Origin of the sequence: Mycobacterium colombiense (assembly GCF_001672755.1) — a bacterium.
Lineage (GTDB): Bacteria > Actinomycetota > Actinomycetes > Mycobacteriales > Mycobacteriaceae > Mycobacterium > Mycobacterium colombiense_C.
This window is the reverse complement of record NZ_LZKI01000189.1, coordinates 1-113,083: the sequence shown is the minus strand read 5'-3', so window position 1 is coordinate 113,083 and position 113,083 is coordinate 1. Positions and strand designations below refer to the sequence as shown.

Here is a 113,083-nt window from a genome sequence, read left to right as displayed (position 1 = left end):
GGATCTGGGGAATATGCCCCGGATCGCGGTAGAACGCGGCCACCTGCTCCGCCGGCATGGTGGGTGACATCGGCGGGTTGAATCCGGGAAACAGGAAGAAGGCGGCGATCCACAGCATCAGCGCCGCCGGCAATGTCCAGAGCAGGATCAGCTCTCCATCGGTCCGCCGCGAGACGGTTCGCGCAGTTTGGCTACCGCCTGCATCGTTTCCGCCGCCGTCGGACATCGGTACTCCCTCCCGCGCGAAATGACCGCCGAAACTCGGCTAGAGAGCGAAGCTAGCCGATCGGCTAGCCACGGTCAATAGCGTCGTCTAGTCTCGGTGCGTGGGAACAGCACGCCAGCCGGTCACCGATGAGCAATTCTGGCTCATCGAGCACAGCCCGGCCCGGATGCGGGTGCTCGATGCCGCGCTGGATCTCATCGCCACACACGGTGTCAGCGGTACGTCGCTGCAGATGATCGCCGATGCCGTCGGGATCACGAAAGCCGCTGTCTATCACCAATTCCGGACCAAAGAGCAGATCGTCATCGCCGTAACCGAGCGCGAACTCGGCCGGCTCGAGCCGGCCCTCGAGGAGGCCGAAGCCTACGACGACGGTCCTGCGGCACGGGATGCGTTGCTGGTGCGTGTGGTTGAGATGGCCGTTCGCGATCGCCGGTTGGTGCGCACGCTGCAGTTCGACCCGGTCGTCGTCCGGTTGCTGGCCGAGCACAAGCCCTTTCAACTTTTCATGGACCGTCTATACCGGGTGTTGTTGAGCGATGCGGGCCTGGACGGGCGGATCGAGGCCGCCATGTTCTCCGGGGCGCTGAGCACCGCGGTCATGCATCCGCTGGTTGCCGACATCGACGACGACACACTGCTCGATCGGGTGACCGATTTGAGCCGGCGCCTGCTCGGTCTGCCTCGGGCAACCCCCGAGTGACTGCTACGTGTCGGCGCGGACCCAGCTCGAGATGCCGTCGTGGGCAATGCAGATCAGGAACAAGCCATCGGGCGCCTGCGCCACATAGTTCAAGTAGTTCTGGCAGTCGGCGTTTTCTTCCTTGACGCCCGCCATCGGCGGTGAGCGGAACCATCGCGGCTGGTATCGCCTCGGCGAGCCGCAGAACATCAGCCGTCCGGGCTCCGAGGCGAAGGAAACGTATCCGTCGGCTACACCGAAGGCGTAGTAGGTGGTGTTGTCACACGGCGCACCCAGAACCTGATGGGGCATGATCCCCGGGGTGCAGGCGGGGTAGTCGCAGACAGAAGGCCCAGCCGAGGCTGGCGGCGCCGCCACCACCCCGGCGCCGAGAAACGCGGCAACCAGAGCCACGATTGATCGCACCCGATTACTCTGCCACACCTGAAAAGAAAATTCTCCTGGTTGGAGAAGATCAGCCGGGCCGAACGGTGGTCGGCGGCCCGCCATTCCGAACGCCGCTTCGCCCCGTTCCCGGGGGGCGAGCATTTCCGCATGTGAGGGCCATGACGGCAGCCTTTCGACGCCGGCGTTGAGGCCAGGTCGGAGTGATAAGCTGCTTCTCCGTGCACGATCCGGAGGGGCCCGACGCCGACGATTGTGGTGACCCGAGGGATATGACCGATCCCGGCGAACCACAGTCAAGCGCAGGCGCCGACGGCGGCGACGTAGCGGCCGCGTCGGAAGCAGACCCAGAAGACGAAGTTGCCAAGGCCGAAGCGCGCGCCGCGGCGGCTCGGCAACGACTCTTGAAGCTGCGCGGGGCAGCCGAAACCGTGGGCGCGGACGACGACGCACAGGATGTCGAGCGGCCCCCCGCGAAGCCCACCCGGACGCGACTACGGCTCCGGCGTCCGGGACGGCCACGTTGGCTGCGGCGTCCGAAGCGGAGAACAGTAGCGGCCGGCGTCGGCATCGTGCTCTTCTCGGCCTCCCTTGCCGCGACCGGCTACATGCTGTGGCAGCACCACATCGCGGTGCACAATCGCCAACTCGCCGCGGAGTTCAGTGCAGCCGCCCGGCAAGGGATCACGGCTTTCATGTCAATTGACCCCGCTCATGCCAAGGAGGATGTCCAGCGCTCGATCGATGCCTCGACGGGCGACCAAAAGGACCAGCTATCCGTGCTGTCGCCCCTGATGGTCAGCAAGGCCGAGGAGACGAAGGTCGGCACCAAAGTCACCGTCGAAGCCGTCGCCGTCCAGTCGTTCAGCGACAACTCGGGAGTCGTGCTTGTGGCGGCGAAAACCGATCCCATCGGGCCGGATAACGCCAAACCGCCACCGGCCCTGTTTCGGCTCAGCGTCAATATGAACCGCGACGGTGGCCAGCTCAAGATGTCGAAGATTGATTTCCTGCCATGACTGTCGAACATGGCTCGCCGCCGGACGACACCGATAAGGCGATTGACGGCGCCCAGACTTCACCCGCCGACGAGGACGGACCGGCGCCCCCTGGCGAGGGACCTGCACGCGTGCGCAGGCTGGCGTCGATTGGGCGCCGGGCCCGCCGGTATTTGGCAAGGTGGCGTTCGATCGTCGCGACCACGTTGGTTATTGCCGCCGTCGGAGTCGCTGCGGGCGTGTACTTCATCCTGTACCGGCCGGATCAGCAGGTCGGCGACGCGGCGGCGCACCGGGCGACCCAGGCGGCATCAGATGGCGCCGTGGCGGTGTTGTCGTATTCCTACGACCATTTGAACCGCGATTTCAACAATGCGAAATCACATCTCACCGGCGACCTGCTGGCCTATTACAGCAAATTCAGCGACGATATCGTCGCGCCGACGGCGCAGAAGGGACAACTGACGGCGTCCGCCAAGGTGATTCGGGCCGCGGTCTCGGAATTGCATCCCGATTCGGCCGTCGTGCTGGTTTTCGTCGACCAGACCACGAAAAGCGTGCAGAAGAAGGATCCCGAGATCACCCGCAGCAGCGTCCTGGTCACGCTGGCAAAAGTCAACGGTTCCTGGCTGATCGCGAAATTCGACCCGTCCGGATGAGCGCGACAGATCTTGTCCTAACCGTTAACTGGCGGGCCGAAGCGGTGTAACGTCATCGCTCGAGAATGCCGCAACCGACGGCGAAAAGATGCCATAGGCACTCTCGGATTACGCGCTTCGAGGAGCACCTGATGCGTTCAGTCAAAACACTCACCACCGCAATGCTGGTGGCTGCCACCGCATTCGGCGGTTTGTGCACTGCATCGACAGCCCAGGCAATAACCAAAGAAGACGTGGCGCTCAACGGGACTTTCCGCGCCACATCCATCGGCGATTATGCCCAGAGAAATGATCAGTACTTCGGCGAACCGACGGTTTACCAAGTATGGACCATCAACTCGACGTGCGACACGACCCAGGAATGCCATGGCACGGTGACGAGCGACCAGGGATGGAGCGCACCCCTGTTCATGGAGGACGGGGAGATGTGGAAGGTGAGACGCGAAGTGCCGAACTGGGAGCGGTGCGAGGACGGTACCGCGTTCCCCGGGCAGCAGCAATTCTTTTTCTACCCGGTGAACGACAATGGTGGATACCAAGTCGGGTCGCGGGTCCTCTCGGGCAAGGACAAGACGGTCGGTCCAAGCGGCGCCTGCGGGCAAAACCAGTGGCTTGATATCGCGATGCCGTTGCGCCTGGACCAGCTCTCCTGACCGGGCGGTCGTAGCGTCATTGCCCCGCCCCGGGGCCGCTTGGTCTCAGGGCGAATTCAGGTGGGAAGCATGTCCTTCCATGTTTTGGGCGCTTTCGGAGCGACCAGATCCGACTGCTGATACAGCTTTCCGTCCGGACCGACGTAACGACCGGTGCGCGGATCGTACTTCGCCACCACGACCGAGGGCGCGGGCTTAGATGCGTTGGCTCCGAACGAGCTTGGCGCGGCCTGGGGGCCGCCGCCGGGCGGGTCGGCCGGTGCGGGGTCGGCCGGTGCGGGGTTGGGAGGAACGAGCTGGGCTAAAGGCAGTGCTGGCGGCGCGGCGGGCGGCGGGGGAAGTTCGCCCGCCGCAGGGACATCGAGTGGCGCGATGGGCGGAAGGTCAGCCGACATTCTCGACATCGGCGCCAGCGCTGGTCCCGACGACGGCACCGGCGGAACGGCGGCTCCCACCGTGCCCGGTGGCGGATTTTCTCCCCGCGGCCCCGCAGGGGCGCCGCGCGGCACCGCCCCGGGCGGCAGCGGCGTTCCCTCGACCGGGCCGAAGATCCTGTCATTCGTGGTGACCCGGTCATCGGGCGGGACACCCTGCGCTAGCAGATTCGGATCCAGCGGATAGGGACCGGTGGTGTGCTGGCGCATCGCCAGCGGCATGAACGGCTTGTCGCTGTTGCAGATTTCGACGGTCGGCGCGCGCTTACCCGGGTGACCCATGCAGGGGTAGTTGCGGGCACCGCGAACCGCGATCGGTGAATCCTGCGGGAGTTTGCAATACAACCCGTCCGGTGTGTCGATGTCGGTGAGGTCGTCCGGGGATCGCCAGGTGTTGGGTGGCATGAAGCCGACCGTGCAGATAGGCGGATCGTCGACCGTGGCTGCGAAGTCGCCGTAAGCCCTACCGTCGGGATGGTTTTCACCCTGAGCTGCCTGCTCGATAGCAACCCCCGACGGCAGCAACACCAGTAGCTGCTCGATCGAAGGGTGGTAGGTGACGCCGATCTGCCCGATGGTGGTCAGGTTGGCAAGCAGCACCGGCAGCGTCGGTTTGATTTGTTCGAGAAGCCGGGATGCTTCGTTCGCAGCGTCGGGACCCTTTTCCAGGATGGTGCGGAAGTGAGAATCGTTGTTCACCAACGTATCCGAGATGCCGGCGAAGCTGTGTGCCCATGTTCTGATCGAATCGGTGGTGCGTGCCTGGGTATCCAGCAGCGGCCCGGTGTCTTCGGTGAGGGCTCGGGTGCGATCGACGACACCGTTGGCGTCGCGGGACAGCGTCTTCGAGGAATCGATCAGTGACCCCAGGTCGTAACCGGTGCCGTTGAAGCCCTGGAAGGACTCGTCGAGCAATTGGCCGAGTTTGGTCTTCGGGATGCTTTGGACCAAGGCATTGACCTGCTCGAGCATTGGGCCAACCGGCTGCGGAATTGTGGTGTCGCGCACGGCGATAACCGAGCCGTCGTGCAGGTAGGGCGGCGAATTGGTTTTGGGCCGCAGGTCCACGTACTGTTCACCCACCGCGGAGACACTGAGCACCTCCGCTGTCAGGTCCGCGGGGACCTTGGGTGAAGTGCTAAGCGACAGCGTCGCTTTCGCGCCGGTCGGTGTCAACCCCACCGAGGTGACCTTGCCGAGCTGAACCCCACGGTAGGTCACGTTGGAAAACCGGTACAGGCCGCCGGTGGCCGGCAGCTCCAGCGTCACCGTCATCCGGCCGATGCCCAGCAGGGTCGGCGCTTGAATGTAGAAGAGGACCATCGCGATCACGCCGATGATGCCGGCGATCGCGAAGACCGCCAGCTGTATCCGAACGAAGCGCGTCAGCATCTATCCACCCGCTCCCGTTCCAGGCGCCTCTGCGGGCACCGGCGATTGACCAAGACCCGCGTCAGGCACCGGGGCCGCACCCGACGGAGGACCAGGCAGCGGGGCCGCGTTCGGCGGCGGACCCGGTAGCGGGCCGTAAGCCGACGAAGGTCCGGGCACCGCACCCGGCGGTGGTGGGGGCAGCGGCAACGCGTTGGGATCGACCCACGGTGGCCTCAGCGGGTTGTGCAGCGGATCGAGGGTGTAATTCAAGCGGTACGGGTCCCCGGGCACCGGTGGCACGGGCATATCCAGCTGCCCCCAGTGGGTTCCCAGCAGCAACCCCTTCTTGAGCCGTGGAATCGTCAGGTCGAAGTCGAAATGCAGGTTGAAGAAGTCGCCGCGGACCGCTCGGTCGACGAAGTTCTGGGTGAACGGGAACACGGTCGCAGACGCAAAGGCCGCGCCGAACTCCGGTCCGACGTCGGCGAGCGCCTTGATGGTCGGCTCCAGGTTTTTGAGGTTCGCGACCAGGTCGGCCTGGGAGTCGTTGACCAGCCGGGTGGCGGTGTTGCTGAACACGCGAAGATGGTCCAGGGCGGCCGTCAGACGCGGCCGCTCCTTCACCAACACCTCGAGCGCCGGCGGTATCTTGCGCAGTGCATCGGTGATGACGTCGCGTTGGTCGGCGAATGTGCCGGCAAGCCGGTTCAGCGCCTGGATCGAGGCGACGAGGTTATCCCGCTGGTCGTCCAGTGTCCCCACGAACGTGTCCAGGCGGGTGATCAGATCACGCACCGCACCCTCGCGGCCGGACAGGGCGGCCGAGAAATTGTGAATGACCTCCCCGATCTGTCCTAGTCCACCGCCGTTGACCACCGCGCCCAACGACGACAGCGTCTGCTCGGTCGACGGGTAGGCCGACGACCGGCTGAGCGGGATGGTGGCGCCCGGTTGCAGCCGTCCGCTTCCTTGCTGGCCCACCGGAGTATTGAGTTCCACGTGCATGGAGCCCAGCAGGCTGGTCTGACCGACGGTGGCTACCACGTTGGCCGGGACCACCACATCGCGCTTGACTGAGATCTCGACGTCGGCGTGCCAGCCTTGCACCCTCATCGCACCGACACTGCCGACGACGACGTCGTCGACCATTACCGGCGAATTCGACTCCATCGTACCGACATTCGGGAGTTCGACGTGGTAGATGTTGGCCCCCGGCCCACGTCCGACCGCACCGGGCAGCGGTAGCGAATTCAGGCCGTGGAATGCGCATCCCGTCGCCGTCACCATTACGCAACAGCCGGTGGCGAATACCCGCTTAGCCGCAACCCGCGCGCTCATTGTTGTGGCCCTTCGTCTGGCAGCAGCATGCCCGACACGGTGGGCGCCGGTGGTGGCGGCACCGGTGTCGACGGTGGCGGCGGCAGCGGCATCGCCGCGCCCGGTATCCGCTCCGGCGGCACCGCCCCCGGCGGCCCGACCGGATCCCCCGGCAGGCCGGTGTAGGCCGACACAGCGGGCGGGATCTCGGGTGCTGCGGGTTTCGGGCCCTCGCCGCCGGGCGCCAGGCGCGGTTCGGTGTAGAGAACCCTGCTCGGGTCAATCGACTTGGCGATGAACGGGTTGATGGGAATCGGCGAGTTGTTGTAGCTGGTCTGGCGCAATCCGGGTCCGAGGAACAGGGAGCACAGCTTGCCCGATTCGACCGCGGTGATGTTCTCGATGGCGCCGATTTGCGTGCAGCCTGGAGTGGACAGCAGAACCTGGCCGCCCCAGGTGGGATTCGCCATATTCATCAGCCCGAATCCGCCCACGATGGTTCCGGTGTCGGCGTTGTAGTCGTTGAAGAAGTTGCCGAACGCGTTCGGCGCGCCGTGCAGAATGTTTTCCAGGGCCATGTGGTGATCGACCAGGTTCTGCGTGACATCGGCCAGCCGGGCGATCTGCTCGCTGGTCTGGTTGCGAGTCTCGGCGATGAATCGCTGCACCTCGCCGACCGCCGTCGACAGATCGGTCAGTGCCGCGTCCAGATCGGATTTGCTGTCATTGACGACGCTGGTGAGCGTAGCCAGGCGACCGTTGAACTGCTCGATCTGCACGTTGCTATCGCGCAGGGCGCCGACGAAGGTCTGCAGGTTTTTGATGATGTCGACGATGTTGCCGCTGCCGTTGGCGAGGATCCGGCCCACGCCTGACAATTGACCGAGTGTTTGCCGCAGCTTGTCGCCGTTGCCGTCGAGCGCGTTGGCGGCGCTGTCGATGAACCGGCCCACCGACGTGCCCGATACCCCACTCTTGGGTCCCAAATCCGTTGCCAGCCGCATCAACTGAGTTTTGACCTCGTCCCACTCGACCGGCACCGCGGTGCGCTCAACCGGAATGACTGCCCCGTCGCGCATGACCGGCCCACTGTCGCGATAGGCCGGTGAGAGCTGGACGTAGCGGGCGGCCACCAGATTCGGGGCGACGATAACCGCCTTCGCGTCCGCCGGAATGGGCACGTCGCGGTCGACCTTGAAGACCATCTTGGCCTGTGTGCCCTGCGGTTGAATGGATTTGATGCTGCCGACTTTGACACCCGATACCCGCACCTCGTCATGGGGATAGATCGCGGTGGCGGTGGTGAAATAGGCGGTAATCGTCCGTGGCCCGAAGAACGTGTTACGGACGACCATGGCGGCGCCGGCAACGATCAGTCCGACCAGGACGACCGCCGTCAGGGCAGTCAGCCGCTTGCGCGGAATCCGGGAGGTCATTGCGATCCTCCGATCCGTCCGCCCAACGTGCAGCCGGGGCACTGGGGAATCAAGTTGTACGGCCAGGGGGTCAGCGCCCGAGGTACCGGCGACGGGAAGCCGGGGCCCTTAGACGTATCGAAGGTGCGGAATCCCCAGAGGTAGTCGACCAACTCCTGGAAGAGTTGCGGGACAAGGAAGTTCGGGGCGAACGCCTGGTAGGCGTACATGCCGGAGATGGCCTCACCGACCGTGATCTGGAATTTGGCGAGACCCGGCAGTGCTTTGCCGATGTTGTCGCGGTTCTTCTCCAGCACCCCAAGAACCCGATTCAGCCGCTCCAGCGTCGGCGCCAACGTGCTTTCGTTGTCGTGCACTAACGCCGTCAGCTGCTTGGCCACCACCGACGTGTTGGCCAGCAGGTCCACGACCTCTTGCCGGCGTTCGACCAGCACTTGCAGCAGAGAATCGGAGTTGAGGATGAGCTTGTTGACCTGCATGCTGCGTTCGGAAAGTATCCCGGTGACATCGCCGGCACTCTTGAACAACTCGCCCAGGTTCTTGTTGCGACTGTTGAGCGTTCGCGACAGCCGGGTGAGCGCGTCGAAGGCCGGCCCCATCTGTGGTGCGATCTGGTCGAGCGTCGCCGCCAGCGTGTCCAATGACTGATTCAGCGCCGTGGTGTTGGTGCCGGCGGTGTCCGACGTCAGGTCACTGACAGCTTCCGTCAGCGAGTAAGGCGAAGACGTGCGCGAGACGGGTATCAGGGCCATCGGATGCATCGTGCCGCTGCCGGCGGACTCCACCGTCAACATCCGCTCGCCCAGCAGCGTGCCGGTGCGGATGTGCGCGGAAGTCTCCGAGCCGAGCAGGATGTTGCCCTTCATCGCGAACGTCACCAGCGCATCGCCGTGGCTCAGCTTCACATCCGACACGGTGCCGACCTTCATCCCCGACACGACAACGGGGTTGCCCGTGGCAAGACCGCCGGCTTCGGTGAACACCGCCTGGTAGCGAACCATCGTCGCCCACGAGATGAATCGGTCGGGCGACAGGCCCACCAGGATGACCATCACCGCCAGGGCGACGCCGATGATCCCGGGCTTGACGAGCCCAGCTCCGCGATACTTGAGCATTAGGGTTCCGTGCACCTTCCTGCATCTGACCTGAAGATATTGGCGCGCACCGTCTTACCCGAGAGATCCGTGCCGCGGAGCCCGAACTGGCAGAGGTAGTAAGGGATGGTGGCGCCGTTCACGCCGAGTCGGACCAGCTTGCGGTAGTTTCTGGGCGCCTTCTGGAGTGCGGCGTCGAGGCGGTCCTTGTCGCCATCGAGTATCGGCGCCAGCCGATTCAGCTGAGCTATGGTGCCGGACAGCGGCGGGCGGGCCTGCGCCAGCAGATCCGCCAGCGAGGCGGTTCCCTTGTCCAGGGCGTCAATGGCGGATCCGATTGTGTCGCGGTCGCCCGACAGGCCACTGACGAGCTGCTCGAGGCGATCGATCGCGCCGGAGAACTGTTTGCCGTCCTTGGCAACCGTGCCGATCACGATGTTCAGGTTGTCGATCAGTTGCTGCACGGTCTGGTCATTGTCGGCCAAGGCATTTGAAAACGAGGTCGTCCTGGAGAACAGCGACTCGAGCGTCCCGCCCTGGCCCTGAAAGACCTGCAACAACCCAGAGGTCAGCTCGTTGACATCGCGCGCATTCAGCCCTTGGGTAACGGGTTTCAGCCCGCCGAGCAGCAGATCGAGGTCAAGCGCCGGCGCGGTGCGGCTGACCGGAATCTGACCGCCGGCCGGCAGCCGCTTGGGCGAGCCCGGACCGTCGACGAGTTCAAGGTAGCGATCGCCCACCAGGTTGAGGTAGCGGACCGCCGCCCTGCTGCCCTCGGTGAGGACGACGTTGCGGTCGGCGTCGAAGTTCACCACGACCTTCTTGTCCGGCTGCAGCGAAACACCATTGACCGTGCCCACCCGGATGCCGGCGACCCGCACCGACTGGCCTTTCTTGAGACGCGACACGTCGGTGAACACCGCCGAATACTTGGTCGTCGCACCCGTTCGGTACTGGCCGAAGATGAAGAACAGGAAGGCGGTCAGCATCGCCATCACGACCGCGAAGATGCCGAACTTGATCAGCGTGGCGCGCGTTCTCATCCGGGTTCTCCGATCTGAGCGGAGTTGCGTGGCGGCCCCGCAATCGGCCCGTACAACAGCTGTTTGAGGAGATCGGAGTTGATCAACAGCTGCGGGTTCCCGAAGTTCACGGGGTTCGCGCCGGTATCGGCAATCAACTGCGGTGGGCTCGTATTGAACGGCAGCTTCGGCAGACCCACGCACTGCGGGCCGCCCGTCGCCGCGACCTTCGGCAGGTTCGTCGGATACCGGTAGCGTTCGGCGCCCCACGTGAGGCTCGCCGAGATATTGATGCTCGGTTCCGACAACGGCGCACCGTGCGTTATCTGAATCAATCCGCCGAAAGCACAGGTGAGCGCCGGGCCGTACTCGTTGGTCAGATCGGTCGTCGGCACCAACAGATGCAACACGTTCGTCAGCGGTTGGCGATTCGTCGACAAGACCTCGTTGCCGATGTCGGCCAAGCCGATCGCGCTGATCAGCAACGCATCCAGGTTGTGCTGCTCATCGACAAGTGTCTTGCTGATCCGGGTCGCGTTGGCGGCGGTCTTCACCAGGTCGGGTGCCGCGTCGGCATAGGCGTTGGACACCGCCGGTAAAACCGCGAGGTCATGCTTGAATGCGGGGAGGCTCGGCTCCAGCCTGGCCAGGAACGAATCCAGGTCGCTCAGCGACTGGCCAAGCTGTGGGCCCCGCCCGCTGAACGCCTGTGCCAGCGCACCCAGCGACTCGTTGAGCTTGGGCGGGTCGATATGACTCAGAACCGACACCAATTGCTGGAATACCGTGTTGATTTCGACCATGACGTGCTGGCCCTGCAGCGTCTGGCCGCTGTGTAGCCGCTGGGCCGAGGGCTGGTCGGGTGGCACCAGCTCGACGGACTTCGCGCCGAAGACCGTCGACGACGCGATGTTGACGAGCACGTTGCCGGGGATGAAGTGCAACTGCGACGGATCCATCGCCAAATGAATGGCCGCTTGGCCGTTGGGCAGCGACTCGATCGAGGAGACCTTGCCCACCTGCACGCCGCGCAGCTTGACCTTGGCGTCCGGGTTCATGACCAGGCCGGCGCGCTGCGAAATCACCGTTACCGGAACGGTTTCGGTGAAGGAGCCCTGAAACAGACCCACCGCCACGGCGAAGATCAGACCAATGATGAGGACGGTGGCCAGTCCGAGCAAGGGCGGCAGGTAATTACGTCCGGCGGGCGGCCGCGCATGGCCGGTGCGCGCAGGACGGCCCGCGACCGCACCGCGACCCGCTGGAACATTCTGCGTCATTGCTGTTTCACCTCCTCTGCTAACCGGACAGGTTGAAGTTGCCGTTCGTACCGTAAATAGAAAGCGAGACCAACAGCGTCACGGACACCACGACGATGAGCGAGGTGCGCACCGCGTTGCCGGTCGCGTTGCCGACACCGGCCGGCCCACCCGAAGCGAAATAGCCGTAGTAGGTATGGATCAGCAGGATGGTAAGCGCCATCAGGATGGCCTGCAGGAACGACCACAACAAGTCGATCGGATTCAGGAACGTGTTGAAGTAGTGCTGGTACAAACCCTGCGACTGGCCGAGCAAGAACGTAGTGGTGAACTGACTGGCCACGAACGACAGGATGACGGCGATGGCGTACAACGGCGTGATAGCCATCATTCCGGCCAGAATCCTGGTGCTCACCAAGTAGGCAACCGGCCGAATGGCCATGCTCTCCAAGGCATCGACTTCTTCGTTGATCCGCATGGCACCCAGCTGAGCGGTCACGCCGGCGCCGAAAGTGGCCGCCAGACCGATCCCGGCGACCACCGGTGCCGCGATACGCACGTTGATGAACGCGGACAGAAAGCCCGTCAGCGCCTCGATGCCGATGTTGCCCAGCGAGGTGTAACCCTGAATGGCCAGCGTGCCGCCCGCCGCCAGCGTCAAAAAGCCGACGATCACCACGGTTCCGCCGATCATCGCCAAAGTGCCCGCGCCCATGCTGATCTCGGCGATCAGCCGAACGACTTCCCGCGTGTAGTGGGTGGCCGCGAAGGGCACCCCGGCGAGCGCCTTGCCGTAGAACATGGTGTGGTCGCCGATCCGCCCCATCAGGGCGACCGGCCTCTCGAGTTGGCGGGTTAATCGCGGATACGCGGCCCTCAGCGCCATAGCTGCCCTACTTCGCCGTCATCTTGATGCCGATCGCGGTGACCACCACGTTGACGACGAACAGGGACATGAAGGCGTAAACCACGGTTTCGTTCACCGCGTTGCCGACGGCCTTCGCGCCCCCGCCGGTGATCGACAGACCCCGATAACAGGCGACCAAGCCCGCGATGAGACCGAAGAGGGCCGCCTTGACGCAGGAAATGACCACCTCGGGCACGCCGGTGAGCAACGTGATGCCCGCGGCGAAGGCACCGGGATTGACGTCCTGCACAAACACCGAAAAGACGTAGCCGCCAAGGACGCCGATGATGACGACGAGGCTGTTGAGCAGAAAGGCGACCAACCCGGAAGCCAGCATGCGTGGTGTGACCAACCGCTGGATCGGGTTGATGCCCAGCACCTCCATCGCGTCGATCTCTTCGCGAATCGTTCGCGCCCCCAAGTCCGCACACATTGCGGTAGCACCGGCGCCCGCCACGATCAAAACCGTGACCAGCGGACCGAGCTGGGTGACCGCTCCGAACGCGGCACCCGCACCGGATAGATCCGCCGCACCCAGTTCGCGCAAAAGGATGTTGAGCGTGAAGCTGACCAGGACGGTAAACGGGATCGCCACCAACAAGGTAGGAGCCAGCGACACCCGCGCGACAAACCACGACTGCTCCAAGAACTCCCGCCACTGGAAAGGACGGCGGAACACGAACCTGACCGCGTCGGCCGACATGGCGAAAAGGGCGCCGACGGCATGCATCGGCCCCGTGAAGTCGAACTTGAGCTTGAGCGCGGGCAGTCCCGCCGACCAGTGGTCAGCTCCCTTGGTTGCCATCGGCGGCAGCCCCTTCCCAAGCTACGAGACCGACAGTCTTGTTGTGGCGCAACGAGTGCGGTACATTCGGCATAATTGACAGCCGCAAAGGCGCGCTGACGAGGGCGAAATGCTCAGCGGGCAGCCATGTTCGGGCGTCCGTCCGCGATGCGACAGCTGCGAGTCCGCTCACCACAGACCTCCGTTCCGTCGCGTGAAATGGCGCCGCAAAACGAGGGGCTCCACGTCTTGAAGCGTCCGGCGATTATGACTCATGCCGAGTCCAGGCGGAGCAAAAAATGCATAACCGTTATCGCGCATCTCGCGGCCGGTGCGAGGGCGCAAGGTAGCTGCGTCCCAACGGAAGCGGCGGTCGGCTCAAGCATGTCAGTGCTGCTCCAGTCCTAGGTGACGGCGCCGGCCGTCTTGAGTTCGATGATCCGGTCCCAATCGAGGCCGAGCTCCATCAAGATCTCATCGGTCTGCTCTGCGAATCCGGGGGCCGGCCCGGTCTGTGGCGCTGCGACGTCGAACTGTACCGGGTTGGCCACCAGCTCGAGTTCGCCCGCCTTGACCATGTACTCGTTCGAGCGGATCTGCGCGTCGTCGGCCGCCTGCAAGGTGTCCTGCACGGGAGCCCACGGGCCGGAGAGCGTGGCGAAGCGCTCGCTCCACTCGGTCAGGGTCCGGGTGGCGATGGCCTTGGTCAGCAACTCCACCGCATCGGCGGTGTTGGCGGCGATGTTCTCCACCGTGTCGAACCGCGGGTCATCGGCCAGCTCCGGCAGGTCGACGTGGCGGCACACGTCGGCCCAGAACTTGGTGGGCTGCATCATCACAAAGGAGATATAGCGGCCGTCGGACGTCGTGTACAGCCCCACCAGCGGATTGTTGGGGGCGCCGTGCACGCCCGGCGGCGGCGATTCCAGCCGCTGGTTCAGATGCCTTGTCAGTGCGACCGTGTGGCCCAGCGACCACAGGCCGCTGCCCAGCAGCGAGACGTCGACGACGGACGGTTCGCCGGTGCGCTCACGCTTGAGCAGCGCCGCCGCGATGCCACCGGCGAGGTTGGTACCCGAGATGGTGTCGCCGTACGCCGGTCCCGGCGGCGCGATCATGCCCGGCATGCCGGCGGGGGTAATGGTGGCGGCGGTTCCGGCCCGGCACCAGAAGGCGGTCATGTCGTAGCCGCCCTTGGTGGACTCTTCGCCGCGCGGGCCGAGCGCGCTCCCGCGCGCGTAGACGATCTTGGGATTGATCGCCCGGATGTCGTCGACGTCGATGCCGAACTTCCGCCGGTGGTCGGGCAGGAAGCTGGTAAGGAAGACATCGGCGCGACGGGCCAGCTCGTAGAGCACTTCCTTGCCCTCGGGCACCGACATGTCCAGCCCGATGCTGCGCTTGCCGCGGTTGGCGTGCTCGATGTTGGGGTTGGGATCGCCTTCAACGCGCAGCATCCCGGTCTGCCGCAGCCCGCGCTGGGGATCACCGGTCACCGCGTGCTCGACCTTGACCACGTCGGCGCCCCATTCGGCGAGCACGGCACCCGCCGACGGAACGAACCCGTACATGGCGACTTCAAGGACGCGGATGCCTTCGAGCGGCCTCATGCGCCGGCTCCTTTCACTGAGACGGCTAATGCGATGGTCACTGCTGTCCCAGTGGCGGGCTCTGCCGTGTCCTGGGCAGGCATTCCGTACCCCCTGATGTGGTGGCGATCACGATAATTTCATTCTCTTCCCCGGCGAATCTTACATTCGACTTTCGATAATTCAAGAAAGTCTCAGGAATAAGATCGACGTGCTGACCAGGGCTTCAACTGGCCGTACGCTGTCGGCCTGGGCCTCTCCGCGCAGGCCGGACGCGGTGTTGTGCGCATGTTGCACGGCGGTTCGCGCGGAGAGTAAGGTTCTCATAATTGTAAGGGAGATTCTTTGTGACTGAAATGGCCCCCTTCGGAGCAGAGGCCTCAACATGAAGACTGCGGTAGTCACCGGTGGCGGGTCCGGCATCGGTCTCGCCGTCGCGCAACGCCTGCGCGCCGACGGTTTGAACGTCGCCTCTATCGACCTGCGGCCTTCGGACGCCGACTTCGCTTTCACCGCCGACGTCACCGACCGGTCGCAAGTCGACGCCGCGCTGTCGGCCGTCCGCGCCCAACTCGGACCGGTGACCGTCCTGGTCAACGCCGCCGGGCTCGATGGGTTCAAAAAGTTCAACAACATCAGTTTTGAGGACTGGCACCGCGTAATCGACGTCAACCTCAACGGCGTCTTCCATACCGTCCAGGCGGTGCTGCCCGACATGGTCGAGGCTGGGTGGGGCCGCATCGTCAACATCTCGTCGTCGAGCACGCATTCGGGTGCTCCCTATATGAGTCACTACGTGGCGGCCAAGTCGGCGGTCAACGGCCTGACGAAGTCGCTCGCACTCGAGTACGGGCCCAAGGGCATCACGGTCAACGCGGTACCGCCGGGCTTCATCGACACCCCGATGCTGCGCGCGGCCGAGAAGAACGGATTCCTCGGCGACATCGACGAGACCATCGCGCGAACCCCGGTACGCCGGATGGGCACCCCCGAGGACATCGCGGCGGCGTGCGCGTTTCTGGTCTCCGAGGAAGCCGGCTACATCACCGGTCAGATCTTGGGCGTCAACGGCGGTCGAAACACCTGAGCGGTGGCGATTCGTCAACCCGGCAACCAGTGTGAGAGGAGAAAGCCCGTGAAGGTCTCGGTGGATTCAGAACGGTGCCAGGGCCACACCCTGTGCGCGATGATCGCCCCGGAATCGTTCCAGCTCAGCGACATTGACGGCAGTTCGTCGGCGATCGACGAGGTGGTGCCCGCCGATCGCGAGGACCAGGTGCGTGAAGCCGCGCAGTCCTGTCCGGAGCAGGCCATCATAATCACCGACGACGCCTGAGCCGGCACGGTCCTTAGCTATCGAAACACGTAGGGAGACTACAGCGTTGAGTGTCGACGACGTCGTCAATGACAGCGACCGCAAGAAGAATCGGTACCACTTCGACCGGCACTCCTCGGAATACCGGTCGAAGTTCAAGGCGATCACCGAGGAGATGCACGCCAAGTGCCCGATGGCGTGGACGGAAACCTACGGCGGGCATTGGGTTGCGGCCGGCAGCCACGAGGTCTTCGAGCTGGCCCGCTGCCCCGCAGTCTCCAACGATCACGACATTCACGGCGAACGCCGCGGCTACAAAGGCATCTCGATCCCCACGGCCAGCCGGGTCAGCGCGGTGCGCGGCGGGATCCTTGAGATGGACGACCCCGAGCACCGCACCTATCGAACGGTGCTCAACCCGTATCTGTCACCGGCGGCGATCAAGCGCTGGGAACCGTTCATCGACGACGTGACACGCGCCTGCCTCGACGAGAAGATCGAGAGTGGCCGCATCGACTTCGTCGACGACCTGGCCAACATCGTGCCCGCGGTCTTCACACTGGCGATGCTGGGCATCCCGCTGAAGAAGTGGAACATGTACAGCGAGCCGGTGCACGCCGCGGTGTACACGCCCGAGCACTCCCCCGACATCGAGCACGTCACCGCGATGCACCGCGAGATGGGGCTCGACATGGTCAACAACATGATCGAGATCCGCGCAAACCCGCGGCCGGGAATCGTGAACGGCCTACTCGAGATGCGCATCGACGGCGAGCCCGCCCCGGAACTGGAAATCCTCGGGAACCTGGGCCTGGTCATCGGTGGTGGCTTCGACACCACGACCGCCCTGACCGCCCATTCGCTGGAATGGCTTTCGGAACACCCGGAGCAACGACAGCTGCTCAGCAACGAGCGCAAGACCCTGCTCGACCCCGCGACCGAGGAGTTCCTGCGCTACTTCACCCCGGCGCCCGGCGACGGCCGGACCTTTGCCGACGACACCGAGCTCGACGGCACGCAGTTCAAAGAGGGTGAGCGACTCTGGATTTCGTGGGCGATGGCCAACCGCGACCCCTCGGTGTTCCACGACCCGGACCAGATCGTCCTCGACCGTAAGGGCAACCGGCACTTCAGCTTCGGGCTGGGTGTTCACCGCTGCATCGGCTCGAACGTGGCACGCACCGTGTTCAAATCGATGCTGACCGCGGTGCTCGACCGGATGCCCGACTATCAGTGCGATCCAGAGGGCACGGTCCACTATGAAACCATCGGTGTCATTCAGGGCATGCGTAAGCTGCCGGCCACCTTCACGCCCGGCCGCAAGGTCGGAGCGGGCCTGGACGAGACGCTGGAGAAGCTGCAACGCGTCTGCGACGAGCAAGAACTGGCCAGACCGATCACCGAACGCAAGGAAGCCGCCGTCATCGACTGAGCTGCTCAGAATTTCTACGAGTGGGCCTGTTCAGCGTGACCAGCCCCTATATTTGGGGCAATTGCGCGTGCAGAGATGGGAGACGCAACGGTGAAAACTTTCGCGGTGAGCCTTGCGCTTGCCATGGCCGCGCTGATTGTCACGCCGACCGCCCACGCGGACATGCTGTTTGCCAACTATCACGTGGACACGAACCGGGATCCCGGCCACTTCTGGGTTTGGTCGATCAACCCGTGCGTCCAGCCAACGCCGGGATGCTTGCAGGTGTACGCAACCCCGCAGCCCAACGGGCAAGCGGCGCCGTGGAGGGGAGAGGCCCACTTGGTCGACGGCCGCTACACCATGGCCGCTGACGACCCCTTCGGTGTTCGCTGCGTGGTCCAGTTCTTTCCCTCGCATGATGTCTACTCGTGGGATGCGGTGACGCTGGCGGGTCAGGTCGACTCGACGTTCGACACGGGCTGCGGTGGTGGACCCGGGGGCAGCAACAGTTACCCGTTCTCGCTCGTGCGATTCTAGCCGCGTGAGACGTACAGGAGTCAGTAAGCGCGATGGCTGAGGAGAAGGAACCGCAAGATTCGGTCACCTCGAAAGCCGACGTGATGGCGTTACTCGAGGAAGCCGAGGCGGAAGCCGCCGAAGCCGAAGCGCTGGCGGCCGCGGCGCGCGCCCGCGCCCGTGCCGCCCGGCTCCGGCGCGAAGCACTGGCCCAAGCAGAGGCCGAGGCCGAAGCTGAGGCAGAGACCGAGACCGAGACCGAGGCCGAGGCCGAGACAGAGACCGCCGCCGTAGCGCCGGACGCCGACGAGGACGCAACCGGCACCGCCGAGCCGGAGACCGACGAGGCGACCACCGCCGACGAAGTTGCCGATGCCGCCGAAGCGACGGACGCCGACGAGGCGGAGACCGAGGAAGAAGTCTCCGACGGAATCCCCGAAGACGCAGAATCGGGGTCCAAGCCGGCCCGCTCTCGGCGACGCCTGCGGCTGCCCTCGTGGTCCGTGGCATGGAAAGCGGCCGTCATCATCCTCATCTGCGCCTTCGTCGCGGCCAGCGGATACATGATGTGGCAGCGTCACGAAACCGACGAGCGCAACCAGCGCGCCGCCAACTTCATCGCGGGAGCCCGACAAGGCGTGGTCAACCTGACTTCCATGGACTTCAACAAGGCCAAGGAGGACGTCCAGCGGGTGATCGACAGCTCGACCGGCCCATTCCGGGACGACTTCCAGGCGCGCGCAAAGGATTTTACGTCCGTCGTCGAGCAGTCCAAGGTGGTCACCCAAGGAACCGTGAACGCGGCGGCCTTGCAAACCATAAACGGGGACTTCGCGCTGGTTCTCGTCGCGGCGACATCGCACGTCACCAACGCGGCCGGCGCCAAAGACGCACCACGCAATTGGCGGCTCAAGGTGACCGTCAAAAACGACGGCGGCCAATACAAGATGTCCAACGTGGAGTTCATTCCGTGAGCGAGGATAAGCCCAGCATCGACACCGCCGACGACTCTGCCGAAACAGCCGATGAAAGTGCTCCACGCGCGCGGCGCAAGGTGAAAGTCGTTCCCGTGCTTCTGATTGTGCTGCTGCTGCTTTCCGGCGGCTGGGCCGCTTGGCTGTACTTCAAGCAGTACCGGCCGGATAAGCAGACCGACGCCGGCGTCGCGAGCGCGGTCGCCAATGCGGCGTCCGACGGAACGGTCGCCTTGCTGTCGTACTCGCCCGACACACTCGACAAAGATTTCGCCGCCGCCAAGACTCACCTGTCCGGCGACTTCCTGTCGTACTACAACCAGTTCACCGAACAGATCGTGGCTCCGGCAGCCAAACAGAAGTCACTGAAAACCAACGCCCGGGTGCTGGGGGCCGCGGTACAGGAACTACATCCGAACTCGGCCGTGGTGCTGGTGCTGGTCGACCAGAGCACCACGAGCAAGGACAATCCCGACCCCGCGATGGCATCCAGCAGCGTGCTGGTGAGCTTGGCCCGGGTCAACGGCGCCTGGCTGATCACCAAGTTCGATCCGGTTTAGGCCGTTTCAGCTGTTCGACCGTCGGGTGTGAGCCCGCGGCTTTGACTGTGAGCTGAGGGCGACGACATGCCGACGGCAGCCGCCGTGGCTTCACACTCGACGCAGTCGCCCTCCGAGGCCCCGAAATCGCGCCCAAGAATCCACCAAGGATTCGCCGAGGTCGGCATTCGATCCTTTTCTCACGCAGCTGGATCGCTGGCAGCTGAGAGGAGGAATCGCCATGTCGCTTCTGGGCAACCACATATCTCTGATCCACGGTTGGGTGCCGATCACGGCCCAGATCGTCACGCCGATCACGCTGGGGCTCGCCGCCGGGTGGCGCTCGCGTCGTTGGCGTCTGCTGTGGCTGCCGGCCGCGGCCGTCGCCGGGGTCATGGCGGCCCTCGGGGCGCACGCGCTCATCGGCGACGGCGCCAGCAAGTCGGCACCGGACGCGCTGTATGTGTGGATCGCGCTGGTGGGCATGGCCATGGCTGTGCTGATCCTGGGCTGGCGCGGTGCGGGGTGGTGGCGGCGTGGGCTGTCGATCCTGGCGGTGCCGCTGTGCCTGCTCTGCTCGCTGCTCGTGCTCAACCAATGGGTCGGCTACTTCCAGACCGTGCAGAGCGCGTGGGAGCAGATCAGCTCCGCTCGGCTGCCCAACCAGACCGACAAGGCCGCCGTGATCGCCTTGGCGGCCAAGGGAGCCAAGCCGCCGCACGGCAGCCTGGTGTCGGTGCAGACTCCGGACGACGCGTCGCATTTCCAGCACCGCGAGGAACTCGTCTACCTGCCGCCGGCGTGGTTTGCGAGTTCCCCGCCGCCGCAGCTGCCGACGGTGATGATGATCGGCGGCATGGTCAACACGCCCGCCGACTGGGTGCGCGCCGGCAACGCCGTACAGACTGTCGACGCTTTTGCCGCCGCGCACGACGGCAATGCACCGGTGCTGGTGTTCGTGGACCCGAGCGGGGCGTTCGACAACGACACCGAAGGCGTCAACGGAACCCGCGGCAATGCCGCCGACCATCTGACCAAAGACGTTGTGCCCTATATGGTCTCGAACTTCGGGGTCAGCCCCGACCCGTCCCGGTGGGGCATCGTCGGCTGGTCAATGGGCGGGACCACCGCAGTGGACCTGACCGTCATGCACCCCAACATGTTCAGCTCGTTCGTCGACATCGAGGGCGACCTGACACCCAACACCGGAACCAAGGAACAAACCATCGCCAACCTTTTCGACGGCGACGCCGACGCGTGGGCGAAGTTCGACCCGACCACGGTGATCAACCGGCATGGCCGCTACACGGGAGTGTCCGGCTGGTTCGCCATCACCTCTGGTGGTTCGCCGACGCCGCATCGCAATATCACGATTGTCGACAACGCCGCGCTGTCTGTCGCAAGCCGAGGTGCGGCCTCCGACCCGGGCAACCAGGCCGCGGCCGCCGCTTCCCTGTGCCAGCTCGGCCGGGCGAACGGCATCGACTGCGCGGTGGTCGCCCAGCCCGGAAAGCACGACTGGCCGACCGCCGGCACGGTGTTCGCCACGGCATTGCCGTGGCTGGCAGGCCAGCTGGGCACTCCGGGCGTGGCCCGGATGCCGTTGGCCGGCAACGTCTCTCAGCAAGCCCTTTGACGACGCTAGGCGCGCGGCAGGCCGAGCACCCGCTGGGCGATGATGTTGCGCTGGATCTCGGAGGTACCGCCGGCGATGGTCCCCGAGAAGCTGCGGGCGTAGCGCTCGAACCAGCTGGCGAAGTAGTGGTCGAGGTTCATGTGCGCATACGGCCCCGTGAGCCCGGGGTGCACCAGCCCCTCGGATCCCGCGGACGTCAACGCCAGCTCCATGCCACGCAACTCCGCTTCGGAACCGAGCAATTTGAGCACCGAGATCGCGGCCACGTCGTCTTCGCCGCGCGCGGCGCGGGCCAGGGCCGCCGAACCCAGCAGGCGCAGCGCCTGTCTGTCCATGATCGTGCTGGCGTACTGGTCGCGCTCGACCTCGGTGCTGGGATGGAAGTCGTCGATCATGTTCTCCAGGCGATCGGCGAAACCCAGCCACATCATGGTGCGTTCGTGGCCCAGCGATCCGTTGGCCACCCGCCAGCCCTGGTCGAGCTCGCCGACCAGGTTCTCGGCCGGCACCCGCACGTCGGTGAAGAACACCTCGTTGAAATCCAGATCGTCGACACCGCAGATCGACGGGAACGGCCGACGCACCAGGCCCGGCGTGTCGGTGGGGATGACAAGCGCGCTGATTCCCTTGTGCTTCGGCGCATCTGGATTCGTTCGGACGAACGTCAACAAGACATCGGCGTCGTGGGCACCCGAGGTCCACACCTTCTGCCCGTTGACCACGAAGTGGTCGCCGTCGAGCACCGCGCGGGTCCGCAGCGACGCCAGGTCGGAGCCCGCGCTCGGTTCGCTCATCCCGAGCGACGCGGTGATCTCGGCCCGCAGGATCGGCACCGCCCAGCGCCGCTTCTGTTCGTCGCTGCCGAACGACAACAGTGACGCCCCAACGATATTCACGCCCTGCGGGTTGAAACTGTGGTAGATCCGGCGGCGGCTGAGTTCCTCAAGATAGACGAACTGCTGGATGACCGTCGCGTTGCGGCCACCGAATTCCGGTGGCTGGCTGGGCAGCAGCCAGCCGTTGTCGAACAAGAGCCGCTGCCAGTCGCGCGCCCACTGCGGCATGTGCGAGACCGACCGCGGCCGCTCGAGCGTTTCGCTTGCGGGGGGCAGGGTTTCGTCGAGGAACGCCGAGAACTCCGCCCGGAACTCCTCGACGTCGGAATCAAAAGTCAGCTGCACGGTATTCCTCCGCGATCCGCGCCCGGTGCTCCGCGGCGCCGCCGAGCATCAGCTCACCCGCTTTGGCCCGCTTGAGCGCGAACTGCAGGTCGTTCTCCCACGTGAATCCCATTGCGCCGTGCAGCTGTAGGCCGTGCCGGAACACCAGCGACTGGCACTCCCCCGCCGATGCCTTGGCCATCGCGGCGGCCAGCCGGCGGCGGGGATCGTCGGCGGCGATCGTCAGTGCGGCGAAGTATGCAAGGGCGCGGGCGCGTTCCACCGCGACGTGCATGTCGGCGGCCTTGTGCTGCACTGCCTGGAACGAGCCGATCGCCACGCCGAACTGCTGACGGCTTTTGACGTGCTCGAGCACCAGGTCGAGGATGCGCTGGCAGGCGCCGACCATCGTGATGGCCATACCGGTCAGCGCAAGGTGGTGCGCGCGCTCGGCGTTGACGGTCAGCCGTTCGCTGTCGGGCACCCGAACCTCCGCGAACGACAGGTCGGCGACGTGCAGCACCGGGTCGAACACCGCCGAGCGCCGGGCCGGCACCTGGCTGGACTCCACGAGGAACACCCCCGCGTCCGTCACCACGGCCAGCCGATCCGCGCGGTCACCGTCGAGCACATGGCGGGCCGTACCGTCGAGCACCCAGCCCTCGGCCTCGCGATGCGCCGCGACCCCGCCGTAGACCGCGGTACCCGACTGGTGCGGGTCGAATCGGTCCCCGGCGAGCGGCGCGAACTGGCTCATCGTCGCCAGGAACGGGGTGGGGTCGGTGGCGCGCCCGAGCTCCTCGAGCACGATGGCCAGCTCGACGGCACTGTCCGCATCGCTCAGCTCGGTCCAGCCCTGGTCCACATACGATTTCCACAGCGGGCTGGGGTCGACGCCCTCTTCGGCCACGCTGCGCACCAGCGACGGCGGGCACTGCTTCGCGACGGCGTCGCGCACGGTGTCCTGCCACAGTCGCTGATCAGCATCGAACTCCAACAGCATCCGCGCCGCCTCTCGTCGTGACTGTCAGGCGAGAATAACATTCTCGGTTGCGGAAGTAATAATCTCGCATTCCGGGCATGGGGTATCAAACGGCCACCCCGCCGAGCGCCCGACTCGCCGGGCCAAACGCTTCGAGCGCCCTGCTAGCCGGGGGCTCGAGCACCGTCGACCAGCGCGTCGGCGGCGTTGTCCCAGCGGTCGAGGTTCACGAACTCGGCAAGCGGGCGGCGGCGCAGCGGCCCGTGATTGCCCTTCGGCCACCCGACCACGATGTGGCCGGCGACCATCCAGCCCTCTGGTATGCCGACGGCTTCCCTCAGCAGCTGTTCACCGCCATACGAGGCCCAGCTGGTCAGGCAGGCGCCGAGGCCCTGGGCGCGCGCGGCCAGCAGAAAGTTCTGCATGGCGGGAAAGATCGAGCCGCCGAGCAGCAGTTCCGACGCGGTCGGGTAGTGCGCCTGGGCGAACAGCACCGAGGTGAATTCACCGGCGCGGTCGTGCAATTCGTACGTCGCACGGTAGGTGCGGGCGCGGCGGCTGTTGTCGTCGGCGGCGGGCCGGCTCATGCCGTAGACCGGCTCGATCACTTCCAGCGCGTGGGCCGCGGCCTTGGCCACCACGGCCCGCTGCTCGGGCGAGCGCAACACCACGAAACGCCAGCCCTGCGCGTTGGCGCCGGAGGGGGCCCACCTGGCCGCCTCGAGGCAGCGCGCCAGAGTCGCATCGTCCACCGGCTCGTCGGTGAAGCGCCGGATCGTTCGGGCCGTCGACATCACTTCCCAGATGTCCGCGCTTGCTCCGGTCATTGCCGCTCCTCTACTCCGGGTCGCCCATGACCTCCACCGCAAGTACCTGTATCACCGGCCGCTGCAAAGGAATTGGCCTGCAGCCATGTGCCGGCAGTCTCTCGACGGGAACGAGGACGCGAGCGGGCGGGTCCATTTGATTCTCGACTGTAGACCCCACAGAGCGGCTACGGTGCAAGACTGCGCTCAGGCAATCGACACTTCGGCGGTGGCAAACGACACCGACACGGGCGGCTGCCCTGACCCGAAGGAGGAAACATTGGATCGCGAAACCTACCGGCGGGGGCTCCACATCCGCTCCGAGGTGCTGGGCGAGGAGTACGTCAACCGCGCATTGGCCAACGCGGACGACTTCACCGGGCCGCTGCAAGACCTCGTCACCGAATATTGCTGGGGTGCCGTGTGGGGGCGCGAGGAGCTGCCGCGCAAGACCCGCAGCATGCTCAACTTGGCGATGATCTCGGCGCTCAACCGGCCCAACGAATTACGCACCCACGTCAAGGCGGCGCTGACCAACGGTGTCACCCGTGAGGAAATCCGCGAGGTCTTCCTGCAGGTGGCCATCTACGCCGGCGTGCCGGCCGCCGTCGACAGCTTTCGCATCGCGAACGAGGCGTTCGCCGAACTGGACCGGGACAGTGGCGATCGCTAGCGCGGCGGAGCCGGGCGCAGCGGGTCGCCACCATCGGGATAAGGGGCCCGACGTGGACGTCGGGTTCATCGGGCTGGGAAACATGGGCTTTCCCATGGCATGTCGCCTCATTGAAGAAAAACATGACGTCGTCGCCTTCGACACGCGCGGCGAGGCCCTCGAGCGCGTCGTCGCCCTGGGGGCGCGCCCGGCGTCGTCGCCCAAAGAGGTCGCCGATCACGCCGAAACGGTGCTGGCCAGCCTGCCCACACCGGGCGCGTCACTCGAGGTGGCCACCGGTCCGGCCGGAGTGATCGAAGGCGCGCGGGTGAAGCGCTACGTCGACTTGTCCACTGTCGGTAGCCAAATGGCGGTGCAGATCCACGGCCTGCTGGCCCAGCGCAACATCGTGGCGATGGACAGCCCGGTCAGCGGCGGCGTCGGCGGCGCCGAGAAGGGGACGCTGGCGCTGATGGTATCCGGCCCGCGCCGCGAATTCGACGCCGTGCGAACCGCGCTCGAAGCACTGGGCCGGCCGGTGTACGTCGGCGACAAGCCCGGCTCGGCGCAGACGATGAAGCTGGCGAACAACATTCTGGCGGCCAACGTCTTGACCGCCACCGCGGAAGTCGTCGTGATGGGCGTCAAAGCCGGCCTGGATCCCGGCGTGATGATCGAGGTGCTCAATGCGGGATCGGGTGCGACGAGCGCGAGCCGCGACAAGTTCCCCCGCTCGATCCTGCCGCGCACCTTCGACTACGGCTTTGCCACCGGACTGATGCTCAAGGATGTGCGCCTTTATCTCGACGAAGCCAGAGCCCTCGGCGTGCCCGCCGAGGTCGCCGAGACCATCGGCCGACTGTGGGAGGCGCTGGCCCGCGCCGAAGGTCCCGACTCCGACTTCACGACGGTGATCAAACCGTTCGAGCGAGCCGCCGGCGTCACAGTGGGTGGGTCTTCCGTCTAGCCCATCGGGGCCGAGCCTCGCGGTGGCGAACCGCTGGGATCGCATCCGCCCGCAACCCGGAGAATGGTATTATCCGGAATGAAGAACCCGACTTGCTGAACGGATCGTAAAACGCCCGCTACCAGGCATGATGATTAAACGAAATGCTTACCGGAAACCCATTGATGGACCGCTGAAGAAAATGTTAGATTGGCTATCATATGACCTCGCACGGCCGGCTTCGGCCGCCGGAGCCGAAGGGTGGCTCTCGTGATCAAACACGCTGACGGCACCAGCACACCGTTGATCGACGCGAGCGTGCACATCTTCTTCCCGTCCAACAAAGCGCTCCGGAAGACCCTGCGCGAGCCGTTCAAGAGCCGTGGCTTCCCCGACTACGAGATGGACTGGTACGGCGCCCCCGGTGGTGAGTATGCGCCCAACACCGAAGGCCCGGACCGCCAGTACCCCGGTTCGGACCCGGATTTTGTTGCCAATGAACTGTTTTCGAAGCGCGGCGTCGATGTTGCGGTCCTGCACCCGATGGCGCGCGGCATCATGCCGGACCGGCACCTGGGTAGCGCGCTGCACGCCGCGCACAACGAGATGATGGTGTCGAACTGGCTGGAGTCCAGCGAGTTCGGCGAGCGATTCCGCGGCACCATCCGGGTCAACCCCGACGACATCCCCGGCGCGCTGCGCGAGATCGACAAATGGCGGGCGCATCCGCGGGTGGTCCAGATCGGTGTCCCGCTGCAATCCCGCGAGCTCTACGGCAAACCGCAGTTCTGGCCGATCTGGGAGGCCGCCGTCGACGCCGGGCTGCCAGTCGCCGCGCACATCGAAGTCGGCTCGGGTATCGCGTTTCCGCCGACGCCGTCCGGGAACACCCGTACCTACGAGCAGTACGTCAGCTTCATGGCGCTGAACTACCTGTACCACCAGATGAACATGATCGCCGAGGGAGTTTTCGAGCGGTTCGACGGCCTCAAGTTCGTGTGGGGCGACGGCGCCGCCGATTTCATCACGCCGTTCATCTGGCGGATGGACACCTTCGGCAGGCCGCACCTCGAGCAGACACCGTGGGCCCCGCGGATTCCCAGCGACTACCTGCCCGGTCACGTGTATTTCGTCCAGGGCAGTCTCGACGGCCCCGGCGACGTCGAGTTCGCCGGCGAATGGTTCGGCTTCACCGGTAAAGACGACATGGTGATGTTCGGCTCGAGCTATCCACACTGGCAGTGCGGTGATGTCACGAAGCTGCCCAGCGCGTTGTCCGCCGAGCAGCGCGAGAAGCTGTGCTGGCGCAACGCGGCGCAGCTCTACGGCATAGACATTCCCGCCGGGGTGAGCGCAGAGTAGAAGTATCGCGAAAGACTGAGGAGAGCCAGATGACGTTGACCCATTCGCAGGAGCGGGTTCCCGCTACCGAGCGCATAGCCGTCCGCTGCGTCGACTCGGATGTCCACCCGGCACCCAAGCGCGGAGAGCTACTCCCGTACATCCCCGAGCCGTACCGCAGCAAGTACTTCCTCACTCGCTCCGTGGGTGAGCAGATCTACTACGACGCCCCGGACTACGCACACTCCTACGCGATGCGTGTGGACTCCTTCCCCCCCAACGGCGAATTCCCCTGCAGCGACCCAGATTTGGCGTTCCGTCAGCTCATCATGGAGGCCGGCTCCGACATCGCGATCCTGGAACCCGCGGCCTACCCGGCGCGTATTCCCGAAGCGCAGCATGCGATGTCGGCAGCGCTGAACGACTGGCAGGCCAACCACTGGCTGGACAGCCACAACAACTGGCACCAACGGTGGCGCGGGTCGATCTGCATCGCCATCGAGGAGCCGGAAGAGTCGGTCCGCGAGATCGAGCGCTGGGCCGGACACCCCTTCATGGCGCAGATTCTGATCAAGGCCGAGCCACGGCCGTCCTGGGGCCACCCGAAGTACGACCCGATCTGGGCGGCCGCCACCAAGCACGACATCACCGTGAGCTGCCACCTGTCACGCAGCCAGTTCGATGAGCTGCCGATCCCGCCGGTGGGGTTCCCCAGCTACAACCACGACTTCATGGTGACCTACTCGCTGCTGGCGGCCAATCAGGTGATGAGCCTGATCTTCGACGGCGTCTTCGACCGGTTCCCGACGCTGCGGATCGTCTTCGTCGAGCACGCATTCAGCTGGATCCTGCCGCTGATGTGGCGCATGGACGCGATCTACGACGCCCGCAAGTCGTGGCTCGACATCAAGCGCAAGCCGTCCGAGTACGTCAAGGACCACATCAAGTTCACCACCCAACCGCTGGACTACCCGGAAGACAAGACCGAACTGACCCGCGCGCTGGAATGGATGGAGTGTGAGAAGATCCTGCTCTTCTCCTCGGACTACCCACACTGGACGTTCGACGACCCGCGCTGGTTGGTCAAGCACCTGCCCAAGCACGCCCGCGACGCGGTCATGTACAAGAACGGCATCGCGACCTATCACCTGCCCGAGACCGTTCCGGTCCTCGAGGGTCAGACCCGGGTGCTCTGAGTTGACGGAGGAAACCAAGCGGCCCGAGCCACGTCTCGCCCAGGGCCGCGAGCATGTAGTCGCGACTGTAGACGAAATCCCGCCGGGCACACACAAACTGGTACCGATCGGACGGCACGGCGTCGGCGTCTACAACGTCAACGGCACCTTCTACGCCATCGCGAACTACTGCCCCCACCAAGGCGGACCGCTGTGTTCGGGACGGGCCCGGGGACGCACGATCGTCGACGAGACCGCGCCGGGTGACTCCGTCATGGTGCGCGACCTGGAATACATCTACTGCCCCTGGCACCAATGGGGTTTCGAGCTGGCGACGGGTACCACCGCGGTCAAGCCCGAATGGAGTATCCGTACCTATCCGGTGCGCGTCGTCGGCAACGACGTTTTGGTTCAGGCCTAACTACAGGAGAATCGGGTGCCTTCTATCGAGATCAACGGGGGAAACGTCGTCTACGAAATCCTCGGTGACTCTGGCGATCTCATTGCCCTGACGCCGGGCGGCCGGTTCAGCAAGGAGATCCCCGGCCTGCGTCCGCTGGCCGATGCCCTGGCCGCCGGCGGCTATCGGGTGCTGCTGTGGGACCGGCCCAACTGCGGCGCCTCCGACGTGCAGTTCTACGGGCAGAGCGAGTCGCACATGCGCGCCGAGACGCTGCATAAGCTGGTCACCGGCCTGGGCTTCGAGCGCTGCATCCTGGCCGGAGGTTCCGGCGGGGCAAGGGATTCCATGCTGACCACGATGCTCTACCCCGAGATGGTCACCAAGCTCGTAGTGTGGAACATCGTCGGTGGCACCTACGGCACCTTCGTGCTCGGCTCCTTCTACATCATTCCCAGCATCCTGGCGGTGCGCGGCACCGGCATGGACGGCGTGGCGAAGGTAGCCGAATGGCGTGAGCGCATCGAGGAGAACCCGAACAACAAACAGCGGATCCTCGACTTCGACAAGGACGAGTTCCTCAAGCTGATGCTGCGCTGGCTCAACGCCTTCGTCTCCAAGCCGGGGCAGACGATTCCGGGCGTCGAGGACGAGATGTTCGACCGGATCAAGGTCCCCACGTTGATCATTCGCGGCGGCGAGAACGACATGGACCACCCGAAGCGGACGTCGCTGGAAGTCAGCTGCCTGATCAAAGGATCAAAGCTCATCGATCCGCCGTGGCCGGAGGACGCCTGGGAGCGCGCGTCCGAAGACCGCGCCGCGGGCCGGGTTCAACACTTCAACATGTTCGACACCTGGGTGCAGGCGGCACCCGCGATCCTCGAATTCCTGGGCTCGTAATGACGCGAAACGGTGCATTACCGAGTGTGGATGTGGACCTCACAGTTGAGCGACGCCTCCAGCGCCGTGTGCACCCGGCTTTCCGGAATCCGCTCGAGGTCGGCCTCGCGCAGCGTCACATGGACGATGTCGAATCCGTCATCGCCGGGCGTGCGCTCGATGTCACCGGTCAACCCGAACGCGGACAGCACCCCGTGCGCGTCGTCATCGGTGCCCCGGCTGACGAACGTGATCACGCCCGGAACGGGAGCACCGCCGAACGCGCTGGCGCACAATCCGATCGCCGTGTCTCTGGCCGTGTCGCCATCGTCGGCCGCGATGAGCAGTTCGAGTTCGCGGCGGTGTGCGGGCAAGGACACGAGGTCGTTCTCGACCACGTCCACCCCGGCCGTGGCCACGAGTTCGAGGAGGGCCGCCATGCCGTCGCGTAGTTGCGCGGGCGTGAGCACGCTGTCCGGGTCGACGTTGACACGCACCACCGCAGTTCGCATGTGCGCAAGCCTAACTAAGACGATGGCAGGCCAGCTTTGAACACCACCGAGTCCACAACCATCACCACCGCGACCTTCCCCGGGTGCACGCCGCGGCTGCTGAGTGAGCACACCGGTGCGGCCCGCGAAGATCTGGCAACCTATCGCAGGCTCGGCGGCTACCGCCCGCTTGACGACCCCGACGCATTCCTGAGCGAAATCGATTCCAGCGGCCTTATCGGGCGCGGCGGCGCGGCGTTTCCCCTGGCGGTGAAGCTGCGGACGGTGCGCAACAACGGACGCTCGCTGGGTATTCCCGTCGTCGTCGCGAATGGCGAAGAGGGCGAACCGGCTTCGGTCAAGGACCGCTGGCTGCTGCGCAATCGACCCCACCTGGTTCTGGACGGGCTGCGGCTCGCCGCGACGATCGTCGCCGCCGACCGTGCCTACATCTACGTGTCCGACCCGGAGGCGGCGCACAGCGTCGAATCCGCGCTCGGCGAACTGGAATCCGGTGCGCTCGGCGTCGCGGTCGACATGCTCACCGTGCAACCGGGTTACGTCGCCGGCGAGGAGACCGCCGCCGTTCGGGCGATCAACGGCGGCCCGGCCAAGCCGACCGACAAACCGCCGCGCCCCTTCGAAGCGGGAGTCGGCGACCGGCCCACCTTGGTGAGCAACGTCGAGACCCTGGCGAACCTGCCTTACCTGCAGTGCCACGGCACGGCTGATTACCGGTCGCAAGGCACGACGTTGTCGCCCGGCACCTTCCTGGCCACCATCACCGGGGCCGGTAAGCCGCCGGTGCTCTACGAACTCCCTCACGGCTTGGGGTTCACCGAATTGCTTACCGTGCACGGTGTTTCAGCCGACCAGGTGCGGGGCGCGTTGATGGGCGGCTACTTCGCCGGTCTGCTCAACCGCTCCGTATTGGAGACAACCCTGGACCACGAGACGATGCGACGCGTCGGCAGCGGTTTGGGCTGCGGCGCGATCTCGGTCATCACCGACGACTGCCCCGTTGCGGTCGCGGCATCGGTGCTCGCTTATTTCGACCGCGAAAACGCCGGGCAATGCGGATCGTGCTTCAACGGAACGGCGGCGATGGCCGCGGCGGCCGGGGCGCTGCGCGACGGCGCCGCGACGACAGAAGATGTCGAACGGTTGCGCCGTTGGTCGGTACTGCTGCGCGGACGCGGCGCGTGCGCAACATTGGATGCCGCCACCAACATAGCCGCCAGCCTGCTCGATCAGTTCCCGGACGAAGTCACGGCGCATCTCGACGGCACGTGTCCGGACTGCACACCCGGCGCGTTCCGCGCGGACCGTCCCTACGAGGCGGAACCTGTGAGGCAAGCATGAAAATCCGTCTGGACCGCACCATTTGCGACGGCTTCGGCATCTGCGCCAAGCACGCCCCGGGATACTTCTCGCTGGACGACTGGGGATACGCATCCCTGATCGGGGACGGCACGGTGGCCGAGCCGGATCGCGACGCGGTCATGCGGGCGCTGCTCGACTGCCCCGTGCACGCCATCACCGAAATCGGTCAGCGCACCTCGCGCGCATCTGCGCCGCCACTCGCCGACACCGAGGATCCGGCCGAGCACCTCAAAACCGAAGAGAACGAGGCAGAGTGGGGATTCACGCGCTGAGCGGTCCCGGCCCGGAAAAGTAGTGCCGTGCAACTCACCTTTGACGCCGAAGTGGAGGTGTTCCGCGCGGAGTTCGTCGACTTCCTCACCGAACATCTGCCCACGCAGGCTCAAGCCGCGGAGCGGCCTTCGTCGACCTCGCACGTGCCCGAATGGTCGCGCCGCTGGCAGCGGCTCCAGTTCGACCACGGGTGGCTACTGCCGGGCAATCCACCGGAATTCGGCGGCCGCAACGCAAACATTTTGCAGCAGTTCGTGCATCGCGAGGAGCTGTCACGGCGCCGGATCTATCACTGCTTCAATCCTCAAGGCGTCGGCATCATCGCGGCATCGCTGTTGTCCTTCGGCACCGAAGAGCAGAAGCGGGGTTGGGCCATTCCGATCCTGCGAGCCGACAAGACGGCATCGCTGGGAATGAGCGAACCCGGAGCCGGCTCTGACCTCGCCGGGCTGCGCACCAAGGCGGAGTTGGCCGGCGACGAGTTCGTGGTCAACGGGCAGAAGGTATGGACGTCCGGCGCCCACGACGCCGACGTCATCCTGACCTTCGTGCGCACGGACCCGAACGCACACCGCCACAAGGGAATCAGCGCGCTCCTCATCCCGACCGATACTCCCGGGGTGGTCCGTCGCCCCTTCCCGTCGGTCTATGACTCAGACGAGCTGGATTTCAACGAGGTGTTCTTCAACGATGTCCGGGTGCCCGCGGACAACCTGGTCGGCCCGCTCAATGGCGGGTGGCAGGTCGCCAACGGCTCGCTCGGCCACGAGCGCACCCTGATGTGGATGGCCTTCGCGAACCGGCTCGAGCAACTGCTCGAGGACTACCGGCCGGCCGATGAGGTGAACGCGGACCACTACGGCACCATCGTGATGGACTACTACGCGTTGCGGCTGCTCGGATCGGCCGCGCTGGGCCGAGCGGCCCGCGGTGAAGTGGACGTGGCCGCGTTGTCCGTGTTGAAGGTGTTCGGTTCGGAGGCCGAGCAGAGCGCGCTGCGGCACGCACTGGACGCGGCCGGGGTCGACGGATTACCGGACAGAATGCTGACCGCCCCGTACAACCCTTACGCGCCCGACCTTTTCACCGCCAGCTGGTTCGCGCGTTACATCAGCAGCTACGCGGGCACCATCGCGGGCGGCACGTCGGAGATTCAGCGCAACATCATCGCCCAGCGTGTCCTCGGACTGCCGTCACGCTGATCACAGAGCCGGGCAGAGGGACGACAGGAACTCCTGGGTCCGGCGCCGCGATTCGGCCCGCTCGCTGATGTCCTTGCCCAGCGGCACGATTCGCACGGCCAGGTCGGTGACGCCCGCGTCCCGGTAGCGGCGCAGCCGAGCCAGGACGGCCGGCTCGTCGCCGGCCGCCATCGTGTCGCCGACGTCTTCGGCGTCACCGTGCTGCAGCAACCGCACATAGTTCGGCGAGAAGTCCGCGTGGCCGAGTACCTCGCTGGCATAGGCGCGAGCGTCGTCCGTGTCGCTGTCCGAGCAGAGCGCGACGGGAACACCGGCGACGATCCGCGGCGCGTCCCGCCCGGCCCGGTCGGCCGCCGCAGTGATGCGCGGAACGACGTGGTCTCCGATTGCTCGCTCGTCCGCCATCCAGAGGATGGTGCCCCCGGCCCGCTCACCGGCGATTCGCAGCATGGTGGGCCCGAGCGCCGATAACAGCACCGGCATCTCGAATGCGTCCGTGACGTCGACCGGCGAATGGAGGCAATAGCTTTCGTTGTCGACATCGACTGTCCCCGGCCCGGCGAAGGACGCGTCGAGCACGGCGAGGTAGTCCATCATGAGGTGCGCCGGGCGATCATAAGGCAAGCCCAGTTGCGAGTTGACGATCCAGTGATGCGAGGGCCCGATGCCGAGCGTGAACCGGCCGCCGCACGCCACCTGGGTGGTCAAGGCTTGTTGCGCCATGATCATCGGATGGCGAGTCTGAATCGGAACGACCGCCGTTCCGATCTCGATGCGACCGGTCGCCTGCCCGATCAGGGCCACCGCGGTCATGGCGTCGAGGTAGCCGGGGACCTGCGGCATCCAAAACGCGGTGAACCCGTCGATTTCGGCAGCGACACCGTCGTCGATCAGTCCGGTTAGCCGATCCGCGCGCGAGCGCTCCTTGTCAGAACCAACCATCAAGCCGATGCGCACGCGACCCCTCCCCTATGGCACATACCGATCCCACTCGTATGGAACGACAGCGAAAAACGGTGCGGCGAACAGGGGTTCGATGTCTGACTTGGCCCAGCGGTCCTTCAGCACCGGGCGCAGCCGTTCGGCGGTGGCGATGGGATCGTCGTCCAGGAAGCAGTAGGTGATCGTCTGGTTCTCTCCGGCACTGGCCAGGCTGGCGTCGACCCGGCGCGACAACGCGGACCAGGCACCGGCGACGCCGTCGACCTCCACCAACCGGTTCGGCGGTGCCGATCCCCGCTCGACCACCACGAACGCCCCCCGCACGGGCAGCCAGGGCAGGACGTCGGACCCGACCCTGGCGCGCGGCGCGGCCGCTTTGCGTTGCACCTCGTACACGCCGCGCTCCACCGGTGGCAACAGCGGAAGTTTGCGGCCGGCATTGCCCAATGCCGTTGACAGCTCATTGAAATCTTGCAGTCCGGCCGTGTCGGTGAAGAAGTACGTCATCACATGGTCGACCGCGTCCAAGGGCCCCTTGTCGAGCGCGCGTGCGGCACGGCAGGCCGGTGTGGACACCAGGCGCAACGAAGCGCGCACCGCGGCCAGGCGGTGTTGCTCGGGGCGGTGGTCCAGGCTGTGCCAGCGCAGGTACTCGGCGTCCTTTCCCTCGGGGTGGCGGATCGCCATCGAGACGAACAGGGTGGTGATATCGCCACCCCCGGTGGCGAGGATCTCGGAGACCTCATCCGATGGCGTACCGGGAAGATGCATGGCGTCAGTCCTCAGGGTCTCATCGAATCATGTTCTGGCACCGCGATTTCGGGATGGCGAGCCGCGACCATGCGCCGGAACCCGTCGCGCCAGGGCACCTTGGTGCGGCCGAGAACGTCGTGCATGTGGGTGACGTCCGGCCACAGCGGGGTGTGCGCCTCGGGCGTGTACTCGAAGATCGGTTCGACACCCACCAGCTCACCCATGAACGCGCAGTACTCCTCCACGCTGACGGTCTCGCTACCGGCCCAGTTCACCACGACGGGCGGCACCGCGGCGACTTCCAAAGCGCGGATACCCAGCTCCACGTAGTCGTCTTCGTAGATGGGGTTGTAGTTGTTCGGCTTGTCGGGATGCAGCCGAATGGGCTTGCCCGCCAACATCGCATCGAGACGATCGGCCGGCGCACCGCCCTGGGGTCCATACGTCGAGCAGATCCGGATGATGGTGAGCGGAACCTGATAGCGCTTGGCGATCCAGGTGCACACCGCTTCCGCGGCAACCTTGGAGAAGCTGTAGTTCGCCCGCAGCGGTGCCCCCGGCGGATCGGTCTCGGTCAGCGGTCGGCGGCCCTGATAGGCGTAGATCGAGCCGGTGGAGCAGAAGACGAAACCCTTTGCGGCGCGGCAGTGGTAGAGCAATTCGCCCGAGTTCTGTGCGTTCGTTTCAACGCAGCGGTTCCAGTCGTCGGTGCCCGGGTCCACGGCCGCATGAAAGACGTAGGTGAAATCGTTGGGAAGAGCTGAGAAGTCGCCTGCGCTGACATCCAGCGCCACGGGCTTGATCCCGGCGTCCACAAGTTTTTGACGGGCCGCGGGATCTTTCAGGCGCGCGGCGCCCCACACCTCGTTTCCTGCCGCCGCCAGGGCACGCGCGATCGGAAACGCGATCTTGCCGGTCGCCCCGGTGATCAGGACCTTCTCTGCGTCGAGCAACCAGCCCTCCGAATGTTAAGTACTTGATACCGCGCCCGCGAGCATAACGCGCGGCCGACCGGAAACACCACGACAACCCAGCTCGGTGTTGCGTCGCGCAGATGGATTTCTCTGGTCGCCGCGGTATCGACGGAATAAGCTGGCACCAGCCGGGGTCGGAATGGCCCCAAGGGGAGGCCCACCATGAGGTGGTTATTTGGTCGTCTGACCGCTGTCATTGCGGTCGCCTTCATGGCGATGACCGTCGCGGTGATTGCCACGCCGGCGATCAGCTCGGCGCAGTGCGATCCCAACATGTCGTGGAACGTGTCGACGTGGGAGTGCAAACCGCCACCGGCGATGCCGGACTGGTACACGGCTCCGCCGGTGTACGCCCCGCCATTTGCGGCGCAGGACGTGCCACCACCCCCTCCGCCGCGGCCATGGTGGTCACCGAACGAACCGATGTGGAATGCCGGCTTTCACCAATGGGGGACCTATTTCACCGGCACCTGGGTGCCGTACTGACGGCGTGCGCCCCAGTTGGCCTGACCTGCAGCAGGAGCACTGCCAATGTGTCTGGATCGCGCCTGCCTATGGTGATAACGTAATTCTCCAATTTGCATAATGGCCCTACCGGGCCGGCCGTGCGACTCCCGGAGGTGACGTGTCAGCAGTACCGGGCCGCCCATTGCCCCAGGTCACGCAGGAGAACGAATTCTTCTGGACCTCGGGCGCCGACGGAAAACTACGGCTCCAGGAATGCCAGAGCTGTGAATCGCTGATCCACCCGCCGGCGCCGGTGTGCCGGTACTGCCGCTCGCGCGATGTGGGCGTGCGGGAGGTCTCCGGCAGGGCGATGCTCGCCGGATTCACCATCAACGAGCGGTTCAGCCTGCCCGGGCTGGCGGCGCCCTACGTCATCGCGCAGGTGGCGATCGCCGAGGATCCCCGGGTTCGGTTGACTACCAACATCGTCGAGTGCGAACCCGATCAGCTCGAACTCGGTCAGCAGGTCGAGGTCGTCTTCGAGCAGGTCGAGGACGTGTGGTTTCCGCTGTTCAAGCCGAGCGCCGACGGGCGGTCCGCTCCCCTACCCGACGATGAGATCGCGCCGGAACGCTTTGGCGAATACATCCAACCCATGCTCACGCGGGAGAAGTTCGAGGACAAGGCCGCCCTGACGGGGATCGGTATGTCACAGGTCGGGCGGCGGTTGATGGTGCCGGCGCTGTCGCTCACCATCGACGCGTGCGAGGCGGCGATCGCCGACGCCGGGCTCACCCTCGCCGACATCGACGGCCTGTCGACCTACCCTGGCCCGATCAACGTCGCGGGCATGGGCGAAGGCGGGGTCACCGCGCTGGAGGCCGCGCTGGGGATCCGGCCGACGTGGCACAACGGCACCATGGAGACCTTCGGCCCCGGCGGTTCAGTGATCTCGGCGATGCTGGCGATCGCCTGCGGGCTGGCACGGCACGTGTTGTGCTTCCGCACGCTATGGGAAGCCACCCACGGTGAGCTGATGAAGCAGGGCAAGATCGTCCCGTCCATGGGCGGGATGTCGGGCTGGCAGATGCCCTTCGGCGCCACCTCTGCGGCGCACACCCTGGCGATGAACGCGCAGCGGCACTTCCACCGGTACGGCACCACCAGGGAAACCCTGGGCTGGATCGCGTTGAATCAACGGGCCAACGCCGAACTCAACCCGACCGCCATTTACCGGTCTCCGATGACGATGGACGACTACCTGAACGCGCGGCCCATCACCACGCCGTTCGGCCTGTACGACTGCGACGTGCCGTGCGACGGGGCGATCGCCGTCGTCGTTTCCGCCGTCGACGCCGCCCGCGATATGCCCAAGCCGCCCGTCTTCGTGGAGGCGGTGGGTACCCAGATCGTCGAGCGGATCGACTGGGACCAAAGCACTCTCACGCACGAGCCGCAGGTGCTCGGTCAGGCGGCGCACGTGTGGACCCGCACCTCGCTGCGCCCCGACGACGTCGACGTCGCCGAACTGTACGACGGCTTCACGTTCAACTGCCTGTCCTGGATCGAGGCGCTCGGCTTCTGCGGGATCGGGGAGGCCAAGGACTTCCTGGACGGCGGCAAGAACGTTGCGCGCGACGGCCTGTTGCCGCTGAACACCCATGGCGGCCAACTTTCGCACGGCCGGACGCACGGCATGGGACTGCTGCACGAGGCGATCACCCAGCTGCGCGGCGAGGCGGGTGATCGCCAGGTCGCAGGCGCCCGCGTCGGTGTGGTCAGCAGTGGCGGCCTCACTCCCAGCGGCGTGCTGTTGCTGCGGGCCGACGCGTGATGACCACTCCCCGTCCCCGGCTGGTGATCGTCGACGGGGTACCGATGTCGGCATTGGTCGCCGAAGCCGACGACCCCACGGCCGTCATCGTGGCGATTCACGGGGGCGGCACCACCGCAATGTATTTCGACTGCCCCGGTCATCCGTCGTACTCGCTGGCGCGGACGGGCGCGGCGGCCGGATTCACCGTGGTGGCACTGGATCGGCCCGGCTATGGGAGCTCGGCGCCCTATCCGGAGGCGATGGTCTCCGGCGAGCAGCGCGTCAAGCTCGCTTACGGCGCTGTCGATCGCATCCTCGGCGAACGACCACGTGGCGCGGGCGTATTCGTGTGGGGTCATTCGGGCGGTTGCGAGCTGACGATACGGTTGGCCGCCGACGCTCGGGGTGCCGACCTGCTCGGCATCGAGCTCGCGGGCACCGGCCGGCACTACCACCCCGCGGCGAAGGAAATACTGAAAACGGCTACCCGCGAACGCCGCCCGTCGGGCATGCGCGAATTGCTGTGGAGCCCAGAGGGGCTGTATCCGCCGGAGGTTCTCGGCGGCGCCACGGTTTCGCCGTCGGCTCCGTCTTACGAGGACCAGATGGTGTCGAACTGGGCACGACAGACTTTTCCGGAGCTCGCGCCCGCCGTGCGCGTCCCGGTGCACTTCAGCATCGCCGAGCACGAAAAGGTTTGGCAGACCGACGATGCGGCGGTGACCGAGGTCGGCGCGCTGTTCGCCGGGGCGCCGCGGTTCGTCGTGCATCGACAACCGGACGCCGGGCACAACATTAGCCTCAGCCATGCCGCCCCCGACTATCACTCGAAAGTCCTTGACTTCGTGCGGGAATGCGTGGCCGAGGCGGCCTCACGCCCAGACGGCCCCTCGAACGTGACGCCACAGTCATCTTCGAGCCCGAGCGTGGCTGCAGCGTCACGCTCGGCGGACGAGGAGGCAGGGTGATGCGCGTCGGATTCATCGGCTTGGGCAGCCAGGGCGGACCCATGGCGCGGCGGATCGCCGAGGGCGGATACCCCACCACGCTGTGGGCGCGCAGACCGGAGGCCCTCGAGGCGTTCGGCGACTCCCCGGCCAAGATCGCCGGGTCTCCGGCCGCACTCGCCGCGGCCAGTGATCTGGTGTGCCTCTGCGTGACCGGCGACGCCGACATCGACGAACTCGCCTGCGGCGAAAACGGATTATTGACGACGATGCAACCCGGCGGCGTCATCGCCGTACACAGCACGGTGCACCCAAACACCTGCCGTGAGCTCGCGAACAAGGCCGCCCCGCACGGTGTTTCCGTCATCGACGCGCCGGTGAGCGGAGGCGGAGGCGCGGCGGCCGGGGGCCGGCTACTGGTGATGGTCGGCGGTGACACCGACGTCGTCGAACGCTGTCGTCCGATCTTCGAAACCTATGCCGATCCGGTCGTCCACCTCGGCGAACTGGGTTCCGGACAAACCACGAAGCTGCTGAACAACCTGTTGTTCACCGCCAACCTGGCCACGGCGGCCACCGCCCTGTCCCTGGCCGAAGAGCTGGGCGTCGAGCCGGACCGTCTCACCGAGGTGGTCTCGCGCAGTAGCGGAAACAGCTTCGCGCTCAACGCTCTCGGCGGTATCGGCGGCCTGGACAGGCTGGCCGGTGTCGCAGGGGGGCTGCTCCAGAAGGACGTCCGGCTGGTGGTCGACCTCGCCGGCGGGGTCGGGGCGAGCGGCGGTGCCGTGCTCGATGCGGCCGACGCGGCGCTGGCCCTGATGGACCATCCCCGGTGAGGGTCGGATTCATCGGCGCGGGGCGGATGGGTCGCCCCATGATGGGCCGTCTGGTAGCGGCCGGTCACGAGGTTAACGCGCTGGGCCGGAGCGCCGAAAAGCGCAGCGAAGTCCAGCAACTGGGCGCGCGGGCGGTCAACGAGGCAGCCGAAGCCGGTGCGGACGCCGATGTGGTGGTGCTCTGCGTGTTCACCGACCAACAGGTGCGGGATGTCTGCCTGGACACCGCACTGCTGCCGAGCATGCCGCCCGGTTCGACGTTGGTGGTGCACACCACCGCGAACCCGAACACCATCGAGGCCGTCGCAGAGCGCGCCAACGGGATTGACGTCGTCGACGCCGCGGTCAGCGGGGGCCCGCACGACATCGAGGCCGGCCGGCTCACGCTGTTCGTGGGAGGCGCCGACCAAGCGGTTGACCGGGTGCGGCCACTGCTGGGTTGCTATGGAGATCCCGTCCTGCACGTCGGGCCGACGGGTGCCGGCCAGAAGGTGAAGCTGGTCAACAATGCACTGTTCGCGGCCCAGATCGGGCTGCTTGCCGAATCAATTCGACTGGGAGAACGGCTCGGCGTGCCGGAATCGACGTTGCTGACCGCCTTACAGCACGGCAGCGCGACCAGTCGCGTGCTGAACCTCGTCGCTGCAGGCGGTTGCGTCGCGTCATTCATCGAGGTCGCCGGCGACTTCGTCGGTAAAGACCTGGCCGTCGTCCGTGGTGTCGCCGAGGAGTTGGGCGACGGGCTGGGTGCGCTGGATGACGTCATCGAGAAGATCGACGTCGCGAAGAGGGTTTGAAATACCAGCGTTTTGGTCTTTCCGGTTCGTCACGAAGGTATTACCGTTAGCGTTACAGTCAGGGACTCCGCTGTAAAGGTTCAGCCCAACCTCGCCGCTGAGGAGGATTCAGTGACAAAACCGAAGGTTGTCTTCGACCCGTACGCCGAGGACTACTTCAACAATCCGTTCGACATCTATCGGCGGATGCGCGAGGAAGCGCCCCTGTATTACGACGAGAAAGAGGATTTTTACGCGCTGACCCGACACGAAGACGTCGCGGCCGCGTTCAAGGACTTCGAGACGTATTCGTCGGCGCGCGGCTGCGACCTGGCGATGGTGCGCCGGGGCATCGCCCCCGAGCAGAAGTCGATCATCTTCATGGACCCGCCGGAGCACCGCCACATGCGCAGCCTGCTCAACAAGGCCTTCACCCCGCGGGCCATTCAATCGCAGCGCGAGACGATCATCGAGGTCATCGACAAGTACCTCGGCGCTGTCGACTCGGACAATTTCGACGTCGTGCAGGACTTCTCCGGGCCGTTCCCGGTAGAGGTCATCACCCGGATGGCCGGCGTGCCGGAGGAATACCGCCAGCAGGTTCGCCACTGGATCGACACCAGCCTGCATCACGAGCCGGGGCAGATCGAGATCAGCGAGGCCGGCATGCAGGCCAACATCGATACGGCGATGTACTACTTCAGCCTGGTCCAGGAGCGGCGTCAGGAGCCGCAGGAAGACATGATCAGCCGGCTGATCGCGGCGGAGATCCCGGGCGAAGACGGCGAGCTCCGCAAGCTCGACGACATCGAGATCTGCGGATTCGCAACCCTTCTGGGCGGCGCGGGCGCCGAGACCGTCACCAAACTCATGGGCAACGCGGCGGTCATCTTCGCCAACCACCCAGACCAGTGGCAGAAGCTGCAGGAGGACCGCGACAAGATTCCCGGGGCCGTCGAAGAGCTACTGCGCTACGAGGGGCCGGTGCAGTACAACGTGCGCTACACCCTCAAAGAGGCCCACGTCAGCGGCGGCGTGATCCCCGCGGGCAAACCCGTATTCCTCTGCGGCGCCGCGGCGAACCGCGACCCGGAGGCGTTCACCGACGCCGACACATTCGATATCGAGCGTGACCAGACCGAGGCGCAGCACCTCGGACTCGGGTACGGGATCCACAGCTGCCTCGGCGCCGCGCTGGCCCGCCTGGAAAGTCGGATCGCTCTGGAGCGGCTGCTCGACTTCATGCCCCGCTACGAAGTGGACTGGGCGGGATGCAAACGGGTGAACATGCAGAACGTCGCGGGCTGGAAGAACGTGCCCGTCAAGGTGCTTCGGTAAGGGAGTCGCGGTGACGAAGAAGATCGAAGTCGATTGGGGACTCTGCGAGAGCAACGGCGTCTGCATGGGCATCAACCCCGAAATATTCGAGCTCGGTGACGACGACATGCTGACGGTTCACCAGGAAGAAGTGACCCCTGAGAACGAGGCCGACGTGCGCGAGGCCGTCCGTCAATGCCCTCGGCAGGCGATCTCCATCGTCGGAGAGTAGCGGTCAGAATCCGGAGAGGATGACCGCGTTGCAGTCGGCCGCCGCCTGCCGCAGTTTCGCTGCCTTTTGGTAGCCCTCGGACTCGTACCACGCCCGGGCGGCGTCCACCGACTCGAATTCCAGAACGACGGTCTGGTCGCCGTGCCAGTCGCCTTCGATGACTGTGGGTGAGGTGTCCACCGCGAGAATGGTGGCGCCACTCATCGCCGATCCGGCGGCTTGGGCGTATGCCTTCATGCCTTCCGGGTCTTTGATCGCCTCGGTGAGGATGACATAGCCCTTTGCCACTCGAATCTCCCTACTCGCCCGTGTATTCGACTACTTATCGCTGATCGCCTGCTCGGGACAACATTGGATTGCCTCCTGGGCCGCCGCCTCCAATTCCGTTGGAACGTCGGAATCTATGGCCTCGGCATAACCGTCGTCGGTCAGGCTGAACACCTCGGGACACAGCGTGAGACACATGCCGTGACCGCGACACTTCTGGTCGTCTACCCAAACTTTCATGCCAGCGTGAACTCCAGGTGCAGTTCGGTCAGGCCACGCAGGATGTACGTCGGAACATATTGGTAGCGGCGATCATTCGCCGGTCCATGCACCGTCTCGTCGATCCTGATGTCCGTCGTGCGGTCGAGCAACCGTTCGATCGCCACGCGTGTTTCGGCTCGTGCCAGCGGTGCGCCGGGGCAGCTGTGGATGCCGCGGCCAAACGAGATGTGTTGGCGGGCGTTCTTGCGGGCCGGATCGAACGTAGCGGGTTCCTCGAACCGGCGCGGATCACGGTTGGCTGCGGCTTGCACGATCATCACAGTAGTGCCGGCGGGCAGGTCGACACCACCGACGTTGACGGGCACCCGGTTCATCCGGAAGTCGCCCTTGACCGGGCTCTCGTGGCGCAGCGACTCTTCGATGAAGTTCGGGATCAGACTGCGATCCTTGCGCAACTGGGCCTGGATGTCCGGGCGCTCCCCCAGCGTCTGCAAAGACGCACCCAGCAGCCGCACGGTGGTCTCCTGGCCCGCCGAGAAGACGTTGGCGGCGACGCGCGCCACGTCTTCGACGTCGGGAACCGAGCCGTCGGGATACGTCGCTGTGGCCAGACCGGTCAGCACGTCGTCGCGGGGCTCGCGCCGGCGGTCGGTGACGTAGTCGGAGAACAGCCCGTAGAGGAATTCCAGCGGGCTGTGGGACAGGGATCCCTTGGTGCCGCCGATGCCGCCACCCGCGTGCTCAGCGATGCCCTTGACGAACTTGTCGCGGTCCTCCATCGGCACCCCGAGCAGGTCGGCGATGACCAGCAGCGTGAACGGTCCGGCGAAGCCCTTGATCCACTCGCCCCGCCCCGGCGCGAGAAATTCGTCGAGCGCCTGGTCGGCGAGCGCCCACATGGCGTCCTCGTTCTCCTTGAGGCGCTTGGGGGTGATCAGCCGCATCATGAGGGAACGGTGGTTGGTGTGGGTCGGCGGATCGAGCGTGGGCAGCTGATCGCTGAACGGCAGCTCGTCGCGATGTTGCTCGATCAGCTCGGTGATGTCGTCACCCTCGATCGGCACCGGAAATCCCGGAAACGGACCGGTGACCGAGATGCACGACGACCACGTCTCGGCGTCGTTGAGCACCGCGCATGCCTCTTCCCAACCGGTGATCATGGTGACGTCGTGATGGCTCTCCCGGGTGACGGGGCAGCGCTCGCGCAGCGCCTCGTAGTAGGGGTACGGGTTCTCGATGAGCTCGCTGCCGCGGAAGAAGTCCGGCTCGGAGAATTCGTTCGCCATCTCCTGCTCCTTGAATCTCGGCTAGTGAGAACGTGCCTCTCGCGGATGAGTATTACATTTTCACACGGGATGGTGGTCGTCAACGACGGGGCCCCTGCCCCGGCGCCAAAACGCGCGCAAATTGCCCGGTCTGGGTGGTGGCAGGTCCCCGGGCCGCACCGGCTAGCTGGCGGGGACCAGGTCGGCGGCGACCGATGGCCATGCCAGCAGCCCGCTGCGGAAGGTCTCCACCTGACCGATCGGGGCGTGCGGTGCCGCCGCGGCCGCCAACGCCTGGGCCTTGAACGTCTGCGCGGCCATGCTCAGCTGGTGTTGCACCAGGCCCACGCTCTCGTCGAGCTCGGACGGCCAGCTCTCCCCCCACAGCGTGACCTCGGTGACGCCGTGATCGAGGGCCTGCAGCACGCCCTGGCGCACCCGGGCGTCGCAGCCGAACAGGTCCGCCGCGGCGGCCAGGGCCTGCGGACGGGGCCGCGATTGCACCGACGCCAGCGCTTCTTCGAGGTCGAGCACCTGGGCGCCGATGATCTGCAGGGGCCGGTCGTCCGGGTGGTCGGCTACCAGCACGGTGACGTCCCAACCCGCCATCGAGCGGTCGAAGATCCAGCCGCCGGCGAATCCCACCACGTCCAGGACGGTGGCGGCGACGACGTCGAGCCGGTACCTCATGTCGTCTCGGACTTCTTCGGAGGCGCGAAATCCCGCGCCAGTGTCTCGGCGTACTGCTTGAACGCGTCGGCTAGCGGTATCGAAGGATCGAGTAACCATGTCGTTTCCATTCCGTGGACGAAGGCGAGGATTTCTACTGCCTTGACGGCGGGGTCTATGTCGTCGCGGTATCGGCCGTCGGCCTGACCGCGACGGATGAGATCGGCGACGATGTCGGTAGCAGCCCGGTACCTGGACAGCATGCGGTCGTGCAGCGGCGCCTCGGGAAGGATGTTCTCGACCAGCAGCACCGTGAACGTGCCCACCAGTTCGGGCGCCCGGTGGATACGGTCAGCGACCGCGGCGATCTGGTCGAACAGGTCGCCGGTCCGGTCGGCGTGGGTGTCGTCATCGAGGTCGCGGGCGTCGAGCACCGCGTGCAGCAGCTGCTCCTTCGATTCGAAGTGATGCAACAGCCCCGCCGGTGTGACCCCGGCTTCCCCGGCGATCTGGGCGAGCGTGGTGCTGCGCCAGCCGTTGCGGGTGAGCAGCCGCTGCGCGACGTCGAGAATCCGCTGTTTGCGGTCCTCGCCCTTGGCAAGGAGCGTGTCGTATCGCCGTGCGACGGGCACCAGAACCCTCTCAACCCATGTTGTAGCGAGGTCGGAAAACCAACCTAGTGAACACACAGTAGGTTAGTTTGGCCGCTGTGACAAGGGTCACGTGGTGCACGTTCTTTGCGCGCGTCAGGCCGCCGCCGTTAGCTCACCAGCTCCACCAGCGTGGCGTTGGCGGTCCCACCGCCCTCGCACATGGTCTGCAGGCCGTAACGAATCCCGTTGTCGCGCATGTGATGCGCCATGCGCGTCATCAGCACCGCGCCGGATGCACCCAGCGGGTGCCCCAGGGCGATGGCGCCGCCCAGCGGATTCATCCGGGCCGGGTCCGCCCCGGTCTCCGCCAGCCACGCCAGCGGCACCGGCGCGAAGGCCTCGTTGACCTCGAAGACGCCCACGTCGGACAAGGCGACACCGGCCTTGCTCAGCACCTTTTCGGTGGCCGGGATGGGGCCGGTGAGCATCAGCACCGGGTCCGCCCCGGTCACCGCACCCGCCAGGTACCGCACGATCGGGGTCAGGCCCAGTTCGACCGCCATCTCGGCGGTGGTCACCAGCAGTGCGGCGGCACCGTCGGAGATCTGTGAGGAGTTGCCTGCGTGGATCACGCCGTCTTCGGCGAAGGCCGGCTTGAGCGTGCCGAGCTTCTCGACGGTGCTACCGCGCCGCACGCCCTCGTCGGCGGTGAAGACGTTGTTGTCGGCCCCGTCGACGAAGACCGGCACGATCTGCTCGGTGAATGCGCCGCCGTCCAGCGCCGCGGCGGCCCGCTCGTGGGATTCGACGGAGAATTCGTCGAGGCGGGTGCGCGAGAATCCCCACTTCTTGGCGATCATCTCCGCCGACAGGCCCTGGTTGAAGGAGAAATCATCATACCGGGCAAGGACTTTCGGGCCATACGGCATACCGGTGGCCCGGGCCGAACCGAGCGGAACGCGGCTCATGACCTCGACCCCACCGGCCACGACGACGTCCTGCTGGCCGGACATCACCGCCTGCACGGCGAAGTCCAGCGCCTGCTGACTGGAACCGCAGGCACGGTTGACGGTGGTGCCGGGGATGGTCTCGGGCCAACCCGCGGCCAGGACCGCGTAACGGCCGATGTTGCTGGACTGGTCGCCCACCTGGGACACGCAGCCCCAGACCACGTCGTCGATGATGTCGGGACCGATGCCGGTGCGTTCGATGAGTTCGGTCAGGACGACCGCGGAGAGATCGGCGGCATGCATGTCGGACAGCGCGCCGTTGCGCTTCCCCACCGGTGTACGCACGGCCTCGACGATGACTGTTTCACGCATATCTCTACTCCGATTGCTTCTCGCCCGAATTCACATCAGATTTTGATAGGGCCCACCGACCAGTAAACGATGGCTCCCGCCGCTGCGCGAAAGCGGCATAGGCCGCGGCGGTGTCTGCCGTTGCGAAGTTGACTCCCTGCGCGCGGGCCTCGTTGGCCAGCGCGTCACGCAGGGTGCGGTCGGCGCCCTCGTTCAGCAAGGCCTTGGTGTGGGCCAGCGCGATCGGCGGACCCGCGGCCAACCGGTTGGCGAGATCCGCGACGAAGGCGTCGATTTCCGCCGTGGACACCACCCAGGTCACCAGGTTGAGGGCACACGCCTCCTCGGCATCTATGGTGTCCGCCAGCAACGCGAGTCGCTTGGCCTGTTGCAGGCCAACAATTTTGGGCAACAGCCAAGATCCGCCGAGGTCGATCGACAGGCCACGCTTCGAAAAGATCTGGCAGAACGTCGATTCCGGCGTGGCCACCACCAGGTCGCAGCCCAGCGCCAGGTTCCAGCCCGCGCCGACGGCCACCCCGGTCACCTTGGCGATCGTGGGAACGGACAGCTCGTGCAGGGCCAGCGCGACGTCGGTCAACCGCTGCAACTTGTACTTCGGGTGAATGTCCTCGGGAGCCGAGATGTCCGCGCCCGAGCAGAAACTGCCCCCGGAACCGGTGATCACCAGGGCGCGCACGCCCGGATCGTGGCCCGCGGCGTCGAGCGCGTCTCGCAGGGCGAGCCACAGTTCCGGATTGATCGCATTCTTGCGACGTGGCCGGTTGAGCGTGAGGGTGCGCACCCCGTCGCGGTCTTCGGAGAGCAGCACGGGGCCATCGGTTGTGGTCATCGGAGTCGAACGAGCGTCAGATCGTCATGCCGCCGTCCACCGGCAGTAGCCATCAGTAGCTTCTCGGCAACTTCAGGACGTTGGCCCCCAGGAAGTTCAAAATCATCTCCTGGCTGACCGGCGCGATCTTCATCAGCCGAGCCTCGCGGAAGTATCGGGTGATGTGGTACTCCTCGGCGTAACCCATGCCGCCGTGGGTTTGCAGGGCCCGGTCCGCGGCGGTGAAGCCGGCATCGGCGCAGAGATACTTCGCCGTATTGGCCTCGCGCCCACACGATTTGCCGTTGTCGTAGAGCCAGGTGGCCTTGCGCAACATCAGCTCGGCGGCATCGAGGCGGGCCAGTGAATCGGCGAGCGGGAACTGCAATCCCTGGTTCATGCCGATGGGCCGGCCGAAGACCTCGCGCTCGTTGCCGTACTTCACCGCCTTTTCCAGGGCCACCCGCCCGATGCCGAGGGCCTCGGCAGCGATCAGCATCCGCTCCGGGTTGAGACCGTCGAGGATGTACTGGAAGCCCTTGCCCTCATCGCCGATTCGGTCCTCGACCGGCACCTCGAGATTGTCGATGAACAATTCGTTGGAGCTGACGGCGTTGCGGCCCATCTTGCGGATCGGACGGATGTCGATGCGGCTCCGATCAAGATCGGTGAGGAACAGCGTCATCCCGTCGGTCTTCTTGGTGACCTCGTCGTAGCTCTGGGTCCGGGTGAGCAACAGGATCTTGTCGGACTCCATCGCCTTGGAGATCCAAACCTTGCGACCGTTGACGATGTAACGATCGCCGTCCCGTTTCGCGAACGTGGTGATACGCGAGGTGTCAAGCCCGGCACCGGGTTCGGTGACGCCGAAGCAGACGTGCACCTCACCGGTCGCGACGGCGGGCAACGTCCGGGCCTTGAGCTCATCGGAACCATGCACCACCACCGGCTGCATGCCGAAGATGGAGAGGTGAATCGAGCTGGCGGCGTTCATGGCGCCACCGGACTTGGCGACCTCCTCGAGCAGGATCGTCGCCTCGGTGATGCCCAGTCCGTGACCGCCGTATTCGGTGGGGATGGTCATGCCGAGCCAGCCGCCATCGGCGATGGCGCGGTAGAACTCGGTCGGGAATTCGTGCGCCTGGTCTTTTTCCATCCAGTACTGGTCGTCGAACTTGCGCGCCAGTTCAGCGACGGACCGACGGATCAATTCCTGGTCATCGGTCAGCTCAAAGTTCATTCCAGCGCCGGGCACTGCTCATTCTCCTTCGATCGAAATGCACCGGCGTTAAGTGTCGGCCCGCTGCGCCCGGCTGCGCCGCGCTTGCGACCGCCACGGGCGCACTTGCCCTCCGGCGACGTTGTCTAGTCCTTGTTGCCGGTAAGGGCTTTGGCGTTGGCCGCGAAATCCGCGAAGGACGAGCCGCCTCGGCTGTCCTTGTCGTGGCCCTTGGCCTTGATGGACACGTCGTGCCCCTCGGCGGATTTGCGCAGCGCACCGACGGTCGCCTGTTCGCGGGAAATGTGCGTGAACGGGTCGAACGAGTACCAGCGCATGGCGTTCTCGAAGGTCATCTTGTTGATTTCGTCGTCGGGAACGTTGTTGATGGACAAGACATCCCAGAGCTCTTCCGGCGCGCCCGGCCACATCGAGTCGCTGTGCGGGTAGTCGGCTTCCCAGCAGATGTTGTCGATGCCGATCTCGTTGCGCAGCGCCACGCCGACCTTGTCGCTGATGAAGCAGGTCAGGAAGTGGTCGCGGAAAACCTCGCTGGGCAGCTTGCCCTTGAAGTCCTGGTGCGTCCAGGCGGAGTGCATCTCGAAGGTACGGTCCGCACGCTCCAGGAAGTAGGGGATCCAGCCGGTTCCGCCCTCGGAGAGCGCGATCTTGAGGTCCGGGTATTCCTTGATCGGCTTGGACCACAACAGATCGGCGGCGGCCTGCACGATGTTCATCGGCTGCAACGTGATCATCACGTCCATCGGCGCATCCGGCGCGGTGATGGCCAGCCGCCCCGAGGAACCGATGTGCACGTTCATCACGGTGCCGGTGTCACACAACGCCTTCCACAGCGGGGCCCAATAGTCGTCGTGGAAACTGGGGTAGCCCATCGCAGCCGGGTTCTCGGTGAAGGTCAGGGCGTGCACACCCTTCTTGGCGACCCGTCGCACCTCGGCGGCGCACGCCTCGGCGTCCCAGATGACCGGTATCGCCATCGGGATGAACCGCGCCGGGTAGGCGCCGCACCATTCGTCGATGTGCCAGTCGTTGTAGGCCTGCACCAGTGCGATCGAGAAGTCGTGGTCATCGGTGGCGAACAGGCGGCCCGCGAAACCCGGGAAGGAGGGGAAGCAGATCGAGGCCAGGATCCCGCCGGCGTTCATGTCCTTGACGCGCTCGTCCACGTTGTAACAACCCGGCCGGATCTCGTCGAGCCCCGTCGGCTCGATGCCGTACTCCTCTTTGGGCCGTCCGGCCACCGCATTGAGCGCCACGTTGGGGATGACGGTGTCGCGGAACTTCCACATGTCCGAACCGTCGGCGTTGTGCACCAGCCGGGGTGCGTCGTCCTGATACTTCTTCGAGAGGTGGTTCTTGAACATGTCAGGCGGCTCGACGGTGTGGTCGTCGACGCTGATCAGGATCATGTCTTCTTTGTTCATGGCCGTCCCTTCCATCGGATCCACCGGATCGATTGCAGCCTCGGCGAATCACTCTCCCGTGCCAAGATCACTAAAATGAAAACTATCTTCTCGCCAGGCGAGAATCAACATCCATAAGTTGCTCAGCACGTCCGCACCCGCCTGACCAGCGGCCGAGCGAAGCGGCGAAATTCCCGGCGCCGAGCGGCAATGCGGTGAGGTAGGACCCGGCGTGACAGGTCGATGCGGGGTCTCGGCCGACTTTTGAGCCATCTCGCCGCCTGGGTGCACTTGGCGGCGGTTCGTACTCTTGCCGTCCGGCACGCCGGCATTGACCGGGCGCGCGTTTCGTGCCAGTCTGTTAGTTGCAAATGAGAATCTGATTCTCTTTCACCGAGAGGACACTGCTAATGCGCTTGCAGCCGCTGCCCGCTGACCAGTGGGACGAGGCGACCCGGCAGGCACTCTCGGCCATGCGTGGCGCGGACACCAACAACGCGCTCTCCACGCTGGCGCACCACCCGGCGCTGGCCAAGTCGTTTCTCCGATTCAACGTCCACCTGTTGATGACGTCCACGCTGCCGCCACACATCCGCGAGCTGGCCATCCTGCGGGTGGCCCATCGCCGGCAGTGCGCCTACGAGTGGTCACACCACGTGAGGATGGCCAAGGACGAAGGCGTTACCGACGACCAGATCGCGGCCCTGCAACGAGGTGAGGCCGCCGACACGTTCGACCAGGCCGTGATCGCCGGGGTCGACGAGCTCGACGAGAAATCGGAGCTGTCCGACCAGACCTGGGCGGCCCTCGGCGAGCGCCTCAACGACCAGCAACGCATGGATTTCGTCTTCACGGTCGGCTGCTACGCGCTGCTGGCCATGGCCTTCAACACTTTTGGCATTCAGCTCGAACACGCCGAACGACACTGACGAAAGAGGTAAGAACGTTGCCGCACTTCCCCAAGCCAGCCGCCGGCAGCTGGACAGAAAACTACCCCGACCTGGGGACCGAGCCGGTCGACTACACCGACTCCATCGATCCGGCATTCTTCGAAGCCGAGCGCGAAGCCGTCTTCAAGAAGACCTGGCTCAACGTCGGCCGGGTCGAGCGACTCCCCCGCACCGGCAGCTACTTCACCAGGGAACTGCCGTCTGCCGGCAAGGGCACGTCGGTGATCATCACCAAGACCAAGGACGGGACCGTCAAGGCGTACCACAACGTCTGCCGGCACCGCGGAAACAAGTTGGTGTGGAACGACTTTCCCAACGAGGAAACCTCCGGCACCTGCCGGCAGTTCACCTGCAAGTACCACGCCTGGCGCTACAGCCTCGACGGTGACCTGACCTTCGTCCAGCAGGAAGAAGAGTTCTTCAACGTCGACAAGAGCGACTACGGCCTGGCAGCCGTCCGCTGCGAAGTGTGGGAAGGCTTCATCTTCATCAACTTCGACGACAATGCGGCGCCGCTGATCGACTACCTTGGGCCGCTGGCCAAGAGCATCGAGGGCTACCCGTTCGGCGAGATGACGGAGACCTATTCCTACCGGGCCGAGGTCGGCAGCAACTGGAAGCTGTTCATCGACGCGTTCGTCGAGTTCTACCACGCGCCGATCCTGCACCAGGGGCAGTACACCAAGGAAGAAGCCGCCAAGATCCAGAAGTTCGGCTACGAGGCGCTGCACTACGAACTGGCCGGCCCGCACAACCTGCAATCGACCTGGGGTGGGCAGGCGCCGCCGGTGGACATGAGCATGGTGAAACCGATGGACCAGGTGCTTCGCAGCGGTCTGTTCGGTCCGTGGGACAAGCCGGAGATCATCGAGAACCTCGAGCTGCCACCGGGTGTCAACGTGAAGCGGGTGCCGCAGTGGGGCATCGACTCGTGGCTCTTCTACCCGAACTTCATGCTGCTGATCTGGGAGCCGGGCTGGTTCCTCACCTACCACTACTGGCCTACCGCGGTGGACAAGCACATCTTCGAGTCCACGCTGTACTTCGTACCGCCGCGCAATGCGCGGGAACGCCTGGCCCAGGAGCTGGCCGCCGTGACGTTCAAGGAGTACGCGCTGCAGGACGCCAACACCCTTGAAGCGACCCAGACCATGATCGGCACCCGGGCCGTCAAGGAATTCCTGCTGTGCGACCAGGAAGTGCTGATCCGCCACCTGCACAAGACGACCAGTAACTACGTGAAGGAGTACCAGCGCAATGGCGCTACCGTCTGAATTCGCCGCCCTAGAACCCTATTTGGATTGGGATCTGGCCACCGAGCCCGAGCGCTACGCCAAGCGGCTGGCCTCGACAATGGCCGAGATGCAGGCGTTCTACGATGTCGCGTTCCCGAAGCTGAACGACGTGATCGCATACGTCGATCAGTTCCCGCTGGACGACCTGCCGGACGACGCGAAGAGCCTGATGCACATGATGCAGTCGTTGGTCATGGTGTCGTTCCCGATCGAGGCGTGGAAACAACCGCGCGTCCCGGACAGCGGTGCGGCGTGGGTTGAAGTGATCCGGGAACCGGTGATCTGACACGTGCTGACGCTCAAGGCCGCAGGGCTGCTCGACGTTGATAGCGGCGAGATCGTCCGGCCCGGCATCCTGAAGGTCGAGGACGATCGGATCGTCGGCGTCGGGGGTGACCCCGAAGGCGAGATCATCGATCTTGGCGACCAGATTCTGCTGCCGGGCCTGATGGACATGGAGGTAAACCTCCTGATGGGCGGACGCGGCGAGACGCCCGGGCTGTCCCAGGTGCAGGACGACCCGCCGACCCGGGTACTGCGCGCAGTCGGCAACGCCCGACGCACGCTGCGCGCCGGTTTCACCACCGTGCGCAACCTGGGCTTGTTCGTCAAGACCGGCGGCTACCTGCTCGATGTGGCGCTGGGCAAGGCCATTGACGCGGGCTGGATCGACGGGCCGCGAATCGTCCCGGCCGGCCACGCGATCACGCCCACCGGCGGGCATCTGGATCCGACGATGTTCGCCGCGTTCATGCCGGGCGCGCTTGAGCTCACGATCGAAGAGGGCATCGCCAACGGCGTCGACGAGATCCGCAAGGCCGTGCGATATCAGATCAAGCACGGGGCCCAATTGATCAAGGTGTGCGTTTCCGGCGGCGTGATGTCGCTGACCGGTGAGGCTGGGGCACAACATTATTCGGACGAGGAACTGCGCGCGATCGTCGACGAGGCACACCGGCGCGGGCTGCGCGTCGCCGCGCACACCCACGGAGCGGAAGCGGTCAAGCACGCGGTCGCGTGCGGTATCGACTGCATCGAACACGGCTTCCTGATGGACGACGAGGCCATCCAGATGCTGGTCGACAACGACAGGTTCCTGGTGACCACCCGCAGGCTGGCCCAGGCAATGGACGTGTCTCGCGCCCCGAAAGCTCTGCAGGACAAGGCGGCCGAGATGTTCCCCAAGGCCGAAACCTCGATCAAGGCCGCCTACGAGGCCGGGGTGAAGATCGCGGTCGGCACCGATGCCCCGGCCATCCCGCACGGCAAAAACGCCGACGAGCTCGTCACGCTGGTGGAATGGGGCATGCCGCCGCTGGCGGTGCTGCGGGCCGCCACCACGACCGCAGCCGAGCTGATCAATGTCACCGACCGGGGGCGCCTCGCGACGGGCCAGCTCGCCGATATCATCGCGGTACCCGGAAACCCGTTGGACGACATCACCGTTACCCGGAACGTCAGCTTCGTGATGAAAGGCGGCAAGGTCTATGTCGACGCCCGATCAGCTTAAGAGCGGCCCAACCAGAACTGACGACCTGGTCGAGATCCAGCAGCTGCTCGGCCGCTACGCGGTCACCATCACCCAGGGGGACATCGAGGGCCTCGTCGCCGTGTTCACTCCCGACGGCACCTACAGCGCCTTCGGTGAAACCTACAGCCTGAGCCGATTCCCGGAATTGGTGGCCGCGGCGCCAAAGGGCTTGTTCCTCACCGGAACCGCGGTGGTCGACCTGGATGGCGACGCGGCCAGCGGCACCCAGCCACTGTGCTTCATCGATCACGCCACTCACGACATGCGGATCGGCTACTACCGCGATACCTATCTGCGGACCGCCGACGGGTGGCGATTGAAGACCCGCGCCATGACCTTCATCCGCCGCAGCGGCGTGCACGATTCCGGACGCCCGCACGCCATCGGGCGTCCCGCCGGTGACTCCGCGGCCCAGGCAACGACTTAAGGAGCCGACCAATCGAAGTGAATGTCGAGCAGTTCCGGGCCGACCTGCGCGCGTGGCTCGACGACAACGATCTGACCCCCGAGCCCGACCACTCGCTGCAGGGGCACATGCGGCAGTTCGCTCGGGTCAGCCGTGCGCTCTACGACGCCGATTGGATGCGGTTCGGCTGGCCGGTCGAGGTCGGTGGTTTGGGCGGTCCGGCGGTGCTGCGCGCGATCGTCGGCGAAGAGGTGGTAGGCCGTCGGCTGGCAGAACCCGGCCCCTACTCGATGCTCGAGGTGCTCGCGCCCACAATGATCGACTACGCGCCGGCGGAGCTGGCCAAGGAGATGGTGCCGCGCCTGCTCAGCGGTGAAGAGCAATGGTGCCAAGGCTTTTCCGAGCCGGGATCGGGCAGCGACCTGGCCTCGCTGACGACTCGCGCCGTCCAGGACGGCGACAACTGGATCGTCAACGGCCAAAAGGTCTGGACCAGCTTCGCGCAGTTCTCCACCCGGTGCGTGCTGCTCACCCGCACCGCGCCCGGGCACGACGGAATCACCGCATTCTTCGTCGACCTCGATACGCCGGGCATCACCGTCCGCCCGCTGCGGACGATGCACGGCGTCGACGAATTCTGCGAGGTGTACTACGACGACGTGGTGGTACCGGCCAGCCGGATGCTGGGCAATCCCGGCGATGGCTGGCGACTGGCCATGGACCTGCTGCCCTATGAGCGTTCCGCCTGTTTCTGGCAGCGAATCGCCTACCTCTATTCGCGTTTCGACGACCTGATCACCGCGGCATCCGAAACTCCCGAGTCCGACGAATCCGCGCTCGGCGGAGCCTATCTCGCGTTGCATACGTTGCGCTGCCGATCGCGTGCCACCCAGCATCGAATGCGCGACGGGGCCCGGCTGGGCCCCGACACCTCCATCGACAAGGTGCTGCTGGCCTCCGCCGAGCAGCGGCTCTACGACACCGTCCGCGACGTGTTGCCGGGGGCGCTCGAGCTCGAAGACACGCCGTGGCGTTCGGAATATCTCTACTCGCGCGCGGCAACGATCTACGGCGGCACTGCCGAGATCCAGCGCAATATCATCGCCCGTCGGCTGCTCGACCTCGGGAAGGAGTGAACCGTGACCCCTTCGGCAGACAACGAGTCAGATCCCGAATCGCTGCGCCTGCTGGCGGACTCGTTGCGCACGACGATGAGCGCCGCCTCGGGAGCCAAGCTTGACGCGGCGCTGACCGACCTCGGCTGGCGCGACATGCTCGACGAAATGCCGGACGTCGCAATCCCGCTGGTGTTCAAGCTGCTCGGTGAGACCGGCGCACACGCCCCCGTGCTCAACGATGTGGTGCTGTGCGCGACCGGCGACGCGCCGGGGGGCACGCTGCCGCTGCCGTTCGCCGGCGGCTCCTGGGTGCTGTGGGAGCGCCGCGACCACCCCGGCTCGGCGATCGACGAGCTGCTGCCGATACACCCCGTGCCGCAAGCAGATCCGTTGCCGTCGGCCGCACTACAAGCGGGTTGGCGAGCCCTGGGTTGGTGGCTGGTCGGCACCAGCCGCGCCATGCTGTCACTGGCGCGTCAGCACGCCGTGGACCGCGTTCAATTCGGCCGGCACATCAGTTCGTTTCAGGCGATCCGGCACCGGCTTGCCGAGACGCTCGTCGCGATCGAGGGTGCCGAGGCCACCCTGCAGGCCGCCACGGAGTGCGACGACCCGCAGGGACTGGCTTCCCTGCTGGCCAAGGCCGCGGCCGGCCAGGCCGCGCTGACCGCCGCACGGCACTGCCAGCAGGTGCTGGGCGGTATCGGCTTCACCGCCGAGCATCCGCTGCACCACCACATCAAGCGGTCGCTGATTCTCGACGGACTACTGGGCAGCTCTCGCGAGCTGACGCGTGCCGCCGGAAAAGCGGTGGTGGAGGCCGGATCTGCGCCACGGCTCGCGCAGCTGTAGCGGGACGCCCCCGGACTCCGCGCGTCGGCCATCGGGCCGCGGTGTGCCCCATTTCTTGTCCCGCGGGCGCAGCTCGGAGCAGACTGGGCGCGGCGGCCAATCGGCGCCGGCCGTCAGCCCGAGGAGGTTGGGACGTAATGAGCCACCCCGACGCACCACAAAACCAGTTCGGCGTCGCCTCGCTGCTGCTGGGCCTGGTCGGGCTCGTCACCTGCTGGTTGCTGCTCGGAGTGCCCTTCGGCATCGCGGCGGTGGTGACGGGTGACATCGCCCGCCGACGGGTTGCCCGCGGGGAGGCGAACAACCCGCGAACCGCCGTCGCCGGCATGGTGTTAGGGGCGATCGCGATAGTGGCGGGTCTGGTCGCCATCGGCTACTACGCGCAGCTGGACGCCCGGAACCACTGACGCACAGCTCAATTGCGCGGCAGCCCGAGTACGCGTTCGGCGATGATGTTGCGCTGGATTTCCGACGTGCCGCCGGCGATGGTCGCGGCGAAGGTGCGGGTGTACCGGTCGAACCAGCTGCCGTAGTGGCTGTCCAGGTTGAGCGGCGCGAACGGGGCGGTGACCGCACGCAGCGCCAGTCCGTCGCCGTCCTTGGCGGCCAGCGCGTCCTCACTGGCGCGTTGCATCGCCTCCGAGCCGAGCAGCTTGAGCACCGACTGGGCGGGCACGTCCTCCTCGCCGCGTGCGGCTTTGGCCAGCGTCGCCGAACCCAGCAGCCGCATCGCATAGAAATCCATCACCAGCGTCGCGTAGTGATCCCGCTGCACGGGACCCGCGGGCCCGGACTCGACGGTCAACGCGTGCAACATGTCTGCGTAATCCAGCCACAGCATCGCGCGTTCGTGTCCGAGCGAACCGGTCGCGACGCGCCAGCCTGCGTTGAGTTCGCCCACCAAATTCTCGGCCGGCACCCGCGCGTCGGTGAAGAAGACCTCGTTGAAGTCGACGTCTTCGATGTCGCCCACCGAGGCGAAGGGGCGACGGACCACGCCGGGGGTGTCTGTCGGAATCAGTAAAGCGCTGATGCCCTTGTGTTTTGGCGCGTCCGGGTCGGTCCGCACGAATGTCAGCAACACATCGGCGTGATGGGCGCCCGACGTCCACACCTTCTGGCCATTGACGACGAAGTAGTCACCTTCTGAGTCAGACGAGCGCACTGCGCGCGTCTTCAGCGACGCGAGATCCGAGCCCGCGCCGGGTTCGCTCATCCCCAGCGACGCGGTGATCTCCGCGCGCAGGATCGGCACCGCCCAACGCTGCTTCTGTTCGGGTGTGCCGAACGACAGCAATGAAGCCGCGATGATGCCCACGCCCTGCGGATTGAAACTCTGATAGATGCGCCGGCGGGACAGCTCTTCGGAGTACACGTATTGCTGCAACAGCGTGGCGTTGCGCCCGCCGAACTCCGGCGGGTTGCCGGGCTGTAGCCATCCGCTGTCGAACAGCAGGCGTTGCCAGCGCCGGGCCCACTCCGGGATGTCCGAACTGGACTGCGGCCGCACCAGCGCCTCGGCCTCGGAAGGCAGGTGCGCGTCGAGGAAGGCCACGAATTCGGCTCGGAACGCCTCCACGTCGGCGTCAAACGTCAGCTGCACAGCACTTCCCGAGATGGTTCTGAGCGCACCGCATCGTCGGTAGATTCGGGTTTCCGCCGACGACGGGGTTCACTCTTGCGATTACGCTTCCAAACACACGTCTAAGAGAATAGTATTCTCGTGGTAAGAAAGTTACAATCTCCGACACGTGATCCGTGAGGGGGTCGAGCGCAGCGATGTCACGGCGTTCTCCGGTAGAGTCCAACCATGTTCTCCCCTCGCGGCAATCACCTGAGCCGGCCGTGACCAACCCCAGCGAAGAGCCGGCCTGGAAGCAGCGTGCCGTCGAGCGGTCCATCAAGACTGCGAAACTGCGTGCGGCGCAACGTGTTCAGCGCTTCCTCGACGCGGCCCAGGCCATCATCATCGAAAAGGGCAGTACGGACTTTACCGTGCAGGAGGTCGTGGACCGCTCCCGCCAGTCGCTGCGCAGCTTCTACCTGCAATTCGACGGCAAGCACGAGTTGCTGCTGGCGCTCTTCGAGGACGCCCTGAGCCGGTCGGCCGACCAGATCCGCGCCGCCACCGAGAGCCAAGCCGATCCGCTGGAGCGGCTGCAGGTCGCGGTCGAGCTCCTCTACGAGGCGTCCCGTCCGGACCCCACTGCCAAGCGTCCGCTGTTCACTGACTTTGCTCCAAGGTTGCTGGTGACCCACCCCGCCGAGGTCAAAGTCGCTCATGCACCGCTGCTCGCATTGCTGACGGAGCTGATGGACGCGGCTCATGACGCCGGCAAGTTGCGCAACACCATCAATCCCAAGCGGGTGGCCGCCATGACCATGCAGACGGTCATGTTCATCGCGCAATCCAGCGGCGGGCCCGACGACGCGACGATGCACCCCATCACCGCCGAAGAGGTATGGGATTTCTGCTCACGCGGATTCGTCGCGTAGCACCACCTCGAGTACGCCGCACTCCCCCTCATCTCGCGATGGGCAAATAGCGCACGCCGTTTGCCCGTGAGAATGAGATTCTCTAATATCTAGAACCGGAGATAGCCGAAACGGATCCGTCATTGACACCCGTGACGGCCGAATGACAGAGTTCAAGGGCGGCAAGACCCGCGGTCCTGCGAACGCGTTTGTTCCCCGCCGAGGCGTGCCGATCGAAAGTCAGGAGTTGAGGTAGCCATGACCGGACGTGTTGAGGGCAAAGTCGCTTTCGTCACCGGAGCGGCACGCGGTCAGGGCCGCAGCCACGCGGTGCGGTTGGCCCAGGAGGGTGCCGACATCATCGCCGTCGACATCTGTAGGCCCATCCGCGAGGGCGTGGTGGACACCGCGATCCCGGCGTCGACGCCAGAAGACCTCGCCGAGACCGCCGACCTGGTCAAGGGGCACAACCGCAGGATCTTCACGGCCGAAGTCGATGTGCGCGATTTCGACGCACTCAAGGCGGCGGTGGACAACGGCGTCGAGCAGCTCGGCCGGCTCGACATCATCGTGGCCAACGCCGGAATCGGCAACGGCGGCGAGACTTTGGACAAGACCAGTGAAGAAGACTGGACCGAGATGATCGACATCAACCTGGCCGGTGTCTGGAAGACGGTGAAAGCCGGTGTACCGCACCTGATCGCTGGGGGCAACGGCGGTTCGATCATCCTGACCAGCTCGGTGGGCGGGCTCAAGGCCTACCCCCACACCGGCCACTACGTCGCGGCCAAGCACGGTGTCGTCGGGCTGATGCGCGCCTTCGGAGTTGAGCTGGGACAGCACATGATTCGTGTCAACTCCGTGCACCCGACCCACGTCAAGACACCCATGCTGCACAACGAGGGCACCTTCAAGATGTTCCGCCCCGACCTGGAAAACCCGGGCCCGGACGACATGGCACCGATCTGCCAGCTGTTCCACACGCTGCCGATCCCCTGGGTCGAGCCGATCGATATCAGCAACGCGGTCTTGTTCTTCGCCTCGGACGAAGCCCGGTACATCACCGGTGTGACGCTGCCCATCGACGCGGGTAGCTGCCTGAAGTAGCCGCTAGAAGGGGCTGCTGTTGGACTGCCATTCGCCCGATTCGGGTCGCGGGCCGTAGCGGGCGATGTAGTCCTCGTGCATCCGCGCCTGTTTCCGGCGGGCGATCACGTCGACCAGGTTCGGGTCCAGTCCATGGACCGCCAGCCGGTGCCGGCGCCAGACCTTGTTCAGGGCAAAAGTTATCAGCAGCGCCCAGATGTAGAGCGGCGCGGTCATCTCCGTGTGCACGTAGAGCGAGGCGGGCAGCAGCCAGAACGGAGCGAGGACCAGCAGGGGCGGGATGGCCCACCTGATCATGTGCCGGCGGACGGCTCCCTCCCCGGCCAGATCGCGGGCCACCCAGGTGCGCATCGAGTCGGGCAGTCGCCGGCCGTAGGAATAGCCGATCCGTTGCCACAGATTGGGTTTCGTGTCGGTCATGATGGCTCCTCGGGGTGTCAGGATTGCAATGCGCCGGCCGCCACGGCGGCGGCGTTGATACGGGTGAGGACCCGATGGAGGTTCTCGAGTTCGGCCAGCTCGACACCCAGACGCGCCACCACGGCGGGCGGAATCTCAAGTGCTCGCTCCCGCAGGGCGATTCCGCGCTGCGTCAGCATCACGTCGGTGGTTCGCTCGTCGGCCGCGTTCTTGGCGCGGGTGATCAGCCCCTGCGCCTCCAGGCGCTTGAGCATGGGCGACAGCGTGGCGGAATCCAGCTGCAACGCGGCGGCGATCTGCTTGACCGACAACGGAAACTGGTCTGCCGCGGGGGTCTTGCGGTGATCCCACAGCGCCAGCATCACCAGGTATTGCGGATGGGTCAGGCCGAGCGGCTCCAGCAGGGGCCGGTACACCGCCAGGACCGCCCGGTTGGTCGTCGCCAGCGCGAAGCACACCTGGTGTTCGAGCGCCAGCGGATCGATATCGCGCGCAGTCGGAGCGGCCATATTTATATGGTGCCCTAATAGTTAGGGTGCTATCTACATGATGTCTCTCACACCGATTCCTGGGCGAGTAATACGCTCGGAATCCATGGACGGTTTCGAGGGACGCGGGGCAGTCATCACCGGCGGTGCGAGTGGCATCGGTTTGGCCGCCGCCACCGAATTCGCCCGCCGCGGGGCCCGCGTGGTGCTGGCCGACGTCGATGAGTCCGCGCTGGAACGAGCCGTGGCGCACTTGACGGCCGAGGGGTTCGACGCGCACGGGGTGACGTGCGACGTGCGGCATCTCGATCAGATGGTTCACCTCGCGGATGAATCCTTCCGGCTGCTGGGCCAGGTCGATGTCGTGTTCAGCAACGCGGGCATCGTCGTCGCCGGTCCGCTCGCGGCGATGACCCACGAGGACTGGCGCTGGGTCATCGATATCGACTTGTGGGGTTCGATCCACGCCGTCGAGGCGTTCGTGCCGAAGTTGATCGGGCAGGACAGGGGCGGCCACATCGCTTTCACCGCTTCCTTTGCCGGGCTGGTGCCCAACGCCGGCCTCGGGGCATACGGCGTTGCCAAGTACGGCGTCGTCGGGCTGGCCGAGACGCTGGCCCGCGAGGTCAAGGACAACGGCATCGGCGTCTCGGTGCTCTGCCCGATGGTCATCGAGACGGGGTTGGTCGCGAACTCGGAACGAATCCGCGGCGCGGACGACGGGCTCGCGTCGGCGCCAGACCTGACGAGCGGCTTCGGACAGCTCCCGCCGACGCAGGATGACACGGTGTCGGTGGATGGCGTGGCCCGGCTGACGGCCGACGCGATTCTGGCCAACCGCTTGTACATCCTGCCGCACGAGGCGGCCCGGGCGTCGGTCAAGCGCAGGTTCGAGCGCATCGACCGCACCTTCGACGACCAGGCCGCCGAGGGCTGGACGCACTAGGTCGTCGGGCCCAACCGGTAGTCGCCGGTCCGCGGGTCGTGATACCAGCCGCTGGATGCCTGGGTGCCGCCGTCGACGTGGAGCGTCTGGCCTGTCAGATAGGCCGACATGTCGGAAGCCAGAAACACCGCGGCACCGGCGATTTCGTCGACATGGCCGGGGCGTCCCAGCGGCACGATGTTACCCATGGCGGCCGTCGCGGCCTCGCCGCCAAGGTTCGCCAGCCCTTCGGTGAGCGTGATATCCGGGGCTATCGCGTTGACCCGGATGCGGTGCGGCGCCAGTTCCAGCGCCGCGGTCTTGGTGTAGTTGATGACACCGGCCTTGGCGGCGGCGTATGCGGCGTAGCCCGGCGCAGCTCGTACGCCCTCGATCGAGGTGAGCGAGATGATGCTGCCGGGCAGGTTCGCCGACACCATCTGCCGGGCGATCCGCTGGCTGCACAGCAGCACGTGGCGCAGGTTGGCACGATACAAGGCGTCCCAGCCGTTTTCGCTGGTTTCCAGCAGCGGCGAGGAGAACACGCCGCCGGCGTTGTTGACCAGGATCGTGGGCGTGCCGAGTTCGGCACTGGTGCGCGCCAGTGCGGCGTCCACCTGCTCGCTGTCTCGGACATCGGTGACGATGCCCAGGGCGCCAATGGATTCGGCTGCCTGCGCACAGGTTTGCGGGTCGCGTTCCCAGATCGCCACCCGGGCACCGAATGCCACCATCCCGGCGGCGATGCCGCGCCCGATGCCGGCTCCCCCGCCGGTCACCACCGCCACTCGGCCGGTGAGCAGAATGTCCGAGGGATCGATCGCCATCGTCGATCAGCTCCGCGCGCGCATGGCGGGAGCGCTGCCGATGACGCCGTCGGTTTCCAGGGCGGCGATCTCCGAATCGGACAGGCCCAGGCCGGAAAGCAGTTCGTGGTTGTGCTGCCCCAGCAGCGGCGCAGGCTCGGTGTGGAACTTGTGGGGCCCGGCTGAAAACCTCATCGGCACGCTGCTGAGCCTAGCCGGGCCGTTGACCGGATGGTCGACCTCTTCGAAGAAGTCCCGGAACGCCAACTGTTCCAGCTCGGTTTGGCGGTGCGGTTGCATGACTTTGGCGACCGGCACACCGGCGTCCCACAAGGTTGCGACGATTTCGTCGCGGCTGCGGTGCTCGCACCAGGCCGCGAGTTGCTTGTCGATGGCATCGTGGTGTGTGCGCCGGCCGGATTCGGTGGAGAGCTTGGGATCGGTTGCCCAGGAGGGCGATCCGAGTGCCCGGCACAGGCCGTCCCACTGATCGTTGGTGGCCACCGCGATGGCAACCCAGCTGTCGAGTCTGCCGAATTCGTCAATGTCGGCGCTGAGGTAGAGGTTCTGCGGTGCCGCGGTCGGTCCCCTGTTACCGGCCCGCTGCAGCAGGGCTCCGTACGCGGCGTACTCGATGACCTGCTCGGCCGCGATGCTCAGGGCGGCATCGACCATCGCCGCCTCGACGAAAACGCCCTCGCCGGTGCGGCGCCGGTGCTCGAGCGCGAGCAGTATCGCGTTGAGCGCGTGCACACCCGCATTTGGGTCACCGACCGAATACGGGTCATATGGCGTTCGATCCGGATAGCCGGTAAGCCAACTCACGCCGGATGCGGATTCGATGACGTAGGCAAAAGCGGGGTTGTCCCGCCACGGGCCTTCGAGGCCGAACCCGGGCATCCGCACCAGCACGGTGTCCGACCGAATCGATTGCACCGCGGCAAAATCCAGCCCGATCTGGTCCAGCACCCGCGGGGTGAAATTCTCCACCACGACGTCGCACGTGGCGATGAGTTCACGCAGCAACTCCCGGCCCCGCGGACTCTGCAGGTCCAGGGTCAGGCCCTTCTTGTTGGTGTTGAGGGCCTCGAAGATCGGTGACTTCTCCCACCACTGGTCCTCGGTGATCGGTACGCCGGCGATCATCCGTGTGCCATCGGGACGGCGGGTCGACTCGACATGGATGACCTCGGCTCCGAGCAATGCCAGCGAATGGGTACAACACGGGCCCGCCCAGAACGTCGTCATGTCCAGCACCCGAATACCGCCGAGCGGCAGCGCTTTCGACGCTCCGGTCGATGCCGGCCGCGCCGGAAGAGGTGCGGCGCGGTAGCGCTCGGTGTGCTCGCCCAGCCGCGGCGCCGGCTGCGGGGCGCGCAATTGCGCGGGCTGCATACGATACGGGTGGCTCGGCTGCTGGAAACCACCGCGCGGATTGCGTGCGAATGACTCGCGCTCCACGAACTGATCGAAGGAAGTAACGTTGGCGCCGTTGGCCACCGGCGCGTTGGGAATGCGGAAAGCCGAGGCCAGTTCCCGGATTTCGTCAACCGGGGCTCCCGCCACCCAGGAGAAGATGTCCTCGGCGTGGATGTTGGCCTGCTCGGTGATCGACAGCGGCGATTCCTCATCGATCCACTCCGGGTGGCCTACCATCGCGCACAGGTCGAACCACTGCTGCGCGGTCCCGCAGCCGAGATCCACCAGCCCATCCTTGGCCTGGGCCACCCCCGGGATGGTCGGCCGTCGCATGTCTCGCCACGGCCGTCCGAGCACTTCGAAGTAGGACACCGGGTAGTAGGTGAGGCACAGAATCTGTGTCTCGAGCATCGACAAGTCCAGCACTTCGCCTGCCCCGCCGTCGATTCGGCGCCAGCGCGACGCCAGGGTAGCCGCGCTGGCGTAGACACCGGCCAGGTACTCACCGACCTGACCACCGACGAAGACGGGCGCACGCTCCTGCTCACCGCGGCCGAGCCCGACGATCCCTCCCGACCACGCCTGTAGGGTGAACTCGGTCGCGGCGCGGTCTCGCCAGGGGCCTTCCAGCCCGAACGGCGTGATCGAGGTGACGGTGAGCTGCGGGTGGCGGCGGTGGATGGCATTTGGCGTAAAGTCCGGGTGCTCAGCCACTTTCGAGCCGGCCGACCACACCACCGCGTCCGCGGACGCGAGCAGCCGGTTCACCAGCTCGGCATCGGCGTCGTCGGCGAGATCGGCGACGACACTGTGTTTCGCCCCGGCCAGGAAGCTGAACAGGGCGCCATCACCGCCGGCCGGGACGGTGGCGCCCGATGCCGACCACCGGCGCAGCGGATCACCCTCGGGCGACTCGACTTTCACGATGTCGGCACCGCCGTCGGCGAGCAGCTTGGTGCAGTATGCGCCGGCTATCCCGGTGGACAGGTCGATCACCGTATAGCCGGCCAGCGGCGGTTCGACGCGGTGTGGCGGCACTATTTCTTTCTCTTCGCTTTCGCGTCCTTATCGGCACGCGCGTTTTTGCGCGCCTTCTTGCTCAGCCGCCATTCGGCGGGGAACTTTTCGTCGTTGTCCTTGACCGCGCCGCCCAGGCCCCGCTTCATCGCGTCGTCGAGCATCAGCTCGTCGTCACCATCCGGGCGCACGCTGCCCCCCATCGACTCGAAGACGCCGCTGAGCATGCTGCCGAGGTATTCGCCCTGGAACTGCTTCATGATCTCAAAGAAGACCTTCTGCATGAACACCGTGTCGGCTGGGCGGTTGCTCGCGCAGGCCAGCGCATATCTTTCTACCTCGTCCTCGAGTTCGTCCCGCGGCACAACGCTGTTGAGGAAGTTGCAGTCATACATCTCGGCGGCGGTGAACGCCCTTCCGGTGAACACCATTTCCTGAAACTTGCGGATACCCATCGTTTGCGCCCACCACCACATCCGGGGACCCCAGCCGTAATACCGGAACGACGGATGCCCGAACAGCGCGTCGTCGCTGGAGATGACCAGATCGGCGTCGGCGGCCTGGTAGAAGTGCCAGCCGTAGCAGTAGCCCTTTGCCTCCAGGATCGAGATCTTCTTGAAGTCCTGCAGCCCGCGGATCCCCGAGTTCGGGTTGGCGTACCACTGGCCCAGGGTGGCGCCGTTGCGGAACGAACCCTGCGGCGGATACCGGACTTCGTCGGCGCCGATCCGGTATTCGGCAAGCCGCGTGCTCTGGTCCGCCGCGTCGCGCATCCGCATTACCTCGGTCAGGTCCGCGCCCGAACCAAGGTCATCACCCGCTCCGCGGACCACCAGAACCTTGACGTCGTCGTCAATGCCGGCCCGGTGCAACAGGTCCGCGTAGCGCAGACGTGCGGCGACCGTCGGTGCGTTGAGATAGTCCGGTCGGTCGAACGTGATCGTGGCGATCCGGGTCGCGGCGTCTTTGTGGTACCGGATGATCTCTTCGGCCGCCGGCTCCGAGGGCTCGGGCATGGCTAGGGCTGCCAGAACGGGCTCGTGGTGAGCACCTCGGGGCCGTCCGCGGTGATCAGGACCGCTTCCCGCCCGAATACCGCGCCGACTCCTTCTGCCCACACGTAGCCCGTCACGGCCAGCACCATCCCGGGCTCCAGACGTTCGCCGGCCGCGGTGGTAGGCAGATGCTTGGAAACGACGGGTGGATCGAACCCCATGCCCAAACCGCGGGCCACCGGCATCGGCGGCTCGGGCTCGTCCGCGGCCCGGTAGCCTTCGAGCAGTTCGCTCGCGCCCGCGCCGGGCCGGCAGGCGGCAATCAGCTTGTCCCACAGTCGTTCCCACCGCCCGTGCAGCGATGCGGCGCCGCCGGGGGCGTGTCGGTTGTCGGCGGGCCAGGTCCGGCCCACTTCGCCGATGTAGCCTCCCGCCAGCACTCCGGCGGAGAACGCCACCAGGTCGCCGTCCTGAATGCGGCCATCGCCGTGGGCGCGCCGCCAGGGGTGCGTGCGCGATGTCACCCATGCGACTTCTTGATTCGACGGTGTGCTCACACCGCCGGCGGCGGATGCCTCGAGCAAGACGCCGGCCAGCGCCTGTTCGGTTACGCCCGGCCGCAACTCGGAGACCGCGGCTGCAAGCGCAGACTCGGCCACCGCGACGGACTCTCGCAGCGCGGCGATCTCCTCGTCCGTCTTGATGCGGCGCGCGGCGCGCATGGCGAGCTCCCCGTCGACCAGCTGCGCGTTCGGAAACGCGGTCGGCAGGAGCTGCGCGAAAACCGGTGAGAGCGCGTCGGTTCCGACGCGCCGGGCGGTTGCTGCACCGTCGATGCGCTGCAGGGCGGACATCGTGTTCATCGGGTTCCACGAGATGCCGTAGAGGTTCTCGTGAGGGATGTCCTCGGGCACACCCTCATCCCAGGTGCTCAGGAGGTGCACGGCGCCGGTCTCCCGCACCAGTACGCACGTCGGGCCGAACGGCCGGGTGCCGGCGACCCACAGTTGTGGCGCCCCGGTGACATAACGGACGTTCGCCTGCCGGCCGAGGACCAGGACGTCGAGATCGTGTGCGGCCATCTGAGCCAGCGCCCGCTGGCGGCGCCCCGAGCGCAGCGTGCGCTCGTCGGGCAGGACTTCAGTTGCCATACGGGTCATAGGGGTAGTTGGTCAAACGGATCCAGCCTTCCTCGGTAATCACCAGAACCTCTTCGCTGCGGTAGCCGCCGGTGCCGTCTTCCCACACCACGGGTTCCAGCACCAGCACCATGCCGGCTTGCAAGACGAAGTTCTCGTCGAACTCCTGCCCGAGATCGGTTCCGATCATCGGCATTTCGGCGGCGTTGACCCCGATGCCGTGGCCCAGGTAGAAGTGCGGCAGCCACGGCTTGGTGCCGCCGTTCGCCTTGATGGCGGCCCGGCCCAGGTCCGCCGCGGTGGCGCCGGCCTTGGCGACGCCGAGGACCGCGCTCATGATCTCGAACCATCTGTCGAACTGCGCCCGCTGACGCGGCGACGGATCCCGCCCGACGATCCAGGTGCGCCCGAAGTCGGAGCAGTAACCCTGATAGGTGATGCTGACGTCGGTCCACAGCACGTCACCTTCGGCCAGCTCGCGTTCGGTGGTCAGTAGCGGCAGCGCCAGATCGCCGTGCGTGGTCCAGACGCCCTCGGCCTTACTCGGCGGCATCACCTGCCAGATCGGCTCGAGCATGCTGGCCGTGGCGCCCAGCTCGAAGGCTCGGCGCAAAAACCTTGCCGACAAATCGATCTGACGGATGCCGGAGGCCAGGCTCTTCTGGACCTCTACCATCGCCTCGTCGGTGATCCGGATCGCGGTGCGCATGCAGGACAATTCGTCCGGCGTCTTTACCGACTTGGCGGCGCTGACGATGGCCGCGGCGTCGACGGGCGCGCCGCCCGGGAACAGGAGCTTCACCGCGCGCGACATGGCGCCGGTGAGCTCGTCGACCGCGACCACCGCTTTGGCCGGAATGACGTCGGCCAGCTGGCGCGCGAAATGCTGTACGCCCTCGTCGAATTCGAGGTAAACGGGCCCGTGCAAGTGGTCGGCGGGCAAGTCAGACTCCTGCGAGGCCCCCTCGCGGAAGGGCAGGTACAGGTGCGGCCATTCGTCGTCGGCGAGCACCACGGCCACCGGCCGTTCGACGTAGGACAATCCGGCGTCGCCCAGTGGCCAGCTGGCACCGGTGGCGTAGACCACCGCGTTGTTGCCCAGCAGGATCATCGCGTCGACCCCGCGCTCGGCCATCGCCGAACGCAACCGGGCCCCGGTCTCGCGGCGCAGGCGAGCCAAGTCGGCTGTTTCCGGGATCACCAGTCCGTTGCCGGTGTTGGTGTCCAGTTGCGCGAACGTCGTCACTGCAGACCCAGGAACTTCGTGACGTTGACGCTGACGATCTTCACCGCGTTCTGCGGACCCACAGCGTCCACAACGGATTTCAGCGATTTCTCGGAATAGCCGTAGGTGCTCTCGTTGTGCGGGTAGTCGCTGGACCACATCACCTTGTCCACGCCGATCTGGTCGATCAGCTGCAGGCCCAGCGGGTCGACCATGAACGACGCGCTCATGTGGGTGTCCCAGTAGTAGCGCGGTTCGTGCTCGAGGGTTCGGTTGAACATGTGTTGGTAGGACCCCATCAGGTGGTCGGCGTCCTGCAACGCCCAGGGCACCCAGGCGATCCCACCTTCGAACCAGCCGATTCGCAGCCCGGGATGATCATCGAGAATTCCGGTGAAGAGGTACTTGGCGAACTGCTCGCGGAAGCCGTCGATGTTGATCATCATGCCGACCACCACGCTGTTGAACTGGCACGGGGTTTTCGGCGGCGTCTCCCCGATGTGGTGGGTCACCGGAAGACCGGCGGCCTCGATCTCGTCCCAGACCGGCTTCATCGCGGTGCTGCCGTAGTCGATGATGTTGCCGTCGTCATCCTTACCAGGGTTGAGCGGCAGCAGAAAGGTCTTGATTCCCAATGACTTCAGCTCGGCCAGCGTCTTTCGGGCACCCTGCGGATCCCACCAGTTGATCAGTCCGGCGCCGTAGAAGTGACCGTTCGAGCGCTCCTGCAGCTCGGCGATGTATTCGTTGTAGATACGGAAGGCGAGCTCGCGAAGCTGCTTGTCCGGGTAGTGAAACAGCGCCAGCACCGCGTTGGGGAACGCCAGTTCCTTCTCGACGCCGTCGTCGTGCAGCTCCTGGATGCGGGCCTCAATGTTGGTGCTCGCCGCCCCGGGCAGGTCGTCGTACTGCATCAGCACGGCGCTGAAGTCGCCCGGCAGGAACGACTGTCCCTTGCGGCCGACCTGGTAGGCGCCGTCCTCGTACCAGATTCGAGGAGCCTTGTCCTTCAGGTCGTCCGGAAAGCGTTGGTAGAAGATGTCATCCGCGAGCGAGATGTGGTTGTCGGCCGAGAAGACCACCGTCCCCTGCGGCAGACCGATGTCGCTGCCGACGGCGTGGCCACGCCGATCCTTCGGCGCGCCATAACCACCGGGCGGGTAGAGCGTGGTTGGTTGAGTCGTCATCATTGACCCTCCGTTCGGATCCGCAGTTTTGATAAGTAGCGAGCTGGGCTACCAGGTCACCGGCAGTTCGTAGACGCCGTAAGCGAGTCGGTCGTCCTTGAACGGAACCTCCTCGATCGGAATGGCAAGTTGCAGTGTGGGAATGCGCCGGGCCAGGGTGTGGAACACGATCTGCAGTTCGGCGCGGGCCAGCTGCTGTCCTACGCACTGGTGCCGGCCATAGCCGAAGGCGACGTTGCGGTCGGCGCCCGAGCGGTGCAGGTACAGGCGGTCCGGTTCGGCGAACGCGTCCGCATCCCAGTTCGCCGGGGCCAGATCGATGATGATGCCCTCGCCGGCACGGATCGTCTCGCCGGCGATGTGGATGTCTTCGAGCGCGACGCGGCGCTGACCGTTCTGAATGATGCTGAGGTAGCGCAGGAGTTCTTCCACCGCGCTGGCGATGACCTTCGGATCTTCGGCGTCGCGGATGACGCCGAACTGGTCGCGGTTTTCCAGCAGTGCGAGCACGCCGAGCCCGATCATGTTGGAGGTGGTCTCATGTCCGGCGATCAGCAGGCCGGTGCCCAGCTGCGCGGCCTCTTTCACGCTGAGCTCGCCGGCCTTCACCCGCTCGGCGAGATCGGACACCGCGTCCTCGGCCGGGTTCTCCATCTTGGCTTCGACCAGCTGGGCGAGGTATTTGTTCAGGCTCATCGCACCTTTGACGGTGTCCTCACCGGTGGCGTAACGCGCGAGTCCGACGTTGGCGTGGTGCTGGAACATGTCGGCGTCTTCGTAGGGAACGCCCAGCAGCTGGCTGATCACCAGCGACGGCACCGGCAGCGCCAGCGCGGTGACGATGTCGGCGGGCTGGGGCCCGGCGAGGATCGCGTCGATGTGGTCGTCGGTGATCCGCTGGATGGTCGGGCGCAGGTTCTCGACTCGCTTGAATGTGAAGGGTTTCGACAGCATCCGCCGGAATCGGGTGTGCTCCTCGCCGTCGGCGGTGAACACCGACCGTGGGCGCTTGTGCACCGTGGACAGCATGCCCTCGTTCCAGTGCGGAAATCCGGGCTGGCGGTCGTCAACACTGACCCGCGAGTCCGAAAACAGTTCGCGCACTTGCTCGTAGCCCGTGATGAGCCACGGCGTGCTGCCGTCCCAGATCCGCACCCGGGACAGCGGCCGGGCCTCGGCCAGCGCCATGACGTCCGGTGGCGGCGCAAACGGGCAGCGCGGCTCTCTGGCCATCGGGTAGTCCGGGATATCGGAGGTCTGCGCTGTCGCGGTGCTCGTCAACGTGTCTGACATGTCATTCCTCGATGTGGATCGCAAGCGCGGGGCAGGCCGCCGCGGCCCGCCGCGCCCCTTCGGCCTGTTCGGCTGTGGGATTGGGATTGAGCAGTTCGACGACACCGTCGTCATCGCGCTGGTCGAACACGTCGGGCGCATTCATCACGCAGTTGCCCGAAGAAGCGCAAATATTCTGGTCGACAGTCACTTTCATCTGCGAATCCTCACTCGTACGCCGTCACGGGCGCCAGCCACAGGCCCACGATCGCGTCGATGAGCCCGGACGCCGCGGCCCGCCAGGAACGATGAGACGTCACCGCCCCTGCGACAAGCGCGCGTTCACGGTCAGCGCAGGTGTGCATCAACAGGTTTCGGGCCATGATGTTGCGTTCGAAGTGCACTTCGGCCGGCAGTTCGGGCAGGCAGCGGTTGATGCCCTCGACGACCTGGACCAGCGACCGGGAGCTGAGCGCGCCCTTGACGATGATGTTGTAGTAGGCCGGGTCGGTCATCGCCTGCGCCGCGAACCGCGCGTACCAGGTCGGGTTTCCGAGCTCGTCCAGGTGATCGGTGAGTGGGCGCACCAAACAGGCCACCCAGTTGCGCATTTCGGTCGAACCGCCCGTGTCGAGCAGTTCGGTCACCATCTGTTCGCGTAGCTGCTCGACGGGCCCCCGGTGCTTCTGCTCAATCGCTCGCACCAGGTCGGCCTTGGTGCCGAAGTGGTAACCGACGGCCGCGTTGTTGCCCTGGCCCGCGGCCTCGCTGACCTGCCGATTGGACACCGCGAACATGCCGTGCTCGGCGTACAGGCGCTCGGCGGCCACCAGGATCGCCTCCTGGGTGGAACTGGCCCGCTCGGTGCGAACGGCGCGGCCGACGGTGGTCATTGGATCAGTCAACCTCGTAGTGGAGTTTAAGTCAAGCGATTGATTTAAATAGGGGCCGCTGTGGGCTGCGCGCCCGACTTGGACATCCCTGGCTGATCGACTGAGTGAACTCCGAGCGGACCTGTCATTGGCCGGCGTCAGTCGGTCGCATCAGCCGCGGCGACTGTCTCTTCAATCCGCCTGCAAGCCAAGTTATGCGGTAAGGAATGACTTCGGATCTACGCTGACCAGATCCGATGGTCGGTTGCTTAGTGCTGATCCTTTAGGGCAGTCGCCAGCAACTCCAGTGGCAATGTCGGGGCACTCCGCAGGATCGCAGTAAGTTGGCGGGAAGTCCCACCGACTCGGGCGGGTTCTTTGCCTCTCGTCTGACGAGACACAAACTTTCCATTTACGAAATCCAGCACTTTAATTCGTTGCTTTAAGCGTGCACCCGAGAATTGACTTAGATCGAGCATGAACGCTTCAGAGCGATGGCCAGCAGAATGTGCGTCGGAAACGCCCTCATCAATCAGATGAACTAGACGAACATCCATCAAGTCAGTGAGCATGCTGTACCAAAGCGCATTATCCTCCTTGTCCCGAAAGCTAACCAGAAAATACGTACAGGCTGAGGTTTCAAGGCAGAAATTCCGTACAACTTTCAAGCAATTTATTGTCTGTTCAGCGTTTCCCGGATTAGACGCCATGTCCTCTTCAAGCTCTTTTATTTTTGCGGCCGCGGCATCACCGGCCGCCTGATTGATCTCCTGGACCCCTGCTTGCCGGGCGCCGGAGCGCTGTTGTGCGCGAGTAATCGAGTTAGCGGCGAGAACAAGATAATCCCTAGGCACTGCGCCCGAAGCCAGAACGAGTCTGTCGAGTGCCGCTCGACTGAAGACATTGGACAATGACGAGACGCCTGCTGCATTTGCATAGCCCGCAAGCACGGTCTCCAAAAATTCTCTCGCCTTGCCTGGGTCTTGAAGGGTCACATCGAGGTCGATCACCTCAGCGTCCTGACCGGTTTGTAGGCCGGTAGGTGGAGAGCTTATCCACCACCGAGTAAGATGCTTTATCGAAGCAACTTTGAGCCAGACTTTGGTATCTCGAGTTATGCCGTGCAGCATGTCAAGGATATCGGGCTGTGAACTGCGTGAAACATAATAGAAGTCATCGAGAAACACAAATACGGATCTACCCGAAATCTCGATATAACGCTGCAACGCGCCCTGCACCTTCGGTATCAATTGATTCACTTCGCGCAAAGTATTGGCGTTCTGATCGAGAAGAGAAATTACCTGGTTATAAACACGAGAAACGCTCAACGATGCCGAACTAGTCTCAGATATCCCATCGCGCTGCGAGACGACACTGCCGAGTATCTTCTCCAAAATATAAAGGACTACACGTTGCGCCTCTTCACGCCGATAGGTCTGAATATTCACCCAAGCGCTAATCGCACCATTAGACTGCACGAGTCGGCGTGCTTCAACTAGCAGTGCCGTCTTCCCCGCTCCGCGGCGCCCAAAAATTAAGTGATGCCTAGCCGCAGTCACGGCCGATAAGCTCGCACGCACATTTGGCACGTATCCGAGGCTTGGCTCGGCCGCCGACACGCGCGACCGTGCGCTTATGAGACCAACCAATTGTGTTACACGATCGTCGAACACATTCTTGACACGAGATTTGGAGGTGATCTTGCGCGACAAGCTATCGGGCGCCGGTCGGATAATCACGAAGACCTGCAGATCTCCAGAAAATTCGTCTTCTACCGCCGCCGCATGATGGGCTGCAGCTTCTAAGTCGGCCTCGGCGACAAAGACAACAAAGTTTCTTTCCCCGGGGTAGTCACGCGTCTGAACGTCCAAGACCGCTATGTTCGCTCTGGCTTCGAGCATCGTTTTAACAGCATCGGCCGAGTATTCGTCGAATGGGAGGGTCATAGGTATGCAATCCCCTTGCCTGTGAGATACGCACGACATTCCGCAACAAAGTGATTCGCGGTCTTCGCTAGCCCAAGGGCTGTCGTACGGAACGCGGCCTCGTCTTCGGGGTACGGATCGTAGTCTGCCTCGTTGCGTCGCAGACGCGCATCCTTCAGCTCATTCGCACGTAACTCACGTTCCGGGAAATCGTCGGGCACGCAATTTGAAATCTTTGTGTGTTGCTCATTATCGTCACCGCCGAAAGAATAGAAGCATACCGCGCGCATACTGTGATACATACCGTAGTAATAGCGGCCAATTACCGAACGCCAATCTCTCGTCCTACATCGCTTCATCCTATTCGCAACAGCAAGGAAATGCTCTCCTAAGCGCAAGCGGTCAGCGGCGCTCCACTCTATGAGGTCGCTAATACTCACCCCGAAAGCGGCCTCAAGCGAGGCGCCCTCTACGTAGAGCTCGAGGCTCTTCTTGGGAGATTTACTGACGCGCAGCAGGCGACCTTCAAGCCCTGGAGTCGTAATCGGGGACCTCCCTCACCACTGCTGCGCCGGAGTAATACCCGCGAGTACTCCGAAAGTGCTTATCTATCTGTGTGTCTGACGAATACTACGATTACACGTAGTTTAGCTGTGGCAGGGCGGATGGCTCACACTTTCATTGTCGGTAAGTCGGCCGCGACCGCATCGTCACGCTGGAGGCCGAACGTGACCACATCGTCACGCCGGAGGCCTTTCGGCGATGTCAGCTCTGCTTCTTCGATCGGATCGGCTTGCCCGCCACGGTCCCACCGTCGACCGGAAGCACCGTCCCGGTGACATAGCGCGAGCGGTCGGTGGCGAAATACAGCGCCGCCTCGGCGACGTCATCGGGCGTGCCCTCGCGCTTCAGCGGCCGATCCTCGCGCATCGTCTCGCGGATCCGCGCCTCGAACTGCTTCAGCTGCTCGGGGTCCATGCCGGTCCCCGACTTCCCCAAGATCGGCGTCGGGATGTTGCCGGGTGCGATGGCGTTGACCCGAATCTCGTGGTATGCCAACTCAATTGCCGCGGCCTTGGTGAACTGAATGACGGCGGCTTTCGAGGCTCGATAGATCATCACGCCGCCGCCGGCCTGGATGCCGCCGATCGAGGTGATGTTGATGATCGACCCGCCGCCGTGTTCGGCCATGTACCGCGCGGCATCCCGGGTACCCGCCATCACGCCGAGGACGTTGACCCCCATCACGCGGTGGAAATCGGCGAGGTCGTCGTCGAGCAGCTTGCGCAGCGGGCTGGAAATCCCGGCGTTGTTCACCATGACGTGCAGGCCGCCGAACGTCTCGACGGCGCCGGACACCAGGGCTCCCACCTGTTCGGGGTCGGAGACGTCGGTCTGCCGGAAGACGGCGTTGGCACCGAGCGACTGCGCCAGCGCCTCGCCCCGGTCGGTTTCGACGTCGGCGATGACGACTCGTGCACCCTCGGCCACAAACCGCTCCGCGAGGCCGCGGCCGATGCCGGACGCCGCCCCGGTGACGACGGCGACCTTGCCGTCCAATTCGTTAACCACACGACGAGTTAATCGGCGCATGCCGCGTTAAGTCAAGCAACTGATTTAACGCGGCGGCAGACGGGTGCTCCGTGTGCGGCGTGACCGCGGGCCTCTCGGTGTTCCCGGCCGAGGGAGTCTGCGCCATGCTGAGAAGGCCACTTCGTTGGGAAACGGGAAAGGCGTGATCATGAAGGTGTTGGTAATAGGTGGCAGCGGGCTGATCGGGTCACACGTCGTCGCCAGGCTCACCGAGCTGGGACACGAGGCGGTCGCGGCGTCGCCGAGCACGGGCGTCAATGCCGTGACCGGTGAAGGCGTCGCCGACGCCGTCGCGGGAGTCCACACCGTGGTGGACGTGTCCAACTCACCGTCCTGGGCCGACGACGATGTCCTGAACTTCTTCACCACGTCTACCCGCAACCTGCTGGACGCGGAGCGGGCGGCGGGCGTGCAGCATCACGTCGCCCTGTCGATCGTAGGAGCCGACCGGGCGGCCGAGAGTGGCTACATGCGAGCCAAGGTTGCGCAGGAAAAAGTGATTGTCGAATCGGGACAGCCGTATTCGATCGTGCGCGCGACGCAGTTCTTCGAATTCGTTGACGGCATTGCTGATTCGTTGGCCGAGGGCGACACCGTCCGCGCCCCGCACGGGGCGTTTCAGCCAATTGCCGCCGCGGATGTGGCCCTGGCGGTCACCCGCGCGGCGACGGACGATCCGGTCAACGCCGTAATCAACATCGCCGGTCCCGAGAAGCATGGGATGGACGACTTCATCCGAACGCGGTTTGCGGCCACGGGTGATGCGCGCACGGTCGTGACGGATAACGATGCCCGCTATTACGGTGCGGTTCTGGACGACCGCAGCATCGTTCCCACCGACGACGAAGAAGTGGCCGTGTACCCGACCACCTTCGGCGACTGGATGGCTGCGCAGGCAGCGAGCGGTGCCCAGTAGGGACCGACGTGCGAGCAAGTGGCGACATCGAGTAGCGGTCGCGGTCCCCAGATGCGTTTACGCGGAATCACATTGAAGTGATTGCGTACTGTCGGCGCCCTCCGGGGTATGCCTTCGCGCGATCATTGCAGGGTCTAGCGCTCGCGGTTGCGCTCCGCCTAGCATCCAAGCACGAGAACGTTAGGGCGAGCCCAAGACGAGGAGCACCGATTGCCCGTGCAGCCCACAAGCGGTGTCCCTGTCGACAGAACTCGGCTCACCAGACGCGGTTTCATGGCCGCGGGCGTCGCCGGCGGATTGGCGCTTGCGGCGTGCGGCCAGTCGAAACCGGAGGCGGCGGGCAATGCGCGGTTGACCGCCGCCATCGCCGAAACCGAGGCCGGCCGGCCGCATAGCGGCCGCACCGTCACCGCCAAGCTCACAGCCCAGCAGGTCGAGGTCGACCTGGGTGGGCCGGTCGCGCGCACGCTGGCCTACGGCAACAGCATCCCCGGCCCGGTGATCCGGGCCCGCATCGGCGACGAGGTCGAGGTGACGGTGTCGAACCGGCTCGATCATCCGACGTCGGTGCATTGGCACGGCATCGCGCTGCGCAACGACATGGACGGTGCCGAGCCGGCCACACCCGACATCGCGGCCGGCCACGACTTCACCTACCGGTTCTCCGTGCCGAATTCGGGTACCTACTGGGCGCATCCGCACACCGGCCTGGACGAGGACACCGGTCTTTATCTGCCGGTCATCGTCGACGACCCGACCGAGGGCAACTATGACGCCGAATGGATCGTCGTCCTTGACGATTGGACCGAAGGAGTCGGGAAGAGCCCGCAGCAGCTCTACGGCGAACTGAGCAACCCGAACAAGCCTCCGCAGAGCACGCCCGGAACGACAACCGAGACGACGACTTCCGAGACGACCACCGAGACGACGACCGCCGAGACTTCGGCCACAACGACGACCGAGACGACGTCGACCAGCACCACGGCCTCGGCGAGCCCGTCACCTGCGGCCGCGGTGGGGCGCGTTGGCAGCAGTGACCTGCTCGGTGGCGACGCCGGAGACATCGCCTACCCGTACTATCTGATCAACGGGCGAATCCCCGCCTCCCCCATGACGTTTGATGCCAAGCCGGGCCAGCGCATCCGGATCCGCTTCATCAACTCCGCGTCCGACACCACCTTTCGGGTCGCACTGGCCGGCCATGCGATGACGGTGACTCACACCGACGGCTACCCCGTGGTCCCCGCTCAAGTCGACGCGCTGCTCATCGGGATGGCCGAACGCTACGACGTAGCCGTGACCGCCGCGGACGGCGTCTTCCCACTGGTCGCGGTCGCCGAAGGCAAGAACGGCGTGGCCCGCGCGTTGCTCTCCACGGCGTCGGGCAGCGCCCCCGACCCACAGTTCCAGCCGGGCGAACTCACCAAACGGGTGGGCACCGTCGAGATGTTCACGGCCACAACGCCGGTCAACCTAGGGCGTCCCGATCCCAACCTCGACCTCCCCGTGGTCCTGGGCGGCGACATGATGCAATACAACTGGACGATCAACGGGGAGCCCTACAGCAAGACGAATCCGCTGCACGTCCAGCAGGGCCAACGACCCACCATCACGTTCGACAACACCACGATGATGTATCACCCAATTCACCTGCACGGGCATACGTTCCAGGTGATCAGGGCCGACGGCAGCCCCGGCGCCCGCAAGGACACCGTCATGGTGCTGCCGAAGCAGAAGCTCGTCGCGGTGCTGGTGGCCGACAATCCCGGCACCTGGGTGATGCACTGCCACAACACCTATCACCAGGCGGCAGGCATGATGACCCGCCTGGATTACGTCTTCTGATGGCTAGAGCGCGCCCAGGAAATCCATCAGCAGCTCGTTGACCACCGAGGCCTGCTCGATCTGGGGGCAGTGTCCGGCCTCGTCGACCACAACCGAACGGGCCCCGTCGATCTGCTTGGCGATCTCGGCGGCCCAGCCCGCGGGAAGGAGCTTGTCCCCCGCCCCTTCGACGACAAGCGTTGGCACGCCGATGCGTTCGTAGGCCCGGGCGGTAGACGGGGTTGCGGACGGGGTGGCTCCGGGGCGGCGGAACCTGGCCGCGGCGATGGCTTCCCAGGCTCCCGGCGCGGTGCTCGCCTCGTAGCGGCGGCGCACGTACTCGACGTCGGCGGGATAGCCGGAATCGAAGAACAGCGCTTCGACGATGCGGCGCATCGCGGGCAACGTCGCATCGTAGTTTTGCAGCGCCTCAAAATACTCGTTCTGCTGGATCTCTCCACCGCCGCAGATGATCGCCAAGCTGCGCACCGGGAGTAGCGGCGCGTCCGACGTGGCGTCGGTGAGCAGGTTGATGGCGCCCATCGAATTGCCCACGAAGTGCGCCGAGTCGACGCCGAGCAGTTCGCAGAACCGCGCCACATGCCGGATCCGCATGCCGCGGCCGTCGACGAAGTCGATGACCTTGGCGGACTCCCCGAACCCCAGCTGGTCCGGCGCCAGGACCCGATACCGATTGGCGAGCGCGGCGATGTTGCGTTCCCAGCCGAGTTCGGCGCCGGCGCCGAACTCGCCCCCGTGCAGCAGTACCACCGGTTCGCCGTGGCCGGCTTCCAGATAGCTGGTGGCCAGGCCGTCAACCGACAGGGTCTTGCGCTGCATCATTTGATCGCGATCGGGTTCACCGGTGAGCCCACGGCCCCAACGAATCTCAGCGGTGGTGCGATCAGCTGAAACTCATACACGCCGTCGGCGGCGCAGTCGGCCGCCAGTGCGGTCAGGTCCCAGTACTCACCGAGCATGAGCCCCATGTCGCGTAGCGTCAGCAAATGGAAGGGTAGGAACACGCCGTCGACCCCGGACACCGGGTCTTCGACCTGGAGGTTATCGGACGCGACCGCCGCGATCTCGTGATCGTGCAGCCACTGGGCGCATCGCCAATCCAGGCCGGAATATCGTTCGGTCTTGTTCCCCGTCTGCAGATACCTTGTCCACCAACCGGTTTTGATGAGTAGGACGTCACCACGGCCGATCGTCACGCCCTGCGCGCGGACCACGTCGTCCAATTCCTCAGCTGTGATGGGGTTTCCGTGCTCCAGGAAGACCTCCGCGCCGCGATGACGCACCAGGTCCAGCAGCACACCGCGCGAGGTGATGCCCTTACCGTCCACCTTTTCGATGCCGAGCCGGCGGGCACCGAGGCTGGTCACCGAACCCGCGGGGATCCCGTTGTAGAGCTGGTCGTCGTAATAGACGTGCGACAGCGCATCCCACTGGGTGGCCGCCTGCAACGGCATGATGATCATGTCGTCGTTGAACCGGAACAGGTTGTCGACGAAGTACGGGCCCATCTGCGCCGCCGTCGGGTTCCGCTCCCAATCCGGCCCGTACTGGGCCAGTGTGCTGGCGTCACCGCCGTCCACCGTCATCACGTGGATCGGATTGTGCCGAAAACCGAAGGCGCCCTGCGGCCCCGACGAGCCGAAGTCCACGCCGAGTGGAAACACCTTGCCGTGCCGGACCAGACTTGCGGCCTGGGCGATCTTTTCCTCGGTGATGAAGTTCAGCGTGCCGAGTTCGTCGTCATCGCCCCAACGGCCCCAGTTGCTGACATCGCGAGCGGTCCGGCGAAAGTCGGTCACACTGGCCACGGGGCACGCCCTTCCTCGAGTTCACGCGCGATTGCGGCGCCCACGTTCCCGCCGTCGACCCACAACACCTGGCCCGAAATATAGCTGGCGGCATCGCTATTCAGGAAGATCAGCACCGAGGCCTGCTCGGCGGGGCCGGAGACGCGGCCCAGTGGCTTGGGAATGTCGTCGAGGAAGCCTTGTCCGTACGCCGTGCGCAGCTGGTCCAGGATCGGTGTCTCGGTGACCCCGGGACCGGTGCAGTTGATGCGGATTCCCCGCGCGCCCAGCGGCGTCGCACTGCGCATGGTGTACAGGATGATCGCTTCCTTGGACAACTGATAGCCGGTGCCCAGCTCGGCGGGATGCCCGGCGCACCAGTCGATACCCTCCTGCATCGTCGCGGTGGAAAGTAGCGGCGCCACCTCCCTCAAGTGCTCCCGGTATGCGGCCGCCGCGAGCGACGACACGCTCACGATGGACGACCCAGCGGCCATCTTCGGAATCAGTGCCTCGGTGGCGTGGCGCATCCCCAGGAAGTTGATGGTCACGACGAGTGGCGGATCGCCGATCCCGGACGACACGCCCGCAACGTTGAACAGCGCATCGACCTGACCCGTCACCGCGCCGACCGCCGACTCGATCGACGTTTGATCGGCCAGGTCGACCTCATGGAATTCGTCCATCGCGAAGTTCGGTCGCCGTTTGTCCAACCCGATGACTTCGGCACCAAGCTCGGTGAGCTGACGCACCACGTGTTCGCCGATGCCGGAGGCACATCCGGTCACCACCGCACGACGGCCGTCGTAGCGCCACAGCTCGTCGATCTCTCCCAAGGCTCGCCTCGAAATTCTCCCGACTCAGATGCCGTCCGGTACTACTTCTGCTGGTCCTTCGCGCGCTGCGCCGCCTGCACGCGGCCTTCGTTGATCTCCGCCATCGCCTCGGGGATCTCGCTGGCGGTGAACTTACCGCCGCGACCCGTCGGGAGTCCACCAAACGAGTAATCCTCGTCGAATTGCGGTGCGGTCGATTTCGGTCGGCGGGCCTCCACCTTTTCGATGACGGGCTCCAGCCGTTTCGCCTTTTCCGCCACGGCCTTTGCGTCCCGCTCGATGAATTCGGGGAGCACCTCTTTGCCCATCAGCTCGATGGATTCCATGGTGCCCTCGTGGCTACGCGGGTTGAGTAGCAAGATGATCTCGTCGACGCCGCTCTCCTCGTAGCCGCGCAGGAACTCGCGCACCGTGGCCGGAGAGCCGATGGCGCCCCGGCCGGGCCCGTACGCCAGCGTCGGATCCTTCTCCACTTCTTCGAGATAGCGCTTCCAGACTCCGGTGCGCCCCGGCGTGTGCACTCCGGTCATGTAGTAGTGCATGATTCCGAACGAGAAGAAGCCGCCGCCCTGCCCGAGCCGCTGCAACGCCTGCTCGTCGGTCTTGGCCACCATCATGGACAGGTCCCCGCCGATGGCCAGGATGTTCGGGTTGATCCGGGGAGTGACCGGCACACCGTTCTCCTCGAACTCCTTGTAGTAGCCGTTGACTCGCTCGGTCAGGGGCCCGGGACCGGTATAGGCGAAACTCAACGCACCGATCGCCTTTTGGGCGGCCATCTGCACGCTGGCGGGCCGCGTGCAGGCGACCCAGACCGGCGGGTGCGGCTTCTGCAGCGGCTTGGGGACAACGTTGCGCGCGGGCATCTGGACGTGCTCGCCGTTGAACCCGGTGAACGGCTCCTCGATCATGCAGCGAATCGAGACCTCGAGGGCCTCTTCCCATTGCGCGCGCTTGTCGGCGGGGTCGATGTTGAATCCGCCGAGTTCACCGACCGACGACGACTCGCCGGTACCGAATTCGACTCGGCCGTTGGACAGCAGGTCGAGGGTGGCGATGCGCTCGGCCACCCTGGCCGGGTGGTTTACCACCGGCGGGAGGTGCATGATGCCAAATCCCAGACGAATGTTCTTCGTTCGCTGGCTGGCCGCGGCCAAGAAGATCTCCGGTGCCGTCGAGTGGCAGTACTCCTCGAGGAAGTGGTGCTCGGTCAGCCACACGGTGGAGAAGCCCGCCTTGTCGGCGGCCTCGACCTCGTTAAGACAGTCCTGCAGCATGACGTGTTCGTCGTCAGGCGCCCAGGGCCGCGGCAGTGCGAATTCGTAGAACAGTGAGATTTTCATCGTTACCTCCTATGAGTATTAATGGCTCGGTTGGCTGCTTGGGCCGCAACGTGTTTCGCCGCGACATAGCCGAAGGTCATGGCTGGGCCGATGGTCGCACCGGCACCCGCATAGCTGCGGCCCATCACCGGCGCGGACGCGTTACCCACCGCGTACAGGCCGGGCACCACGCTGCCGTCGGCCCGCAGCACGCGGGCGTGCTCGTCGGTCAGCAGGCCGCCCGAGGTTCCGAGGTCCCCGAGGACGATCCGGAAGGCGTAGTACGGCGGATCGCCAAGCGGATACAGGTTCGGGTTGGGCAGCGTGTGATCGCCGTAGTAGTTGTCGTACACGCTGTCGCCGCGGTTGAAATCGTCGTCGTGGCCCTTGCGGGCGAGCTCGTTGAAGCGGCCGGCGGTTTCGGCGAGCTGGTCCGCGGGCACGCCGATCTTGGCCGCCATTTCGTCCCACGTCGTGGCCGCTTTGACGACGCCCGATTCCAGCCAGGCCGGTGGGATCTTGCGGCCGGTGGGCACCGGCGCTCCCGGAATCTTGGGTATCGGCAGGTGTCCCCCGACGACGTAGCGGTTGAACGACCTGTGGTCGGTGATCAGCCAGCACGGGATGTGCGTGACGCCGGATCGCTGGCCTTCGATCATGGCGTGACCGAAGTCCATGTAGGGAGCCGCCTCGTTGATGAAGCGCCTGCCCGCGCCGTTGACGATGAACTGGGCCGGCATCATCCGTTCGTTGAGCATGAATTGCATACGGCCGTCCGGCCACTGGATCGCCGGGAACCACCAGGCCTCGTCGAGCAGATCCGTTGCAGCGCCGACTTTTTGGCCTGCGCGGATGCCGTCACCCATCGCCGCGGGATTGCCGAAGCTCCAGTCCTGGTCCACCTCGGGCAGAAGCTCTTTGCGCCAGGCGAGGTCGTGGTCGAATCCGCCGGACGCCAGGATGACGCCCAGCCGCGCACCGATCCGCTGCTCCTTGCCCTCGCGCTCCACCACCGCGCCGGTGACCGATCCGTCGGCGTCGGTGAGCAGCTGCACCATCGGCGAGTCCAGCCAGAGCGGGATGCCGCGTTCCCGCAATGCCAGCCGGAGCCGGGCCGCCAGCGACTGTCCGATCGCGGCCATCCGCTCCCCGAACACCCTCGCCCGGACCATTCGCCCGATCAACTTGAGCAGCACGCCCTTGCCCGCCCACGACTGCCTGATCCGATAGAACGTGCGCAGATCCTTGGGTCCCAACCAGATTCCCCTCGGGGCCAGCGCCAGGGGCGCGAGCAGCGTCTGCTCGTCGGGACCCAACTTCCGCAGGTCGATCGCGGGCACGTTGATCGTGCTGCCGAGCTCGGAGCCGCCGGGCAGCTCGGGGTAATAGTCGGCGTAGCCGGGTTTCCAGACGAATTCGAACCATCCGGACAGCTGCTCCAAGAACTGCAGCATTTGCGGCGCGCTCTCGACGTATTGCCGGAGCCGGGCCTCGCTGACCAATCCGTCGGTGATCAGCTTGAGGTAACCCACGACGGCTTCGGGCGAGGGTACATAGCCCTCCCGCCTCTGCGCGGGCGCCCCGGGTACCCAGATGCCGCCACCGGACAAAGCGGTGGAACCCCCGAAGTGAGACGACTTTTCGATCACCAGTGCGTCAAGCCCGGCGGCCTGTGCCGTCAGCGCGGCCGTCATGCCGCCACCGCCGGACCCGACGATGAGCACGTCGACGACGTGATCGAAACCGTCCAACGCCGTCGTCATTTCGGAAGCGCCGTTCTGATGGCGAAACCGGCGATCAATTCGGGTGCGGGCTTGTAGTAGCGCTCGGTGGTCTCGTAGGGCCCCGCCGCTTCCAGCGCCCCGAACGCCGCCACCCAGGTGCGGATCTCCTGCGCGGAGCTGCCGCCCTCATGGGCGACAAACGAATTCGACCACCCGTCCAATTCGCTCAGCCATCCTCCGTCGATGATCTCCAGGAATCGGTGGTCCCACGTCGGGTTGAGCGCCTGCAGCTCGCTGTCGCCGGCGGCGAAACTCTTTGCCGCGTCGATGACGGCGGCTTGCCGCGCCTGCCGCTGCTCGGGCGTCATCGCCCGGCCATGCAGGATCCGCTCCAGCACCGGCGCGGGCGCGGTCGCCAGGGTCGGCACCGGCGGGCTGTGCGAGAGCCCACCGGATCCCAGGATCAGAACTCGCTTGTCCAGGGTGGCCAGGTAGTCGCCGACGGCGCGGCCGAGCGCACGGCAGCGATGCATCGGGCCCAGCGGAACGCCGATGGCGTTGACGAAGATCGGTATCACGGGACGGGCGGTGGCGTCACCGAAGAGCTTTTCCAGCGGTTGAACCGTGCCGTGGTCCACGTCCATGCTGGCCGACACCGCGATGTCGACGCCCGCGTCGAGGACCGCCTTCGCGCACTCGGTCGCAAGCGATTCGGGCACGTTCAGCGGCCCGGCATGGGTGCCGTAGTCGCCGACTCCGCAGGCGCTGGTGCCGATGCAGAAGGGCGGCATGACCTTGTAGAAGAAGCCGTTGTAGTGGTCCGGAGAGAAACTGACCACCAGTTCGGGGTCATATTCTTCGACGAAGCCGCGCGCTGCGGCGATCGCGCCCTCGATGTCGTCAAGCAGGTCCCGCGACGGCCCCGGAAGATTCAGGAGAGGGCTGTGCGACATACAGCACAGAGCCAGTGCCACTTTGTAATTCACCCCCTCGCGGCGTGAGTGTGAGTGCGTCAAGGAGTGCGGCGCTCAGGTCGGGGGCGCGCTGAGCGATGCAGGCACCCGCGATGCACCGGTCGGGGCGCAGGAACAGCACCGAGTCGGAGTGGGTGTCGAACCAGGATTTGAGGCCACCGTGCCGGTCACCCACGACCACCACATCGGGGTCGTCGTGTCCGGTCCAGTGCAGTTGGGTCGCCGGGCGGAGCGCGAAGAACCGGGCTCCTACGGCTTTCCAGTTCGCGAACGCCACATCGCCGAGAATCTTGCGCGGGTTGTTGTTCCAGCACAGCACGGCGAACCACGAACCGAGCACGTCGTCGAGCAACACGTTCTGCTGGTCCCGGGTATCGACGCGGGGCTGGATGAACAGGGTTCCCACCGGCGAATCGGTGCGACCCGGCGCGGCGTGCACGACGGCACCGTGTTCATAACGCGGCATCGGCTTGAACCGCATCTCCAGCACATATCGCTTGAGCGACGGGACAATTGACGCCGAGCGCACCAACAGATCTCGGGCGGTCGCCACCCGGCGGTTGGTCGGCGAGATCACCCGGCCCACCATGGTGGACAGGTCGATCATCGCGCGGGCGTGCTTGCGGCGCTCCACGTCATAGGTGTCCAGCAGCTTGTCGTCGGCCCGCCCAGTCACCACCGCGGCCAGCTTCCAGCCCAGGTTCGCCGCGTCGCGGATCCCGCTGTTGTACCCCTGGCCCTGCCACACCGGCATCAGATGGGCCGCATCGCCGGCCAGCAGCAGCCGGCCCTGGCGGAACGCGCCGGCGATCCGCGAGTGGTGGGTGTACACCCGGCGCCGGATCACGTCGACCCGCTCGGGGTGGGGCACCATTCGGGCCAGCATCTGCGTCAGGAACGCGGGATCCTCGGCCTGCTCGTCGGTCTCGTCGGCGTGAATCATGAACTCGAAGCGGCGAATTCCGTGGGCGATCGAGATCGAGGCGTACGGGCGTTCGGGATCGGCGCCGACCTCACTGTTCGGGTGCCCGAGCGGGTCGTTGGCGATGTCGACCACCAGCCACCGGGTCGACGACGTCGTTCCGTCGAACGACACACCCATCACCCGGCGGGTCATGCTGCGGCCGCCGTCGCACCCGACCACATAGCGCGCCCGCACACGTGAGGTGTCACCGTCGTTGTCGGCGTCGCCGAGTTCGACGGTCACCGCGTCGGCGCTCTCCTGGCATGCCGTCATCGGGCGTCCCCATCGCACCTGGACGTGTTCGAATCGGTCCAGGCCGGCCAGCAGTTCGGCATCCACGAGTGGTTGGACGAAGCCATTTCGCTTCGGCCACCCGAAACGTGCGTCCGGTGGCGCCATTTCGGCGAGCACTCGGCGCTTGGCGTCGACGAACCGAAGAATCTGGTTGGGCACGGTGTGCGGCAGCACCCGCTCGGCGAGCCCGATCGACTGGAAGGTCCGCAGCGCCTCGTCATCCAGGCCGACCCCGCGGGGGTAGTCGATGAGGGTGTGCCGCTCGTCGACCACCACCGTGCGGATGCCTTGCAGGCCAAGGATGTTGGCGAGGGTCAAGCCGACCGGGCCCGCGCCCACCACGAGCACGTCGGTCTCGATGTTCTCCTGCCCGGGTGCAACCATTACCGGCCCAGCAGGAAGTCGAGATGCAACTGGTTGAACGTCTTGGGGTCCTCGTACTGCGGCCAGTGGCCGCAACCGGGCATCACCTCGAATCGCGCGCCCGGAATCATCGACGCCATTCGGCGTCCCTCCGTCACGTCGGCGGTGGGGTCGTCACTGGTCCACAGCACCAGCGTCGGGGCGATGATCGACCCGTATTCGTCCGGGCCGAGGATGTTGCGCGCGCGAATCTCCGGATCCTGCAACGCCATGATGTCGCTCATCGCGGAGACGAATCCCGGCTGGCGATAAACCCGTTGGCGGCTGGCAACCAGGTCGTCGTAGCCCTTCGACTTGTCGGCCATCAACCACTTGATGCGCGCTTGCACCGTCTCCCAGGCCGGGTTCTCGGCGGCGGCCATGGACAGCGTGATGATCCGTTGCATCACCACGGGATCGGCCTGCGAACCGCCGGCGGTGTTGAGCACCAGCCGCTCGACCACGTCGGGATGGTCGACCGCGGTGCGGGCGGCCACCCAGCCCCCGAGCGATTCGCCGCTGATGTAGGCGCGGTTTACACCGATGGTGCGCAACACCGCCATCAGATGCTCGACGTAGTGCGCGACTTCCAGCGGATGCCCCGGCTTGTCGGTGTATCCGTGGCCCAGCATGTCGATCGACCAGGTCCAGAAATGCTCGGCGTGCGCGGCCAGGTTGCGGACGTAGGCCTCGGCGTGGCCACCGGATCCATGCAGCAGCATCAGTACCGGCTTGCCCGGATCACCGGCGCGCAGGTAACGGGTCCGTATACCTCCGGCGTCGAGGTAGCCCTGCTCAAACGCGACGCCCTGGAGATCGCTCCAGATGCTCTCGAACTCCGCCACGGTGCTGTCCGGCCTCCAGATCGGGGAAATCTCGTTCTCGTTTTCGGCTTATCTTGTGTGCTAATATCGCACACTAATGTGCGTTATATATAGAGCTTCGCTCTCGCGGCAAGGTCTGTCAAGGCTGTGACGGGGTCCGGTACCGGTTCGCAGACCCTGGCCAGGGGGCTGACCGCGCTGCAGATGGTGGCGGACTCTCCCGGCGGACTGACGGTGCAACAGCTCGCCGATCAGGTGGGGGTGCACCGCACCATCGCCTATCGGCTGTTGACGACGCTGGCCGAGTTCCGGCTGGTGGCCAAGGGAGAGGACGGCCGCTACCGGCCGGCCGCGGGCCTGGCCGTGCTCGGCGCTTCCTTCGACCGCAACGTGCGGCAGGTGAGTCTGCCGACGCTGCGGGCGCTGGCCGATGAGCTCGGCACCACCGTGTCCCTGCTCATCGCCGAAGGCGACCAGCAGGTGGCGATCGCGGTCATCGTGCCCAGCCATGTCGCCTACCAGCTTTCCTTCCACGAGGGCAGCCGCTATCCGCTGGACCGCGGCGCCGCCGGGATCGCCCTGCTCGCATGCATGCCTCCACGCCCGGGCGAACGAGAGCTGGTCTCCCGTGCCCGCGAACGTGGTTGGGTGACCACCTACGGTGAGATCGAACCGAATACGTACGGCTTGGCCGTGGGGGTGCGCCGTCCGGTGCCGTCCCCACCGACGTGCATCAACCTCATCTCGCATCGGGAAGACGTCGTGATGCGCGGAAAGGATGCGGTCGTCAAAGCCGCCAAGCAGTTGTCGGAGCTACTGAGCTGAAGGGATAGCAGTCCATGTCATGGGACCACGAAGTCGACGTCGTCGTGCTCGGCAGTGGCGGCGCCGGCCTCACCGCCGCACTGACCGCGGCAGTCACGGGCGCCTCCGTTGAGGTCTACGAGAAGGCCCCGACCGTCGGCGGCACCACCGCCGTGTCCGGCGGCATCGTGTGGATCCCCGCCCATAACCGTTCTCCCGACGGCGAATTGACGCCCGCCGACGCGCTGCGGTACCTGCGTGCCCAGTCGCTCGGTTCGATGGACGACGAGCTGGTGGAAACGTTCGTGCGCACCGGGCCGGCGATGCTCGATTTCATCGAGGCACACAGCGGTCTTCAGTTCGAGATCGCGACCGGATTCCCCGACTACCGTCCCGAGTTGCCGGGCGGGCGGCCGGGCGGCGGCAGGTCGCTCAGCGCGGCCCCCTTCGACCTGGCCCAGCTCGGCGAATGGGCAACGCGGATAACGTCTTTCCCGGCCGACTGGTCCAACGTCGGCTTCGACGCCGAGACCAGGGCGCGCCTGCACGCGGCGATCGACGAACGAACCAGCCATCTGTGCGTCGCGGGCACCGCGCTGATCGCGGGCCTGCTCAAGGGCCTGCTGGATGCCGGCGTGACCCCACACACCGACGCCAGGGCCGAAGGCCTCGTCGCCGAAGACGGCGAAATCACCGGGGTGCGCGTGGCGCTGCCGGATCGGACGATCAGTGTTCGTGCCCGGCACGGAGTCATCCTGGGCACCGGCGGCTTCGAGTGGGATCCCGCTCTGACACAAGCCTTTCTGCGGGGTCCCATGCACGGCGCGGTCTCGCCGCCCAACAACACCGGCGACGGCTTGCGCATGGCGATGGAGCACGGGGCCGACCTGGCCAACATGGGCGAGGCCTGGTGGGTGCCGATCGTGCAAATCCCGGGCGACACCATCGAGGGGAGGCCCCGCAGCCGCAGCGTGCGGCTGGAGCGAACACGGCCGCGCAGCATCATCGTCAACTCGGCCGGCCGGCGCTTCGTCAACGAGGCATGCGACTACAACTCGATGGCGGGCGCCTTCCATTACCTGGACCCTCGCGGCGGCTACGTCAACGATCGCGGATGGATGGTGTTCGACTCGATTCACCTGCAGCGCTACGGTTTTCTCGGGATCGAGCCGGGACAACCCGTCCCGGACTGGTTCTGCGAGTCGGCGGACCTCACCGAGTTGGCCGCCAAGACGGGTATCGACGCCGAAGGTCTGACCCGCACGGTCGAGAGCTGGAACCGCCACGTGGCCGCCGGCGCCGACCCCGACTTCGGCCGCGGCTCCAGCGCCTACGACGGTTACTGGGGCGATGACAGCGCGACCACGCCGGCCGGTAAGACGCTGGGCCCGATCGATACCGCCCCGTTCTACGCGGTGCCGGTGAGCATCGGGGCGATGGGCACCAAGGGCGGCCCGCGCACCGATCACGATGCCCGCGTTCTGCATGTCGGCGGCGAGCCGATACCGGGCCTGTTCGCTGCGGGCAATGCGATGGGCGGCGTGACCGGGCGGGCCTACGGGGGCGCCGGCGGAACACTGGGCCCGGCAATGGTTTTCGGTTACCGAGCTGGCCACGCGGCCGCCACCGGGAAGTCGGTGGACCTGAAGTAGGCGGGCGCCTACTGGTGCAACCGCACCCGCCTGCGTCATCCTGAGTCGATGGTCGCCTACGACCGGATCGGCGCCACCTATTGCAGCACTCGCCGACCCGACCCGCGGATCGCCTCCCAGGTGCACGCCGCCCTCACCGCGATGGACACCGTCGTCAACGTGGGGGCCGGCACCGGATCTTACGAGCCGGCCCAGACCGTTGTCGCGGTCGAGCCGAGCATGGTGATGATCGCGCAGCGGCCCGCAGGGTCAGCCCCGTGTGTACAGGCATTGGCGGAGGCTTTGCCGTTGCGCGACAGGTGCGTTGACGCCGCCATGGCCCTGCTGACCGTTCATCACTGGAGCGACGTTGCCGCTGGGATCCAACAGCTACGCCGCGTCGCGCGCCGCCGGGTAGTCGTCTTGACGTGGGATCAATCGGTGATTCAGAACTTCTGGTTGTTGCGCGAATATCTGCCCGACGCCGCTCGCATCAACGAGGAGCTTCATGTTCCGATCGCGCGACTCGTGGAGTTGCTGGGAGGAGCCCACGTGCAATCCGTGCCCGTACCGCACGACTGCACCGACGGGTTCGGCGCCGCCTACTGGCGCCGCCCCCATGCCTATCTCGATCCCACCGTGCGCGCCGGCATTTCGATGCTGGCGTACGCGCAGCCGGCCTCCCTGGCCGCGGGTCTGGACCGGCTCGCGGCCGACCTGCGCTCCGGACAATGGCAACACCGGCACTCCGAACTACTCGACCAACAGGAGCTCGACGCCGGCTACCGCCTGTTGGTCAGCGACTACGGATGAGGCACGAACCGCACGTGAAAGCGCGTCGCGTGTGACGGCCGGCCCGGAAAGGTTCAATAATGGCGCCGGGGATCACGAAAGGTTGCCGGTCCGATGGGCTGCACAGCACGACACCTGACGTATGGCCGAGGAATCGCTGACTGATGCGACGGCTGTGGAGTTGGTGGGATCAGCCGGACCGGTATGAATGGATCACGACCTTCCTCCGGCAACGCACAATGCTGCGCTCGGCGCGTACGGCCTTGGCCGCCGTCATCGGTTCGTCGGCGTTGGTGCCGCTGACCGTGTTGCCGAGTCAGCATCGACCCAGCCTCGTTGAAGTCATCACCGGCGGCGTTGCCGCCACGTTCACCCTCGGGCTGACCGTGTTGTTGTTGACGCGCTGGCCTACCCGTCGGCAATCACAAACCGGCGCGCTGATCGGCGCGCTCGGCGTCGGCGGCTGGAGCCTCGTCCAGCCCACCGGTGCCATCGCCGCCCTGGCCTGCACCGCGATGGCGATCCCCGCCGGCTACATCGCCTTCTTTCACGGCTCCAGGCTCCTGCCGTTCACCGGCGCGATAACCGTCGCCGTCACCACCGCCGCGGTGGTGCGACTCGCTCGGGAAACCAACATGGCCACGGCGGCCTCCGCGTTTTGGGTCAATGCCTTCCTCAACCTGTCTGTCCCCCTCGGCATTTTGATGATGTCGCGGGCAATGGAGACGTATGTTCAGCGGTCGGAGGAGGATCCGCTCACCGGCCTGCTGAATCGACGCGCGTTTACCGCCGCCGTCAGCCATCGACTGGCGAACCCGCCCTCGCCCCATACCCATCTGGCGGTGGTGATGGTCGATCTCGACAACTTCAAACGCATCAACGACACCTACGGTCATTCGGCCGGTGATGAAGTCCTGCGGGCGGTGGCCGAGCTGCTGCGCGCCCACACCCCGGCCGACGCGATGATTTGCCGCGCCGGCGGCGAAGAATTCCTGGTCGCGCTGACGTCTACCACCTCGGACGTGAGTGATCTGGCCGCGCGGATTTGCGCCGAGCTCGCCCGGCAATCTCCGAAGATAACGGCCAGCATTGGCACCGCCAGCGCCGAATTGGACCTACTAGCCGGGCCCGACGTCGGATGGCTCGTCGACGAGCTGATCAGGATCGCCGACACTGCCATGTACTCCGCAAAACGCGGCGGCGGAAACCAGGCCCAGCACGGGGTGCGGGCGTAGCGGTCACTGCTTTTCGCCTAGGCGCGGTCCGCCGTCAGGCACTCTTGCGTCGGCCAACCCAACTGCTCCCACATTGACAGCTTGTTCCAGTCTTTGATGAATTCGACGAGTTTTCCGTCCTGTAGCCGAAACAGCGCCGCCGCCGACCAGCGCGCCGTATGGCCCGTCGGCCCAAGGTCGCCGTGCGGTTCACCTCGGTGCGCTCCCTCGGCGGTGTAACGCAGACAGACACGGTCGGCTTTGGCAAAGAGAACGTCAAAACTGACGATGTGCAGATCGTTCACCTGCTTCATGAGCCGACCGTGGTCCTCCGCATACTCCTCGAGCGTGTGGACGTCCCCGAAGGTGGTGGGTGCGACGAATTTATTGTTCGGTCCGCACAGGTGCTCAACGGCGTGCGCGCTGGCGCGGCCTGGGGTGTACGAGATCTCCATATACTCGCGAACAATGTTGATGTTTCGCTGTTCGTCAGGCGTGGGTTGGTCTGTGGTCGCTTCGTGCGATGGCTGGCTCGGCTGCATGGCTACCTCCTGGCGAGGTGCATACCCACAAGTCTGTCGTTAATTCTTCAACGGCACTTCGACGCAGACGTGGCTGCCCACCGGGACGTCGAGAAACACCAGGGCTCCCCCGGCGGCCTCCACCCGCGCGCGATGCGACGCCAGACCGATATGGCCCTCCCCCAGGCGGCGCGCCATCGTCTCCCGGCCGAACCCCACACCGTCGTCGATTACATGCAAAACGCAAGTCCGGTCCGTGATCCCGAGCATCACCGTCGCACTGCGGGCCGCGGCATGTTGCACGACGTTGGACAACAACTCGCGCACCACGCCGAACATGACGGGATCGATGTCGCTGCGCGTCGAATACTCGATATCGGTGGTGATGTCGATGCCGGACCGCTGTGCGGTGAACTCCGCGAGCTGCTGCACCGCGGCGCCGAGTCCGACCTGCTCGAGTACCGCCGGATGCAGCTCGAAAGTGGCCTGCCGCAACCGTTCCGAGGCCATCTGCAAACCGGCCAGCGCCCGGCCGACGCGCTCATCGCCGTCGACCGCCGCGTCCAATTCGACGAGCTCTTGACGCACGGCCAGGATGTCTTGCAGGGGTCCGTCGTGGATGAATTCCGAGATCCGACGCTGTGACACATCCGACGCGTTCATCGTCTGCGCAAGTAATTCCTCTCGCAGGGCGCTCAATCCGGCTACCGAGCGGGTATGACGCTCCTCGATGCGCACCACCAAGAAGGCTGCGCAACAAAGAAATGCGTAGAGCAGGAACCGAAATCCCGCCTCCGGCAACTTGACTCCGCTCAACATCACCGGATCTTGCAGCACGGCAATGGCGAATCCCAGCATGGAGAAGATCAGCACCACCGCCGCTCGGCGCGAGGAGACGTCAAGTCCCAGTAGGACCGGCAACATCGCCATGATCAACAGCGGATAGACCCCGTTGGTGGACAACAGCTGGAAGACGGTCAGCGCGACGATGTCGATGACGGTGAAGACAAACGGTTCCAACCGGCCGATCGCAACCAGTCGGCCCATTCCGATCCATCGCCGGAAAGGAGCGAAAGCCAATCCCAGCGCGCTCAGGGCGACGAGGCCGTACAAGACAATCAGCACGCTTTCCTGCGGCCACTCCGATCGCCTGGTGCCGATGATCATGGCAGCGACCATGAGGCCGACCACACCGATCCGCAGCACCGAGCCGATGCGGTACGAGCGCAGCTGGTGAACGGTGCGCACCCGCTCCAGCTCCACGTCACCGGCGACCGCCACCCGATCACCGTACTCATCCGCGTCCGCCGCCCCGAAGCAAACTGGAAAACGACTCATCGTGCCGCCCGGAAAATGCGAACGCCGCTGTGGGGCAAACGGCTACACTCGTCGCCATGGTCGGCGCGGCTACCCCCGAAACGGTGCGGGTGGTCGTCGGTGATGATCACCCGCTTTTTCGCGAGGGCGTGGTGCGCGCGCTGTCGTCGAGCGGTTCGGTGGACGTCGTCGGTGAGGCGGAAGACGGCTCTGCGGCACTGGAAATGATCAAGTCGCAGGTGCCCGACGTCGCGCTGCTCGACTACCGGATGCCCGGCATGGACGGCGCCCAGGTGGCGGCGGCGGTGCGGACGCAGGGATTGGCCACCCGGGTACTGCTGATCTCGGCGCACGACGAGTCGGCGATCGTGTACCAGGCGCTGCAGCAGGGCGCGGCCGGGTTCGTGCTGAAGGACTCGACGCGCAGCGAGATCGTCAAGGCCGTGCTCGACTGCGCACAGGGTCACGATGTGGTGGCGCCCGCGCTCGTCGGCGGCCTCGCCGCCGAAATCCGGCAGCGTGCGGAACCGTCGGCACCGGTGTTGAGTGCCCGCGAACGCGAGGTGCTCAACAGGATCTCCCGCGGTCAAAGCATCCCTGCGATTGCGGGTGAGCTCTTTGTGGCCCCGTCGACGGTGAAAACGCACGTGCAACGCCTTTACGAGAAGCTCGGCGTCAGCGATCGCGCGGCCGCCGTCGCCGAGGCAATGCGGCAGGGTCTGCTCAGCTAGCGGCCGACCAGGGCTTCGACTCTGGCATGGGCGGAATCTGCCGCGCCCGCACCAACGCTCTCGCCGAAGCCATGGCCTCGGCCACCAGGTGGCGTGCCCCGCGTTCCACCTCGCAGAGATGGTCGCCGTCGCTGCCGGTGGCGGCCAGTTGCCGACGTGCGAAGACCAGCGGATCGACTGCCGCGGGGTGACTCGTTTGGTAGGTGATCGCCTCGACCAGGGCGGGGCCGTCGCCGGCGCTCGCCCGGTGCACCGCCTCGGCGACCGAGTCGGCCACCGCCACAACGTCCCTGCCGTCGACCGGTAGCAGCGGCATCGCTTCCGACTCGTACGCGCGACGACGGGCGTTGGATGCACCGCGGATGTTCTCCACGACGAACACCACCGGTAGCCGCCATTGCACGGCGATCCTTGCGGCGGTGGTGAACTCGACGGAGTGCGTGTCGCGGCCACCGATGACACACACACTGACCTCGCCCTGGCCGGTCAGTCGCTGGGTGTTGGCGTCACCCAGCGCAAACAGCGTCGATTGGCCCAGAGCCGTCTCGTTGGCCAGTGACCGTTTCCAGTCGGCGGCCCCGCCGCCGGCGCGGCGCTTGGGGCCGATCATGTCGGCGATGGCCGGGCCCAGCGGGAGGGCCAGGCCGACCTGCTGAGCGTGCCGGAACTGCGGGGTGCTGGCGTTGACCAGATCGCCCGGCCTCAGCGCCGCAACCGTCCCGATGGCCACGGCCTCCTGGCCGAATTCCACGTGCGCACTGTCGTCGATCAGACCGTCGACGCGCAGCTCCTCCAACGCCATGTCGAGCAGTCGCAGAACCCACATGCGGCGATACAGCTCCAACCGTTCGTCGCGGACCAGTGCTGCCGAAGTCTGGGGTGTGTGAGTCATGCGGGTCTCCTACTCTCAAGCGAACACGCTCAACGTAGGGCGATTGCGCGGGCCGCACCTCCGCCAATCGGTCAGCAAAGGTGATGATTGCGCGTGTCCCCCGATCGGGGGACAGGGGGCCGTCAGTCCGTTCCGGGCGAGGGAGGTGTGATCAGCTGATCAGCGGCTGTGTACGGGTCCTGGTGGCCGTCGACGACCGCTTCGGCCAGCCGGTCCAGATCGGGCTGGGTCCGCAGCCGGGTTTGCGCCAGCGACAGAATCTGCGCCCGGGCGCGGGCCAGGCGGCGGGCGCGGCTGTCGGTGCGGCGGTGGTCCTCGATGGCGGCCATCAGGTCTTTGATGCCCTCACCCCGGGCAGCGATCAGCGAAACGATGGGGGCGCTGGTTTCGGCCCGAAGATCCCGAACCGTCTGTTCGGCACCGTCCCGGTCCGCCTTGTTGACCGCCACGATGTCGGCGACTTCCAGCACTCCCGCCTTGGCGGCCTGGACCGCGTCGCCCGCGCCGGGATTGAGGATGACGACGGTCGGGTCGGCGACGGCGGCAATCTCGATCTCGGACTGCCCCACCCCCACCGTCTCCAGCAGGACCACGTCGTAACCGATCGCGCCCAGCAGCCGGATGGCCGCCGGCACCGCGGCTGCCAGGCCGCCCAGGTGCCCACGGGTGGCCACCGAACGGATGAGTACGTCGGAGTCGTTGATATGCGCGGCCATTCGAATTCGGTCGCCCAGCAGTGCTCCGCCACTGAACGGGGACGACGGGTCCACCGCCAGCACCGCCACCCGGCTGCCGCGCTCGCGGTACGCGGCGACCAGCGCGGCGACCGTCGTCGACTTTCCCGCGCCCGGCGGTCCGGTGATGCCGACCACCGGTCCCATGCCCTGCGGTGCGGGACCGATGGTCTCCAGGACCTCGTCGCGCCGGTCGCCCTCGACCAGGCTGAGCAGCCGACCGGCCGCGCGGGGAGATCCATTGCGCGCGCGGGCAATCAGGTCGGCGATGATCATGTACGCATTATGGAGCCGGGACCTCGATCACGGTCGCCGAGCCCATGCCACCGCCCGCGCACATCGCCGCGACGCCGATGCCACCGCCGCGGCGGCGCAATTCGTGCACCAGGGTGACCAGCATCCGGGCTCCGGTCGCCGCGACGGGGTGCCCCAGCGAGCAGCCGCTACCGCTGACGTTGACCTTGTCGGGGTCGAGCTCGAGCAGTTTGATGGTGGCCACGCACATCGCGGCGAAGGCTTCGTTGATCTCGAAGAGGTCGACGTCGGAGGTCGAAAGTCCGGCCCGCTTAAGGGCTTTCGGTATCGCCTCCACTGGCGCCAGGCCGGTGATCGCCGGGTCGACGCCGACGGATGCCCAGGACCGGATGGTGGCCAGCGCGGGCATGTCGAGGCGGTCGCTGGCGATGACGAGCGCCGCCGCACCGTCGTTGGCGCCGCACGCGTTGCCGGCGGTGATCGAGAAGCCCTCGATCTCGGGGTGCAGCGGCTTGAGCGCGGCCAGTTTCTCCATGGTGGTGTCGCGACGCGGGTGCTCGTCGACCGAGAACAGGCCGTGCGACGTCTCGATCGGGACGATCTCCTCCTTGAAGCGACCTTCGTCGATGGCGGCGATGGCATTGCGGTGTGACCGCAGCGCCCAGGCGTCCATCTCCTCGCGACTCACGCCGGCCTTGACCGCGGCGTTCCAGCCCACAGTGATCGACATGTCCATGTTCGGCGCGTCCGGCCGGTCCGGGTGGGTCGGCGGGAACCAGTCGACCCACTCGCCGTCCACCTGGATGCGGGAGCGCGGCGACGTCGACGCGGCGTTCACGCCGCCGGCGATGATCAGCTCGTCCATCCCGGCCCGCACGCTTGCCGCCGCGCTCTGCACCGCCGCCTGGCCGGCCGCGCAGTGCCGGTTGTTGGCCAACCCGGGGACGTGGGACAGCCCGGCGGTGATGGCCGCGTGGCGGGCGATCACGCCGCCGCCGTAGAGGCCCTCGCCCAGGATCACATCGTCGACCCGCGCGGGGTCCAGATCCCTCGCCGCTTCGGTCACCACGTGCTGCGCCAGGTCGAACGCACTGGTATCGCGCAGTGTGCCCTTGCGGGCGGTGCCGATGGGGGTGCGCAGGGCGGACACGATGACGGCTTCAGACACGGGTCTTCTCCACTTCAACCAGCAGGTGCGGCGCTCCGAGAGCCATCCGCACGTTCATGAGAACACTATTCTCTCAGTAGGAGAGTATGAGTTGCAAGGAGCGGCCCTCGCCGCAGCCCGCCTCAGGTGGCCAGGACTGCCTACACTGCTGCTGATGGCGGACGCGACGACTGCGCCGGAAGGGACGATCGAAGTCCCGGGCGGGGAGATTTGGTTCAAGCGGACCGGTGGCGGCGCGGGTCTTCCGCTGCTCGTCATTCACGGCGGGCCGGGCCTGCCGCACGATTACTTGCGGTCGCTGGGGCGGTTGGCCACGGAGCGCGAAGTCATCTTCTGGGATCAGCTCGGCTGCGGAAACTCCAAATGCCCACCCAACCGCGAGCTTTGGACGATGAATCGCTCGGTGGCCGAAGTGGACGCCGTGGTGCGAGCCCTGAATCTGGACCGCTTCCACCTGTTCGGCAATTCGTGGGGCGGGATGCTGGCCCAGCAGTATGTGCTCGACGCGGCGCCCGCCGGCGCCGCGAGCCTGACCATTTCCAACAGCATCGCGTCCATCCCGGAGTTCGCGAAGATGGTGGCGCGCTTGAAGTCCGAACTGGACCCTGCCACCCAGGCCGCCATCGACCGGCATGAGGCCGCCGGCAGCACGCACGCGCCGGAGTATCAGGCCGCCATCCGAACCTGGAACGAGACCTACCTGTGCCGGGTACGCCCGTGGCCGCGCGAGCTCGAGGATGCGTTCCGCAAGATGGACGCCGAAGTCTTCGAGACCATGTTCGGCCCCAGCGACTTTCACATCGTGGGGACGATCCGGAACTGGGATGTGGTCGACCGGCTCGGCGAAATTGCCGTGCCGACACTGGTACTCGCGGGCCGGTACGACGAGTGCGTGCCCGAACACATGTGGGAAATGCACCAGCGGATACCGGGTTCACGGTTCGAGCTGTTCGAGGCCAGCGCACACATGCCGTTCATCGAGGAGCCGGACAAGTTCGATGCGGTGATGCGCGACTTCCTGCGCCGGCATGATGCCTGAGGCCGTCGCGCGGTTACAACCTCAGTTCTTCTTGGCCGCGTTGAATTTCGCGACGTTGGCGCGGAAGTCCTCGGTCACGAACGACTGGCTCTCGGCCGACAGCGCATAGTCCAAGCTGGCGAGCACGGCGCGCTCCAGATGGATGTTGAGCACCCGCTTGGTGCTCTCCACCGCCTGCTGCGGCAGCTCCAAGATCTTTTTGGCGCTGGCGATCGCCTCCGCAACCGGGTCGTCCGCAATGTGATTGGCCAAGCCGAGTTCCACGGCCCGCTGGGCGCTGATCCGGGTGCCGGTGAGGGCGAATTCCTTGGCCAGCAGCAGGCTGATGTGCAGCGGCCAGGTCAGCGGCCCACCGTCGGCGGCCACCAGCCCCACCTGCACGTGCGGGTCGGCCAGATAGGCGCTTTCGGCGATGTACACGATGTCGCTGAGCGCCACCAGGCTGCAGCCCAGCCCGACGGCGGGGCCGTTGACCGCCGCCACCACCGGAATTCGGCAGCGGGCCATGCCCAGCACGATCTCGCGCCCGTCCCGGATGGTTTTGGCGCGCAGCTCAGCATCGTTCGCCAGCTCCTCCAGGTAGGTGAAATCGCCGCCGGCCGAAAACGCCCGGCCGGCACCGGTGATCACCGCGGCGCGGGCCGTGGGGTCATCGGTGAGTCGCTGCCAGAGCCGGGCGAGTCCGACGTGCAGGTTGTCGTTGACCGAGTTGAGCGAATCAGGGCGGTTGAGCGTGATGATGCGCAGGGCACCGTCGGCCTGAACGTCGATTTCGGTAGGCATGTCGTACACGTCAGACTCCTTCGATGGTCGTGACCCGCTTCACCCGGGCTTCGCCCGCGTTCGCGATCACTCCTACTTCAATGGTCGTGACCCGCTTCACCCGGGCTTCGCCCGCGTTCGCGATCACTCCTACAATCCCAAGATCCGTGAAGCGATGATGTTCTTTTGTATTTGTGATGTCCCGCCCATGACGCTCTGCGCCCGGCTGTACAGGTAGGCGCTCAGCAGCTCGGGATCACGCGTTCCCGCGACGGCCAGGGCCGCATGCCCGACGGATTGTTCGACCCAGGTCATCAGCAGCTTGTCCAGCGAACCGTCCGAGCCGTGCGATACCCCGTCGAGCTGTTCGGAGAGCCGCCGCCGGACGTGATGGGTCAGCATATCCGACTGCACCGCGGCCCACGCCAGCTCCTCGGGCACTTCACCATCGTTGCGCGACAACAGCTCTCGGACGAGTTTGCCGTAGCGGGCCGCATAGCCGAGCGTGGACGGTTCGCGCTCGTGCCCGACGACCGTCATGGCCACGGCCCAGCCGTCACCGGGTGCGCCGACCATCCGGTCCGCCGGCACCGTCGCATCGTCGAAGAACACCTGGCCGAATTCATTGGTGACGCCGTTGATCATCTGCAGCGGGCGCTGTTGCACGCCAGGCTGTTTCATGTCGAGAACGAAAGCGGACAGGCCGCGGTGGCGCTTGGCCCCGGGGTCGGTGCGCGCCAGCAACAGACACCGGTCCGCCACATCGGAATAGCTGGTCCAGATCTTGTGCCCGTTCACCACATAGTTGTCGCCCTCCAGGCGGGCGGTCGTGGTCAGCGACGCGAGGTCCGAGCCCGCGCCCGGTTCGCTGAAGCCCTGGCACCACCGCTCGGTGCCGTTGATGATGCCGGGCAGGAAGCGCTTTCGAAGCTCGTCGCTGGCGTGGGCGCCGATGCCGTACACCAGATAGCCGACGCTGGGGCGCGGCGGCGCACCGGCGCGCACCAGTTCCTCGTCGACGATCACGTCGTAGACCGGCGCCAGGTCCTGGCCACCCCAGTCGCGTGGCCAGGACAGGCCGAAAAAGCCGTTCTCGTACAAAGCGCGGTGCCAGTCGGCCATCCGCACCCAGTACTCGTCGCCCGAGCCCGAGAACTCCTTGGCGTGTGCGGCAAGCCAGGCGCGCAGCCGCTCCCGGAAGGCGGCTTCATCGGGTGAGTCACGAAAGTCCAAGATCGATCTCCTTCAACGCGACCGGCCACAGCTCGGTCGATGTGAGGGCACGGCGCAGGTAGACATGCGCCACGCATTCCCAGGTGTTGCCGATGCCGCCGTGCACCTGGATAGCCGTCTCGCAGACGGTGCGGGTGGCGCGCGCGCAGTAGACCTTTGCGATTTGGGCGGCCCGAATGGCTTCGGCGGGGGCAAGCTCGTCGACGCCCCACGCGGCGTGCCGCAACACGCTCACCGAACCCTCAATCAGCGCAAGGCTTTCGGCCAGCAAGTGCGCGATGGCCTGGTACGAGCCGATCTGCTTGCCGTACTGTTCACGGATTTTCGCGTAGTCACAGGCGACGGCGTGTGCGCCGCGGGCGATGCCCACCAGATCGGCGGTCGTGGTGACCAGTGCGAGGGCCCGCCATTGCTCGGCGACCTCCGGCGACACGTCGCCCAACGTCTCCGGCGAACCCGCGACAGTGCCGTCGGCCCGCGTGAGGTCGACGCTCTGCGGCGAAACCTGCACATCGGCGGCGAGGACCGCGCCACGCGAAAGCGACAGGGCGCGGCGGGCGCCGCGGGCATCGATCACCCGATCGTCGACGGCCACCGTCGCCGCCGATACGTCGGCGCCGACGTGGCGGCCCAGATCGTCGGCGAGCACGGGACCCAGGAACGGTGTGTCGACCAGCCGGCGGCCGAATTCCTCGGCCACGATGGCCACCTCCACGCCGGAGGCCCCGTCGGATCGCAGCGACCGCCAGCCGGTGTTCTCGATCTGCTTGTCCAGACGGGTGATTCGAGCCTGGTCGTCGAGATCCTGCACCGCTGCCGGCCCGAGATCGTCGGCCAGCTTGGCGGCGGCATCGCGTAATTGCTGTTGTTCAGCTGTCAGACGTACATCCATAGTGCTCCTTCAGCACTCGACGCAGCACCTTGCCGGAAGGCAGGCGGGGAATTTCGGGGACGAACACCACCCGGCTCAGATGTTTATACGACGCCAGTCTTTCGTCCACCATGGCGGTGAGTTGGGTCGCATCGACGGGAGCGGATGTGGCGACCGCGGCGACGACGGCCTCGCCGTTGAGTACGTCCGGAATCCCGAACACCGCGCAGTCTTTGACGGCCGGATGACCGTGCAACACCGTCTCGATTTCGGCGGGGGCGACCTGGAAGCCGCGCACTTTGATCATCTCTTTGAGGCGGTCGGTGATTCGCAGCCAACCGCCGGCGTCGAGCCAGCCGACATCCCCGGTGCGGTACCACCCGTCGCGGACCGCGTCGGAAGTCGCCTCGGCCGGGAGGTAGCCGGCCATCAGCGACGCCGACCGGGCCTGGATCTCACCGACCTCGCCCGCGCCGACCGGCTCGCCGGTCTCCAGCGAAACGACCCGTAGGTCGACGCCTGGCACCGCCCGTCCGACGGTGTCCAGGTGAGGGTCATCGATCGGATTGCACGCTACGACAGGCAGTTCCGTGGTTCCGTAGGCCGGAAGCCACCCGACTCCGGTGCGCCTGGTCACCGTCTCTGCGACGTGGACGGTGACCGGGGTGGCACCCCACATGATGTAGCGCAGCGACGACAGGTCATAGGACTCGAGGTCGGGATGCGACGCGATCGCCAGGGCGATGGGAGCGACCGCCATTTCCACGGTGATGCGGTCACTTTCGATGTGCCGCAGCACCCGGTCGATGTCGAACCGGCGATGCAGCCGCACGTAGGCCCCGGTCTCCCACGCGGTCAGCAGATTCAACAGTCCGAGGATGTGTGACGGTGGGGTCGCAACCTGGATCCGGTCGTGGTGGGTCAGTTGCAGCGCTTGGCGCCAGTGCCGCACCGCCTCGTCCAGCGAGGCGTGGGTGTGCCGGACGGCCTTCGGCAGGCCGGTGGTGCCGGAACTGAACACCAGCGCCGCGTCGCTCGCAGGCGGCGGTGCGCCGGCTGTCAGCTTCGCGGGCGCGACCGGTTCGTCGAGGTGCAGCATCGGCATCAGACCGGCCAGCACCGGGTGGTCGCCCACGGCGTGCTCGGGATCGGTCAGCGCGATCGCATGGTCGACCTCGTCGCGTTTCCACGCCGGACTGATCAGCACCGCCGTGGCGGCCAGTCGCCATATCGCCAGCACGACGGCGAGGAATTCCGGCCGGTTGGAGGCCATGACGGCGACGCGTTGGCCCGCCGTGACCCCGTCTTTCGCCAGGGTCGCGGCCCATCCGTCGGCCAACGCGTCGAGTTCGGGCACGCTGAATCGCCGTTCCTCGAACACGAGCGCCGCCGGCTCGGTCACGTCCCGTCCTTCCCTGACAGACCGGGCTGACCCGACATCCATACAGTCTTGAGAAGATGCTATCGCTTCGTGAGAATAGTATTCTCTATACTGAAGAATGCAAATACGGAAGGGGGCGGTCTCAGTGACGGTCACCCGGATCATCGAGGAGACCGGTGACAGATCCGGCAACAAACGGCTCCAGCGCCGGCACGGTGACGATTCATCTCGACCGTAAGAAGGTCTCGGTGCCCATAGTCCCGGGGGAGACTCTGCTGGAGACCGCGCGGCGGGCCGGTCTGGAACCGCCGTTCAGCTGCGAGGCAGGCAACTGCGGTACGTGCATGGCCAAGCTCGAAGAGGGCCATGCCACCATGCGGGTCAACGACGCTCTCGAAGAGGACGAGGTCGCCGAGGGCTACATTCTGACGTGCCAGGGCGTTCCGGATACGGACTCGGTCACGGTGCGCTACGAGTAGCAGCCAGAGAGGTGGCGACGATGGCCAAGGGCATCATCCTCGTGGAGAGCCGACCCAGCTCGCCCGAGCGCGAACAGGAGTACAACACCTGGTACGACGAGGTGCACCTCGGTGAGCTCGTAGCCCTGGACGGATTCGTCTCGGCCCGGCGCCTGCGGCCCGTCGCCGCCGACGGACCCTACGTCGCCATCTACGAGATCGAGGGCGACGACCTGCAGGCGATTCTGGACAACATGATCGCCAACGCGCGGCAGCTGCACATGTCGGACGCCCTGCAGCTGGACCCGGCGCCGATTCCACGATTGCTCGAAACCACCACGGAGCGCAGCGCCTGACCGGGTTCGCACTCGAGTCGCTGCGACGGAGAGGACTGCTTGATGAAGGTCGAAGACCTGATTTTGGTGAGCATTGACGACCATGTGGTCGAGCCGCCGGACATGTTCCTGCGACACGTGCCCGCCAAGTACCGGGACGACGCACCCGTCGTCGTCACCGATGACAAGGGCGTGGACCAGTGGATGTACCAGGGCAGGCCACAGGGCGTCAGCGGCCTCAACGCGGTGGTGTCATGGCCGGCCGAGGAGTGGGGCCGCGATCCCGCCGGCTTCGCGGAGATGCGCCCCGGCGTCTACGACGTCCACGAACGCGTCCGCGACATGAACCGCAACGGCATCCTCGCGTCGATGTGCTTCCCGACGTTCACCGGCTTTTCGGCCCGGCACCTCAACATGACGCGCGAGGACGTCACCCTGGTGATGGTGTCGGCCTACAACGACTGGCACATCGACGAATGGGCCGGGTCCTACCCGGACCGCTTCATCCCGATCGCGATCCTGCCGACCTGGACTCCCGAGGGCATGTGCGCCGAGATCCGCCGCGTCGCCGCGAAGGGCTGCCGGGCCGTCACCATGCCGGAATTGCCGCACCTGGAAGGACTTCCGAGCTACCACGACGAGGACTACTGGGGTCCGGTGTTCCGCACGCTGTCCGAGGAGAACGTGGTGATGTGCCTGCACATCGGCACCGGCTTCGGGGCGATCAGCATGGCGCCCAACGCGCCGATCGACAACCTGATCATTCTGGCCACCCAGGTCTCGGCGATGTGCGCCCAGGACCTGCTGTGGGGCCCCGCGATGCGCAACTATCCCGACCTGAAATTCGCCTTCTCCGAAGGCGGTATCGGCTGGATCCCGTTCTACCTGGACCGCAGCGACCGCCACTACTCCAACCAGAAGTGGCTCCGCCGCGACTTCGGGGACAAGCTGCCCAGTGATGTCTTTCGTGAGCATTCGCTGGCCTGCTACGTCACCGACAAGACGTCGCTGAAGCTGCGCCACGAGATCGGCATCGACATCATCGCGTGGGAGTGCGACTACCCGCACTCGGACTGCTTCTGGCCGGACGCCCCCGAGCAGGTGCTCGCCGAATTGAACGCCGCCGGCGCCGACGATTCCGACATCGACAAGATCACCTGGGGCAACGCCTGCCGGTTCTTCGGCTGGGACCCGTTCGCCCGGACCCCTCGCCTGCAGGCGAACGTCAAGGCCTTGCGCGCCAAGGGAAGTGATGTAGACGTGTCGATCCGTTCGCGTGCCGAGTGGGCGCGTCGCTACCAGGAAAAGCAGCTCGCGCAGCTGACGTAGCCCGGCGGGTCAACCCGTCGGCGGGTTGACGAACCAGACGTTCTCCTCACGAAGGCTGCGGCTGCGCCAGCCATCGGCCGCGCGCGTGAGCTCGTGGTGGTAATAGCCCCCGCAGTAACTCAGCTCCGCCATGCCCGGCAACTGCATCGGGTTGTAGAACATGGCGCGCACCGTCGCGACATCTCCGTCGAGATCCAGGATCTCCACGTTGGTGATGTAGTGCATCGACATCGGGATGGCGCCGAAGCCCTGCTCCAACCACGCGGCCACCTCGTCGCGCGGGCCCGCCGCGGCGCCCGCGGAGGAGTAGTCGATGTGCGCATCGTCGGTGAAGACAGACCGGTACAGGTCCCAGTCTTTGGAATCGACGGCGCGGGCGTATCTGTTGAGTAGCGCGGTGATTTCGAGTTCATCGGCGACCCGCTGCGGATCCATCGTTGCACGATATACGGGCAACTATCTCAGGTAAAGGACTTTGAGGGCACTGTTCAAGCGACTGGTCGGAGTCCGGTCAATGCCTGCGCCAGTTCTTCGAATTGGCAGATGCCGGTCTCGAATTCACCGCCGATGGGTGGGAGCAGTACGACGTGATTCGCGCCCGCGGCCAGGTGCTCGCCCACCTTCGCCGCGATGTTCGCCGGATCGCCATGCGCGACAAGCGCATTGATCAGCCGATCGCTCATTTCGTCGACGTCACGGGCCGAGTAGCCCAGCTCCACCAGCCTCGACGCATGAGATGGCACACCCAGTCTGGCCGAAACCGCCTCGCGAGCGGCCTGGATGTCGCGCGCCATGGACAGGCCGACGACCAGGAGCTTGTCCGGCCCCAACGCCTCGCGGGCCTGGGCGGTGAACTCGGGAGGCAGCCCGGCAGGAAATGCGCCATCCGCCTTTTCACCGGCCAGCGCAAGCATTTTCGGCCCGTTGGCGGCGACGATCCGGGGATACGGCGCTTCCGGTGCCGGCGGCCATGTCGGGCCGTCCATCGCCTCCAGGTAGTCACGCATGGTGGCCAGCGGGCTGCCGAATTCGCGACCGACACTGGCCGCCTGCTGCGGGTAACCCACCCCTAGGCCGAGCGCAAGCCTGCCCGGATATGCCTGCGCCAGTTGGGCGCCCGCGGCGTGCATGGTCTGGGCAGGCCGGGCCCAAACATTGGCGATGCACGTGCCGAAGGTCATTCGGTCGGTGGCGGCCAACAATACGGCGAGCTGCACCAAGGCATCCTTGCCGATGACCTCGTTGGTCCAGACCGCGCCGTACCCGACGTCTTCCAGACGGCGCGCGGCCTCGCGCAAAAGGTCGGCCGGCGGTGCGCTGGTGAACGAGACGGGCAGACACGCCCCAATCGGGCCCAGCGCCTCGCGCGCCAAGGCGATCACTGAGTCAGTCACGGTTCCGCTCACTCGCCGAAGTAGTGGCCGGCGTCGAGGTCCTCGAGCAGCCCCGGTCGTTCCGGGTGCCAGTCGAGGATCTTCTGCGTCAAGGCATTCGACGTCGGGTTGTCCAGCGACGCGAAGAGCGCGAGAAAGCCGAAGTGGCCGGCATTTTCGGCGGCGATGCTGGACGTCGGCACGTCCAGGTGACGACCGATGACGGCGGCAATGTCCCGGAACGGCACTCCCTCATCGGCGACGCCGTGCAAACGCGTTCCGGCGGGCGCATTTTCGAGTGCCAACCGGTACAAGCGCGCGGCGTCGAGCGTATGCACACCTGGCCAGCGGTTGGCACCATCACCGATGTAGCCGGACACGCCGGCATCGCGGGCGACGTTGATCAGGTGGTGGGCGAAGCCATGGTGATCGAGGTCGCTGTGCACCAGCGGCGCAAGGCGGATCACCGACGACCGAACGCCGCGCTCGGCGAGCGCGATCACCGCGTTTTCGGAGTCAACCCGCGGGCCGGATGGCACCGTGTCCTGCTCGGTGGCGACATCGCCCTGCATCAGCAGCGCAAGCAGCAGCGTTCCCGACGTGCTGACGAATGGCCGATCGGAACCGACGAGTGCTTCCCCAATGGCGCGCACGGCGCGCAGGTCCGTCTCGGCCGCGCCCGCGAAGTCGTCGAAGTCATGCTTGAAGGCGAGGTGGATGACGCCGTCGGACGCCGCGGCCGCGTCGCGCAGGCCGTCGAGGTTGTCGAGATCTCCCCGGTGCGGTGTTGCCCCCGCGGCTTGCAAGGCGGCAGCGCCGGCGTCCGACCGTGCCAAACCGGTGACCTGGTGCCCGGCGTCGAGGAGTTCGGCGACAACGGCGGAGCCGATGTGACCGGTCGCGCCCGTGACAAAGACATGCATGAGACTTCCCTTCTGGTCCTGGTGGGATGTATGTCATCAAGTCAATGGCGGCGGGAAACCCGTGTCCAAGTCCTGTTTCATATGGCGCGATGCAATTCAGGCATCACACCAGTTCACCGAGGCTGCTGACGCGTGATCGGGGCGAGCTTCCATTACACTGAGCGCATGACGGACTCGGCATCACCGCAGGTCGATCTTGACCTGCGGCTGGTGGGTTACTTCGTCGTCGTCGCCGAGCATCGGCACTTCGGCCGGGCCGCCTCAGCGCTGCGCGTCGCGCAGCCGTCGCTGAGCCGCCAGATTCGCCGGCTCGAGCAGCAACTCGGCGTCCGTCTGTTGGACCGCACCCCGCAGGGCACCCGGCTCACGGAGGCGGGCGAGGTGTTTCTGCCCCGGGCCAAGGCGCTGCTGCGTTCGGCCGCCCAAGCCACCGCGCAGGCGCGAGCGGCCGCACAGCCCAGCCGGATCACCATCGGGTACACGATGGGCATGATCGTCACGCCCGCGGTGCGCGAGATGCGCCGCGAGCATCCCGAAGCCGATGTCCAAGTCACGCATTTGGATTGGGACCAGGCGCTCGATGCGTTGCTCGGCCATCGGGTGGACGCGGTGGTGACCCGGCTGCCGTTTCCGACCGAGGGGCTGCACGTGACCATCCTGTACGACGAACCGCGGGTGCTGGCGATACCCGTCGACCATCGCTTGGCCGGCCGGAAATCGGTCACCCTCGACGACATCGCCGACGAACCCATGCCGCGGGTGCGGCATTCGGACCCGGCGTGGAGCGCGTTCTGGCGCATCGATCCGCGCCCCGACGGTCGCCGGGCACCCGATGGCCCGTTCATCGATGCGCTGGAGGACAAGTTCGAACTCATCGCCTCGGGGCAGGCCGTGGCGATCACGGCGGGTGTTCACGGCAATGGCGTGCGGCCGGATATCACCACGGTCCCGTTGGAAGGTGTCGAACCCAGCCATGTCGTACTGGCTTGTCGCGCTGGGGATCGCAGCCGTCTGCTGGCGGCGTTCCGCAAGATCGTTGAGGCTGTCCTCACCGGGCCTGCGCCGGTCTGAGCAGGGCGCGCCGCTTGATCCCTTCGAATGTGCGGCCGGCCGCACGCTCGCAGGGCGACTACGCCCGGGGAAGCTCCGGCGCGGGCCGGTACTCGGGCTCATACCCCGAGACGTGGATCGGGCTGCCCACCAACCGGAATTCGCCCGCTGTCACAACCACTTCCGGCGTGGCCTCGAGCGCCTCGGGCAGGGTTCGGACGGCGGCCGCCGGAACCCCCAGCGGGCGCAGCCGCCGTTCCCACCCGACGGCGCTGTCGGTGGCCAGCATCGCGGTGACAACGGTCAGCACTTCGTCGCGCCGGGCGACTCGCTCGGCCATCGTCTCGAAGCCCCCGATGCCCGCTTCGGCGGCAAACGACTTCCAGAATCCGTCGTGCGTGATGAACAGCGCCAGATATCCCTCGGCCGTCGGAAAGAGCTGTGCCGGAACGTAATACGAATGGGCGCCGTGGGGGCGGCGCTGCGGCTCCACCCCGCCGTTGAGATAGGCGGACGCGTGATAGTTCAGTTGGGACAACATGACGTCGCGCAGCGACACATCCACCTGGCCGCCGGTTCCCGAGATGATCTTGGCCAACAGCCCCAGCGCCGCGGTCATCCCGGTGGAGTTGTCCGCCGAGGAGTAGCCGGGCAGCGTCGGCGGCCCGTCCGGGTCGCCGGTCAGGGCGGCGGTGCCGACGCCCGCCTGCACCACGTAGTCGAAGGCCGGATCGTCGCCGCCATACAGGCCGAAGCCGGTGATCGCCACGCAGACGATCTTCTCGTTGTGCCGGCGCAACTCGTCGTAGGTCAGGCCCAGCCGGCGGATGGCGGACGGCTTCAGGTTCACCAGCAGCGCGTGCGATTCAGCGACCAGTTCGCCCAATCGCTGCTGTCCCGCATCGGAATTCAGGTCCAGTGTGATGCTGGACTTATTGCGGTTGAGGCTGGCGAAGTAGGTGGCGCCGACGCTGCGGGAGATCTCGCCACCGGCGGGTTCGATCTTGGTGACCTCGGCGCCGAGATCGGCAAGCAGCATGGTCGCATACGGGCCGGCCAGCATGGTGCCGACCTCGAGGATGCGTACCCCGGCCAGCGGTCCGGTGTCGTTTGCGGTCACCGCAATTCCGCGGCGAGTGAGGCGATCATTTCGCGGGTGCGTCGCTTGGATGCGACCAGCTCGTCGCGGTTGTCGCCGATCGGGAGCAGCCGCACAGACAGATCCGTCACACCGGCGTCGGCGAATCGGCGCATCCGGGCCAGGATCGCCTCCTCGTCGCCGGCCGCACACAGATCACCGACATCGCGGGCATCGCCGCGGTCGAGCAGGCGCTGGTAGTTGGGCGACACCTCGGCCTCGCCCAGGATGCGGTTGGCCCGCTCCTTGGCCTCGTCGACTTGCCCAGGCGCACACAGGCATACCGGGATACCCGCGACGATCCGCGGCGCGGGCCGCCCGGCGTCCGCGGCGGCCTTGGTGATCTTCGGCGCGATGTGATCACCGATCGCACGCTCGTCGGCCATCCACAGCACGGTGCCGTCGGCGAGTTCACCGGCAATCTGCAGCATCACCGGCCCCAGCGCGGCGACGAGCACCGGCATCGGGGTATCGGCCCCGATAGCCAACGGATTGTGCACCTTGAACGAATCGTTCTCGACGTCAACCGATCCCGGACCGGCAACGGCGGCGTTGAGCACCTGCAGGTAATCGCGGGTGTAGGCGGCCGGCTTCTCGTACGGCAGGCCGAGCATGTCCCGGATGATCCAGTGGTGCGACGGCCCGACGCCAAGCGCCAGCCGCCCACCGGCCACCGCGTGCGTCGAGAGCGCCTGGCGGGCAAGGGCTATCGGGTGCTGGGCCTGCAGCGGCACCACGGCGGTGCCCAATTCGATGCGCGAGCTGTGGGCGGCCATCAGCGACACCATCGTCAGGCAGTCGAAGTCGTTGGGCACCTGCGGCATCCACGCCGTGTCCAGGCCCGCGGATTCGGCCCATTCGATATCGGAGGCCAGTTTGTCCACCTTGCGGGCCATGTCGCCGCGCTCGGCGCCGATCATCACTCCGACGCGCATGGTTCCTCCGTGACTGGTTCGTTCGAGTCGATGTCCACCGTTCCGGTCAGTGCGCGGATGTCGCGCACCAGGTCGTCCAGCGGTGTCCCGGTGGGGAATACCGCGGCGGCGCCGGCGGACAGCAGCTTGGGGACGTCGGCGTGCGGGATGGTGCCCCCGACGACGACGGCGATGTCGGCGGCATCGGCGGCCCGCAGCGCCTCCACGGTGCGCGCGGTGAGGGCCAGGTGGGCCCCTGACAGGATGCTCAACCCCACCACCGCCACGTCCTCCTGGACGGCGATCGAGGCGATGTCCTCGATCCGCTGGCGGATGCCGGTGTAGATGACCTCGAACCCGGCGTCACGCAAGGTGCGGGCGACGATCTTCGCGCCGCGGTCATGCCCGTCCAAGCCGGGTTTGGCAACGAGAACGCGGACGGCCATCTAGAACACCACCGGTTGCTGGAATTCGCCCCATACCGCCTTGAGCGCGGAGACCATTTCCCCGACCGTGCAGTACGCGTTGGCGCAGTCGATCAGCTTGTGCATCAGATTGTCGTCTCCCTCGGCTGACCGCGACAGCGCGGCCAACGTGGATTTCACTGCGGCCGAATCCCTTTCGGCCTTGACCTTGGCCAGCCGCTTGAGCTGCAGATCACGTCCTTCGGCGTCGAGTTCGTAGGTGACGACATCGTGCGCCAGTTGCTCCGTCACGAACCGGTTGACCCCGACGACGGGGCGGGTGCCTGCTTCGACCTCCTGATGCATGTTGAAGGCTTCGTCGGCGATCAGGCCCTGCAGGTAACCGTCCTCGATGGCCTGCACCATCCCGCCGTGCCGCTCGAGGTCGGACATGATCTCGATGATGCGCTCCTCGGTCGCATCGGTCAGCGCCTCCACGAAGTAGGAGCCGCCGAGCGGGTCGGCGACGCTGGCGACGCCGGTTTCGTGCGCAAGGATCTGCTGCGTGCGCAGCGCCAGTGTCGTGGTCTCCTCGGTCGGCAGGGCGAACGGCTCGTCCCAGGCCGCGGTGAACATCGATTGCACGCCGCCCAGCACCGCGGCCATCGCCTCGTAGGCCACCCGGACGATGTTGTTGTGGGCCTGCGGCGCGTACAGCGACGCGCCCCCACACACGCAGCCGAAGCGGAACATCGCCGCCTTCGCCGTCTTCGCCCCGTAGCGCTCCTGCACGATCGTCGCCCAACGACGGCGCCCCGCACGGTATTTGGCGATCTCCTCGAAGAAATCCCCATGGGTATAGAAGAAGAACGAGATCTGCGGCGCGAACTGGTCGATGGTCATGCGGCCGCGTTCCACCACGGTGTCGCAGTACGTCACCCCGTCGGCCAGGGTGAACGCCATCTCCTGCACCGCGTTGGCCCCCGCATCGCGGAAGTGCGCGCCGGCCACCGAAATCGCGTTGAACCGGGGAACCTCGGCCGCGCAGAATTCGATGGTGTCGGCGATCAGTCGCAGCGACGGCTCCGGCGGCCAGATCCAGGTACCGCGCGAGGCGTACTCCTTGAGGATGTCGTTCTGGATCGTCCCGGTGAGCCTTTCCCGCGGGATGCCCTTTTTCTCGGCGGCGGCGACGTAGAACGCCAGCAGGATCGCCGCCGTCCCGTTGATCGTCATGCTCGTGCTGAGCTTGTCCAGCGGGATGCCGTCGAACAGGATCTCGAAGTCGGCCAGGGTGTCCACCGCGACGCCGACCCGGCCGACCTCCTCGCCGAACTCGGGGTCATCGGAGTCGTATCCGCACTGCGTGGGCAGATCGAGCGCCACCGAGAGCCCCGTCCCGCCCTGCTCCAGCAGGTAGCGATACCGGCGGTTGGATTCCTCGGCGGTGCCGAATCCCGAGTACTGGCGGAAGGTCCAGAGCTTGCCGCGATAGCCGGACGCGAAGTTACCCCGGGTGAAGGGGAACTGCCCCGGTTGCGGAGGCTCCGCGCTTACGTCCGCCGGACCGTATACGGGCTGCAGCGGGATACCAGACGGAGTGTGGGCCGTATTATCCATCGGTGAATAACGTACTTGCAAAAAAAGAGAATGCCAATACCACATGCCTGACCAGGTAAAAGGAGGCTCCATGCCCAACGGTTCGCTCGTCGATCGCACCGTCGTCATCTCCGGTGGCAGCCGCGGAATCGGGCTCGCGATCGGAATCGGTGCGGCCAGACTGGGCGCCAACGTGGTGCTCCTGGCCAAGACCGATACCCCGCATCCCCGCCTGCCCGGGACCGTGCACACCGCCGCGGCCGAGGTCGAGGCCGCCGGCGGTAAGGCGTTGGCCGTCGTCGGCGACGTCCGTCGCGAGGAGGACGTGCAACGCGTGGTCGATGCTGCGGTGCAGCGGTTCGGCGGCGTCGACGTCTGCGTCAACAACGCCAGCGCCATCGCGGTGGAACCGACCGCGAAGTTGTCGGCCAAGAAATACGACCTGATGCAGGAGGTCAACCTGCGTGGCACCTTCCTGCTGACCAAGGCATGCGTGCCGCACCTGGAGAAATCCGCCAACCCGCACGTGCTCACCATCTCGCCACCGGTGAACATGAACCCCCGGTGGTTGGGCGAGCATCCGGCCTACACGCTGTCCAAATACGGCATGACGTTGCTGGCACTGGGTTGGGCGGCCGAATTCGCCGACGCCGGGATCGGGTCGAATTGCCTTTGGCCGGAGACCTATATCGCCACCGCCGCCGTGACGAACATGGCCGACGGGGACAAGCTTGCCGAGTCGTCGCGCAGCCCCGAGATCATGGGCGACGCCGCGGTCGAGATCGTCACGCGGCCCGCCCGGGAGGCCACCGGCAACTGCTACATCGACGCCGATGTTCTGCGCTCCGCCGGTGTCGAGGACCTGTCCCGGTACGGCGGCGGAGACCAACCGATTCCGGACCTGTTTCTCGACTGAGCGCCTATGCGCGGCAGATGATTTCGCCGTGCGGGATGGCGATCCAGCCGTTCGAAGCGGCGGCCCATTCCCGCCACCCGGCGGAGATCTCCTCGAGCTGCGCGGTGGTGGCCAGATCGAGGCTCACCAGGTCGCGTGCGATGGCGGAGTGCAGAATTCGGTCGGCCCACATTCCGCCCCACCAGTCGCGCGTCGCGGGCGTGGCATAGCACCACAGGCTGCCCGTGGGCGTGACGTCGCCGAATCCAGCCTGCTGCGCCCACGACAGCAGTCGCCGCCCCGCATCCGGTTCGCCGCGGTTGGCGCGCGCGACGCGCTGGTAGAGGTCTCGCCACAGGTCGAGCGCCGGCACTTCGGGGTACCAGACGAACCCCGAGTAATCGGCGTCGCAATCTGTCCAACGTCTCGTTCGCGACCGCCGACGTGCACAACCTCGAATTCCCGGACGGCACTTTCGATGTCGTGCACGCCCATCAGGTGTTGCAGCACGTTGCCGATCCGGTAGCAGCCCTGCGCGAGATGCGGCGAGTGTGCGCGCCGGGCGGCATCGTGGCGGCCCGCGACGCCGATTACTCGGGGTTCGTCTGGTACCCCGAAGTGCCGGCGCTCGACCTGTGGCGAGACCTCTACCAGCGC

116 protein-coding genes and 3 pseudogenes (1 of these 119 cut by a window edge) are annotated in these 113,083 nt (G+C 65.9%); 52 read left to right on the top strand and 67 right to left on the bottom strand.

The window, feature by feature from the left end:
* On the bottom strand, positions 1-226 hold the start of the coding sequence (locus tag A5708_RS24350) for a hypothetical protein (RefSeq protein ID WP_065031067.1). It extends 560 nt beyond the left edge of the window; 226 of the gene's 786 nt are visible here — the first part of the coding sequence; it begins with the start codon at positions 224-226; its stop codon lies beyond the left edge, outside the window.
* Between the two features lie 100 nt (positions 227-326).
* Between A5708_RS24350 and A5708_RS24345 the strand changes: the two genes are divergently transcribed.
* On the top strand, positions 327-929 hold the full coding sequence (locus tag A5708_RS24345) for a TetR/AcrR family transcriptional regulator (RefSeq protein ID WP_065031066.1): 603 nt from the start codon (positions 327-329) through the stop codon (positions 927-929).
* Positions 930-932: 3 nt separating this feature from the next.
* On the opposite strand, the gene A5708_RS24340 is transcribed toward A5708_RS24345, so the two are convergent.
* The gene (locus A5708_RS24340) at positions 933-1,322 is read right to left on the bottom strand and encodes a hypothetical protein (protein ID WP_065031065.1); all 390 of its coding nucleotides are present in this window, start codon (positions 1,320-1,322) and stop codon (positions 933-935) included.
* 212 nt (positions 1,323-1,534) lie between these two features.
* On the opposite strand from A5708_RS24340, the gene A5708_RS24335 reads away from it, so the two are divergent.
* The 3 genes from A5708_RS24335 (at position 1,535) to A5708_RS24325 (ending at position 3,623) form a co-directional block, all read left to right on the top strand.
* Positions 1,535-2,332: a hypothetical protein gene (locus A5708_RS24335; RefSeq protein ID WP_065031064.1), complete on the top strand. Its 798-nt coding sequence runs from the start codon at positions 1,535-1,537 to the stop codon at positions 2,330-2,332.
* Positions 2,329-2,970, top strand: coding sequence for a hypothetical protein (locus A5708_RS24330; protein WP_065031063.1), 642 nt, complete (start codon positions 2,329-2,331; stop codon positions 2,968-2,970). The genes A5708_RS24335 and A5708_RS24330 overlap by 4 nt, the downstream gene beginning before the upstream one ends.
* A gap of 131 nt (positions 2,971-3,101) precedes the next feature.
* Entirely contained in the window at positions 3,102-3,623 is a 522-nt protein-coding gene (locus A5708_RS24325) for a hypothetical protein (protein WP_065031062.1), read from the top strand.
* Positions 3,624-3,679: 56 nt separating this feature from the next.
* Here the strand turns inward: A5708_RS24325 and A5708_RS24320 are convergent, their stop codons facing one another.
* From A5708_RS24320 to A5708_RS24280, 9 genes are all read right to left on the bottom strand, one after another.
* Entirely contained in the window at positions 3,680-5,449 is a 1,770-nt protein-coding gene (locus tag A5708_RS24320) for an MCE family protein (protein ID WP_065031061.1), read from the bottom strand.
* Positions 5,450-6,769 (bottom strand): MCE family protein, encoded by a 1,320-nt coding sequence (locus A5708_RS24315; RefSeq protein WP_065031060.1) that lies wholly within the window; start codon positions 6,767-6,769, stop codon positions 5,450-5,452. It abuts the gene before it with no gap.
* Complete coding sequence (locus tag A5708_RS24310; protein ID WP_065031059.1) at positions 6,766-8,184, bottom strand: MCE family protein; 1,419 nt, start codon at positions 8,182-8,184, stop codon at positions 6,766-6,768. The genes A5708_RS24315 and A5708_RS24310 overlap by 4 nt, the downstream gene beginning before the upstream one ends.
* Complete coding sequence (locus tag A5708_RS24305) at positions 8,181-9,299, bottom strand: MCE family protein (RefSeq protein WP_065031058.1); 1,119 nt, start codon at positions 9,297-9,299, stop codon at positions 8,181-8,183. Before A5708_RS24305 ends, A5708_RS24310 begins: the two co-directional genes overlap by 4 nt.
* A complete protein-coding gene (locus tag A5708_RS24300; protein ID WP_065031057.1) occupies positions 9,299-10,321 on the bottom strand; it encodes an MCE family protein in 1,023 nt (340 codons plus the stop codon). Before A5708_RS24300 ends, A5708_RS24305 begins: the two co-directional genes overlap by 1 nt.
* The gene (locus A5708_RS24295; protein ID WP_065031056.1) at positions 10,318-11,580 is read right to left on the bottom strand and encodes an MCE family protein; all 1,263 of its coding nucleotides are present in this window, start codon (positions 11,578-11,580) and stop codon (positions 10,318-10,320) included. Before A5708_RS24295 ends, A5708_RS24300 begins: the two co-directional genes overlap by 4 nt.
* A 19-nt stretch (positions 11,581-11,599) precedes the next feature.
* Positions 11,600-12,445, bottom strand: a complete 846-nt coding sequence (locus A5708_RS24290) for an ABC transporter permease (protein WP_065031055.1) — start codon at positions 12,443-12,445, stop codon at positions 11,600-11,602.
* Between the two features lie 7 nt (positions 12,446-12,452).
* A complete protein-coding gene (locus A5708_RS24285) occupies positions 12,453-13,271 on the bottom strand; it encodes an MlaE family ABC transporter permease (protein ID WP_065031054.1) in 819 nt (272 codons plus the stop codon).
* Positions 13,272-13,654: 383 nt separating this feature from the next.
* Positions 13,655-14,860, bottom strand: a complete 1,206-nt coding sequence (locus A5708_RS24280; protein ID WP_065031053.1) for a CaiB/BaiF CoA transferase family protein — start codon at positions 14,858-14,860, stop codon at positions 13,655-13,657.
* Between the two features lie 364 nt (positions 14,861-15,224).
* Between A5708_RS24280 and A5708_RS24275 the strand changes: the two genes are divergently transcribed.
* From A5708_RS24275 to A5708_RS24245, 7 genes are all read left to right on the top strand, one after another.
* Positions 15,225-15,926 (top strand): SDR family NAD(P)-dependent oxidoreductase, encoded by a 702-nt coding sequence (locus A5708_RS24275; RefSeq protein ID WP_065031052.1) that lies wholly within the window; start codon positions 15,225-15,227, stop codon positions 15,924-15,926.
* A 48-nt stretch (positions 15,927-15,974) separates the two neighbouring features.
* Positions 15,975-16,175, top strand: coding sequence for a ferredoxin (locus A5708_RS24270; RefSeq protein WP_065031051.1), 201 nt, complete (start codon positions 15,975-15,977; stop codon positions 16,173-16,175).
* A 46-nt stretch (positions 16,176-16,221) separates the two neighbouring features.
* The gene (locus A5708_RS24265; RefSeq protein ID WP_065031050.1) at positions 16,222-17,586 is read left to right on the top strand and encodes a cytochrome P450; all 1,365 of its coding nucleotides are present in this window, start codon (positions 16,222-16,224) and stop codon (positions 17,584-17,586) included.
* 75 nt (positions 17,587-17,661) lie between these two features.
* Positions 17,662-18,105: a hypothetical protein gene (locus A5708_RS24260; protein WP_196772730.1), complete on the top strand. Its 444-nt coding sequence runs from the start codon at positions 17,662-17,664 to the stop codon at positions 18,103-18,105.
* 32 nt (positions 18,106-18,137) lie between these two features.
* Entirely contained in the window at positions 18,138-19,058 is a 921-nt protein-coding gene (locus A5708_RS24255) for a hypothetical protein (RefSeq protein WP_065031048.1), read from the top strand.
* The gene (locus tag A5708_RS24250; RefSeq protein WP_065031047.1) at positions 19,055-19,618 is read left to right on the top strand and encodes a hypothetical protein; all 564 of its coding nucleotides are present in this window, start codon (positions 19,055-19,057) and stop codon (positions 19,616-19,618) included. The genes A5708_RS24255 and A5708_RS24250 overlap by 4 nt, the downstream gene beginning before the upstream one ends.
* Positions 19,619-19,838: 220 nt before the next feature.
* The gene (locus tag A5708_RS24245) at positions 19,839-21,233 is read left to right on the top strand and encodes an alpha/beta hydrolase (protein ID WP_065031046.1); all 1,395 of its coding nucleotides are present in this window, start codon (positions 19,839-19,841) and stop codon (positions 21,231-21,233) included.
* A 5-nt stretch (positions 21,234-21,238) separates the two neighbouring features.
* On the opposite strand, the gene A5708_RS24240 is transcribed toward A5708_RS24245, so the two are convergent.
* From A5708_RS24240 to A5708_RS24230, 3 genes are all read right to left on the bottom strand, one after another.
* Entirely contained in the window at positions 21,239-22,414 is a 1,176-nt protein-coding gene (locus tag A5708_RS24240; RefSeq protein ID WP_065031045.1) for an acyl-CoA dehydrogenase family protein, read from the bottom strand.
* The gene (locus A5708_RS24235; protein ID WP_065031044.1) at positions 22,398-23,396 is read right to left on the bottom strand and encodes an acyl-CoA dehydrogenase family protein; all 999 of its coding nucleotides are present in this window, start codon (positions 23,394-23,396) and stop codon (positions 22,398-22,400) included. The genes A5708_RS24240 and A5708_RS24235 overlap by 17 nt, the downstream gene beginning before the upstream one ends.
* A 143-nt stretch (positions 23,397-23,539) precedes the next feature.
* Positions 23,540-24,202, bottom strand: coding sequence for a nitroreductase family protein (locus A5708_RS24230; RefSeq protein ID WP_065031043.1), 663 nt, complete (start codon positions 24,200-24,202; stop codon positions 23,540-23,542).
* A 259-nt stretch (positions 24,203-24,461) separates the two neighbouring features.
* Between A5708_RS24230 and A5708_RS24225 the strand changes: the two genes are divergently transcribed.
* From A5708_RS24225 to A5708_RS24200, 6 genes are all read left to right on the top strand, one after another.
* Complete coding sequence (locus tag A5708_RS24225; RefSeq protein WP_065031099.1) at positions 24,462-24,854, top strand: carboxymuconolactone decarboxylase family protein; 393 nt, start codon at positions 24,462-24,464, stop codon at positions 24,852-24,854.
* 52 nt (positions 24,855-24,906) lie between these two features.
* Positions 24,907-25,800 carry an NAD(P)-dependent oxidoreductase gene (locus A5708_RS24220; RefSeq protein WP_065031042.1) on the top strand — a complete coding sequence of 298 codons (894 nt, stop codon included), beginning with the start codon at positions 24,907-24,909 and terminating at the stop codon, positions 25,798-25,800.
* A 249-nt stretch (positions 25,801-26,049) separates the two neighbouring features.
* Entirely contained in the window at positions 26,050-27,141 is a 1,092-nt protein-coding gene (locus tag A5708_RS24215; protein ID WP_065031041.1) for an amidohydrolase family protein, read from the top strand.
* 29 nt (positions 27,142-27,170) lie between these two features.
* A complete protein-coding gene (locus tag A5708_RS24210) occupies positions 27,171-28,316 on the top strand; it encodes an amidohydrolase family protein (RefSeq protein WP_065031040.1) in 1,146 nt (381 codons plus the stop codon).
* Between the two features lies 1 nt (position 28,317).
* On the top strand, positions 28,318-28,716 hold the full coding sequence (locus A5708_RS24205; protein WP_064882584.1) for a Rieske (2Fe-2S) protein: 399 nt from the start codon (positions 28,318-28,320) through the stop codon (positions 28,714-28,716).
* A gap of 15 nt (positions 28,717-28,731) precedes the next feature.
* Positions 28,732-29,598, top strand: a complete 867-nt coding sequence (locus A5708_RS24200; protein ID WP_065031039.1) for an alpha/beta fold hydrolase — start codon at positions 28,732-28,734, stop codon at positions 29,596-29,598.
* 17 nt (positions 29,599-29,615) lie between these two features.
* Here the strand turns inward: A5708_RS24200 and A5708_RS24195 are convergent, their stop codons facing one another.
* Positions 29,616-30,089, bottom strand: a complete 474-nt coding sequence (locus tag A5708_RS24195) for a hypothetical protein (RefSeq protein ID WP_065031038.1) — start codon at positions 30,087-30,089, stop codon at positions 29,616-29,618.
* A gap of 36 nt (positions 30,090-30,125) precedes the next feature.
* Here A5708_RS24195 and A5708_RS24190 point away from each other — a divergent pair, with 36 nt between their 5' ends.
* From A5708_RS24190 to A5708_RS24180, 3 genes are read left to right on the top strand one after another with little or no spacing between them, the layout of a single operon-like run.
* Positions 30,126-31,430 (top strand): NADH-ubiquinone oxidoreductase-F iron-sulfur binding region domain-containing protein, encoded by a 1,305-nt coding sequence (locus A5708_RS24190; RefSeq protein ID WP_065031037.1) that lies wholly within the window; start codon positions 30,126-30,128, stop codon positions 31,428-31,430.
* Positions 31,427-31,723 (top strand): ferredoxin, encoded by a 297-nt coding sequence (locus tag A5708_RS24185; RefSeq protein ID WP_065031036.1) that lies wholly within the window; start codon positions 31,427-31,429, stop codon positions 31,721-31,723. The genes A5708_RS24190 and A5708_RS24185 overlap by 4 nt, the downstream gene beginning before the upstream one ends.
* Positions 31,724-31,750: 27 nt before the next feature.
* The gene (locus tag A5708_RS24180) at positions 31,751-32,926 is read left to right on the top strand and encodes an acyl-CoA dehydrogenase family protein (protein WP_065031035.1); all 1,176 of its coding nucleotides are present in this window, start codon (positions 31,751-31,753) and stop codon (positions 32,924-32,926) included.
* On the opposite strand, the gene A5708_RS24175 is transcribed toward A5708_RS24180, so the two are convergent.
* From A5708_RS24175 to A5708_RS24165, 3 genes are read right to left on the bottom strand one after another with little or no spacing between them, the layout of a single operon-like run.
* A complete protein-coding gene (locus A5708_RS24175; RefSeq protein ID WP_065031034.1) occupies positions 32,927-33,883 on the bottom strand; it encodes an LLM class F420-dependent oxidoreductase in 957 nt (318 codons plus the stop codon).
* A 12-nt stretch (positions 33,884-33,895) separates the two neighbouring features.
* Positions 33,896-34,639: a hypothetical protein gene (locus A5708_RS24170; RefSeq protein ID WP_065031033.1), complete on the bottom strand. Its 744-nt coding sequence runs from the start codon at positions 34,637-34,639 to the stop codon at positions 33,896-33,898.
* 11 nt (positions 34,640-34,650) lie between these two features.
* On the bottom strand, positions 34,651-35,574 hold the full coding sequence (locus A5708_RS24165) for an NAD-dependent epimerase/dehydratase family protein (protein ID WP_065031032.1): 924 nt from the start codon (positions 35,572-35,574) through the stop codon (positions 34,651-34,653).
* A 183-nt stretch (positions 35,575-35,757) separates the two neighbouring features.
* On the opposite strand from A5708_RS24165, the gene A5708_RS24160 reads away from it, so the two are divergent.
* The 7 genes from A5708_RS24160 (at position 35,758) to A5708_RS24130 (ending at position 41,966) form a co-directional block, all read left to right on the top strand.
* Positions 35,758-36,081, top strand: coding sequence for a hypothetical protein (locus A5708_RS24160; protein WP_065031031.1), 324 nt, complete (start codon positions 35,758-35,760; stop codon positions 36,079-36,081).
* A 139-nt stretch (positions 36,082-36,220) separates the two neighbouring features.
* The gene (locus tag A5708_RS24155; protein WP_065031030.1) at positions 36,221-37,876 is read left to right on the top strand and encodes a thiolase C-terminal domain-containing protein; all 1,656 of its coding nucleotides are present in this window, start codon (positions 36,221-36,223) and stop codon (positions 37,874-37,876) included.
* Positions 37,876-38,826, top strand: coding sequence for an alpha/beta hydrolase (locus tag A5708_RS24150; RefSeq protein ID WP_065031029.1), 951 nt, complete (start codon positions 37,876-37,878; stop codon positions 38,824-38,826). The genes A5708_RS24155 and A5708_RS24150 overlap by 1 nt, the downstream gene beginning before the upstream one ends.
* Complete coding sequence (locus A5708_RS24145) at positions 38,826-39,641, top strand: NAD(P)-dependent oxidoreductase (protein WP_065031028.1); 816 nt, start codon at positions 38,826-38,828, stop codon at positions 39,639-39,641. The genes A5708_RS24150 and A5708_RS24145 overlap by 1 nt, the downstream gene beginning before the upstream one ends.
* Positions 39,638-40,438: an NAD(P)-dependent oxidoreductase gene (locus tag A5708_RS24140; protein WP_081293072.1), complete on the top strand. Its 801-nt coding sequence runs from the start codon at positions 39,638-39,640 to the stop codon at positions 40,436-40,438. Before A5708_RS24145 ends, A5708_RS24140 begins: the two co-directional genes overlap by 4 nt.
* 111 nt (positions 40,439-40,549) lie before the next feature.
* Complete coding sequence (locus A5708_RS24135) at positions 40,550-41,755, top strand: cytochrome P450 (protein ID WP_065031026.1); 1,206 nt, start codon at positions 40,550-40,552, stop codon at positions 41,753-41,755.
* Between the two features lie 10 nt (positions 41,756-41,765).
* Positions 41,766-41,966, top strand: coding sequence for a ferredoxin (locus tag A5708_RS24130; RefSeq protein ID WP_065031025.1), 201 nt, complete (start codon positions 41,766-41,768; stop codon positions 41,964-41,966).
* A gap of 3 nt (positions 41,967-41,969) precedes the next feature.
* On the opposite strand, the gene A5708_RS24125 is transcribed toward A5708_RS24130, so the two are convergent.
* The 9 genes from A5708_RS24125 to A5708_RS24085 form a co-directional block, all read right to left on the bottom strand.
* A complete protein-coding gene (locus tag A5708_RS24125; protein ID WP_065031024.1) occupies positions 41,970-42,254 on the bottom strand; it encodes a DUF1330 domain-containing protein in 285 nt (94 codons plus the stop codon).
* 30 nt (positions 42,255-42,284) lie between these two features.
* Complete coding sequence (locus tag A5708_RS24120; RefSeq protein ID WP_065031023.1) at positions 42,285-42,473, bottom strand: ferredoxin; 189 nt, start codon at positions 42,471-42,473, stop codon at positions 42,285-42,287.
* Positions 42,470-43,741, bottom strand: a complete 1,272-nt coding sequence (locus A5708_RS24115; RefSeq protein ID WP_065031022.1) for a cytochrome P450 — start codon at positions 43,739-43,741, stop codon at positions 42,470-42,472. The genes A5708_RS24120 and A5708_RS24115 overlap by 4 nt, the downstream gene beginning before the upstream one ends.
* Before the next feature lie 162 nt (positions 43,742-43,903).
* Positions 43,904-44,410, bottom strand: a complete 507-nt coding sequence (locus A5708_RS24110) for a hypothetical protein (protein ID WP_065031021.1) — start codon at positions 44,408-44,410, stop codon at positions 43,904-43,906.
* Positions 44,407-45,021, bottom strand: coding sequence for a TetR/AcrR family transcriptional regulator (locus A5708_RS24105; RefSeq protein WP_064951214.1), 615 nt, complete (start codon positions 45,019-45,021; stop codon positions 44,407-44,409). The genes A5708_RS24110 and A5708_RS24105 overlap by 4 nt, the downstream gene beginning before the upstream one ends.
* A gap of 128 nt (positions 45,022-45,149) precedes the next feature.
* Entirely contained in the window at positions 45,150-46,304 is a 1,155-nt protein-coding gene (locus A5708_RS24100) for a thiolase family protein (protein ID WP_065031020.1), read from the bottom strand.
* Positions 46,305-46,308: 4 nt separating this feature from the next.
* Positions 46,309-47,136, bottom strand: a complete 828-nt coding sequence (locus A5708_RS24095; protein ID WP_065031019.1) for an enoyl-CoA hydratase/isomerase family protein — start codon at positions 47,134-47,136, stop codon at positions 46,309-46,311.
* Positions 47,137-47,188: 52 nt separating this feature from the next.
* On the bottom strand, positions 47,189-48,355 hold the full coding sequence (locus A5708_RS24090) for an acyl-CoA dehydrogenase family protein (RefSeq protein ID WP_065031018.1): 1,167 nt from the start codon (positions 48,353-48,355) through the stop codon (positions 47,189-47,191).
* Between the two features lie 125 nt (positions 48,356-48,480).
* A complete protein-coding gene (locus tag A5708_RS24085) occupies positions 48,481-49,779 on the bottom strand; it encodes an amidohydrolase family protein (protein WP_065031098.1) in 1,299 nt (432 codons plus the stop codon).
* A 389-nt stretch (positions 49,780-50,168) separates the two neighbouring features.
* On the opposite strand from A5708_RS24085, the gene A5708_RS24080 reads away from it, so the two are divergent.
* The 8 genes from A5708_RS24080 (at position 50,169) to A5708_RS24045 (ending at position 56,317) form a co-directional block, all read left to right on the top strand.
* A complete protein-coding gene (locus tag A5708_RS24080; RefSeq protein WP_065031017.1) occupies positions 50,169-50,687 on the top strand; it encodes a carboxymuconolactone decarboxylase family protein in 519 nt (172 codons plus the stop codon).
* A gap of 17 nt (positions 50,688-50,704) precedes the next feature.
* Positions 50,705-51,982, top strand: a complete 1,278-nt coding sequence (locus A5708_RS24075) for an aromatic ring-hydroxylating oxygenase subunit alpha (protein ID WP_065031016.1) — start codon at positions 50,705-50,707, stop codon at positions 51,980-51,982.
* Positions 51,966-52,289: a hypothetical protein gene (locus A5708_RS24070; RefSeq protein WP_065031015.1), complete on the top strand. Its 324-nt coding sequence runs from the start codon at positions 51,966-51,968 to the stop codon at positions 52,287-52,289. Before A5708_RS24075 ends, A5708_RS24070 begins: the two co-directional genes overlap by 17 nt.
* A gap of 3 nt (positions 52,290-52,292) precedes the next feature.
* The gene (locus A5708_RS24065) at positions 52,293-53,513 is read left to right on the top strand and encodes a metal-dependent hydrolase family protein (RefSeq protein WP_065031014.1); all 1,221 of its coding nucleotides are present in this window, start codon (positions 52,293-52,295) and stop codon (positions 53,511-53,513) included.
* Positions 53,491-53,961, top strand: coding sequence for a nuclear transport factor 2 family protein (locus A5708_RS24060; RefSeq protein ID WP_065031013.1), 471 nt, complete (start codon positions 53,491-53,493; stop codon positions 53,959-53,961). The genes A5708_RS24065 and A5708_RS24060 overlap by 23 nt, the downstream gene beginning before the upstream one ends.
* A gap of 17 nt (positions 53,962-53,978) precedes the next feature.
* On the top strand, positions 53,979-55,076 hold the full coding sequence (locus A5708_RS24055; RefSeq protein ID WP_065031012.1) for an acyl-CoA dehydrogenase family protein: 1,098 nt from the start codon (positions 53,979-53,981) through the stop codon (positions 55,074-55,076).
* Positions 55,077-55,079: 3 nt separating this feature from the next.
* Positions 55,080-55,910: an acyl-CoA dehydrogenase family protein gene (locus tag A5708_RS24050; protein WP_065031011.1), complete on the top strand. Its 831-nt coding sequence runs from the start codon at positions 55,080-55,082 to the stop codon at positions 55,908-55,910.
* Positions 55,911-56,047: 137 nt separating this feature from the next.
* The gene (locus A5708_RS24045; protein ID WP_065031010.1) at positions 56,048-56,317 is read left to right on the top strand and encodes a DUF4190 domain-containing protein; all 270 of its coding nucleotides are present in this window, start codon (positions 56,048-56,050) and stop codon (positions 56,315-56,317) included.
* Positions 56,318-56,325: 8 nt separating this feature from the next.
* Here A5708_RS24045 and A5708_RS28075 read toward each other — a convergent pair.
* Together A5708_RS28075 and A5708_RS28070 are read right to left on the bottom strand one after the other, a co-directional pair.
* Positions 56,326-56,739, bottom strand: a pseudogene (locus tag A5708_RS28075) (acyl-CoA dehydrogenase family protein); the annotation flags it as partial.
* Positions 56,740-56,895: 156 nt separating this feature from the next.
* A pseudogene (locus A5708_RS28070) lies at positions 56,896-57,465 on the bottom strand (acyl-CoA dehydrogenase family protein); the annotation flags it as partial.
* Between the two features lie 290 nt (positions 57,466-57,755).
* Between A5708_RS28070 and A5708_RS24035 the strand changes: the two are divergent.
* Both A5708_RS24035 and A5708_RS24030 read left to right on the top strand, forming a co-directional pair.
* Positions 57,756-58,406 carry a TetR/AcrR family transcriptional regulator gene (locus A5708_RS24035; RefSeq protein ID WP_065031008.1) on the top strand — a complete coding sequence of 217 codons (651 nt, stop codon included), beginning with the start codon at positions 57,756-57,758 and terminating at the stop codon, positions 58,404-58,406.
* 237 nt (positions 58,407-58,643) lie between these two features.
* On the top strand, positions 58,644-59,492 hold the full coding sequence (locus A5708_RS24030) for a mycofactocin-coupled SDR family oxidoreductase (protein ID WP_065031007.1): 849 nt from the start codon (positions 58,644-58,646) through the stop codon (positions 59,490-59,492).
* A gap of 3 nt (positions 59,493-59,495) precedes the next feature.
* Here A5708_RS24030 and A5708_RS24025 read toward each other — a convergent pair whose 3' ends face one another.
* Positions 59,496-59,912 carry a DUF5313 domain-containing protein gene (locus A5708_RS24025; RefSeq protein WP_065031006.1) on the bottom strand — a complete coding sequence of 139 codons (417 nt, stop codon included), beginning with the start codon at positions 59,910-59,912 and terminating at the stop codon, positions 59,496-59,498.
* 17 nt (positions 59,913-59,929) lie between these two features.
* A complete protein-coding gene (locus A5708_RS24020) occupies positions 59,930-60,421 on the bottom strand; it encodes a MarR family winged helix-turn-helix transcriptional regulator (RefSeq protein WP_065031005.1) in 492 nt (163 codons plus the stop codon).
* Between the two features lie 85 nt (positions 60,422-60,506).
* On the opposite strand from A5708_RS24020, the gene A5708_RS24015 reads away from it, so the two are divergent.
* Positions 60,507-61,346 carry an SDR family NAD(P)-dependent oxidoreductase gene (locus A5708_RS24015; RefSeq protein WP_065031004.1) on the top strand — a complete coding sequence of 280 codons (840 nt, stop codon included), beginning with the start codon at positions 60,507-60,509 and terminating at the stop codon, positions 61,344-61,346.
* Here A5708_RS24015 and A5708_RS24010 read toward each other — a convergent pair.
* The 11 genes from A5708_RS24010 to A5708_RS23965 form a co-directional block, all read right to left on the bottom strand.
* Positions 61,343-62,152: an SDR family NAD(P)-dependent oxidoreductase gene (locus A5708_RS24010; RefSeq protein WP_065031003.1), complete on the bottom strand. Its 810-nt coding sequence runs from the start codon at positions 62,150-62,152 to the stop codon at positions 61,343-61,345. The genes A5708_RS24015 and A5708_RS24010 overlap by 4 nt on opposite strands.
* A gap of 6 nt (positions 62,153-62,158) precedes the next feature.
* The gene (locus A5708_RS24005; RefSeq protein WP_065031002.1) at positions 62,159-64,588 is read right to left on the bottom strand and encodes a CaiB/BaiF CoA-transferase family protein; all 2,430 of its coding nucleotides are present in this window, start codon (positions 64,586-64,588) and stop codon (positions 62,159-62,161) included.
* Positions 64,588-65,583: an enoyl-CoA hydratase/isomerase family protein gene (locus tag A5708_RS24000; RefSeq protein WP_065031001.1), complete on the bottom strand. Its 996-nt coding sequence runs from the start codon at positions 65,581-65,583 to the stop codon at positions 64,588-64,590. Before A5708_RS24000 ends, A5708_RS24005 begins: the two co-directional genes overlap by 1 nt.
* Positions 65,584-65,585: 2 nt before the next feature.
* On the bottom strand, positions 65,586-66,713 hold the full coding sequence (locus tag A5708_RS23995; protein WP_065031000.1) for a M24 family metallopeptidase: 1,128 nt from the start codon (positions 66,711-66,713) through the stop codon (positions 65,586-65,588).
* The gene (locus A5708_RS23990; RefSeq protein ID WP_065030999.1) at positions 66,703-67,947 is read right to left on the bottom strand and encodes a M24 family metallopeptidase; all 1,245 of its coding nucleotides are present in this window, start codon (positions 67,945-67,947) and stop codon (positions 66,703-66,705) included. Before A5708_RS23990 ends, A5708_RS23995 begins: the two co-directional genes overlap by 11 nt.
* Positions 67,944-69,008, bottom strand: a complete 1,065-nt coding sequence (locus tag A5708_RS23985) for an amidohydrolase family protein (protein ID WP_196772731.1) — start codon at positions 69,006-69,008, stop codon at positions 67,944-67,946. The genes A5708_RS23990 and A5708_RS23985 overlap by 4 nt, the downstream gene beginning before the upstream one ends.
* Positions 69,009-69,161: 153 nt before the next feature.
* Positions 69,162-70,406, bottom strand: coding sequence for a cytochrome P450 (locus tag A5708_RS23980; protein WP_065030998.1), 1,245 nt, complete (start codon positions 70,404-70,406; stop codon positions 69,162-69,164).
* Between the two features lies 1 nt (position 70,407).
* Positions 70,408-70,602 (bottom strand): ferredoxin, encoded by a 195-nt coding sequence (locus tag A5708_RS23975; RefSeq protein WP_065030997.1) that lies wholly within the window; start codon positions 70,600-70,602, stop codon positions 70,408-70,410.
* 10 nt (positions 70,603-70,612) lie between these two features.
* Positions 70,613-71,278, bottom strand: a complete 666-nt coding sequence (locus A5708_RS23970) for a TetR/AcrR family transcriptional regulator (RefSeq protein WP_065030996.1) — start codon at positions 71,276-71,278, stop codon at positions 70,613-70,615.
* 248 nt (positions 71,279-71,526) lie between these two features.
* Positions 71,527-73,203 (bottom strand): hypothetical protein, encoded by a 1,677-nt coding sequence (locus tag A5708_RS27065; protein WP_155766169.1) that lies wholly within the window; start codon positions 73,201-73,203, stop codon positions 71,527-71,529.
* Positions 73,204-73,947: 744 nt separating this feature from the next.
* Positions 73,948-74,754, bottom strand: a complete 807-nt coding sequence (locus tag A5708_RS23965; RefSeq protein WP_065030995.1) for an SDR family NAD(P)-dependent oxidoreductase — start codon at positions 74,752-74,754, stop codon at positions 73,948-73,950.
* Positions 74,755-74,923: 169 nt separating this feature from the next.
* On the opposite strand from A5708_RS23965, the gene A5708_RS23960 reads away from it, so the two are divergent.
* On the top strand, positions 74,924-75,691 hold the full coding sequence (locus tag A5708_RS23960; RefSeq protein WP_065031096.1) for an SDR family oxidoreductase: 768 nt from the start codon (positions 74,924-74,926) through the stop codon (positions 75,689-75,691).
* 210 nt (positions 75,692-75,901) lie between these two features.
* Positions 75,902-77,536, top strand: a complete 1,635-nt coding sequence (locus tag A5708_RS23955; RefSeq protein ID WP_065030994.1) for a multicopper oxidase family protein — start codon at positions 75,902-75,904, stop codon at positions 77,534-77,536.
* A 3-nt stretch (positions 77,537-77,539) separates the two neighbouring features.
* Here the strand turns inward: A5708_RS23955 and A5708_RS23950 are convergent, their stop codons facing one another.
* The 8 genes from A5708_RS23950 to A5708_RS23915 are packed head-to-tail and all read right to left on the bottom strand — an operon-like array spanning position 77,540 to position 86,684.
* Complete coding sequence (locus A5708_RS23950; protein ID WP_065030993.1) at positions 77,540-78,358, bottom strand: alpha/beta fold hydrolase; 819 nt, start codon at positions 78,356-78,358, stop codon at positions 77,540-77,542.
* Positions 78,355-79,344, bottom strand: a complete 990-nt coding sequence (locus tag A5708_RS23945; RefSeq protein WP_065030992.1) for a cyclase family protein — start codon at positions 79,342-79,344, stop codon at positions 78,355-78,357. Before A5708_RS23945 ends, A5708_RS23950 begins: the two co-directional genes overlap by 4 nt.
* The gene (locus A5708_RS23940; protein WP_065030991.1) at positions 79,332-80,159 is read right to left on the bottom strand and encodes a coniferyl-alcohol dehydrogenase; all 828 of its coding nucleotides are present in this window, start codon (positions 80,157-80,159) and stop codon (positions 79,332-79,334) included. The genes A5708_RS23945 and A5708_RS23940 overlap by 13 nt, the downstream gene beginning before the upstream one ends.
* 41 nt (positions 80,160-80,200) lie before the next feature.
* Entirely contained in the window at positions 80,201-81,502 is a 1,302-nt protein-coding gene (locus A5708_RS23935; RefSeq protein WP_064951244.1) for an LLM class flavin-dependent oxidoreductase, read from the bottom strand.
* 2 nt (positions 81,503-81,504) lie between these two features.
* Positions 81,505-83,232 (bottom strand): FAD-binding protein, encoded by a 1,728-nt coding sequence (locus tag A5708_RS23930; protein ID WP_155766170.1) that lies wholly within the window; start codon positions 83,230-83,232, stop codon positions 81,505-81,507.
* An 8-nt stretch (positions 83,233-83,240) separates the two neighbouring features.
* Positions 83,241-84,158: a 3-carboxyethylcatechol 2,3-dioxygenase gene (locus tag A5708_RS23925; protein WP_065030989.1), complete on the bottom strand. Its 918-nt coding sequence runs from the start codon at positions 84,156-84,158 to the stop codon at positions 83,241-83,243.
* Positions 84,106-85,821, bottom strand: coding sequence for a bifunctional 3-(3-hydroxy-phenyl)propionate/3-hydroxycinnamic acid hydroxylase (locus tag A5708_RS23920; RefSeq protein WP_065030988.1), 1,716 nt, complete (start codon positions 85,819-85,821; stop codon positions 84,106-84,108). Before A5708_RS23920 ends, A5708_RS23925 begins: the two co-directional genes overlap by 53 nt.
* Positions 85,821-86,684: an alpha/beta fold hydrolase gene (locus A5708_RS23915; RefSeq protein WP_065030987.1), complete on the bottom strand. Its 864-nt coding sequence runs from the start codon at positions 86,682-86,684 to the stop codon at positions 85,821-85,823. The genes A5708_RS23920 and A5708_RS23915 overlap by 1 nt, the downstream gene beginning before the upstream one ends.
* Before the next feature lie 126 nt (positions 86,685-86,810).
* On the opposite strand from A5708_RS23915, the gene A5708_RS23910 reads away from it, so the two are divergent.
* The 4 genes from A5708_RS23910 to A5708_RS23895 all read left to right on the top strand — a co-directional run bounded on the left by A5708_RS23910 (position 86,811) and on the right by A5708_RS23895 (position 91,125).
* Positions 86,811-87,488 carry an IclR family transcriptional regulator gene (locus A5708_RS23910; protein ID WP_064951249.1) on the top strand — a complete coding sequence of 226 codons (678 nt, stop codon included), beginning with the start codon at positions 86,811-86,813 and terminating at the stop codon, positions 87,486-87,488.
* A 14-nt stretch (positions 87,489-87,502) separates the two neighbouring features.
* Positions 87,503-89,119, top strand: a complete 1,617-nt coding sequence (locus A5708_RS23905) for an FAD-dependent oxidoreductase (RefSeq protein ID WP_065030986.1) — start codon at positions 87,503-87,505, stop codon at positions 89,117-89,119.
* Positions 89,120-89,167: 48 nt separating this feature from the next.
* The gene (locus tag A5708_RS23900) at positions 89,168-89,911 is read left to right on the top strand and encodes a class I SAM-dependent methyltransferase (RefSeq protein WP_065030985.1); all 744 of its coding nucleotides are present in this window, start codon (positions 89,168-89,170) and stop codon (positions 89,909-89,911) included.
* 143 nt (positions 89,912-90,054) lie between these two features.
* Positions 90,055-91,125 carry a sensor domain-containing diguanylate cyclase gene (locus A5708_RS23895; protein WP_065030984.1) on the top strand — a complete coding sequence of 357 codons (1,071 nt, stop codon included), beginning with the start codon at positions 90,055-90,057 and terminating at the stop codon, positions 91,123-91,125.
* Between the two features lie 17 nt (positions 91,126-91,142).
* Here the strand turns inward: A5708_RS23895 and A5708_RS23890 are convergent, their stop codons facing one another.
* On the bottom strand, positions 91,143-91,646 hold the full coding sequence (locus A5708_RS23890) for an ester cyclase (protein ID WP_081293070.1): 504 nt from the start codon (positions 91,644-91,646) through the stop codon (positions 91,143-91,145).
* 39 nt (positions 91,647-91,685) lie between these two features.
* On the bottom strand, positions 91,686-92,906 hold the full coding sequence (locus A5708_RS23885) for a sensor histidine kinase (protein WP_065030982.1): 1,221 nt from the start codon (positions 92,904-92,906) through the stop codon (positions 91,686-91,688).
* A 113-nt stretch (positions 92,907-93,019) separates the two neighbouring features.
* Here A5708_RS23885 and A5708_RS23880 point away from each other — a divergent pair, with 113 nt between their 5' ends.
* Positions 93,020-93,673 carry a response regulator gene (locus tag A5708_RS23880; protein ID WP_065030981.1) on the top strand — a complete coding sequence of 218 codons (654 nt, stop codon included), beginning with the start codon at positions 93,020-93,022 and terminating at the stop codon, positions 93,671-93,673.
* On the opposite strand, the gene A5708_RS23875 is transcribed toward A5708_RS23880, so the two are convergent.
* The 3 genes from A5708_RS23875 to A5708_RS23865 form a co-directional block, all read right to left on the bottom strand.
* Complete coding sequence (locus A5708_RS23875) at positions 93,666-94,565, bottom strand: thiamine pyrophosphate-dependent enzyme (RefSeq protein ID WP_065030980.1); 900 nt, start codon at positions 94,563-94,565, stop codon at positions 93,666-93,668. The two genes, A5708_RS23880 and A5708_RS23875, sit on opposite strands and share 8 nt — an antisense overlap.
* A 122-nt stretch (positions 94,566-94,687) precedes the next feature.
* Positions 94,688-95,575, bottom strand: coding sequence for a methylmalonyl Co-A mutase-associated GTPase MeaB (gene meaB / locus A5708_RS23870; protein WP_065030979.1), 888 nt, complete (start codon positions 95,573-95,575; stop codon positions 94,688-94,690).
* Positions 95,576-95,582: 7 nt separating this feature from the next.
* Entirely contained in the window at positions 95,583-96,722 is a 1,140-nt protein-coding gene (locus A5708_RS23865) for a thiolase family protein (RefSeq protein ID WP_065030978.1), read from the bottom strand.
* A 154-nt stretch (positions 96,723-96,876) separates the two neighbouring features.
* On the opposite strand from A5708_RS23865, the gene A5708_RS23860 reads away from it, so the two are divergent.
* Entirely contained in the window at positions 96,877-97,761 is an 885-nt protein-coding gene (locus tag A5708_RS23860) for a proline iminopeptidase-family hydrolase (RefSeq protein ID WP_065030977.1), read from the top strand.
* A 21-nt stretch (positions 97,762-97,782) separates the two neighbouring features.
* Here A5708_RS23860 and A5708_RS23855 read toward each other — a convergent pair whose 3' ends face one another.
* The 4 genes from A5708_RS23855 to A5708_RS23840 form a co-directional block, all read right to left on the bottom strand.
* Positions 97,783-98,553 carry an enoyl-CoA hydratase/isomerase family protein gene (locus A5708_RS23855; protein WP_064882445.1) on the bottom strand — a complete coding sequence of 257 codons (771 nt, stop codon included), beginning with the start codon at positions 98,551-98,553 and terminating at the stop codon, positions 97,783-97,785.
* Positions 98,554-98,673: 120 nt separating this feature from the next.
* Positions 98,674-99,756 (bottom strand): acyl-CoA dehydrogenase family protein, encoded by a 1,083-nt coding sequence (locus A5708_RS23850; RefSeq protein ID WP_065030976.1) that lies wholly within the window; start codon positions 99,754-99,756, stop codon positions 98,674-98,676.
* Entirely contained in the window at positions 99,743-100,648 is a 906-nt protein-coding gene (locus A5708_RS23845) for an acyl-CoA dehydrogenase family protein (RefSeq protein WP_065030975.1), read from the bottom strand. The genes A5708_RS23850 and A5708_RS23845 overlap by 14 nt, the downstream gene beginning before the upstream one ends.
* Positions 100,626-102,029: a class I adenylate-forming enzyme family protein gene (locus A5708_RS23840; protein ID WP_065030974.1), complete on the bottom strand. Its 1,404-nt coding sequence runs from the start codon at positions 102,027-102,029 to the stop codon at positions 100,626-100,628. Before A5708_RS23840 ends, A5708_RS23845 begins: the two co-directional genes overlap by 23 nt.
* A 155-nt stretch (positions 102,030-102,184) precedes the next feature.
* Between A5708_RS23840 and A5708_RS23835 the strand changes: the two genes are divergently transcribed.
* Genes A5708_RS23835 through A5708_RS23825 form a run of 3 tightly spaced genes read left to right on the top strand, consistent with a single transcriptional unit; the run spans position 102,185 to position 104,130 of the window.
* Positions 102,185-102,487, top strand: coding sequence for a 2Fe-2S iron-sulfur cluster-binding protein (locus A5708_RS23835; RefSeq protein WP_065030973.1), 303 nt, complete (start codon positions 102,185-102,187; stop codon positions 102,485-102,487).
* 20 nt (positions 102,488-102,507) lie between these two features.
* A complete protein-coding gene (locus A5708_RS23830) occupies positions 102,508-102,822 on the top strand; it encodes a DUF4286 family protein (protein ID WP_065030972.1) in 315 nt (104 codons plus the stop codon).
* Between the two features lie 42 nt (positions 102,823-102,864).
* The gene (locus A5708_RS23825) at positions 102,865-104,130 is read left to right on the top strand and encodes an amidohydrolase family protein (RefSeq protein WP_065030971.1); all 1,266 of its coding nucleotides are present in this window, start codon (positions 102,865-102,867) and stop codon (positions 104,128-104,130) included.
* Positions 104,131-104,139: 9 nt separating this feature from the next.
* On the opposite strand, the gene A5708_RS23820 is transcribed toward A5708_RS23825, so the two are convergent.
* Genes A5708_RS23820 through A5708_RS23810 form a run of 3 tightly spaced genes read right to left on the bottom strand, consistent with a single transcriptional unit; the run spans position 104,140 to position 106,426 of the window.
* The gene (locus tag A5708_RS23820) at positions 104,140-104,565 is read right to left on the bottom strand and encodes a nuclear transport factor 2 family protein (protein ID WP_065030970.1); all 426 of its coding nucleotides are present in this window, start codon (positions 104,563-104,565) and stop codon (positions 104,140-104,142) included.
* A gap of 53 nt (positions 104,566-104,618) precedes the next feature.
* Complete coding sequence (locus A5708_RS23815) at positions 104,619-105,512, bottom strand: TIGR03620 family F420-dependent LLM class oxidoreductase (protein WP_065031095.1); 894 nt, start codon at positions 105,510-105,512, stop codon at positions 104,619-104,621.
* A 20-nt stretch (positions 105,513-105,532) separates the two neighbouring features.
* Positions 105,533-106,426 carry an SDR family oxidoreductase gene (locus tag A5708_RS23810; RefSeq protein ID WP_065030969.1) on the bottom strand — a complete coding sequence of 298 codons (894 nt, stop codon included), beginning with the start codon at positions 106,424-106,426 and terminating at the stop codon, positions 105,533-105,535.
* Positions 106,427-106,591: 165 nt separating this feature from the next.
* Here A5708_RS23810 and A5708_RS23805 point away from each other — a divergent pair, with 165 nt between their 5' ends.
* Positions 106,592-107,497: a LysR family transcriptional regulator gene (locus A5708_RS23805; RefSeq protein WP_065030968.1), complete on the top strand. Its 906-nt coding sequence runs from the start codon at positions 106,592-106,594 to the stop codon at positions 107,495-107,497.
* A 58-nt stretch (positions 107,498-107,555) separates the two neighbouring features.
* On the opposite strand, the gene A5708_RS23800 is transcribed toward A5708_RS23805, so the two are convergent.
* From A5708_RS23800 to A5708_RS23785, 4 genes are read right to left on the bottom strand one after another with little or no spacing between them, the layout of a single operon-like run.
* Entirely contained in the window at positions 107,556-108,596 is a 1,041-nt protein-coding gene (locus A5708_RS23800; RefSeq protein WP_065030967.1) for a CaiB/BaiF CoA transferase family protein, read from the bottom strand.
* On the bottom strand, positions 108,593-109,549 hold the full coding sequence (locus A5708_RS23795) for an LLM class F420-dependent oxidoreductase (protein ID WP_065030966.1): 957 nt from the start codon (positions 109,547-109,549) through the stop codon (positions 108,593-108,595). Before A5708_RS23795 ends, A5708_RS23800 begins: the two co-directional genes overlap by 4 nt.
* Positions 109,534-109,974, bottom strand: coding sequence for a cobalamin B12-binding domain-containing protein (locus A5708_RS23790; RefSeq protein ID WP_065030965.1), 441 nt, complete (start codon positions 109,972-109,974; stop codon positions 109,534-109,536). The genes A5708_RS23795 and A5708_RS23790 overlap by 16 nt, the downstream gene beginning before the upstream one ends.
* Positions 109,975-111,552, bottom strand: coding sequence for a methylmalonyl-CoA mutase family protein (locus tag A5708_RS23785; RefSeq protein WP_065030964.1), 1,578 nt, complete (start codon positions 111,550-111,552; stop codon positions 109,975-109,977).
* Between the two features lie 70 nt (positions 111,553-111,622).
* Here A5708_RS23785 and A5708_RS23780 point away from each other — a divergent pair, with 70 nt between their 5' ends.
* On the top strand, positions 111,623-112,447 hold the full coding sequence (locus A5708_RS23780; RefSeq protein WP_065030963.1) for an SDR family oxidoreductase: 825 nt from the start codon (positions 111,623-111,625) through the stop codon (positions 112,445-112,447).
* A gap of 4 nt (positions 112,448-112,451) precedes the next feature.
* Here the strand turns inward: A5708_RS23780 and A5708_RS23775 are convergent.
* Positions 112,452-112,904, bottom strand: a pseudogene (locus A5708_RS23775) (SAM-dependent methyltransferase); the annotation flags it as partial.
* On the opposite strand from A5708_RS23775, the gene A5708_RS23770 reads away from it, so the two are divergent.
* A partial coding sequence (locus tag A5708_RS23770) for a methyltransferase domain-containing protein (protein WP_419538352.1) occupies positions 112,841-113,083 on the top strand: 243 nt, incomplete at its 3' end. The pseudogene A5708_RS23775 and the gene A5708_RS23770 sit on opposite strands and share 64 nt — an antisense overlap.

What these genes read in the sequence shown, in the direction of transcription:
- A5708_RS24330 (WP_065031063.1), top strand. Translation starts at nt 2,329, where the DNA reads ATGACTGTCGAACATGGCTCGCCGCCGGACGACACCGATAAGGCGATT.
- A5708_RS24325 (WP_065031062.1), top strand. Translation starts at nt 3,102, where the DNA reads ATGCGTTCAGTCAAAACACTCACCACCGCAATGCTGGTGGCTGCCACC.
- A5708_RS24320 (WP_065031061.1), bottom strand. Translation starts at nt 5,449, where the DNA reads ATGCTGACGCGCTTCGTTCGGATACAGCTGGCGGTCTTCGCGATCGCC.
- A5708_RS24315 (WP_065031060.1), bottom strand. Translation starts at nt 6,769, where the DNA reads ATGAGCGCGCGGGTTGCGGCTAAGCGGGTATTCGCCACCGGCTGTTGC.
- A5708_RS24310 (WP_065031059.1), bottom strand. Translation starts at nt 8,184, where the DNA reads ATGACCTCCCGGATTCCGCGCAAGCGGCTGACTGCCCTGACGGCGGTC.
- A5708_RS24305 (WP_065031058.1), bottom strand. Translation starts at nt 9,299, where the DNA reads ATGCTCAAGTATCGCGGAGCTGGGCTCGTCAAGCCCGGGATCATCGGC.
- A5708_RS24300 (WP_065031057.1), bottom strand. Translation starts at nt 10,321, where the DNA reads ATGAGAACGCGCGCCACGCTGATCAAGTTCGGCATCTTCGCGGTCGTG.
- A5708_RS24295 (WP_065031056.1), bottom strand. Translation starts at nt 11,580, where the DNA reads ATGACGCAGAATGTTCCAGCGGGTCGCGGTGCGGTCGCGGGCCGTCCT.
- A5708_RS24290 (WP_065031055.1), bottom strand. Translation starts at nt 12,445, where the DNA reads ATGGCGCTGAGGGCCGCGTATCCGCGATTAACCCGCCAACTCGAGAGG.
- A5708_RS24285 (WP_065031054.1), bottom strand. Translation starts at nt 13,271, where the DNA reads ATGGCAACCAAGGGAGCTGACCACTGGTCGGCGGGACTGCCCGCGCTC.
- A5708_RS24280 (WP_065031053.1), bottom strand. Translation starts at nt 14,860, where the DNA reads ATGAGGCCGCTCGAAGGCATCCGCGTCCTTGAAGTCGCCATGTACGGG.
- A5708_RS24275 (WP_065031052.1), top strand. Translation starts at nt 15,225, where the DNA reads ATGAAGACTGCGGTAGTCACCGGTGGCGGGTCCGGCATCGGTCTCGCC.
- A5708_RS24260 (WP_196772730.1), top strand. Translation starts at nt 17,662, where the DNA reads ATGGGAGACGCAACGGTGAAAACTTTCGCGGTGAGCCTTGCGCTTGCC.
- A5708_RS24255 (WP_065031048.1), top strand. Translation starts at nt 18,138, where the DNA reads ATGGCTGAGGAGAAGGAACCGCAAGATTCGGTCACCTCGAAAGCCGAC.
- A5708_RS24245 (WP_065031046.1), top strand. Translation starts at nt 19,839, where the DNA reads ATGTCGCTTCTGGGCAACCACATATCTCTGATCCACGGTTGGGTGCCG.
- A5708_RS24235 (WP_065031044.1), bottom strand. Translation starts at nt 23,396, where the DNA reads ATGCTGTTGGAGTTCGATGCTGATCAGCGACTGTGGCAGGACACCGTG.
- A5708_RS24230 (WP_065031043.1), bottom strand. Translation starts at nt 24,202, where the DNA reads ATGACCGGAGCAAGCGCGGACATCTGGGAAGTGATGTCGACGGCCCGA.
- A5708_RS24210 (WP_065031040.1), top strand. Translation starts at nt 27,171, where the DNA reads ATGACGTTGACCCATTCGCAGGAGCGGGTTCCCGCTACCGAGCGCATA.
- A5708_RS24195 (WP_065031038.1), bottom strand. Translation starts at nt 30,089, where the DNA reads ATGCGAACTGCGGTGGTGCGTGTCAACGTCGACCCGGACAGCGTGCTC.
- A5708_RS24185 (WP_065031036.1), top strand. Translation starts at nt 31,427, where the DNA reads ATGAAAATCCGTCTGGACCGCACCATTTGCGACGGCTTCGGCATCTGC.
- A5708_RS24170 (WP_065031033.1), bottom strand. Translation starts at nt 34,639, where the DNA reads ATGCATCTTCCCGGTACGCCATCGGATGAGGTCTCCGAGATCCTCGCC.
- A5708_RS24160 (WP_065031031.1), top strand. Translation starts at nt 35,758, where the DNA reads ATGAGGTGGTTATTTGGTCGTCTGACCGCTGTCATTGCGGTCGCCTTC.
- A5708_RS24150 (WP_065031029.1), top strand. Translation starts at nt 37,876, where the DNA reads ATGACCACTCCCCGTCCCCGGCTGGTGATCGTCGACGGGGTACCGATG.
- A5708_RS24145 (WP_065031028.1), top strand. Translation starts at nt 38,826, where the DNA reads ATGCGCGTCGGATTCATCGGCTTGGGCAGCCAGGGCGGACCCATGGCG.
- A5708_RS24120 (WP_065031023.1), bottom strand. Translation starts at nt 42,473, where the DNA reads ATGAAAGTTTGGGTAGACGACCAGAAGTGTCGCGGTCACGGCATGTGT.
- A5708_RS24115 (WP_065031022.1), bottom strand. Translation starts at nt 43,741, where the DNA reads ATGGCGAACGAATTCTCCGAGCCGGACTTCTTCCGCGGCAGCGAGCTC.
- A5708_RS24110 (WP_065031021.1), bottom strand. Translation starts at nt 44,410, where the DNA reads ATGAGGTACCGGCTCGACGTCGTCGCCGCCACCGTCCTGGACGTGGTG.
- A5708_RS24100 (WP_065031020.1), bottom strand. Translation starts at nt 46,304, where the DNA reads ATGCGTGAAACAGTCATCGTCGAGGCCGTGCGTACACCGGTGGGGAAG.
- A5708_RS24095 (WP_065031019.1), bottom strand. Translation starts at nt 47,136, where the DNA reads ATGACCACAACCGATGGCCCCGTGCTGCTCTCCGAAGACCGCGACGGG.
- A5708_RS24090 (WP_065031018.1), bottom strand. Translation starts at nt 48,355, where the DNA reads ATGAACTTTGAGCTGACCGATGACCAGGAATTGATCCGTCGGTCCGTC.
- A5708_RS24085 (WP_065031098.1), bottom strand. Translation starts at nt 49,779, where the DNA reads ATGAACAAAGAAGACATGATCCTGATCAGCGTCGACGACCACACCGTC.
- A5708_RS24080 (WP_065031017.1), top strand. Translation starts at nt 50,169, where the DNA reads ATGCGCTTGCAGCCGCTGCCCGCTGACCAGTGGGACGAGGCGACCCGG.
- A5708_RS24070 (WP_065031015.1), top strand. Translation starts at nt 51,966, where the DNA reads ATGGCGCTACCGTCTGAATTCGCCGCCCTAGAACCCTATTTGGATTGG.
- A5708_RS24060 (WP_065031013.1), top strand. Translation starts at nt 53,491, where the DNA reads ATGTCGACGCCCGATCAGCTTAAGAGCGGCCCAACCAGAACTGACGAC.
- A5708_RS24045 (WP_065031010.1), top strand. Translation starts at nt 56,048, where the DNA reads ATGAGCCACCCCGACGCACCACAAAACCAGTTCGGCGTCGCCTCGCTG.
- A5708_RS24030 (WP_065031007.1), top strand. Translation starts at nt 58,644, where the DNA reads ATGACCGGACGTGTTGAGGGCAAAGTCGCTTTCGTCACCGGAGCGGCA.
- A5708_RS24025 (WP_065031006.1), bottom strand. Translation starts at nt 59,912, where the DNA reads ATGACCGACACGAAACCCAATCTGTGGCAACGGATCGGCTATTCCTAC.
- A5708_RS24020 (WP_065031005.1), bottom strand. Translation starts at nt 60,421, where the DNA reads ATGGCCGCTCCGACTGCGCGCGATATCGATCCGCTGGCGCTCGAACAC.
- A5708_RS24015 (WP_065031004.1), top strand. Translation starts at nt 60,507, where the DNA reads ATGGACGGTTTCGAGGGACGCGGGGCAGTCATCACCGGCGGTGCGAGT.
- A5708_RS24010 (WP_065031003.1), bottom strand. Translation starts at nt 62,152, where the DNA reads ATGGCGATCGATCCCTCGGACATTCTGCTCACCGGCCGAGTGGCGGTG.
- A5708_RS24000 (WP_065031001.1), bottom strand. Translation starts at nt 65,583, where the DNA reads ATGCCCGAGCCCTCGGAGCCGGCGGCCGAAGAGATCATCCGGTACCAC.
- A5708_RS23995 (WP_065031000.1), bottom strand. Translation starts at nt 66,713, where the DNA reads ATGGCAACTGAAGTCCTGCCCGACGAGCGCACGCTGCGCTCGGGGCGC.
- A5708_RS23980 (WP_065030998.1), bottom strand. Translation starts at nt 70,406, where the DNA reads ATGTCAGACACGTTGACGAGCACCGCGACAGCGCAGACCTCCGATATC.
- A5708_RS23975 (WP_065030997.1), bottom strand. Translation starts at nt 70,602, where the DNA reads ATGAAAGTGACTGTCGACCAGAATATTTGCGCTTCTTCGGGCAACTGC.
- A5708_RS23970 (WP_065030996.1), bottom strand. Translation starts at nt 71,278, where the DNA reads ATGACCACCGTCGGCCGCGCCGTTCGCACCGAGCGGGCCAGTTCCACC.
- A5708_RS27065 (WP_155766169.1), bottom strand. Translation starts at nt 73,203, where the DNA reads ATGACCCTCCCATTCGACGAATACTCGGCCGATGCTGTTAAAACGATG.
- A5708_RS23960 (WP_065031096.1), top strand. Translation starts at nt 74,924, where the DNA reads ATGAAGGTGTTGGTAATAGGTGGCAGCGGGCTGATCGGGTCACACGTC.
- A5708_RS23950 (WP_065030993.1), bottom strand. Translation starts at nt 78,358, where the DNA reads ATGATGCAGCGCAAGACCCTGTCGGTTGACGGCCTGGCCACCAGCTAT.
- A5708_RS23935 (WP_064951244.1), bottom strand. Translation starts at nt 81,502, where the DNA reads ATGAAAATCTCACTGTTCTACGAATTCGCACTGCCGCGGCCCTGGGCG.
- A5708_RS23925 (WP_065030989.1), bottom strand. Translation starts at nt 84,158, where the DNA reads ATGTCGCACAGCCCTCTCCTGAATCTTCCGGGGCCGTCGCGGGACCTG.
- A5708_RS23920 (WP_065030988.1), bottom strand. Translation starts at nt 85,821, where the DNA reads ATGGTTGCACCCGGGCAGGAGAACATCGAGACCGACGTGCTCGTGGTG.
- A5708_RS23905 (WP_065030986.1), top strand. Translation starts at nt 87,503, where the DNA reads ATGTCATGGGACCACGAAGTCGACGTCGTCGTGCTCGGCAGTGGCGGC.
- A5708_RS23900 (WP_065030985.1), top strand. Translation starts at nt 89,168, where the DNA reads ATGGTCGCCTACGACCGGATCGGCGCCACCTATTGCAGCACTCGCCGA.
- A5708_RS23895 (WP_065030984.1), top strand. Translation starts at nt 90,055, where the DNA reads ATGCGACGGCTGTGGAGTTGGTGGGATCAGCCGGACCGGTATGAATGG.
- A5708_RS23890 (WP_081293070.1), bottom strand. Translation starts at nt 91,646, where the DNA reads ATGCAGCCGAGCCAGCCATCGCACGAAGCGACCACAGACCAACCCACG.
- A5708_RS23880 (WP_065030981.1), top strand. Translation starts at nt 93,020, where the DNA reads ATGGTCGGCGCGGCTACCCCCGAAACGGTGCGGGTGGTCGTCGGTGAT.
- A5708_RS23875 (WP_065030980.1), bottom strand. Translation starts at nt 94,565, where the DNA reads ATGACTCACACACCCCAGACTTCGGCAGCACTGGTCCGCGACGAACGG.
- meaB (WP_065030979.1), bottom strand. Translation starts at nt 95,575, where the DNA reads ATGATCATCGCCGACCTGATTGCCCGCGCGCGCAATGGATCTCCCCGC.
- A5708_RS23860 (WP_065030977.1), top strand. Translation starts at nt 96,877, where the DNA reads ATGGCGGACGCGACGACTGCGCCGGAAGGGACGATCGAAGTCCCGGGC.
- A5708_RS23845 (WP_065030975.1), bottom strand. Translation starts at nt 100,648, where the DNA reads ATGGATGTACGTCTGACAGCTGAACAACAGCAATTACGCGATGCCGCC.
- A5708_RS23830 (WP_065030972.1), top strand. Translation starts at nt 102,508, where the DNA reads ATGGCCAAGGGCATCATCCTCGTGGAGAGCCGACCCAGCTCGCCCGAG.
- A5708_RS23825 (WP_065030971.1), top strand. Translation starts at nt 102,865, where the DNA reads ATGAAGGTCGAAGACCTGATTTTGGTGAGCATTGACGACCATGTGGTC.
- A5708_RS23820 (WP_065030970.1), bottom strand. Translation starts at nt 104,565, where the DNA reads ATGGATCCGCAGCGGGTCGCCGATGAACTCGAAATCACCGCGCTACTC.
- A5708_RS23810 (WP_065030969.1), bottom strand. Translation starts at nt 106,426, where the DNA reads ATGCATGTCTTTGTCACGGGCGCGACCGGTCACATCGGCTCCGCCGTT.
- A5708_RS23805 (WP_065030968.1), top strand. Translation starts at nt 106,592, where the DNA reads ATGACGGACTCGGCATCACCGCAGGTCGATCTTGACCTGCGGCTGGTG.
- A5708_RS23795 (WP_065030966.1), bottom strand. Translation starts at nt 109,549, where the DNA reads ATGCGCGTCGGAGTGATGATCGGCGCCGAGCGCGGCGACATGGCCCGC.
- A5708_RS23790 (WP_065030965.1), bottom strand. Translation starts at nt 109,974, where the DNA reads ATGGCCGTCCGCGTTCTCGTTGCCAAACCCGGCTTGGACGGGCATGAC.
- A5708_RS23785 (WP_065030964.1), bottom strand. Translation starts at nt 111,552, where the DNA reads ATGGATAATACGGCCCACACTCCGTCTGGTATCCCGCTGCAGCCCGTA.
- A5708_RS23780 (WP_065030963.1), top strand. Translation starts at nt 111,623, where the DNA reads ATGCCCAACGGTTCGCTCGTCGATCGCACCGTCGTCATCTCCGGTGGC.